The sequence below is a fragment of the Herminiimonas sp. NPDC097707 genome (assembly GCF_044761395.1).
In the GTDB taxonomy this organism is placed as follows: Bacteria; Pseudomonadota; Gammaproteobacteria; order Burkholderiales; family Burkholderiaceae_D; genus Oxalicibacterium.
The window spans coordinates 57672-173014 of sequence record NZ_JBIWCI010000002.1 but is presented as its reverse complement, the minus strand read 5'-3'; the positions used below and the strand labels follow the sequence as shown (position 1 = coordinate 173014).

Sequence of the window (115343 nt, the reverse complement as noted above, 5' to 3'; positions counted from 1 at the left end):
CGATAGGCACGCAAGGCACGGTGCGTGTGCGTTTCCCGAATACCGATGTCCAGTTCAAGGCCAAGGGTCTGCTGGAAGCCAATCTGAATCTCGATCCGGCCGATCCAACCTATCTGGTCGCGTTCAATCTGTTGCCGAATACGCCTGCATGGCTGCAAAGCCTGCACGCAGCGCCCATGTATCTGGGTCTCGATCTGCGCGGTGGCGTGCATTTCCTGATGCAGGTCGATACCAAGGCTGTCATGAACAAGCGCGTACTCGGCTTGCAGGCCAGCGCGCGCGCCATCCTGCGTGACAAGAACGTACGTCATGCCGGCATTGCCCGCAATGGCGACAACATCGAAATATCGTTCCGCGATGCCGAAACCCGCTCCAAGGCGCGTACTGCGCTGGGCGACGAGTTGCGCGAGTTGCTGCTGACCGATGCCGGTAGTGGCGATGAGCTCAAACTGGTAGGCGCGCTGCAACCGGCGGCGTTGAAACAGACGGTGGAAGACGCAGTACAGCAAAACATCACCACCTTGTCCAAGCGGGTGAATGAACTGGGTGTGGCCGAGCCATTGATCCAGCGTCAGGGCGCCGACCGCATCGTGGTGCAGCTGCCTGGCGTGCAGGACGTTTCGCGCGCCAAGGACATCATCGGTAAAACAGCAACGCTGGAAGTGCGTCTGGTCGATGAAACCGTCACCCGCGGTACCGAAGACACGGCGACGATTTCATTCGGTTCCGAACTCTTCAAGGTCGGCAAGAATGCGCCGGTGGTTCTGTACAAAGACCCTATCATTACTGGCGAATACATCTCCAGCGCCTCTGCCAGCTTTGATCAGAATCAGCAGCCTTCTGTCAGTATCGATTTGAACGGCGACGGTGGTCGCCGTATGCGTGAAGCGACCCGCTCGCGCGTCGGCAAGGCTATGGCAATTGTACTGTTCGAGAAAAACAAGGGTGAAGTGCTGACGGTCGCGACGATACGCGACGAGTTGGGCGCACGCTTCCAGATTACCGGCATGGGTTCATCCGAAGCCGCCAGCGATCTGGCCTTGCTGTTGCGTGCCGGCTCGCTGGCGGCGCCGATGGAAATCATCGAAGAACGTACGATCGGGCCGCAACTCGGTGCAGAAAACATCGAGAAGGGTTTTGATTCAACGCTGTATGGTTTTATCGGCATCGCGATTTTCATGATTCTGTATTACCGCGCCTTCGGCTTCTTCAGCGTGTTTGCACTGGCTGTCAACGTGATGCTGCTGATCGCCTTGCTGTCCATGTTGCAGGCGACGCTGACGCTGCCGGGTATTGCCGCGATTGCGCTGACGCTGGGTATGGCGATCGATGCCAACGTGCTGATCAATGAACGGATACGGGAAGAATTGCGTGCCGGGCATTCGCCGCAGACTGCCATTGCGATGGGTTTCGAGCGTGCATGGGCGACGATTCTCGATTCCAACGTCACGACCTTGATTGCCGGCCTGGCCTTGCTGATTTTCGGCTCCGGTGCAGTGCGCGGTTTTGCCGTCGTGCATTGTCTCGGTATTCTGACCTCGATTTTCTCTGCCGTATTTGTATCGCGCGGCGTCGTTAATCTCTGGTACGGCCGCAAGAAAAAACTGACATCGATCTCTATCGGCCAGGTCTGGAAACCCACCGACTGATAGCGCAGGACGGCGTGGCAATATGCATGCCGTCACGCATACGATTTAGCAAATAGAGCAAGACTTAGCATTTAGACAGACCGCTGGCACGACGCATAAAGTGCGACACCATGCAGCGGTCGCCATGAGAGGAAAGTGATGGAGTTTTTCCGCATCAAAAAAGATATCCCGTTCATGCGCCATGCGCTGATTTTCAACGTGATTTCAGTGCTGACATTCGTTGCCGCCGTGTTTTTCCTGGCGCACAAGGGCTTGCATCTGTCGATCGAATTTACCGGCGGTACGGTGATGGAAATCACTTATCCGAAGCCGGCCAATATTGAGGGCGTACGCACCAAGCTCGGCGAGCTGGGTTACACCGATATGCAGGTGCAGAGTTTCGGTACCGCGCAAGACGTATTGATACGGTTGCCGGTACAGAAGAATGTGAACACCGCACAGGTCAGCGAGCGAGTGATGGGGGCACTGAAAGCGCAGGATGAAACGGTTTCCCTGAAGCGGGTCGAGTTTGTCGGACCGCAGGTTGGTGAAGAGTTGACGCATGATGGCTTGATGGCGATGGGCATGCTGGTAATCGGGGTCATGATTTACCTGGCGATTCGTTTTGAATGGAAATATGCGGTAGCAGCGATCTTTGCCAACTTGCATGACGTCGTGATCATCCTGGGCTTCTTTGCCTTCTTCCAGTGGGAATTTTCGCTGACGGTGCTGGCAGGCATATTGGCGGTGCTTGGCTATTCGGTGAATGAATCAGTGATCGTGTTCGATCGCGTGCGTGAAACCTTCCGTGATCGCAAGCACGGCAAGATGGCCGTGGCCGACGTGATGAACCACGCGATCACCGGCACGATTTCGCGTACCCTGATTACGCACGGTTCAACCCAACTGATGGTGTTGTCGATGTTCTTTCTCGGCGGCCCGACCTTGCATTACTTTGCACTCGCATTGACGATCGGCATCTGCTTCGGTATCTATTCATCGGTATTCGTCGCGGCTGCGCTGGCAATGTGGCTGGGCGTCAAACGCGAAGACCTGATCAAACCGATCAAGGAAAAAGACGAACACGATGGCGCGGTAGTGTAAATAGCGCAGACAGCAAAAAGCCGGCAATTGCCGGCTTTTTTATTATGCATGCGGCGTAGCGCCGGATCCGTATCTTCCCTCAGTACTTTTCTTTCGGTGCGCGTCCAGTCAGGTTCGCGTGCAGCTTGGCCAATTCCTTGTCCAGCGTATCGAAGTCCTGCTCGGCATAGTTGGCGAAGGATTGCTTGCCGAATGCGATTTGCGGTGCAAACACGCGCTTGAATTCGGCCTCTCCCTTGGCAGTCAAGCGCACCAGCGTACTGCGCCGGTCTGCCGGGTGTGTCACGCGCGTCACCAGCCCTTTTTCTTCCAGCCGGTCGATCACGCCAGTGAGCGTGCCTTTGGTGATCAGCGTTCTTTCACCCAATTCCTTGAATGTCATACCCGCCGTATTGCCCAGCGTTGCCACGATATCGAACTGCGATGGCGTCAAGCCGGTTCTGTTGCGGATGTTTGCACCCGACTGGCGCTCGAATGCATGAAAGCATTCGGCCAGCAAACGGATGCTGCGGAGATATCGTTCAGCCATGAATATTAATCTCGAGTCAAAATAAAAAGCCGGGCCACGATAGCGCCGGCTTTTTTCGGATTGCCGATTTCCTCTTAGTCTGCCTTGATAGCTTCAACCTGGATCGCCAGCTTGACCTCAGGCGAGAAACCATAATTGATGCCATAGGTCAGGCCGAAATCAGCACGGTTGAAGGTAGTCGATACGTCAGCGCCACATACTTCGCGTTTCAACATTGGATGTTGAATACATTTGAATTTATTGATCGCCAGAGTCACAGGTTTAGTGACGCCGAGCATGGTCAATTCACCGTCTACTGAAACAGGCTTGTCGCCATCAAACTTGATAGCTTTGCTTTTGTAGGTCGCGGTAGGGAATTTCTCGACATTGAACAGATCCTTGCTCTTTGCATGTTCATTCATTTTGGCATGGCCGAAATCGATGGAGCTGGCATCGATAGTGATATCCAGCGAACCGGTTTTTGCAGCGCGATCCAGCACGACATTGCCGCTGGTTTTATCAAACTTGCCGCGCCATACCGAGATGCCCATGTGATCGGCTTCAAAGCTTGGGTAAGTATGACTAGGATCGATCGTGTAGGTTTGTGCAAAAGCGGAGGTCGCGCTGGCGGCCAGCAAACAGATCAGTGCAATTTTGGATTTCATTCAATAACTCCTGTGAGATTTAAATAATATAAGGCGGTTTTACTGCAAAGCTTGTTGCGTTGTACTGCTATTGCGCCGCAACGACGCGAAACTTGATCGTGACTTCATCGGCCACCATGCTGGTGTCTTTCCATTCGCCATCGCCGATAGCATAGGTCAAACGCTTGATCGGCAATACGCCTTCAAACACCTGATTGGCACCGTCTTTTTTCACCGTCAGCGGGAAACTGACATCGGTGGTTTTTCCCTTGATGGTCAGCTTGCCCGTGACATCGAGCTTGCCGGCGGCACCGGCCTTGATCTGGCTGGAGACGAAGCTGGCTTTCGGGAATTGCGCGGCATTAAACCATTCCTTCTTCATGACTTCCTGGTTGTACTCGGGATCGCCCAGATCGAAGCTGGCGATATCGATATCGACGTTGGCTTTCGATGTTTCCGGTTTGGCGCTGTCGTACGAAATCTGCGCATTGAATTTTTTGAACTTCGCATCGACCGGCACATTCAATTGCTTGAAGGTGATCGTGACGCTGCTTTTTGCAGCATCGGTTTTCAGTGCGGTGGCGGCGATGGCCGGCAGCGCGACGCAAACAGTCGCGATTGCAATCCAGCGACTTGTCTTGCCAGAAATGGAGTGGAGGAACATGGACTATCCTTTCGAGTAAATGTGTTTACGGAAGCATGCGTTGCAGCGTGCGATCGCGATCGATGAATTGATGCTTGAGTGCGCCCAGCACATGCAGACAGAAGACGATCAGCAGTGTGACATTGAACGCATAATGAACCTGTTTGAGCAGGGGCTTCAGTGCGGGATCGGGAGCAATGAATGCCGGCAAAGGCAGGATGCCCAGATACACCACCGGCACGCCGGCGGCCAGAGTATAAAAATAGCCGGATAAGGGCACTGCAAAGATCAGCAGATACAGCAGGCCGTGCGCTGTGTTCGCCATCTTTTTCTGCCAGGCCGACATGCCGGGAGCGTAAGCCGGCGGCGTATGGGTCAGGCGCCACAGCAGGCGCAGGCAGGCGAGGCCGAAGACGGTCACGCCCAGCCATTTATGCCAGGAAAAATATTTGAGTTTGGTTGGCGTCAGGCCGGGAATGTCGACCATCGTCAGTCCGAGCAGGAAGGTGGCAATGATCAGGATAGCCATCAGCCAGTGTAGTGTGATGGCGGTAAGGGTATAGCGGCGCATAGTTTTATTTTGATAAATAGTCCGAACTAGAACTAATATAGCAAAATAAATAGAAGTCTGCTGGCAACCGGATTTTCACTGGCGCCAGCGCGCTTCTATTGGATGCGGCTTAAATTTCCTTGGCCAGCTTGCTTGCGTAACCAATGTAGTTGGCAGGCGTCATGGCCAGCAGCAGATCCTTGGCTTCCTGCGGGATTGCCAGCGTGAGGATGAACTCCTGCAACGCATCTTTCGAAATGCCCTTGCCGCGCGTCAGATCTTTCAACTGCTCGTACGGATTTTCGATGCCGTAGCGGCGCATCACGGTTTGCACCGGCTCAGCCAATACTTCCCATGTTTCATCCAGATCTTGTGCGATGCGCACAGGATTGACTTCGAGCTTGTTCAAGCCGCGCAGGCAGCTGTCGTAAGCCAGCAAGGCGTAACCGAAGCCGACACCGATATTGCGCAACACGGTGGAGTCGGTCAGATCGCGCTGCCAGCGCGAGATCGGCAATTTTTCCGCCATGTGCTTGAGCACCGCGTTGGCCATGCCGAGGTTGCCTTCGGAGTTTTCAAAGTCGATCGGGTTGACCTTGTGTGGCATCGTCGAAGAACCGATTTCGCCAGCCTTGGTCGATTGCTTGAAATAGCCGAGCGAGATGTAGCCCCAGATATCGCGGTTCAAATCCAGCAGGATGGTGTTGGTGCGTGCAATCGCATCGAACAGTTCCGCCATGTAGTCATGCGGTTCGATTTGAATCGTGTATGGATTGAAAGTCAGACCGAGGCGGTTTTCAATGACGCCCTTCGAGAATGCTTGCCAATCGGTATTCGGGTATGCGGACAAATGCGCATTGAAGTTGCCGACTGCGCCATTCATCTTGCCGAGTATCTGTACATCGGCGATGCGGTCGATGGCGCGCTTCAGACGTGCCACGACATTGGCCATTTCCTTGCCGAGCGTGGTTGGGCTGGCAGGCTGGCCGTGCGTACGCGACATCATGGGCAGTGCTGCATTGTCGTGCGCGAGTTGCGTCAGTTTTGCGACCAGCGCCTGCAGTGCCGGCAACATCACCGTGTCGCGCGCAGCCTTGAGCATCATGCCGTGCGACGTATTGTTAATGTCTTCCGAGGTGCAGGCGAAGTGAATGAACTCGGTGGCGGCAACCAGTTCGGGCACGTCCTTGACCTGTTCCTTCAGCCAGTATTCGACGGCCTTGACGTCATGGTTGGTGACGGCTTCGATATCCTTGATGCGTTGTGCATCGGCTTCGGTGAAGTCGGTGGTCAGCTTGTTCAGCAGAGAGTTGGCGCTGGCCGAAAACGGTTTGATTTCGGCAAAACCGGCAGTCGACAAGGCTTGCAGCCAAGCAATTTCTACTTTGACGCGGTGATGCATGAAGCCGGCCTCGGACAGGATAGGGCGGAGTTTGTCGGTTTTGGCAGCGTAACGGCCGTCCAGCGGCGAAAGAGCAGAGAGTGCGGAAAGTGGCATGATGATGGGCGACAAGCGCAATGACGTGAAAGAAAAAGCTGCCGAAAATACAAAAACGGCGCACATACGGAATTCGCCATTTTACCACCCGTATCGGTACGCGAAGCCGCTTGCCGGATCTGCGGAGAATGGCGGGCTTCTCCGTGGCGTCGATGTTATAATCGCCTTCCAATTTTCGATCTAAAGCGTCTATGAAACTGATTGGTTCTCTCTCCAGCCCGTACGTGCGCAAAGTACGTGTTGTCATGTTGGAAAAAAAGATCGATTACGATTTTGTTCTGGAAAATGTGTGGTCACCTGACACCATGATTCAGGAATCCAATCCGCTCGGCAAAGTGCCTTGCCTGGTTATGGAAGATAGCGGCGCGATGTTCGATTCGCGCGTGATCGTCGAATATCTGGATACTCTGACACCGGTCGGCAAGCTGATTCCGGCACACGGTCGCGAACGCGCCGAAGTCAAATGCTGGGAGGCGCTGGCGGACGGTGTGTGCGATGCCGCCATGCTGCTGCGTTTGGAGCATACGCTGCGTCCTGCCGAACAACGCAGCCAGAGCTGGATAGATCGTCAGACGGCGAAGGTGAATGACGGTTTGAAGGCGATGTCGGTGGGTTTGAAAGAAACTACTGCATTCTGCGCCGGCAACCAGTACACGCTGGCTGACGTGGCGGTTGGCTGTGCGCTGGAGTGGCTGACCTTCCGTTTCCCGGAAATTTCCTGGCGTACCGACTATCCGAATCTGGAAAAACTGCTGGAGAAATTGTCCGAGCGGCCATCGTTCAAGGAAACTTCGCCTAAGTAAATGCCGTAACTAAGTGACGGATCATATGAATAAAAAAGGGACGCAATCTGCGTCCCTTTTTTTATTTCGCAATCGCCGTTGATGCGGCAACTGAGTTGGTAACAAAACTGGAGAAATTACTCGCCAGCCATTTGCGATTGCAGGTAATTCTGGATGCCGACTTTTTCAATCAGATCGAGTTGCGTTTCCAGCCAGTCTATGTGTTCTTCTGTATCGTCGAGGATGTACTGGAACAGTTCGCGCGATACATAATCGCCGCTGGCTTCGCATGCCGCAATACCTTCTTTCACGGTCTTCTGCGCCATCGTTTCCAGTTTCAAATCACAGGTCAGCATTTCCTGCGTGTGTTCACCTATCATCAATTTATGCAGCGCCTGCAGATTCGGCAAGCCATCGAGCATCAGGATGCGGTCTATCAGTTTGTCGGCGTGTTTCATCTCGCCAATGGATTCTTCGTACTCCTTCTTGGCGATTTTTTCAAAACCCCAGTGCTTGTACATGCGTGCATGTAAAAAGTATTGATTGATAGCGCTGAGTTCGTTGGTGAGCTGCGCGTTGAGCAGCTTGATGATATTGCTGTCACCTTTCATGGGAGCCTCGAAAGTGATGTGGAAAATGGGCTGGCTGACAGGCGACCGTTTCGGTTGCGCGATCTGCTCAGGAGAGAGAGGACATGATAGCGCATGAAGTGCGACTCATGGCATTTTGACTGCATTTCGTTAGCTGGAATCATTCGTGTTTCGATTGCAAAAGCAAGCTTGGGCAATGCTGCCGGAAAGAAAGGCAGAACAAATAAAAACGCGCTGCAGCGTAGAGCTGAGCGCGTTTTTTGTATTGCACAGTGCAAGTTTCAGGCTTGCACGCGGGATCTTATTTTTTTGGCGCTTCTGTTACAAATCCCATTTTTGTCAAGCCACCGGATTGCGCTGCAGCCATGACTTGCGCGACTTTTTCATATGGTGTCGTACGTTCGGCGCGCAGATGCAACTCAGGTTGTGGCGTGACCTTGGCGGCGTCAGCGACGCGGGCTGCCAGCTGGCTTTCATCCAGTACTTCATTGTTCCAGTAAACCTGGCCTGCCGCATCGATGGAGAGATTGATGGTTTCAGGTTTGACTTCGTTCGGCTGATTGGCTGCACGCGGCAAATCGAGTTTGACGGCGTGATTCATCACTGGAATGGTCATGATGAAGATGATCAGCAAAACCAGCATCACGTCGACCAGCGGCGTGGTATTGATTTCCGGATTGAAGTCATCTTCATCCGATAGAGAGCCCATGGCCATCATGCACCTCCGACGGCAACCAGTTTGGCGCCGCTTGCGCCTTGCGTATTGTTGTCTTTGGCACGCGCACCGGTGACAAACAATGCATGCAGATCGAAACCGAATTTATTCATCTTGGCGATTACCGATTTGTTGCCGCGTACCAGCGCGTTATAACCGAAGGTCGCAGGAATGGCCACAGCCAGACCGAGTGCAGTCATGATCAGTGCCTCGCCTACCGGGCCCGCAACCTTATCGATGCTCGCCTGACCGGAGGTGCCGATTGCGACCAGCGCATGATAGATGCCCCACACGGTGCCGAATAGGCCGACAAATGGTGCAGTCGAGCCGACCGATGCCAATACGGCCATGCCGGTCTGCAGTTTTGCCGACATTTCGTCAATGGCCTGGCGCAGAGATAGCGTAATCCAGTCGCTGACCGACAACTCATCGTGCAAATGTCCTTTGTGCGCTTCGTGATGAAGCATGGCGGTGACGCCTGCTTCAGCGATCGAGGCAAATGGATTGCCGCTGCCCAGTGTTGCCGTGCCTGCAGACAGGCTGGTGGCATCCCAGAATTCATGGCCTGCCGCGTGCGCAGCACGGCGATATTGCATTAACTGCAGCGCCTTGGTGACGATGACGTACCACGATGCGATCGACATTGCGACCAGCAGAATGGCGACGCCTTTGGTGACGAAATCACCTTGCGACCACAAACTTTCTAAACCGTATGGGCTGACTTCCATGATGATTCCTTCTTATCTATTTAGTGTGAAATTAATTGGGACAATGGCAAATGCAGGAGCCGGTCGCCCGTCTTCCAGGTAGGGTTTGAACAGTGCACGCATCACCGCATCGCGTGCTGCATCGTCCATGCGCAGGGAGCCTGATGATTTTTGCACTTCGACTCTTTCGGCGCGGCCTTTTTCATTGATCAGCACGCGCAGTGTCACCGTTCCTTCGTTACCCATACGTGCATCCAGTGGTGGATAAACCGGACGCGGTGCATTGATGTAGGAAACGCCTGAAATCAATTTCGGCGTTGCCGGCGCAGAGGGCGCTGCAGGTGCCGATGGCGCGGCGACTGCAGGCGGCTCTTTTGATTCCTGCGGCGGCGTAGCGGTTTCGGTAATGGCTTGCGGCGATGGTGCTTCGGTGACGACCGGACGCGGTGTTGGTCGCGTGACCTGTTTTTTTACCACTGGCACCGTCTTCGGTTCGTCCGGTTGTGGTTTGGGTTGCGGCGCTGCCTGTTCGGTGATGAAGCTGGCGAAAATTTCGGTCGGCAATGCTCTGGTGACTTGATGTACCAGGCCGCTGCGCAAGGCGTAAAACAAGCCAATGTGCAGGACCACTATGATGATGAGTGGACCGTATTTCTTGAGTGTTTGTGACAGGAGCGGCGGAAGTCGCGGAGCTGACGACGGAATCGATGTTGCGTTCATAACATTGCTTATGCGGCCATTGCGTTTGGATGGAACATTATAGTTTGAGTTGAGCGCACATCGGCAAGGGACTCGCGCAAGACACGTTTCGCGCAGGCATGACATTTTCCGCAGCAGGTGCCGACTTCCAGCTCGTCGCGCAGCTCTGCCATCGACGTCATGCCGCTATCGACCGCCATGCGGATTTTCCGTTCAGAAACGTTGTTGCATACACAGACAATCATCGATGCCTCTAGCCACTTTCTTCGTAGGTGAAAAACACAAAACCCAAAGTTTTTTCAATTCCATTCTTTTGCTGCCTGCCGGCTGTACCTCAGTTGACGCGCGACCCCGTCATCAGGCGCGCGAACAACTTGAATTTCTCCGGCTGCGGCATGGTTCGCTCCACTACTGCCGCCCACTGTTCAGATAACTGCTGGCAGGTTGCGCGCAATACCGGCGCCAGTTCGGGTAACTCAGCCAGCGCTTTCAAATGCCGCTCGATCACCGAGGCCAGCTTGATGCAGGAACTGCTTTCCTGATTGTTCGCGGTGTAATGCGACATCAAATGCAATACGGCGGAAACGAGCAACTCTGGTTGCGCCGGCGCTGCATTTGGTTCCTGCAATGCCTGATCCGTTTTTTCGATAGCCATCAAACTCTCCTTGTCGGTTGGTTTGGCTTGCTGGCGCAACATGTATCGCTGTGCGTGGCTGGCTAGCGTGTGAATCGATATTTCTGTTTCTGGATTTCTGTTACTTATGCCGTCAAAATCAGTTTATTCAATTGCGTCAGGCGCAAGCGGTATATACGGCCTTCGTGTGCGATTTCCACTTCTCGCATTTGCCGAAATAAATCACGACTGTTAATGCGTGTGACGGCTTGTTCCGCAGCCTTGTTGCATGCGGCTGGAATAGTTGTGTCTTGTGCTTTGCGTGATGCCGGGATCGTCATGATCTGCCTTTTTCTCGTAAATGAGAACAATTCGTGTTTAGATTATTGGGTATTTGCGGCAGGATTGCAAGTTTTTTCGTGCGGGAAGGTGGCTTGCAGGCGAAATAAATCGCCGGCCCGCTGATGCGGGCTTGAGAAATTGCCGAAAAATTATTTTTATCCGGCTAAATTGCTGCTTGCAGGCAATACGGCCGCAGACAACAGCCGCTAATAGGCAAGAGTGAGCTTATGCAGGATGGATGTGTGGCGTCAGCGTATTGGGTGAAACGATTCTGCCTGCGCAATCGGCCAGTATTTGGCAAATACTTCAGGCAATTCGCTGGTCGCCTGCGCTTCGCTGAGCAACTGGCCGGATTCGAGGTAAGGCAGCAAGGCCGAAGCCAGTTTGACTTGATTGGCCGATACGCGTCGCACCAGATGATGTGGCTTCAGTTCGGATGGATGGTGCAATCCTGCAGCGGCAATCAATTCTGCCAGTGCTTTCAATGTGTTTTTATGAAAGTTGGCGACGCGTTCGGCCTTGTCCGGCACGACAAGTGCGCGTTGACGCAAGGCATCCTGCGTGGCGATGCCGGTCGGGCAGCGATCGGTATGGCAGCTTTGCGACTGGATGCAGCCGAGCGCAAACATGAAGCCGCGCGCCGAGTTGCACCAGTCTGCACCGAGTGCGATGGTGCGGACAATATCGAATGCAGTAATGATTTTGCCGGACGCGCCTATCTTCACCTTGTCGCGCAGCTTGGCGCCGACCAGCGTGTTGTGCGCGAGCAGTAGTGCTTCCTGCAGCGGTACGCCGACATGATCAGTGAACTCGACGGGTGCGGCACCAGTGCCGCCTTCGCCGCCGTCAATGACAATGAAGTCGGGGGTGATGCCGGTGTGCAGCATCGCCTTCACGATGCCGAAAAATTCCCACGGATGGCCGATTGCCAGCTTGAAGCCGGTCGGTTTTCCGCCTGACAGATTGCGCAATTGCTCAATGAATTGCAGCAAACCTGTCGGTGTATCGAAAGCGGAATGCGACGACGGTGAAATACAGTCCATGCCTACCGGTATGCCGCGTGCAGTAGCGATTTCAATGGAAACCTTGGCGCCCGGCAGCATGCCGCCGTGGCCAGGTTTGGCACCTTGCGAGAGTTTTACCTCTATCATTTTTACTTGCGGAAGATTGGCGTTGACGGCGAATTTTTCTGCGGAAAAACTGCCATCTTCATTGCGACAGCCAAAATAGCCGGAACCGATTTCCCACATCAGATCGCCGCCGGCATCGCTTGCATTTTCTGGCTGATGGTAGCGACTGATGCTGCCTTCGCCGGTGTCGTGCATGAAGCCGCCTTTTTGCGCTCCCTGATTCAAGGCGCGGATGGCATTGGCCGACAAGGCACCGAAACTCATGGCGGATATATTGAACACGCTGGCCGAATAGGGTTGCGCGCGTTCGGCGCCTATCGTGATGCGGAAATCATGCGAGGCCAGTTTGGCCGGCACGATCGAGTGATTGATCCATTCGTAATTGTCTTGATACACGTCCATCTGCGTGCCGAATGGGCGTTTGTCGATGGCTTGCTTGGCGCGTTGATACACCAGCGAACGCTGATTGCGTGAAAACGGATTGGGTGCCGCATCGTCCTCAAGAAAATACTGGCGTATTTCAGGGCGTACCGACTCGAACAGATAACGAAAGTGCGCGAGGATAGGGTAATTGCGCAGCAGCGCGCGTTTGCTCTGGCTGAGATCGGCAATGCCGACCGCCGTCAACGCGCCTGACAGTATCACCAGCCACCAGCCGCGATCGAACTGCAAGGCCACCATCAAAGACACTGCGAACACACATCCGGCAACCATCAGTGCCAGATAACGTACAGGGAACTCGCGCATTTTTTCTCCAGACCGCATCTCTGCCGACGAGCAGAGCAATCGCGGCACAGTGTACAACGGGGGAAAGAAATTTTCTGATTGGGTGGCTGAGGCCGGTTCCCCGATTGCATGCAGGGCCGGAAAAGCGGCAGACTTGTATAAGCAGTCGTTCGTAAAGGAAATAGCGTTGGCCGCTGCTTACTTCATGGTCGATGTCGTAATGATGCCGCCACCCAGGCATACATCACCTTGGTACAGAACAGCGGATTGTCCTGGTGTGACAGCCCATTGCGGCGTGTCGAAGGCGAGAGCAAAGCTGTCGGCTGCGACGTGCTGCGTGCATGCGACATCGGCTTGCCGATAACGCGTCTTGGCGGCGACCAATTCTTCGCTTGGCGCACTGCCGGCCACCCAGCTCATTTGGCCTGCGTTTAATGCAGACGACAGCAGCCAGGGATGATCGTGACCTTGCACTATATACAGCGTGTTGCTTGCGACGTCCTTGCGTGCAACATACCAGGGGTCGCTATTGCCATCGGAGTTTTTGTGCGTCTTCATGCCGCCCAGGCCTATGCCTTTGCGCTGACCCAGCGTGTAAAAACTCAGGCCCACGTGTTCGCCGACGATAGTGCCGTCCGGTGTTTTCATCGGGCCCGGTTGATAGGACAGATAGCGATTCAGAAATTCGCGGAATGGACGTTCGCCGATGAAGCAGATGCCGGTGGAGTCTTTTTTGCTCGCGTTTGGCAGTTGCAGCTGTTCGGCGATCTTGCGCACTTCCGTTTTGCGGATTTCGCCGAGAGGGAACAAGGTCTTTGACAACTGCGCCTGGTTCAGGCGGTGCAGGAAGTAGCTTTGATCCTTGCTGGCATCGACTGCTTTTAATAACTGAACCTGGCCCGCATCCGGTCCAGACGTCACTTCGCGCACGCGCGCATAGTGTCCGGTGGCGATCATGTCGGCGCCCAATAGCATGGCGTGATCGAGGAAGGCCTTGAACTTGATTTCGGCATTGCACAGCACATCGGGGTTCGGCGTGCGGCCGGCTTCGTACTCGCGCAGAAATTCGGCGAACACGCGATCCTTGTATTCGGCTGCGAAATTGACGGCTTCGATGTCGACGCCGACGACATCGGCGACGCTGGCGGCATCGATCCAGTCCTGACGGGTCGAGCAGTATTCGGAATCGTCGTCATCTTCCCAGTTTTTCATGAACAGGCCGATGACTTCATAACCCTGTTCTTTCAAGAGCCAGGCGGAGACCGACGAATCGACACCGCCGGACATGCCGATGACGACACGCTTTTTAGCCATTGTTCATGACCTCGTAGACCGAAGGGTCCGTCTGCAGCAACGATAGAGGCGCGCGCTTGCCGTCCAGATAATCGATGACGCGTTGCAATACCGATGGGCTGCGGTGTTTATCCTTGCAGGCGACCAGCTCGTCATAACTCATCCACACGGCGCGCAAGATGCCGACATCCAGCGGTTGATCGTACTTGGCGCCGACTTCGCCGCAAAAGCTGAAGCTTAAATAAGTGACATCGTGGCCGGTGCGCGCGGAAACGTAGCGCGACATGTACATGCCGACCAGAGCGGTAGGGGTGAAATCATGGGCGGTTTCTTCCAGAGTTTCGCGGACGACAGCCTGCTCCAGCGACTCATGGGGATCCAGATGGCCGGCAGGCTGATTGAAACGAACTCCCTCGCTGGTTTCTTCCTCGACCAGCAGGAAAAGGCCATCACGCTCTATGATGGCAGCAACAGTAACAGATGGTTTCCAGACGTCGGGCATAGTGGCTCTCGGAATAACCCGCTATTTTAGCGCGCACCAGAAAAAGTTGCCCGCAATGTTTCCCTGGCTGAAAATGTTGTAATAAAATGAGTAAGGTCAAGATTGCTCATCTTTGCCTTTGCTATGGCGGACATTTAGCTTTATCCTTATCGGTTCGTTGCCCTAACGGAAGTCGATGAAAGCTGTATCTATCCTGGTTAAGCTGGGAGATGGCGGCTCTCGATCAGGGCGAATTTCCCCCCTGTTATTGCCATTCAGGGGTGACAGACATACTGCTTATGGTTGGTGGAAGCGGTTGTCCAAAGACAATACACAATGAATCGATTTGTCTTCGCCATGGTTTGGCGTCGAGACAAAGGTTTGAATAACGGAACGGAATAAACATGCAACGCATCATGCTCAGAGCAAAAATTCATCGCGCCAAGGTGACGCAAGCGGACCTGCATTACGAGGGATCGTGCGGGATCGACGCGGATTTGCTGGAAGCCGCAGATATCAAGGTTGGTGAAAAAATCGAGCTGTACAACATCAATAACGGCGAGCGCTTTTCTACCTATGCGATCCAGGGTGCAAGAGGAAGTGGCGAGATTTCGTTAAACGGAGCTGCCGCACGTTGTGCTCACCTCGGTGACTTGATGATCATCTGTACTTATGGACCGATGACGGATGAAGAAATCGCGACCTATACTCCGAAGATAGTCTTCGTCGACGAAGACAATCATTTCGCCGGACTGAAAAAATAATACTAAGCAGCGTTAGTTAGACTGGGAAATCCCGCTCGCGCCATTGCGTGCCGCTTGAGCCGGGTTATTCGTGTGCTTACCCGTGGTTTCTAATGCTGCTTGATCAAGAATTTAAACAAACTATGAGAGATGTTATATGTCTTTAGTTATAGGAGTGCCGCGGGAATCATTCCCCGGGGAAACACGGGTTGCAACAGTGCCCGAAGTCGTGCAGAAACTGATCAAGCAAGGCTTTTCGATCACAGTGGAAACCGGCGCAGGTAATCTGGCCAATATCAGCGACGATGACTATCGTGCCGCTGGTGCGCAGATCGTGGCTACCGCTGCGGAAATCTGGGCTAATAGCGATATCATTTTCAAATTGCGTGGCCCTAACGCAGAAGAAGTTGGTCTGCTTAAAGAAGGCGGCACTCTGGTCAGCTACATCTGGCCGGCGCAAAATCCGGAATTGATGCAACAGCTGGCCGCCAAAAAAGCGACCGTGCTGGCTATGGACTCTGTGCCGCGTATTTCGCGTGCGCAGAAGATGGACGCCTTGTCGTCGATGTCCAACATCTCCGGCTACCGTGCCGTGATCGAAGCAGCCAATGCATTCGGTCGTTTCTTCACTGGTCAGATCACTGCTGCGGGCAAGGTTCCTCCAGCCAAAGTATTCATCATCGGTGCTGGTGTGGCTGGTCTGGCGGCTATCGGTACCGCTGCCAACCTTGGCGCCATCGTGCGCGCCAATGACACGCGTCCTGGTGTTGAGGATCAAATTACCTCGCTGGGCGGCGAATTCGTCGGCGTCGATTATGAGGAAGACGGTGCAGGCTCCGGCGGTTATGCCAAGGTCATGTCCGAAGGCTTCCAGAAGGCCCAGGCTGCAGTGTTTGCCAAGCAGGCAGCTGAAGTCGACATCATCATTACTACCGCACTGATTCCTGGTAAACCAGCGCCGAAGCTGATCACCGCTGACATGGTTAAATCCATGAAAGCCGGTAGCGTCATTGTCGATCTGGCTGCCGAACAAGGCGGTAACTGTGAACTGACCGTTCCGGGCGAAGTGACTGTTGTGCACGGCGTGACCATCATTGGTTACAAAGATTTGCCGACACGTTTGCCTAAACAGGCATCAACGCTGTACGCAACCAATCTGTTCCGTTTGTCGGAAGATTTGATCAAAACCAATAGTGTGGAACCAGCGGGCGAAGGTGTTGCTGCTATTCACATGAATATGGAAGATGAAGTCATTCGTGGCACGACCGTGGTTGATCAAGGTAATGTTACGTGGCCGCCGCCGGCACCGAAGCTTTCGGCTGCGCCTGCGCAAGCCAAGCCGGCTGTGGCTCCAACGCCATCACATGGTCATGGTCCTAGCACCAAAGTATCGTCGCCAACCCGCGTCGCGACCATGTTCGCGTTCGCTATTCTGTTGTTTGGTTTGATTGGCTATGGTGCGCCAACGGCCTTCCTCGGTCACTTGACTGTGTTTGTACTGGGTTGCTTCATTGGTTACATGGTGGTCTGGAATGTTACTCCGGCATTGCATACGCCTCTGATGAGCGTTACCAACTCCATCTCGTCGATCATCGTGATCGGTGCCTTGGTGCAGGTTGCTCCTCCGTTGGCTGATGGCATGGCGCGTCCCGAGTTGCTGATCAAGTGCCTCGCCGCTGCTGGCATCGCTTTGACCGCAATCAACATGTTCGGTGGCTTTGCTGTCACCCGTCGCATGCTTGATATGTTCCGTAAGAATTAAGGAGACCACTATGTCTGCAAATCTGGCTACTGTCTCCTACATCGGAGCAACCATTCTTTTTATCCTCAGTCTGGGCGGCTTGTCGCACCCAGAAACCTCGCGTCGCGGCAACCTGTACGGCATGATCGGTATGGGCATTGCGGTGCTCGCTACGATCTTTGGGCCTCGCGTAACTGCTGACGGCTATGCATGGATTATTGCCGCGCTTGTCGTCGGTGGTGCCATCGGCCTGTACGCCGCCAAGAAGGTCAAGATGACCGAAATGCCGGAACTGGTCGCATTGATGCACAGTTTCGTCGGTTTGGCCGCAGCCTTGGTTGGTTTCGCCAGCTATATTGATCCGTCGATACACCTGGAAGGTGCTGAGAAAGCGATTCATCAAGTTGAAATCTACGTCGGTATCTTTATCGGTGCAGTGACCTTCTCTGGTTCGCTGATCGCATTCGGCAAACTGAACGGCAAAATTGGCGGCAAGCCATTGCTGTTACCTGGTCGTCACGTCATCAATCTGATTGGTCTGCTGCTCGTGATCTGGTTCGGTCGCGAATTCATGAATGCCCCTGACGTGGCTAGCGGCATGACACCACTGATCGTCATGACTGTGATTGCCTTGCTGTTCGGCGTTCACATGGTGATGGCAATTGGCGGTGCCGATATGCCGGTCGTGGTGTCTATGCTGAACAGCTACTCCGGCTGGGCTGCTTCGGCGACCGGCTTCATGCTCGGCAATGATTTGCTGATCGTGACGGGTGCGCTGGTTGGTTCCTCCGGTGCGATTCTGTCGTATATCATGTGCCAGGCGATGAACCGCAATTTCTTCAGCGTGATCGCCGGCGGTTTCGGTGGCGGTGCGCCGAAGGCGGGCGGCGCTGCTAAAGAGCAGGAGGGTGAAGCGACCCCTGTTTCTGCGCAAGAAACAGCCGAATTGCTGCGTGAAGCAAAAAGCGTCGTCATCGTGCCGGGTTACGGCATGGCAGTGGCGCAAGCTCAGCACACGGTGAATGACATCACCAAATTCCTGCGTGCCAAGGGTACCAAGGTGCGTTTCGCGATCCACCCTGTTGCCGGTCGTATGCCTGGCCATATGAACGTGTTGTTGGCTGAAGCTAAAGTGCCTTACGATATCGTGATGGAAATGGACGAGATCAACGAAGACTTCCCGGATACTGATGTCGTCATGGTGATTGGTGCGAATGACATCGTGAATCCGGACGCGCAGGAAGATCCGAACAGCCCGATCGCCGGTATGCCGGTGCTTGAGGTCTGGAAGGCTGAAACCTCGATCGTCATGAAGCGTTCGATGGCTTCCGGTTATGCCGGCGTCGACAATCCCTTGTTCTATAAAGAAAACAATCGGATGTTGTTTGGTGATGCCAAGAAGATGCTGGATGAAGTTTTGACGACTCTCGAGTCCAGAAGCTAATCCGCATGATTTAATGAAAAAAGCCCGCTGATGCGGGCTTTTTTATTGGGCTCTGCAGAACTGATTCCCTCCGAGAGAGCGAACACTTACCTGCTCCAATAACCAGGCTGGCTATACATGGCTTTTAAATGCGAGATGAACAGGCGTACCTTAGCCGGGACATTTCTTTGTTGCGGGTAAACCGCCATGATGTCGTATTCCGGAATTGCATAATCGTCGAGCACCGTTTCCAGCGTGCCGCTTTCCAGCTGGCTTTGAATTTCCCAGACGGAGCGCCAGGCAATGCCCAGGCCTTCGCTCATCCAGCGATGCAGCAGCTCACCGTCATTGCAATCCAGGCTGCCTTGTGCGCGCACTGAAACGGTTTTGCCGCGGTGATTGAAATACCAGCCGCGCTGTTGTCCACCTTGAAGATTGAAGGATAGGCAATTATGCTTAGCGAGGTCGTCCAGCGTTTTGGGTTTGCCATTTTTTTTGAAGTAGTCGGGCGTGCCGCATACGACCCGTTTGTTAGCGGCAAGTTTGATGGCAACGAAATTCGGATCGATGTTGCCGCCAATGCGGATACCCATGTCATACCCTTCCTGCACTAGGTCTACGACGCGGTCGGTCAGATTGAACGACATTTTCAGGCCGGGATGTTGTTCGAGAAAGTTTTGCGCATAGGGTGCAACGTGCTGGCGGCCAAAGGATGCCGGGGCGGAAACGATCAAATGACCGCTGACTTTATTGTGGCCGGCAGAGAGCGTGCTTTCGGCCTGATCGAGTTCGCTGAGCATCTTGCGGCAGTGTTCCAGATAGACCGAGCCTTCTTCGGTCAAGGCCAGACGGCGGGTGGAGCGGTGCAATAAGCGGACGCCAAGACGTTTCTCTAATGCATCAATACGTCTGCCGACCATGACGGGCGTGACTTGCAGGGCTAGAGCCGCCGCTGCGAAGCTGCTATGCTCGACCGCCATCACAAATGCTTCAATCTGTTTGAGTTTGTCCATTCGATACCTGAAGTATTTAATTGGTTAATTAATTGTCCTATTCTAAATTTAATGGATAAGAATTACTATACGTCGTAGGAAACTTTCATTTCAATGGAGATTATGTAATGGCAAAGATGACAGCAGCCCAAGCAGCGGTTTGGGTAATGCAGAAAGAGGGCATTGATCAGGCTTTCGGCGTACCAGGCGCAGCGATCAATCCGTTTTACTCCGCCATGCAAAAGCAAGGCACGATCAAACACATTCTGGCGCGTCACGTAGAAGGCGCGACACACATGGCTGAGGGTTACACCCGCGCCAAAACTGGCAATATCGGTGTTGCCCTCGCAACTTCGGGCCCTGGCGGCACAGACATGATCACCGGTCTGTACTCGGCAATCGCTGATTCGATTCCAATCTTGTGTATCACTGGTCAAGCGCCACGTGCACGTTTGCACAAAGAAGATTTCCAGGCTGTTGATATCGAAACGATTTCGAAACCAGTAACCAAATGGTCGGTTATGGTTCGCGAGCCAGCATTGGTTCCACAAGTGTTCCAACAAGCTTTCCACATCATGCGTTCAGGCCGTCCAGGTCCAGTTCTGATCGATTTGCCGTTCGACGTGCAAGTTGCTGAAATCGAATTCGATCCAGATCTGTACGAGCCATTGCCGGTGTATCGCCCAACCGCGACCCGCAAACAAATCGTAGCTGCGATCAACATGTTGAACGCTGCAGAACGTCCATTGCTGATTTCCGGCGGCGGCGTGATCAATTCGAACGCAACTCCGTTGATGCTCGAATTCGCTGAGCTGGTGAACGTTCCTGTTGTTCCAACCCTGATGGGCTGGGGCACGGTACCTGATGATCATCCACTGATGGTCGGTATGGTTGGTCTGCAAACATCGCACCGTTACGGTAACGCGACGATGCTGGCTTCGGACTTTGCATTCGGTATCGGTAACCGTTGGGCGAACCGCTTCACCGGTTCGATCGACGTTTTCACCAAAGATCGTAAATTCGTACACATCGATATCGAACCGACACAAATCGGTCGCGTGTTCGGCCCAGACCTCGGCATCACTTCCGACGCTGGCGCAGCACTGAAATTGATGATCGAAGTAGCGAAAGAATTGAAAGCTGCCGGCAAACTGAAAAACCGTGATGCATGGTTGGCTGAGTGCCAAGAACGCAAACGCACGATGTTGCGTAAAACGGATTTCGACGTAACGCCTATCAAACCACAACGTGTTTACCAGGAAATGAACACAGTGTTTGGCAAAACAGCGCGCTATGTTTCGAACATCGGTTTGTCGCAAATCGCTGCGGGTCAATTCCTGCACGTGTACAAAGAACGTAACTGGATCAACTGCGGTCAAGCAGGTCCATTGGGCTGGACTATCCCAGCTGCTCTGGGTGTCCGGGCTGCCGATCCAACCAGCGAAATCGTTGCTATCACAGGCGATTATGACTTCCAGTTCTTGATCGAAGAATTGGCAGCTGGTGCGCAGTTCAACCTGCCATACATCCACGTGTTGGTGAACAACTCGTACCTGGGTCTGATCCGTCAAGCACAACGTATGTTCACAATGGACTACTGTGTATCGCTGGCATTCGACAACATCAACTCGACCGAAAATGCTTCGTACGGTGTTGATCACGTTAAAGTTACCGAAGGTTTGGGCTGCAAAGCAATTCGCGTCTACAACCCGGACGATATCCAACCAGCTCTGCGCAAAGCGCAAGAGTGGATCAAAGAATTCAAAGTACCAGTCGTTGTTGAAATCATCCTTGAGCGCGTAACCAATATCGCGATGGGTACAGAAATCAACGCGATCAACGAATTCGAAGAAATCCTCGACGTTAAGGGTGCTTAAGATGACGAAACTTGCTGCTAATCTGACGATGCTGTTCAACGAGGTTCCATTCATGGACCGCTTTGAACAAGCTGCAAAGAATGGCTTCAAAGGCGTTGAATTCTTGTTCCCATACGATTTCCCTGCGGCTGATGTCGCAGCGAAATTGAAAGAGAACAATCTGGAAATGGTTTTGCACAATCTGCCAGCCGGTAACTGGGCTGGTGGTGAGCGCGGTATCGCTTGCCACCCGGATCGCGTAGAAGAATTCAAAGCTGGCGTAGACAAAGCAATCGAATACGTCAAAGTGCTCGGCACCAAACAGGTCAACATCCTGTCCGGTATCGTGCCTGCTGGCGTAACGCATGAACAAGCAGAAGCGACTCTGGTTGCCAACTTGAAATATGCAGCTGCCAAATTGAAAGCAGAAGGTATCCCATTGTTGATCGAAGCGATCAACACATTCGATATCCCTGGCTTCTTCTTGACCGGTACCAAACAGACTCTGGACATCATTGCCAAAGTCGGTTCGGACAACCTGTTCTTCCAATATGACATCTATCACATGCAACGCATGGAAGGTGAGCTGGCGAATACGATGAAGAACAACCTCGCGGTTATTCCTCATCTGCAACTGGCAGACAATCCAGGTCGTTTTGAACCAGGCACAGGTGAAATCAACTACACCTTCCTGTTCAAGTTCCTGGATGAAATCGGTTACAAGGGTTGGATCGGTTGTGAGTACAAGCCTAAAGCTGGTACGGTAGAAGGATTGGGCTGGCGCGCAGCGCACGGCCTATAATGTAGCGTCTCTAAGCATACTGAGCGGTCCGACATCGGGCCGCTTGGTATTTTTACTGGGTACGTTTATTACACTTAAATAATCAGGAGTCAGTCATGGCAAAAGTTGGATTTATTGGTTTGGGAATCATGGGCGCACCAATGGCGCTGAACCTGCAAAAGGGTGGTCACCAACTGTTTTTGCATGATCAAAAAGCACCAGCACAAGAATTAGTCGATGGTGGCGCAACTGTTTGCGCATCGGGTGCTGAAGTTGCTAAAAATGCAGACATCATCATCACCATGGTGCCGGATACCCCGCACGTGGACGCAGTGTTGTTCAGCGAAAACGGCGTTGCAGCTGGTTTGACCAAAGGCAAAATCGTGGTCGACATGAGCTCGATCTCGCCTATCGCTACTAAAGAATTCGCGAAAAAAATCAACGCTCTGGGTTGCGAATACCTGGATGCACCAGTATCTGGTGGCGAAGTCGGTGCTAAAGCAGCATCGTTGACCATCATGATCGGTGGTTCGGAAGCAGCATTTGCAACCGTTAAGCCATTGTTCGAATTGATGGGCAAAAACATCACTCTGGTTGGCGGTAACGGCGATGGCCAAACCACCAAAGTTGCTAACCAAATCATCGTTGCATTGAACATTCAAGCTGTTGCCGAAGCTCTGTTGTTCGCTTCGAAAGCTGGCGCAGATCCTGCAAAAGTTCGTCAAGCATTGATGGGCGGTTTCGCTAACTCGCGCATTCTGGAAGTACATGGCGAGCGTATGGTTAAACGTACCTTTAACCCAGGCTTCCGTATCGAACTGCATCAGAAAGATTTGAACCTGGCATTGCAAGGTGCTAAGGCGATGGGCGTGTCTTTGCCTAACACTGCAAATACCCAGGAACTGATGAATTCATGCGCAGCAAATGGCATGAGCGGTCTCGATCACTCGGCACTGTGCCGCGCGATTGAAATCATGTCGAACCACGAAATCGCCAAGGCGTAATTTCGTTTCGATAGCATGAGTACTTCAACCGGCATTGCGCTTGTATGCAATGCCGGTTTGATTCTCGCGATGGTTACGCGCAGTGAATCAACGCAGTGAATTAAGAAAAAGCATTACATAGTTTGCATCACAAGATTTAATACGCACTTCCCCAATTCTTAGGAATATTCTCGCCACATGTCGATAGCCCCACGTCAGTTTTTAAACGACCTGTATGCAACAGCGGTAGAAGCCGTGAGCGCACAGAAGTGCATGCCCGCCTATCTGCCCAAGCAATCGGTCAAAGGTCGCACATTGGTGATTGGTGCCGGTAAAGGCGCCGCTGCAATGGCCAAGGTAGTCGAAGATACATGGCCAGGCAAAGTCGAAGGTTTGATCGTTACACGTTATGGCCACGGCGCCGACTGCAAGCAAATTGAAGTCGTTGAAGCCGCGCATCCAGTACCTGATGAAGCCGGTCGCCAGGCTGCTGGTCGCATGCTCGAACTGGTTAAAGGTTTGACCGAGGATGATCTCGTGTTGTGTCTGATTACCGGTGGCGGCTCCGCTCTGCTGAGCTTGCCGGGTGAGGGCATTTCGCTGGAGCAGAAACAAGCCTTGAACAAAGCACTGCTGAAAAGCGGCGCCACGATTTCTGAAATGAACTGCGTGCGCAAGCACCTTTCATCGATCAAGGGCGGCCGCCTTGGTTTGGCATGCGCACCGGCACGTGTCGTAACGCTGCTGATCTCCGATGTGCCTGGTGATGATCCTGGCGTGATCGCCAGCGGCCCAACCTTGCCCGATCCAACGACTTGCGCAGAATCGCTCGCGATCCTGAAAAAATACAAGATCGATATTCCAGACAACATTCTGCAGCATCTTGAGTCCGGCGCTGGTGAAACACCGAAGCCAGGCGATGCACGCTTCGCGCGCAACGAACATCATGTGATCGCAACCGCGCAACACGCGCTGGAAGCGGCTGCAGAAAAGGCACGCGCAGCGGGCATCACGCCATACATTTTGTCGAATGACCTGGAAGGCGAATCGCGCGATGTCGGTTCTGTTCATGCCGCACTGGCGAAACAGGTTGCGAAGTATGGGCAACCATTCGCTAAACCTTGCGTCATTTTGTCCGGTGGCGAAACCACGGTGACAGTGCGCGGCAAAGGTCGCGGCGGTCGCAATGCAGAATTTCTGTTGAGCCTGGCAGTTGCCTTGAACGGCGCACCGGATATTTATGCGTTGGCATGCGATACCGATGGCATCGACGGTTCGGAAGATAACGCCGGTGCGATCTATCAACCGGATTCGATCGCACGTGCTGCCGCTGCGGGACATAACGCGAAAGCGATGCTGGAAAATAATGATGGTTACGGTTTCTTCAGTGCGGTGGGCGATTTGATTGTCAGCGGCCCGACGCGCACGAATGTTAACGATTTCCGCGCCATTCTGATTTTGTAATTTATTCGCCGCTATGTGTTGAGTGCAAGCATAGCGATATTCCTTTTTTCATTTTCACTTAAGAAGAAGACCTGTCATGAGACGTAATCGCAAAGCAAAAATCGTTGCTACCCTGGGCCCAGCAAGTGGCGATCTGGAAACCATCACCGCGCTGTACGAAGCCGGTGTGGATATGTTTCGTTTCAACTTCAGCCACGGTTCGCACGAAGATCACCGCGCACGTCACGAAATCGTTCGTGGCCTGGAAAAGAAATACGGCGCGCCTATCTCTATCCTGGCTGACTTGCAAGGACCGAAAATTCGTCTTGGTACATTCGCAGGCGACTCCGCTGTTCTGAAAGTCGGCGAGCAGTTCGTACTCGATCGTGACGAAACACCTGGCGATGCAACACGCGTGTATTTGCCACATCCAGAATTGTTTGCTGCTGTTGCTGCAGGTCAAAACCTGTTGCTCGACGACGGTAAAATCCGTCTGAGCATCGTCAGCAACAAAGACAACCGTATCGTTACCACCGTTGCAGTCGGCGGCAAGATTTCGAACCGTAAAGGTGTCAACGTTCCTGACGCGATTCTGCCTATTCCTGCCATGACACCAAAAGATTTGGTTGATCTGGAATTCGCCTTGTCGTTGGGCGTGGACTGGGTTGCTCTGTCCTTTGTACAACAAGTTTCCGACATCACCGAAGCGCGCGCCATCATCGGTGACCGTGCCGGCATCATGTCGAAAATCGAAAAGCCAGCAGCAATGCTGGACATCGATGCAATCTGCAACGCATCTGATTCCGTCATGGTTGCTCGTGGTGATCTGGGTGTTGAATTGCCGGCAGAACAAGTGCCACGTGCGCAAAAAGAAATCCTGAAAGCATCGCGCAAGTACGGCAAGCCAGTCATCATCGCTACACAAATGCTGGAATCGATGACCGAATCGCCAGTACCTACCCGTGCTGAAACATCCGACGTTGCCAGCGCAGTGTACGAAGGCTCCGATGCAGTCATGTTGTCGGCTGAGTCGGCTAGTGGCAAGCATCCAGTCAAGGCTGTGGCCATGATGGATCGCATCATCAAGGAAGTGGAAGCCGATCCCGCCTATCTGAGTTTGATCGACGCGCAACAAGTACCGCCGTTGCCTACACCAGAAGATGCAATCTGCCATGCATTGCGTGAAGTAGTGAAAACGGTGAATGCAGTGGCAACCGTGACCTATACCAATTCCGGTCACACCAGCATGAGCGTCGCGCGTATGCGTCCAACCGCACCCATCCTGAGCATCACACCTAACGTCAATACGGCACGTCGTCTGGCATTGGTGTGGGGCATCCATTCGACAATCGGCAAGGATGTCGGTTCGGTTGACGAGATGGTAGCGGCAGCTGTTACGGCAGCAGTGCGTGAAGGTTTTGCCAAAACCGGCGAGCGCGTTACTGTGTCGGCTGGTTTGCCATTCGGTGAATCGGGTACGACCAATCTGTTGCACATCGCAACAGTTAAGTAATACGCGCAGTAAAAGCTGAGTTGTAAAACAGTTTCTGAAAGACGGTGTGTTTGCCGTTTTTCAGAACTGACATGTATGGTTTATTGAGTTGCATTGCAGTAAGCCATACATGTCAGATGTAAAAATCTGACATGGGTTAATTGACATAGTCGTTTTATGGCATAGACTACGAGTCGTAGTTTGATTGACCTGTTGTAGAAGTAAAAAGCTAGGGGTCCTAGGCAGATGCGTTCCGCATTTGCCGGGTGAGAAAAACCCTTGAACCTGATCTGGATAATGCCAGCGAAGGGAAGCTACCGAGAACGTGTATCGCATCCGGCATTCGAATTGTATTTATCGATGTCCAAGCTGAAACGGTACACGTTCTCGAAACCTCCTTAGCTGGCTCCAAGCCAATTTGAAGTTAGCCAAGGAGCCAAAATGAATGCCAATCCGAAATTCCTGTCCGCTACCGCCACGGTAGATGAAGCAGCGATTCAACCATTACCAAATTCCATCAAAGTTTATATTCAAGGTTCGCGTCCTGATATTCGCGTGCCTATGCGTAGGATCACGCAATCAGATACAGCAGCATCGTTCGGCTTTGAAAAAAATCCGGCGATCTATGTCTACGATACGTCCGGTCCTTACACCGATCCGGAAGCCAAGATCGATATTCGTTCCGGTCTCGATACACCGCGCCTGCCGTGGATACTGGAGCGCAAGGACACCGAAGAACTGGCCGGTCCGACATCGGCATACGGTATAGAACGCCTGAACGATCCCAAGCTCGCTGAGTTGCGTTTCAACCTGCATCGCAAACCACGCCGCGCACTTGCTGGCAAGAACGTGTCGCAGATGCATTACGCGCGTCAGGGCATCATCACGCCGGAAATGGAATTCGTTGCAATCCGTGAAAACATGAATCGTCGCGCCTATCTGGAAGAACTGAAACATTCCGGACCGAAAGGCGAAAAACTCGCCGAATTGATGGGTCGCCAACATCCGGGCCAATCGTTCGGTGCTGCGATTCCGCAAGAAATCACTGCGGAATTCGTGCGTAGTGAAATCGCTCGTGGCCGCGCGATCATCCCTGCCAACATCAATCATCCGGAAATCGAGCCGATGATCATCGGCCGAAACTTCCTGGTCAAGATCAACGCCAACATCGGCAACTCTGCAGTCACTTCTTCTATCGGTGAAGAAGTAGAAAAAATGACGTGGGCGATACGTTGGGGTGGCGACAACGTGATGGATTTGTCGACCGGCAAACACATACACGAAACGCGCGAATGGATCATCCGCAATTCGCCGGTGCCTATCGGCACCGTGCCGATTTATCAGGCGCTGGAAAAGGTTAACGGCAAGGCTGAAGACCTGACATGGGAAATCTTTCGTGACACCTTGATCGAGCAGGCCGAGCAGGGCGTCGATTACTTCACTATCCACGCCGGTGTGTTGTTGCGCTACGTGCCAATGACGGCCAAGCGCCTGACCGGCATCGTCTCGCGCGGCGGTTCTATCATGGCGAAATGGTGCCTCGCGCATCATAAGGAATCCTTCTTGTACGAACACTTCGAAGACATCTGCGGAATCATGAAAGCCTATGACGTGTCGTTCAGTCTCGGCGACGGTTTGCGTCCAGGTTCGATTTACGACGCCAACGATGAAGCGCAACTCGGCGAATTGAAAACGCTGGGTGAGCTGACGCAGATCGCTTGGAAACATGACGTGCAAGTGATGATCGAAGGCCCAGGTCATGTGCCTATGCATCTGATCAAGGAAAACATGGACCTGCAACTGGAACAGTGCCATGAAGCGCCGTTCTATACGCTAGGACCATTGACGACTGACATCGCGCCTGGCTATGACCACATCACGTCCGGCATAGGTGCTGCGCAAATCGGTTGGTACGGTACTGCGATGCTTTGCTATGTGACACCGAAGGAACATCTCGGCTTGCCGAACAAGGTCGACGTCAAGGACGGCATCATCACGTACAAGATTGCCGCACATGCTGCCGATCTGGCAAAAGGTCATATCGGTGCGCAGATACGCGACAACGCATTGTCGAAAGCGCGTTTCGAATTCCGTTGGGACGATCAATTCAACATCGGCCTCGATCCTGACAAGGCGCGTGAATTCCATGATGAAACCTTGCCGAAAGACTCCGCCAAGGTTGCGCATTTTTGTTCGATGTGCGGCCCGCATTTTTGTTCGATGAAAATTACGCAGGAAGTACGCGAGTACGCAGCTAAGCAAGGCATCACGGAAATTCAGGCTTTGAAGCAAGGTATGGAAGTGAAGGCGATCGAGTTCGTGAAAAGCGGTTCTGAAATTTATCAAAAACAGTAACGATGAAAATCGAACTGAATGGATCGCCGCATCAAATCGAAGCGCATAAAAACGTGGAAGAGTTGATTGCCGACTTGTCGCTATCCGGCGAGGCAGTCGCCGTTGCAATCAATCGCGAAATCGTGCCGCGTCATCAGTGGCAGCAACGACAGTTACAGCTTGCCGATTGCGTCGATGTCGTGCGCGCTATTGGCGGCGGCTGATCATTGAGTACGCACAAGGCAAGCACACGTTGCCTTGTGTATTTTATCTATTGCATATCACCGAAACAGGACCGCCCATGACCACATCAACATTCACTGACGCACCCTTCGTCATCGCTGGCACCACCTATCGCTCACGCCTGCTGGTCGGCAGCGGCAAATACAAAGATCTGACGCAAACGCGTGAGGCCAGTCTGGCCAGCGGTGCACAAATCGTCACCGTCGCGATCCGTCGCGTCAATATCGGGCAAGACCCAAATGCACCGAGTTTGCTCGATGTCTTGCCGCCATCCGAATTCACCCTGTTGCCCAACTCTGCCGGCTGCTACAACGCCACCGATGCGGTCTATACACTGCAACTGGGCCGTGAAATCCTCGGCGGTCACAAACTCTGCAAGCTGGAAGTGCTGGGCGATGAAAAGACTTTGTTCCCGAATATGCCGGAAACCCTGAAAGCGGCAGAAACGCTGGTCAAGGACGGCTTCGACGTCATGGTCTATTGCAGCGACGATCCGATCCAGGCCCGCATGCTGGAAGACATAGGCTGCGCCGCCATCATGCCGCTGGCTTCGCTGATCGGCTCCGGCATGGGCATACTCAATCCGTGGAATCTGTCGCTGATCATCGAACAATCCAAGGTGCCTGTCATCGTCGATGCCGGCGTCGGCACCGCATCGGATGCGGCGATCGCCATGGAACTGGGTTGCGACGGCGTGTTGATGAACACCGCGATTGCCGGTGCGCAAGATCCGGTACGCATGGCACATGCGATGAAGCTGGGTATCGATGCCGGCCGCAACGCCTATCTGGCAGGCCGTATCGCCAAACGCTTCTCTGCTTCGCCGTCCTCGCCTATGGCTGGGCGCGTGGTGTAAGAAGAGGATGCGGCGGGGCGATTCATTGCCCTGTCTGGCAGAGGAAGTGATTATCGAATATCCTTGCTGCCTTCAACGTCTTCACAATAAAGGATATACCCATGCGCGCGATCGAGATTACTCAGCCCGGCCCACCAGATGTATTGAAGCTCTGCGAGCGCCCTATGCCTGAACCCAAGGCTGGCGAGCTGCTGATCAAGGTGCATGCGGCCGGCATCAATCGTCCTGACGTGTGGCAGCGTCTGGGTAGCTATGCTGTGCCGAAAGGCGCGTCAGATATTCCAGGCCTGGAAATCGCCGGTGAAGTGGTCGGCGGCGATCTGGCAGACAGCGGTTTCAAAATCGGCGATATGGTGTGCGCGCTGGCGCAAGGCGGCGGCTATGCAGAATACTGCACCGCGCCGGTCGAACAATGTTTGCCTATTCCAAAAGGTCTGGATGTGGTGGAAGCGGCCTCGTTGCCGGAAACATTCTTCACCGTCTGGAGCAATGTTTTCGATCGCGTCGGCTTGACCGGCAACGAAACCTTGCTGGTGCAAGGCGGCACATCCGGTATCGGCGTGACGGCAATTCAGATCGCCACTGCGCTCGGCCATCGCGTATTTGCTACTGCCGGCAGCGATGAGAAATGCCGCGCCTGCGAAGTGCTGGGCGCAGAACGCGGCATCAATTACAAGACGGAAGATTTTGTCGAGGTCGTCAAGGCTGCGACCAACGGTAAGGGCGTCGATGTGATTCTCGACATCATAGGCGGCGATTATGTGGCGCGTGAAATCAATTGCCTGGCTGACGATGGCCGCCTGGTATTCATCGCGCTGGCGGGCGGCAACAAGGCGACACTCAGCCTTGGGCAAGTCATGATGCGTCGCTTGACGATCACCGGCTCGACCTTGCGCGCACGCCCGGTTGCTTTCAAGGCGGCGATTGCCGATCAATTGCGTACAAAAGTCTGGCCGCTGATTGAGGCAGGCAAGATCAAACCTGTCGTGTACCAAACTTTCGCACTGGAAGATGCGGCGCAAGCGCATGCCTTGATGGAGAGCAGTACGCATATCGGCAAGATTGTGTTGAAGGTATAAGCCGGAACAGTTTGCTTGATGAAAAAAGCCCGTTTGTCATTTGCGACAAACGGGCTTTTTTCATTCTTGCACTGAATTTATTCGGGCTTACTTCCGCTTTGACTTGGCTGGCAGATTGCTTAACTGACGGCCCGGTTTTGGATTGTAGCGGATGATGCGTTCGATCAACTCCGGCCCTTCGTTCAGCAGGAAGTTTCTGAACGCCTGTGCGACTGGCGGCAGGCGCTTGTTCTTTCTATGGACGACATACCAGTTCAGCATGACCGGAAAGCCTTCCACGTCCAGTACCGTGAGACTGCCGGCTTGCAATTCCATACTAATGGTATGCGCTGACAGGAAGCTGATGCCCATGCCGGCGATCACTGCCTGTTTGATGGTTTCAGTACTCTTGATTTCCATCGCGATGTTGAGGTCGTCGATGCGGTTGCCGAAGCCGTCTTCCATTGAGTGCCAGGTATCCGAACCTTTTTCCCTGACAACGAAAGGTTCGTGTATCAGGGTGCTCATCGGGATATTTTTCTTCGAGACCAGATGATGGTCCGGGGCCGCCACAATGACGTAGGGGTGCGGCGCAAACGGTTCGTTGATCGTATCCATATCGGTCGGCGGCCGCACCATAATTGCCAGGTCGGTCAGGTTGTTGGCGAGCTGGTTCAGCAAGCCCTCGCGGTTGTGTACGGACAGATTCAGCGTCACACCTTGATGACTGCGCGCAAATTCCACCAGCAGGCGAGGGAAGAAGTAATCGCCCGCGCTGATTACGGCGACATTCAATTTGCCGCCAGTGATGCCCTTGAATTGCGTCATCGCATCTTCGGCTTCCTGGAATTGCTGAATGATGGCCCGGCTGTAATGCAAAAGCTCGGTGCCGCCCGGCGTCAGGTAGATTTTCTTGCCCAGTTGTTCGAACAGGGCGAGGCCGGCGTGATCTTCCAGTTTTTTGACTTGCGTGGATACGGCAGGTTGCGTCAGATGCAGTTCTTCTGCTGCGCGCGAGAAGCTGAGGAGGCGGGCGACCGTCTCAAAAACCTTTAATTGCCTGAGTGTTGCATTTTTCACGGTATGAAATACCTCATGTATAAGCCAGAAGGAATCATTATGATTAAATACTTTAACTATGCCTAATAATTTTTTACCCCTAATATGCAATTCAAGTTTGGAAAACGCCTCCAAACGAGTATGAAAGTACATACAGGAGAATTACCATGTTCACAGCCGCTCTGGATCAATATTCTGCAGATGATGCAGCAGATCTTCATCGTAACGCCTACAACGCGGCGTTCTACGAACTCGGCCTGAGCTGGTACTGGGATGCGAACACAGGCGACGATCTCGCTGTCATCGCAGGCGGACGTAATCGCCTTCAACATTATCTGGAGACATGCCAGGCGCATCTCCTGAAAGTGTATGAAGCTGATTTCCTGATTGAAGCAATACAAGCTGCTAAAGCACGCTGCTATGAGAATATGACAGCGAGCGGAACCCGTGTGACCCGTCCGGTAAATTGGGCGGAAATTCAACGGGGTGAAGTCGGCGTTTGAGCACGGCATCTGTGCACGTTTCGCCATGACCTGGTGCAAGCGTGCAGGAATGCAAGGCATCTGTACTGTGTACATCAACTGATCAGTTCGATGTTGCACCGCGTATAGTATGCGGCTCACTCAATTTGTTGTCTGCAAAAAAGCGATGAAAGAATCGCTGCCCGTGCTTGCGCGGACGCTGCTTTATTAATCAATTTGCCGGATGGTAAATTGATTGGTGGGCGCGATATCGAATCTTAACCGTGGTCAAGGAGTTCGGGAGATGGTTCTCGCACAATCCCGATCACCGTTTTCATTCGACTTGGCAGCTGTTAATATAATAACTTTTGCTGGATGACATCGACGGCTTTTGCGTGGATTAAATGCAAAAAAAATTTATCGTAGCGATACGCTGCCAAAAATTGGTTATCAACAAGGACGATCATGAATATCCACGAGTATCAAGGAAAAGAAATACTGCGTAAGTACGGTGTCACGACACCAAAAGGTTTCCCCTGTTTTTCCGTAGATGAAGCTGTTCAGGCTGCTGAAAAACTTGGTGGCAAAGTCTGGGTTGTTAAGGCACAGATTCATGCTGGTGGTCGCGGCAAAGGCGGCGGCGTTAAAGTTGCGAAATCGCTGGACGAAGTGCGCAAATATGCGAACGACATTCTCGGCATGACGTTGGTGACGCACCAAACCGGCCCTGAAGGTCGTCTGGTCAAGCGCTTGCTGATCGAAGAAGGCGCTGACATCAAGAAAGAACTGTATGTCGGTATGGTCGTTGATCGTGGTAGCCAACGCGTTGCCCTGATGGCATCCAGCGAAGGCGGCATGGACATCGAACACGTCGCTGAACATACTCCTGAAAAAATCCACAAGGTATTCATCGATCCAGTCAAGGGTTTGCTCGATAGCGAGGCTGATGACATCGCCCGCAAAATCGGTGTGCCTGAAGGTTCGGTTCCACAAGCGCGCGCATTCATGCAAGGCTTGTACAAGGCATTCGACGAAACCGATGCGTCGCTGGCTGAGATCAATCCATTGATCGTTACCGGCGACGACCGTATCGTTGCACTCGACGCGAAATTCAATTTCGATTCGAATGCACTGTATCGTCATCCGGAAATCGTTGAAATGCGCGATCTGGACGAAGAAGATCCAGCTGAAATCGAAGCATCGAAATTCGACCTGACCTACATCTCGCTCGACGGCAACATCGGTTGCCTAGTTAACGGCGCAGGTTTGGCAATGGCAACGATGGACGTCATCAAATTGTACGGCGGCTCGCCAGCCAACTTCCTCGACGTCGGCGGCGGAGCCACGACTGAGAAAGTGACCGAAGCGTTCAAAATCATGTTGAAAAACCCGGACATCAAGGCGATTCTGGTCAACATCTTCGGCGGCATCATGAAGTGCGACGTGATCGCACAAGGCGTGATCGCAGCAGCGAAACAGGTTGATCTGACCGTTCCACTGGTCGTTCGCATGGCGGGCACCAACGAAGAACTGGGCAAGAAGATTCTGGCGGAATCGGGTCTTCCTATCATCACTGCAAACAACATGGCTGAAGCGGCTGAAAAAGTCGTCAACGCAGCACAGGGGAAATAAGCATGTCAATCCTGATCAATAAAGATACCAAAGTCATCACCCAAGGCATCACCGGTAAAACCGGTCAGTTCCACACCAAAATGTGTATCGAATACGCAAATGGTAAAAACTGTTTCGTTGCTGGCGTGAACCCAAAGAAACCTGGCGAATCGTTTGAAGGCGTGCCTATCTACGCAACCGTCAAGGAAGCTGCCGCAGAAACCGGCGCAACCGTTTCGGTTATTTATGTGCCGCCTCCGTTTGCTGCTGCAGCAATCGATGAAGCAGTCGATGCCGGCATGGATCTGGTGATTTGTATTACTGAAGGCATTCCAGTACGCGACATGATTCGTACCAAAGCACGCATGGAAGGTAAAAAAACCTTGCTGCTCGGACCGAACTGCCCAGGCTTGATTACACCAGATGAAATCAAGATCGGCATCATGCCAGGTCACATCCACAAGAAAGGCCGTATTGGCGTGGTTTCGCGCTCAGGCACATTGACCTATGAAGCAGCTGGTCAATTGGCTGAATTCGGTCTCGGTCAATCAACCGTGGTCGGTATCGGCGGCGATCCAGTCAGCGGCTTGAAGCACATCGATATCTTGCGTATGTTCAATGACGATCCTGATACCGATGCGGTCATCATGGTTGGCGAAATTGGCGGCGATGCAGAAGAAATGTGCGCGCGCTGGGTCAAAGACAATATGAAGAAGCCAGTGATCGGCTTCATCGCTGGCGTCACCGCACCAGAAGGCAAACGCATGGGCCACGCCGGTGCGATCATCTCTGGCGGCAAAGGTACAGCGCAAGAGAAACTGGCTGTGATGGAAGCGTGCGGCATCAAAGTCACACGTAACCCAGCTGAAATGGGCCGTTTGCTGAAATCGGTTCTGTAATAAGAAGTTCCGACACTCCCCATGCATGGGGAGTGTTATCTCTACAGGAAATACACGGTGTTTTCTGTAGAGATAGTTACTACATGCATGTGCGCCTATTGTGCACGCCGGGATGTGACCGCGCTAGAGCGCAAGTTCGCGCAGGTCTGCCTTGAAGTAACAGTACAAGTTTTTAAATCTTGAGAGAGTAAAAAATGTCACAACGTTGGGTACGCTTTAGTCACGCAGGTAACACGCAATTCGGTACGCTTGAAGGCGATAACATTCAAGTCTATACCGGCGATATGTTCGCTAATCCAGTCAAGACGGACACGGTGTTGAATATCAACGACGTGAAAGTCCTGATGCCGGCGCAGCCAACCAAAATCATCGCTATGTGGAATAACTTCCATGAATTAGCGAAGAAACTGAATCTGGCAGATCCAAAAGAACCGCTGTACCTGATCAAGGCGCCAAACTCCTATCTGAATCCAGGTGAAACCATTCAGAAGCCGCCAACAGATGACAAAGTCGTCTTCGAAGGTGAGCTCGGTATCGTGATCGGAAAAACTGCGAAGGCAGTGTCGGAAGCGGATGCAATGGATTATGTGTTCGGTTACACCGTAGCAAACGACGTTACCGTTGCGACTATCCTGAATCGCGATGAATCGTTTGCACAATGGGTACGTGCCAAAGGTCTGGACACTTTCTGCCCATTCGGCCCGACGATTGCAACCGATCTGGATCCAACCACACTGGTTGTTAAAACTGTTCTGAACGGCGATGTTCGTCAAAACTATCCAATTAGCGATATGCGTTTCTCCACGCAGCAATTGGTAAGCATGATTTCCGCCGATATGACGCTGTTCCCAGGCGACATCATCTTGTGTGGCACCTCGGTAGGTGTCGGCTCGATGAAGCCGGGTAGCGTCGTGGAAGTTGAGATTGCTGGTATCGGCAAGCTCACAAATGATTTTAAATAATAGTGGCGAGGTAAAAATTATGAAAATTGCTGTTATAGGAGCAGGCGCAATCGGTGGTTACGTGGGCGTCAAGTTGGCACTGGCTGGTGAAGATGTTACGTTCATCGTGCGCGGCGCCAATCTGGAAGCGATTCGCAAGAATGGCGCCAAGCTGATCATGCACGATGGTTCCGAGCACGTGGCATCGAATGTCAAGGCAACCAACAACTACGACGAAGCTGGTCATCAAGACATCATCGTTCTAGCAATGAAGGCGCATCAACTCGAAGCGATCGCCGACGACCTGCCAAAACTGATCGGCCCTGAAACCGTCATCGTCACAATGCAAAATGGTATTCCGTTCTGGTACTTCCACAAGCATGGCGGCAAGCTGGCTGGCACGCGTGTTGAAAGCGTCGATCCGACCGGCAAGATTACCGCTCTGATCCCTGCTGACCGCGTACTTGGTTGCGTCGTCTATCCTGCATCGGAATTGATCGCGCCAGGCGTTATCAAGCACATTGAAGGTGACCGTTTCCCTATCGGTGAACTTGATGGTTCGATCAGCGAACGCGCAACTCGCGTTTCGGAATGCTTTACCAATGCAGGATTCAAATCGCCTGTGCTGGAGAACATTCGTTCCGAAATGTGGCTCAAGCTGTGGGGCAATCTGACGTTCAACCCTATCAGCGCGCTGTCGCACTCGACCTTGCAGGATATCTGTCAATTTCCACTGTCGCGCGAACTGGCAGCCGCCATGATGACGGAAGCGCAAACCGTTGCGAACAAGCTGGGTATTGAATTCCGCGTCACGCTCGACAAGCGCATCGCCGGTGCTGAAAAAGTAGGCAAGCACAAAACCTCGATGCTGCAAGACGTTGAAGCAGGTCGCGATCCGGAAATCGACGCTCTGGTAGGGTCGGTAGTTGAACTTGGTCGTTTGACTGAAACCCCAACACCGCATATCGACACTGTCTACGCGTTGGTCAAGTTGCTGGCGAAAACCATGGAAGAAGAATCCGGTCAGGTCAAACTGCAAAAGGTTGCATAAGTACGCATGAATAAAAAGCCCGTGAAATTTTCATGGGCTTTTTTTTAAATGCTGCATACAAGCTGTAGCTGAATGTCGGGAAGTGAAATAAGTGATGACGCCTCGTGCAACATCATGAAAATACATAAGCTCAGCCGGAATATTTTTAATTGAATGATTCGGCAGTGGCAAATAAATTTCGGGTGATGGATTTTTGAGAAATTTGGAATACGTATAAATACGTACTGCTGTTTTGGCAAAGTTTTTCCCAATTTGCCTCTCAAGGATGGCACACTCGTGCAAAGCAATACGGAATACGGCAGTAAGAATAGATAGACGATGTTTCGGATTTGAGTAGAAAAAGCTGTTTGATGACGGCCACATATAAAGATGGCACATTGAATCGCTTTATTCGTTGCGTGAGCAAATGCGAGAAATGGAGCTCGTAAATGTTGCGCAATAACTTGCAAGAAGTTACTAAAGCGAAACATCGCTAATGCGATCAAACAATGACCGGAGTCCCGAAAACTTGACGCCGGTCAAGAGAATTTTCAAAGAAAAGCCACACTATCTTTGAAAATTAAAAGTAACTAGAAGTTATGTTTGAAGGCATTGGAGGGTCGCACCATGCTAGTGCTCACAAGGCACCTCGACGCGGCAAGCAGTAAAAAGTAGTCAAAATTATTATTAACAGGAGACAGCAATGATCAAGGAATTCATTTCGCATTCATCAAGTGGCATCGCAAAGGCAACCGCCGGCGCATTTGCAGCAGTTGCACTGACCGCAACCCCGGCCTTCGCTGCCTGGGAACCAACCAAACCAGTCGAATTCGTTGTGCCAGCTGGCACTGGCGGTGGCGCTGACCAAATGGCTCGTCTGATTCAAGGCGTCATCATCAAAAACAAACTGATGAAAGAACCTTTGATCGTTGTCAATCGTTCTGGCGGTGCTGGCGCTGAAGGCTTCCTTGACGTTAAAGGTTCTAAAGGCGATCCACACAAAATCATCATCACCCTGTCGAACCTGTTCACCACGCCTATGGCAACGGGTGTTCCATTCAACTGGAAAGAAATGACTCCAGTTGCAATGTTGGCGCTGGATCAATTCGTTCTGTGGACGAATGCTGAAAAGCCATACAAATCGGCAAAAGAGTACATTGATGCAGTCAAGGCAGCTGGCCCGAATAAGTTCAAAATGGGCGGCACCGGTTCCAAGCAGGAAGATCAAATCATTACTGCCGGACTGGAAAAAGCTACAGGCACCAAGTTCATCTACATTCCATACAAAGGCGGCGGTGAAGTTGCTGTTCAATTGGTTGGTAATCACATCGATTCAACCGTGAACAACCCAATTGAAGCAGTTTCGCAATGGCGTGCAGGTAAATTGAAGGCGCAATGCGTATTCGATGACCAGCGTATGCCTTACAAAGCGAAAATCACCGAAACCCAATCCTGGAATGACATTCCAACATGTAAAGAAGCGGGTATCCCAACCGACTACACCATGTTGCGTGGTATTTTCATGCCGCCAAACGTCACTGCTGATCAACTGGCTTACTACGTAGACCTGTTCACCAAAGTGCGCGCAACGCCAGAGTGGAAAGACTACATGGAAAAAGGTGCGTTCAACACTTCCTTCAAAACCGGCAATGACTTCAAAACATGGCTCGAAGCTGCAGAGAAGCAACACGCTACTTTGATGCAAGAAGCCGGCTTCATGGCCAAGAAGTAATAGACTAATCAGGGCAAATAAGAAGAGAGGCTGCACTACCGACCGGGTCGGTAGTGCCAGTTAGCTCGCGCGCCCCAACTCATTGTAAAAAATTTTCAGGAGCATTCCTCATGGATCAGAATTTGGAATCCGGCGATGGCGCTCGCACTGGCGTAGCGACGTATGTCGTAGACGCTGTGGTCGCTGCCATTCTATTGGCGCTGGGTATTACTGTTGTTATCGCAAGCTGGAAATTAGGTGCGACTTGGACCAGTGACGGTCCAGGCTCAGGTTATTTCCCATTTGGTATTGGTGTTCTGATCTGTATATCAGGCGCAGGCACATTGTTTTCATCGCTCTTTGGCAAGAACAAAAATACTGAAGTTTTCGTCGATGGCGAGCAATTCAAGCGCGTTATGCAAGTGTTCATTCCGGCAATTGTTTATGTCGGAGCAATCGAGGTATTCGGCGTTTATATTTCTTCCGCCGTTTATATCGCGTTGTTCATGATCATACTTGGCAAATTCTCTACTATTAAAGCCATTATCGCGGCGCTTGTCGTCAATGTCGTATTTTTCATGATGTTTGAAGTGTGGTTTAAAGTGCCCCTGTACAAAGGGTCTATAAATCTTTTGAGCTTCCTCGGTTATTAAGCTTGTGCATGTGATCGCAAGATCAGGTGCTAGCTAACTACTGAGTCAGATTGGAATTCAAGGAGTTTTAAGTAAAATGGACGAAATTAATTCATTATTTCACGGGTTCGCGGTCATTTTGACGCCAATGAACCTGTTGCTGATGGTAATCGGTATCACCCTGGGTGTGCTGATTGGGGTGCTGCCTGGTTTGGGTGGTGCAAACGGCGTGGCAATTCTGTTGCCACTCACATTCACGATGTCGCCGACTTCAGCGATTATCATGTTGTCGTGCCTGTATTGGGGAGCGTTGTTCGGGGGGGCTATTACTTCCATCCTGTTCAATATTCCAGGTGAGCCGTGGTCAGTTGCGACTACGTTCGACGGTTACCCAATGGCGCAAAAGGGTAATGCTGGTGAGGCGTTGACGGGTGCATTCACGTCTTCGTTTATCGGCGCGTTCGTTGCTGTTGTGATGATCACTTTCCTGGCACCACTGGTTGCTAAATTCGCGTTGCGTTTCGGCGCGCCTGAGTTCTTCTCGGTTTATCTGCTCACCTTCTGTAGTTTCGTTGGTATGGGTAAGGGTTCACCGCTGAAAATTCTTGCTTCGATGGCCCTCGGTTTCGCGTTGGCATCGGTAGGTATGGATACGGTTACCGGTCAATTGCGTATGACCTTCGGATTCGAAGAGTTGATGCGTGGTTTTGACTTCCTGATCGCGGTTATCGGTTTGTTCGGTATCGGTGAGATTCTGTTGTCGATGGAAGAAGGCCTGGCGTTCTCCGGTAAATCGGCAAAAATCGATCCTAAAATCGTGTTCCAGACCTGGAAAAAACTGCCCCAATACTGGGTTACTTCGTTGCGCAGCGCCATGGTTGGTATCTGGATGGGTATTACCCCAGGCGGTGCAACACCTGCATCGTTCATGTCTTACGGTCTGGCCAAGAAAATGTCTAAGAACGGTCATAAGTTCGGTACTGGTGAACTCGAGGGCGTGGTTGCTCCTGAAACTGCAGCGCATGCTGCTGGTACTGCAGCGTTGCTGCCTATGTTGGCTCTGGGTATTCCGGGTTCGCCAACAGCGGCTGTTCTGCTCGGCGGTCTGCTGATCTGGGGTCTGCAACCTGGTCCATTGTTGTTCACTGAGCAACATGACTTCGTTTGGGGCCTGATCGCCAGTATGTATCTGGGTAACCTGGTTGGCCTGGTAGTCGTTCTGACAACAGTCCCGCTGTTTGCATCGATCTTGCGTATTCCATTCTCGATCATTGCCCCGGTGATTATCGTAATTTGCGGTATCGGTGCTTACACCGTTAATAATGCAATGTTCGATATCTGGTTGATGCTGGTGTTTGGTGTGGTCGGCTATCTGTTCAAGAAACTGGACTATCCGTTGGCTCCATTGGTTCTGGCGCTGGTCCTGGGTCGTAATGCAGAAGATTCGTTCCGCCAAGCGATGCTGTCGTCGCAAGGTGACGTATCGGTCATGTTCTCGAACGGTCTGGTTGGCACCATTACCGCTCTGGCGCTGATTATGTTGTTCTGGCCGCTGATTTCTCGTGTGATCGCACTGGTTCGCCCTCCTAAAAAGGATGAATTCGCAGAGCACCGTGCAGCAGAATGATTTTTGCCTAATCTGATCAAGGGGTTGCTGTAATCAACGGCCTCAAGATGTGATCCAATGCCCCGCAAGGTTTTAGCCTTGTGGGGCATTGTTCTTTTCCATGCGGGAACGTTAGCAGGGTAAGTTGGTCTGATTGAGGGCTTTGAATTGTGCTATATCGATATTTTTCTTTCAGTCTTGGGCTAAAAACATCAATTCATAATTAAAGGAACCGCTATGCCAGTGATCGCAATGACGCAGGAAATGGGCTCGCTCGCCAAGGATATTGCCGTGCATTTGGCAAAAACCCAGAATCTTGCTGTGATGAAGCACGAGATAATCGATCATCTTGCGGAAAAGATGGATTTGAGCAAAAGCGTAATTCGCCGATTGCGGGAGGGGAAGGCTGGTTTTGTCGACAGGATAACGACGGATGACGAAAGTATGGCTTTGTACACGGCCGAAGAAGTTTTTGATTTGGCGCGGAAGGGCAATGTGATATTGCGTGGCTGGGGTGCGACTTGTCTGCTTAGGCCTGTGCCGCATGTGGTGACTGTTCGAGTCACGCGCTCCATGAGCAAGCGGGTTGAATGGTTAATGGCGCATTTGGAAACTGATGATGCCGACTTTGCCGAGGCGGAAATTCGTCGTAGCGATGCGGCGCATAGCGCTCGCATGCAGCAGCAGTTCGGGGTGGAGTGGGGCGATCCGATTTTATATGATCTGGTGCTCAATACCGATCGGTTGTCTATTGAAAGCTGTGCATCGCAAATTTTGAGCCTGGTGGGTCGGCCTGAATTTCAGGAGTCTGCAGCATCGCAAGCCGTGCTTGAAAACATGGCGCTTGAGACGCATGTGCGCGCTGCGTTACGGAGTAATCCGGCCAGCCATGATGTAAGAGTCACTATCGAGGCGAATGCCGGGCGTGTGGTGTTAAGCGGAATTGTGTTGCATGCGGATGAGTTGATTGCAGCAGAGAGGGTGGCCTCGGCCGTAACCGGTGTTGTCAGTGTGGACAATCAGTTGCGCCTGATGGCAAATTCAAAACTATACTCATCCGGGGCATACTAGTCTGATAATGCGATTTGGGTCTGACCTGCGGTTTTCCCGGGTCAGATTTTTCCCTGATGTTTTAGCCGGCTCAGCGTCTCTGGAGAGAGATTCAGATAGGAAGCCAATTCTTTTTTGGGAATGCGATCGAACAAATCCGAATGTTTGCGTACAAAGCGTTGCACACGGCCTGGCGCGTCGAGTAAATGCAGAGTAATGGTATGTGCCATAATCTCACTCATCAGATGCATGACATCGTATTCAAATGCCTGTTTGACATGCTCATGTTTTTCCATGAACGCAATCCATTGCAATAACGGCAGCTTTACTACGCGGGCTTTTGTCACGCAGATAATACTGTAGGGGGTTGGGGTTTTTAAGCGCCAGGCGGCGTAACTTGTCTCCATGCTGCGTTCATCCGCGAAGCGCAAGATCATTTCCTTCGCTTGCTGGTTGGTAACCACTCGCTTCAGGATGCCATCGAGTATGAAATACTGCTCCATTTCATGCACACCCTGATGCAGCAGGAAGTCGCCTTTAGGGCAATCCACGACGAGCAGGTGCGGCTCAAGCTCGGCCCACTCGCTTTCACTCATCTCTTTCAAGACGACATTTTGTTTGAGCTGAACACGAATGACATTACGCTCAGGATGATTATCTACAGTCGGCATTTACTTTGATAAAGTAACAAAAGGATCAGAGGGGAAGAGCTACTTGGATATCATGCGTTGAAAATTGACCGGGGTCAATGATAGAGGCGCCGACACATCGCTATGATACCCCCACTTGGATAGATATGCGTAAAAGCGCATATCTAAGGGTATCTCTAAAAGTCACCCGATCTGATTTTTAGAGGTGCCTTGCAAGTAAAAGGGCTGGCAAAGCGCCAGCGCGCCACGGTCTGAGCAATTGCTCAGACTAAATTAACGAAGAGAAGAATCCATTATGAAAAACGACATTCAAGCGACGACAGAAGGCGTAGAGCTGACCGATGGTTTCCATCTGTTGATGGAAGCCCTGGAGATGAACGGTATTACCAACATCTACGGTTTGCTTGGTATTCCTGTCACAGAGATCGGCCGTATGTGGCAAGCGCGTGGGAACAAGTTCTTCAGTTTCCGTAATGAGCAAAATGCGGGTTATGCGGCATCGGTTGCCGGTTACCTGACCAAGAAGCCAGGTATTTGCGTGACCGTTTCCGCGCCAGGCTTCCTGAATGGTTTGACCGCTTTGGCTAATGCCACGACCAACTGCTTCCCGATGATCCTGATCAGCGGCTCCAGCGAACGCGAAGTCGTCGATCTGCAACAAGGCGATTACGAAGAAATGGACCAGTTGAACATCGCTCGTCCGCATTGCAAAGCTTCTTTCCGTATCAACCGTACTGAAGACATCGGCGTAGCAGTTGTTCGCGCTATCCGTACAGCATTGTCGGGTCGTCCAGGCGGCGTGTATCTGGATATCCCAGCACGTCTGTTCAGCACCACGATGAGTGCAGAAGAAGGCGCGAAAACTCTGTTCGTTCCTGTTGATCCGGCTCCAGCACAGATCCCAGGTCCAGACGCTGTTGCGCGCGCTGTTGCATTGATCAAAGGCGCTAAAAAGCCATTGATCTTGCTCGGTAAAGGTGCTGCTTACGCACAATGCGACGCAGATATCAAAGCGTTGATCGAAGAAACCGGTATTCCATTTACGCCAATGTCGATGGCTAAGGGTCTGGTTTCCGATATCCATCCACAATGCGCTGCTGCAGCGCGTTCGATGGTGTTGCAAGAGTCTGACGTTGTCGTGCTGATCGGCGCGCGTCTGAACTGGTTGCTGGCCCACGGTAAAGGCAAGACATGGGGTGGTGCGAAGAAATTCGTGCAAATCGATATTCAGGCGAACGAAATGGACAGCAACGTCCCAATCGCGGCGCCGCTGGTTGGTGACGTTGAATCCTGCGTCAACGCACTGCGCGCTGGCTTGAAGGGCATGGCCAAGCCAACAGAATGGATGGACGCTATTGCTGAACGTGCGAGCGGCTCCAAAGCGAAGCTGGGCACCAAGCTGACCACCGCTACACCAGTCATGAACTACTTCAACTCGCTGGGCGCAATTCGTGATGTGTTGAAAAACCATCAGGACGTTACCTTGGTAAACGAAGGTGCAAACGCACTCGACAACGCACGTATGATTATCGATCAATATCAACCACGCAAACGCGTTGATACCGGTACTTGGGGCGTCATGGGTGTTGGTATGGGTTCGGCAGTTGCAGCCGCAGTGGAAACCGGCAAGCCAGTCGTTGCAGTTTGCGGCGATAGCGCATTTGGTTTCAGCGGTATGGAAATCGAAACCATCACTCGTTACAACCTGCCAGTAACCGTGATTATCATGAACAACGGTGGTATTTATCGTGGCGACGAAGCGAACCCGGCGCATCAGGTTTCGTGCATGACGTTCAATCCGAACACACGCTACGATTTGTTGATGCAAGCCGTCGGTGGCGAAGGCGTTCGCGTCAATACTCCGGAAGAGCTGACAAAAGCTTTGGAAGCATCCCTCAAGTCGGGTAAGCCGACCTTGATCGAAGCCATCATCGACCCAGCTGCTGGTGTTGAATCTGGCCGTATCGGCAATCTGAACATCGTTAGCACGATTGGCAAGAAGAAGTAAGACTGGTCGCGCATGGCGCAAGCCATGCGCAGGTAGTGGCGAGGCAGCATAGTTGGAAAAGTCAAGCCTGCCCCGGCTTGACACTCCCTACGGTGCAGCACTAGACTAAGCGGTTAAGAACTCCAAGTAGTATTGGAATACAGCCAGTAACATAATGGCGCGATTCCACCTGAATGTCCGGGTGGTTTTTCACTTCCTGAAACGAGAGTACATGCTTTCAGGAGTAAGTTAAACGATTGAGAAGGAAATTTACCAATCATGAGTCAAACATTACCATTAGCAGGCATTAAGATCATCGATTTCACCCACGTGCAAGCTGGTCCTGCATGTACACAGTTGCTGGCTTGGTTCGGCGCTGACGTGATCAAAGTTGAGCGTCCAGGTTCCGGTGACGTGACACGTAACCAGTTGCGTGACATTCCTGGTGCCGACGCTCTGTACTTCACGATGTTGAACAGCAACAAGCGTTCGCTGACTTTGGATACCAAAACTCCAGCAGGTAAAGAAGTTTTGGAAAAGCTGATCAAGGAATCCGACGTCATGGTTGAAAACTTCGGTCCTGGCGCTTTGGATCGTATGGGTTTCTCCTGGGCGCGTATTCAGGAACTGAATCCAGGCATGATCATGGCTTCGGTCAAGGGTTTCAGCGAAGGTCACCATTACGAAGACTTGAAAGTCTACGAAAACGTGGCGCAATGCGCTGGCGGTGCTGCTTCCACAACCGGTTTCTGGGACGGCCCACCAACTGTTTCGGCAGCTGCAATTGGCGATACCAACACTGGTATGCATCTGGCAATCGGCATTTTGACAGCCTTGATGGGTCGTCAAAAAACCGGCAAGGGTCAAAAAGTTGCAGTCGCAATGCAAGACGCCGTGTTGAACTTGTGCCGTGTCAAGCTGCGCGATCAACAACGTCTGGATAAACTCGGCGTATTGAAAGAATACCCGCAATATCCACACGGTACATTTACCGATGTTGTGCCACGTGGCGGTAACGCTGGTGGTGGCGGTCAGCCTGGTTGGGTTCTGAAATGTAAAGGTTGGGAAACTGATCCTAACGCATACATTTATTTCACAGTTCAAGATCACGCTTGGCCACCTATCGCTCATGCAATTGGTAAAGATGAATGGGCAACGGATCCGGCGTACACCACTCCAGATGCGCGTCAAGACAAGATCTTTGATATTTTCGCAACGATCGAAGAATGGCTCAAAGACAAAACCAAATTTGAAGCTGTGGATATCCTGCGCAAATTCGACATTCCATGCGCACCTGTAATGTCGATGAAAGAGATTGCTAATGATCCTTCACTGCGTGCAAGTGGTTCGATTGTTGAAGTTGAGCACAAAGGTCGTGGCGAGAAATACCTGACCGTTGGTAGCCCGATCAAATTCTCCGATCTGAAGCCAGAAATCACTGCATCGCCGCTGTTGGGTGAGCACACTGATGAAGTGTTGGCAAGCCTGGGTTATAGCAAAGAAGAAATCGCTGCATTGCATACATCCAAGGCAGTTTAAGAAATATTCGAGCTGGTTTTTAGCTTGTAAAAACGGCGCCTTAGGGCGCCGTTTTTTTTCGCCTGCTCTTCCTCTACATGTCCGGTGCAACGGTCGCCGCTGTCGGTCAGGAAATGCGGGGCCGGGTGTATAGTGGCAAGTCATAATGTGTGCTTGCTGTGCCGTGACGCCGATGTGCAACTCAATAAAAAGGGCTGGCAATGACGTCTGCTTGCATGAGAATTTATTTGTAAATTGACGGCAAAATGGTTATGTTACTTTTTTTGCTGTCATGCAGCATGATCGTGTCGATTTAAAGACTGCAGAGAGGTATGTGATCAGGCCATCTGGGGCTGAAGTCATGCGTTGAAAATTGACCGGGGTCAATGATGGAAGCACTGGCAGATCGATATGATACGGCCACTTGAATTGGTGTGTGTGGAAATACATGCATGAGGGTAACTCTAAAAGCCTGTGAGCTGGCTTTTAGAGATGCCTTACAAGTAGGGATGTAATACAGGGTATTACTCGGTACTGGGCAGGTGGGGGCGTGTTCATCACCAATGCATTTGCATGGTGGTTGGAGCAGCATGCGAAATTTGCAAGATCAGCATTTGGATAGCTCCAGATGAATTCCCAGCTTGCCAAGGCTCAACCCATGCGCAATATTTTATTAGCTCAACATGGCACGGGCGGACATCTGTCCGCTCTCGCTTCTGGTCCAAAATAGGAGTAGTGAATGAGTAAGGCATTAAGCGGCTATCGCATTCTTGATTTTACACACGTGCAATCGGGGCCGACATGTACCCAATTGCTGGCGTGGTTCGGTGCGGATGTCATCAAGGTGGAGCGTGCGGGTGAAGGCGATGCCACGCGCGGTCAATTGCGTGACATTCCGGAAGCAGACAGCCTCTACTTCACGATGCTCAACCACAACAAGCGTTCCATCACGCTCGACACCAAAAACCCGAAAGGGAAGCAAGTGCTCGAAACCCTGATCAAGGAATGCGATGTGCTGGTAGAGAATTTTGCGCCCGGCGCACTCGATCGCATGGGTTTTACCTGGGAACGTATTCACGAGCTCAATCCAAAGATGGTCGTGGCTTCGGTCAAGGGTTTCGGTCCTGGCCCGTACGAGCATTGCAAAGTATATGAAAACGTCGCCCAATGCGCCGGCGGTTCTGCATCGACAACCGGTTTTGACGATGGCCCACCAATGGTGACCGGCGCGCAAATCGGTGATAGCGGTACTGGCTTGCATTTGGCATTGGGCATTCTGGCGGCACTGTTGCAGCGGCAGACAAGCGGTCGTGGGCAAAAAGTGCTGGCACCTATGCAGGATGCCGTGTTGAACTTGTGCCGAGTCAAGCTGCGCGATCAGCAACGTCTGGAGCGTACTGGCGTCATGAAGGAATATCCGCAATATCCAGATACTCCATTTGGTGATTCCGTGCCACGTGCCGGCAATGCATCGGGTGGCGGCCAACCTGGTTCCATCTTGAAATGCAAAGGCTGGGAAACGGATCCGAATGCGTACATTTACTTTGTCAATCAAGGTGCCGTCTGGGAGCCAATTTGCAAAGTGATTGGCAAAGAAGAGTGGCTGACAAATCCGGAGTTCGCAACACCGGCCTTGCGCATCAATCATATGAAAAATATCTTCGCGGCTGTTGAGGAATGGACCAAGACCAAAACCAAGTTTGAAGCCATGGATATTCTCAACAAGTTCGACATCCCTTGCGGCCCGATCTTGTCGATGAAGGAAATCGCTGAAGAGCCATCCTTGCGTGAAACAGGTACGATCGTCGAGGTTGATCATCCTGTGCGCGGCAAATATCTGACGGTCGGTAATCCGATCAAGCTGTCGGATAGTCCAACCGATGTGACGCGTTCACCATTGCTGGGCGAGCATACTGAAGAAGTGCTCGGCCAACTTGGTTATAGTGCAGAACAGATTGCCGACTTGCGTAAAGAGGGTGTGATCTCTTGAGATAAAAAACAGGCATTAACCGCTGTTATGAAAAAGCCTCTACCCGTATGGGTGGAGGCTTTTTTTATTTTGGATGATGGGCGTCAAGTGCGATCCAAAAAAGTGGAATGCATGGCTAATTGAAATGGCAATATATGTTTATTTCAGCACGAGGGGATGCAGTACTTGAATAGGCGCTCTCAGCATTTTGAGATAGCATGCTAAAGGGCGTTAACAAGCGGATCAAATGAGAATGATTCTTTTTAACTTGAAAATAAGGGCGGAAGAAGGATTTTCTTATTGTTTTTGATGACTGAATACGCATATGTACTCTAGATCATGTGGAAAATTGATCTCGGTCAATGCTTAGAGTGGGTGCGCCTCGATAATATACGCGCACCTGAAGATGCCTAAGTTATGTAAAAAAAAGCATATATGGATTTTCTGAGGAGAAGGCCGATGAGCAGGCGATGGAGGCAAGTACTACCGGCAGCATTGTTGATTGCGGGTGTTTTGCAAGTGGCTTATGCCGAAGATGGGGTCACGGATAACACGATCCTGATAGGCCAAACCATCGGTCTGACCGGCACGGTTGCCGGCACGGTCAAAGAAATGAATGAGGGTGCGCATGCTTATATCGCCGCCGTCAACAGGCAAGGCGGCGTAAACGGCCGCAAGATTGAAATACGTACGCTGGACGATCAGTATTTGCCGGAAAAATCGCGCGCTAATGCCAAGGTGCTGATAGAGAAGGACAAAGTTTTCGCATTGTTTCAAAGTCGCGGTACGCCGCACACCCTTGCGATCCTGCCGCAACTGGCGACCAGCAATGTGCCGCTGATTGCGCCGAGTACAGGAGCAGAAAGTTTGCATACTCCGGTTAATCGCTGGGTATTCAATGTACGGGCAAAGTATCAGGATGAAGTAGTCAAAGCGATTGAGCATTTCAAAACGCTTGGATTTAAAAACGTTGGTTTGCTGACGTACGAAAAGGATGATGCGCTAGGGCTCGATGGGCTCAATGGTTTTAACAAAGGGATGGCGGAATATAAATTGACGCCCGCTTTTGTTGAAATCTTTCCGCGTTTGAAACCGAACGTGAATGAGGTTGCGCTCAAGTTGGTAAAAGCAGCGCCGGATGCACTGATCATTGTGAGTTCGGGAGCGAATACGGTCGATGTGATCAAGGCGGTTCGCGCACATGGTGGCAGGATGCAGATCATGACGCTGTCGAATAACTCGTCACAGGATTTCATCAAGGATCTGGGGCCTGATGCGGCAGGTGTGATTTTGTCGCAAGTGACACCGCCGCCGAATTTGGCGTCGAATGGTTTGGGTAAAGAGTTCCAGCTTGCGGCGAAGGCCACAGGCGCAACAGTTTCTTATGCCGCAATGGAAGGATATTTGTCGGCGAAAGTCATGGTTGAAGGTTTGCGCCGTGCGGGGCGCAATCTGACGCGCGACAGTTTTATGCGCGGATTGGAAGCCATGCAGCGGGTTGATATGGGGGGTTTATCGCTCAGTTATAGCGAGAAGAATCACACCGGCAGCAATTTTGTCGAGTTGACCCTGATAGGAAAAGACGGACGATACATACGCTGAAAATACGTTGAAATCGTTTGCTGTTGGTAGATATTGGTAATGAGCAGGACAGATGTTGGCAGTGAGGTGATCGCAAGGAAAAATCTTTGCGATCTGTAAGTCATACAAAGCGCACGTTGATAAAACCCGGATAACGGTCCGGTGTTTGTAAGTTGATTAGGAACTATTATGAACCACAAAGTCATCCCAATTGCAGTGCAGGAAGTTGTTAATACGAAAGAGCGCAAGCGTCAGGCGCCTAAAGGTCGTCGGGTTGATCCGGTTGCGTTGGAAGAAGTGCGCGCGCTATTGGGTGATGAATCGCGTCAAGCAGATTTGCTGATTGAGCACCTGCACAAAATTCAGGATAAGTTTGGTCATTTGGCTTCCAGTCATCTGGCTGCGCTGGCGCAGGAAATGCGTCTGTCACAAACTGAAGTCTATGAAGTGGCGAGTTTCTATCACCACTTCGATATCGTTAAAGAAGGCGACACAGCGCCGCAGGCATTGACCGTTCGCGTCTGCGACGGCTTGTCTTGTGAAATGGGTGGTGCACGCGATCTGCTGGCCAAGCTGCCAAAAATTCTGGGCAAGGAAGTGCGCGTGATCGCTGCACCTTGTGTTGGTCGTTGCGAGCAGGCGCCGGTAGTGGTAGTCGGTCAAAATCCGATCATTCAGGCAACAGTCGATTCAGTAGCAACAGCAGTTGGCAGTAATCAAATTACGCAACCTGTCGCTGAAGTGGTTGATTTCTTGGAATACAACAAAGTTGGCGGCTACGAGCTGCTGAAGAAATGTATTTCCGGTGAGCGTGATGTCGAATCCGTCATCAAAACGATGGAAGATTCAGGCTTGCGCGGTCTGGGTGGGGCAGGTTTCCCAGCCGGTCGCAAATGGCGCATCGTGCGCGGCGAAAAAGGCCCGCGTCTGATGGCGGTCAATATCGATGAAGGCGAACCAGGTACGTTCAAGGATCGCGTCTATCTCGAGAAAGATCCGCATCGTTTCCTCGAAGGCATGCTGATTGCTGCATGGGCAGTCGACATTCAAACAATTTATATTTACCTGCGTGACGAATATCACGGCTGCCGCGTTATGCTGGAAGCTGAATTGGCGAAACTGAAGGCTAATCCTCCTATCGCCAACATGCCGGAAATTTTCCTGCGTCGTGGTGCCGGTGCCTACATCTGCGGTGAAGAATCCGCGATGATCGAATCGATTGAAGGCAAGCGCGGTATGCCGCGTCTGCGTCCACCTTATGTGGCGCAAGTCGGTTTGTTTGGTCGTCCTACGCTGGAACACAACTTTGAAACGCTGTACTGGGTGCGCGACATTCTGGAAAAAGGCGGCGAATGGTTTACATCGCATGGCCGTAACGGTCGTAAAGGTTTGCGTTCCTACTCTGTATCCGGTCGCGTGAAAAATCCTGGCGTCAAACTGGCTCCAGCCGGTATCACGATTCAGGAATTGATCGATGAACATTGCGGCGGCATGCCGGATGGCCAGACTCTCTACGGCTATCTGCCAGGTGGCGCATCGGGCGGTATTCTGCCAGCTTCGATGAACGACATTCCACTCGACTTCGATACCTTGCAACCATACGGCTGCTTCATCGGTTCTGCGGCTGTTATCGTCCTGTCCGATAAAGATACTGCAGTACAGGCAGCACGCAACATGATGGAGTTCTTCAAGCATGAGTCGTGCGGTCAATGTACTCCGTGCCGTGTCGGTACCGCCAAGGCATCGGCATTGATTCAGAAGCCGAAGTGGGATGTTGGTCTGTTGGAAGATCTCTCGCAAGTCATGCGCGATTCGTCGATTTGCGGTTTGGGTCAGGCTGCGCCCAACCCTATCGACTGTGTCGTCAAGTACTTCCCGCATGAGTTGGCTTAAGTACGTAGCCCCCGGATTAAGGTGAAAAGATAATGAACGCAATTACCCGAAGCGAAATGGCACAACTCGAAGTGCCGACAGTTACGTTTGAATTGAATGGTCGTGAAGTAACCGGCCGTGCAACCGATACGCTGTTGACCATCGCCAAGCGCGAAGGCATCGAGATTCCGCATCTTTGCTTCAAAGAAGGCATGGACACGGCAGGCAACTGCCGCGCATGCGTCGTTGAAATCAATGGTGAACGTGTCCTGGCTCCTTCATGCTGCCGCAATCCGACTAACGGTATGAAAGTAAATACCGAAAGCGAACGCGCAGTGAAATCGCAAAAAATGGTGTTGGAGCTGTTGCAGTCCGATATGCCGGAAGCCGACTATACGCGCCACAATGAAGTGGACGAATGGGCTGCGAAAATGGAAGTCGGCAAGCCGCGTTTTGAAGCGCGTGCAAAAGTCGCTCCCGATTTCTCGCACCCTGCGATGACGGTCAATCTCGACGCGTGTATTCAATGTACGCGTTGCGTACGTGCGTGCCGCGATGAACAAGAGAATGACGTGATCGGCTTGGCTTTCCGCGGCGATCATGTGAAGATCGTGTTCGACATGGACGACCCTATGGGCGCGTCGACTTGCGTCGCTTGCGGCGAATGCGTACAGGCATGCCCAACCGGTGCGCTGATGCCGGCACGCGATGTCGGAATGAATGTCCCTGACAAGCAAGTTGATTCCGTCTGCCCGTATTGCGGCGTCGGTTGCCAACTGACTTACAACATCAAAGACAACAAGATTCTCTACGTTGAAGGCCGCGATGGCCCAGCCAACCGCGAGCGTCTGTGCGTCAAAGGTCGCTATGGTTTCGATTATGCAAACCATCCACATCGTCTGACCAAGCCCTTGATCCGTCGTGCTGATGCGCCTAAACGTGGCGACTTCATCATGGATCCGGAGCGCGTGATGGAAGTGTTCCGCGAAGCGACATGGGAAGAGGCGCTGGAAGTTGCCGGCGGCAATTTCGCCAAAATCCGCGACACGCACGGCAAAAAATCGCTGGCCGGTTTTGGCTCGGCTAAAGGCAGTAACGAAGAAGCCTACCTGTTCCAGAAATTGGTGCGTACCGGCTTCGGCAGCAACAACGTCGATCACTGCACGCGCTTGTGCCATGCATCGTCAGTCGTTGCGTTGCTGGAAGGTATCGGCTCCGGCGCAGTATCGAACCCAGTGATGGACGTCACCAAGGCAGAAGTGGTCATCATCATTGGTGCCAACCCAACCGTGAACCATCCTGTTGCTGCAACCTGGATTAAGAATGCAGTCAGCAACGGCACCAAGCTGATTGTTTGCGATCCACGTCGCACAGACATGTCGCGTATCGCGCATCGCTTCATGCAATTCAAGGCTGATACCGACGTTGCCATGTTGAACGCGATGATGAACGTGATCGTCACTGAAAATCTGGTCGATAAAGAGTTCATCGAAAGCCGTACCATCGGTTACGAAGAATTGCGCAAAAACGTCGAAGGCTACACACCTGAACTGATGGCGCCTATCTGCGGTATTGATGCAGAAACGCTGCGTTATGTTGCACGTCTGTACGCAACATCCAAAGCATCGATGATTCTGTGGGGTATGGGCGTATCGCAGCATATCCACGGTACCGACAATGCGCGCTGTCTGATTGCCCTGTCGTTGATGACAGGCCAAATTGGTCGCCCTGGCACCGGCTTGCATCCATTGCGCGGTCAAAACAACGTGCAAGGTGCATCCGACGCTGGCTTGATCCCGATGGTATATCCGGATTACCAAAGCGTCAGCGATCCAAAAATTCGCGCCAACTTTGCAAAAGCATGGAATATGTCGGTAGACCTGCTGGATCCGGAACCGGGTTTGACTGTGGTCGAGATCATGCACGCCATCACCGACGGCAAAATCCGCGGTCTGTATGTGCAGGGTGAAAACCCGGCGATGTCCGATCCGGATGCCAACCATGCGCGTGCAGCTCTGGCCGCTTTGGATCATCTGGTAGTGCAGGATATCTTCCTGACCGAAACTGCTTATCTGGCCGACGTTATTTTGCCGGCTAGCGCATTCCCGGAAAAAACCGGCACCTTCACGAATACTGACCGTACCGTGCAAATGGGTCGCCAGGCACTGAATCCGCCGGGTGAGGCCAAGCAGGATCTGTGGATCATCCAGCAAATGGCAAATCGCCTTGGTTGCGACTGGAACTACAAGCATGTGTCGGAAGTATTCGATGAAATGCGCCACACCATGCCTAGCATTGCTGGTATCACATGGGAACGTCTGGAGCGTGAAGATTCCGTGACCTACCCATGCGAAAAAGAAGGCGATCCAGGTGAGCCAGTCGTGTTTGTGGATAGCTTCCCGCGTGAATCGGGTCGCGCACGTTTCGTTCCTGCAGATATTATTCCTGCGGCAGAACGTCCGGATAGCGACTACCCTATGGTGCTGATCACAGGTCGTCAACTCGAACACTGGCACACCGGCAGTATGACTCGCCGTGCAACCGTGCTGGATTCGATTGAGCCGGATCCAATCGCGCTGATCCATCCGCTCGATCTGGCAAACATGGGTGGCAAACCGGGCGATATCATCACGCTGGAATCGCGTCGCGGTGAAGTTTCTCTGTATGCACGTGCGGACGATAGCTCGCCACGTGGTGCGGTATTCGTACCGTTCTGCTACTACGAAGCGGCAATTAACCGTTTGACGAATGCTGCGCTTGATCCGTTCGGCAAGATTCCAGAGTTTAAGTACTGCGCCATCCGTATCCACCTTGGCGGTGCGGCACCGGTGCAAACCAGCTACGGTGGTGGTCAAGCCCTGGAAAACCTGACCAAGAATCTGGCGCTCAACTAAAGCGATTTAGTCCAGTTTAGTTAGTATTAAAAAACCGGCATTTGCTCTTGCAGCAAGTGCCGGTTTTTATTTGGGTGAGTATTTTTTGAACGTTTGATGCGGATGCTAAAGGTGCAATCCCAGTACGACAGCGCCGGCTGTAATCAGCAAGCAAGATAGTATTCGTCGCATGCTTAATTTTTCGCCGAGGAATAACCAGCCTATCAGTGCGGCAAACAACACCGATGTTTCGCGCAATGCCGATACGGTTCCCATCGGTGCCAGTGTGACTGCCCAGATCACGATGCCGTAAGCCAGCAACGACATGACGCCACCGCCGAGTGCAGTCCATGTTTCGCTGACACCCAAGGTAATCGGTAGACGTCTGTGTCGCCGCAGATAGATCAATGCAAGCGGTATGCTATCGAGCACAAACAGCCAGCCGCAATAGGATAGTGCGTTGCCCGATGCACGTGCACCCATGCCATCGATGATGGTGTACGCCGCGATGAAGGCGCCGGTGGTGAATGCTGCGGTAGGGCCTGCAAGACTCATATGATTCTTGATGTGTGCGAGGCTGATGATCCCGACTGAAATCAGGATCACACCGAGCAGAGTCAACATGCTCATTTCTTCACCGACAAACAGCGCAGCGCCGAGTGTCACGAGTAAAGGCGAAGAGCCGCGTGCAATCGGGTAGGACTGACTAAAGTCGCCGATTTGATATGCACGTATCAGGAATAAGTTGTAGCCAGTATGCAGTACTGCCGATAAGGCGATGAAGGGCCAACTTGCTGTGAGCGGCAGCGGCAGGAAAAATATGAGTGGCAAAGCCCCCAAGCCTGCACCTATCGTCATCAGGGCCAGAGAGCCGAGCCTATCGGCGCTGCTTTTTAGCAAGGCGTTCCAGGAGGCGTGCAAGAGTGCGGCGCACAGTACCAATGCGAGGACAAAAGGGCTCATGCCATGCAAGCGCAAGAAGGATGCTTCATTGAGGGCGGGTAAGGAAGAGAGGCATCCATGATACTTGTAATGCTCCCGGGAGGTGTCTGTGCATGCAGGATCGTTGTCGGGAGATAAGGTAGCTCTTCCTACTTCCATGCCTGAGCGGACCTTGTAATGCGATAATCACGATATCGGGTTTTTATCCACTTGCTAAGTGCAGTCGTACTATTTTTGAATTTGTTATCTATGAGTGCTCGTCCAGTTTTATCTAACGCGGTTCGCAAGCTGACACATGACGTTGAAGTCATGGATGAGCGCGGCCGCATATCGACGATTTCGATTCCTGCCGAACAGCCATTGACGATCTATGTAGACAAGCGCGAGCTGGTGACTCTGATGACTCTTGGTGGTGCGCCAGAAGCCTTGACGCTGGGTTATTTGCGCAATCAGCGCTTCATCAGGAATATCGAAGATATCTTGTCGGTGCAAGTTGATTGGGATGTCGATGCAGCAGCAGTAGTGACGCGTAACGGTATCGATAATATTGAAGAGCGTACTTCCAAACGCACGGTCACGACAGGTGGCGGCGAAGGCACGGTGTTCGGTGGTTTGATGGATGAAGTCGATTCGATATCCCTGCCGTCCGATGCACGTCTGAAGCAATCTACTTTATATAAAGTCATAGACACCATACGTACGCATCGTTCCGTGTACAAGCGGGCAGGTTCAGTGCACGGTTGCGCATTGTTTTCGGCTGCCGGCGAACTGATTCAGTTTGTCGAGGATGTGGGCCGTCACAATGCAGTTGATACGATCGCCGGCAAGATGTGGTTCGATGGCGTGGGTGGCGAGGACAAGATTTTTTATACTACCGGCCGTCTCACTTCCGAAATGGTCATGAAGGGCGCGCAGATGGGCATACCGTTTTTGCTGTCCCGTTCGGGCGCCACGCAAATGGGACATATGGTGGCAGAGCGTTTGAACATGTCGCTGATCGCACGCTGCAGCGGCAAACATTTCCTGTTGCTGAGCGGTGTCGATCGCATCATCTTTGATGACGTGGCAGCGCTGGAAACGGCGCCGTAAATTCAGCAGAATGTAGTTGTCAGACAGTGTGCCGATCGTGGCGGACCGGCATTAAGGCATGCCCGGACATCTTGCGCGGCGCCATGCCGGCAAAAGCAAAATCGACGTCAGGTTGATGACCGGAAATGATGTCTGCAATGGCGCGACCCGAACCGCAACCCATCGTCCAGCCTAGCGAGCCGTGCCCGGTATTCAGGAATAGATTGCTGAACTTTGTTTTGCCGATGTAAGGCACGTTGGAGGGCGTCAATGGGCGCAAGCCGGCCCAATATGCCGGTTGCTCATAGTCGCAGGCGTCCGGAAATAACTCGCGGGTGCGGCGTGTAATCGCGGCACAGCGTGTGTCATTCAATTCTCTCGTATAGCCGTTGAATTCGCAGGTGCCTGCTACGCGCAGTTTGTCGCCCAGGCGCGACAACACCAGTTTGTAGCCATCATCGATCAGCGAGACGGTAGGCGCCAGCTCGGCGTTCATTAGCGGATAGGTGGCCGAATAACCCTTGCCTGGATAGATCATCAGTTTGATGCCGAGCGGTTGCAGTAGTGCCACGGAAAAACTGCCCAGCGCCATCACAAATGCATTGGCATGCAGCGTCTGATGACGGCCTTCTGCATCGATGACTTCTACCCCCGTCACACGTGCCGCAGCGCCGCTGCCTTCTGTGATCAGCCGCGTCACGGTCGTACTGAATTGGAAGTGTACGCCACGTTCCTGTGCCTTGCGTGCCAGGCCGGTGGTGAATTTATAGATATCGCCGGATTCGTCGGTTTCGGTGAAATCTGCGCCGACGATCTGTGGGCGGATATGCGCCAATGCCGGCTCCAGTTTGACGGCTTCGTCGGCTGTCATCGGGGTGCGTGGGCAACCAAGATCGCGCATCACGGCAGCAGATGCCAGGGATTCGTCAAAGTCTTTTTGACTGGTATAAAAATGCAGGATGCCGCGCGTCAGGCAGTCGTAGTCTATGTCGACTTCGCTGCGCACAGCCTGCAAGGTCTGGCGGCTGTATTCGGCGATTGCAACAATTTGGCGGATGTTGTGCACGGTGCGTGCGGGCATGCATTCGCGCAGAAAATTCATGCCCCATTTCCATTGCAGCCATTCGGCACGGAAGCGATACAGCAAAGGTGCATCTTCCTTGCCCAGTGATTTGAGTATGGTCATCGGAGCAGTTTTATTTGCCCATGGCGTAGCGTGCGATACCGAAATCTGACAGCCGTTGGCAAAACTGGTTTCCTGCGCTGCGCCGGGTTGGCGATCAATGACGGTGACTTCGTGACCAGCCTTGTTCAAGAACCATGCCGATGCAGTACCGATAATGCCCGAACCTAAAACGATGACTTTCATGACGCGATCAATCCCGAGATGTTTCGTAAGATGCCTGCGGGCCAGCGTCGCAGATGCTGCCTGCTTGCTGTATTCGGCCGGAAGATAAAACAATACCGTGCTCGACAAGTCATTGCCTATGACGACTGTCAAGAATTGCGATAAAGCGTTGAAATTCATTCTCCCATGCCGGTTTTCATTGGGGGAAGTATATTTCCGGCACAGCTATTATCATTAGTTATAAGTAATGATCTTGATTAAATACTTTAACTATACCTAATCATTTTTAGCCATTACGATGTGCCCGTGAGTCTGCAAAAGGAAGTACGGACTGGTTTTTGCAATGACGTGCACATACACCGAAGGAGAAGTGCAATGGTCGAACTTGAACAATGCCCGATAGGCAACGCAGTTGAATGTCATTTGGCTGCTTACAATGCAGCGTTTTACGAACTCGGCCTGAGCTGGCACTGGGATAGCGATGTTTTCCATGCGTTGCAAAGCCTGCCGTGCGAACGCGATCGCATCAAGACCTATATGGAAACGCATCAAGCGCATTTGCTGAGAGTATATGACGCAGATTTCCTGATTGATGCGATTCAAAGCACCAAGGCGCGTTGTTTCAGAACGATGACCGACAATGGCGCAAAAAAAGCAGCGACGGTTAATTGGGCTGAATTCCAGCGTGCAGAAGTAGGGGTTTGATCACCTTTTGTCCGTAACTTGCGAATAAAAAAGCCGCTCTGGTTAATGAGCGGCTTTTTTATTGGTGCGGACTGTTTTTGCCCTTCAGGAACGTTGGCCAAACATCATCCGTTCTGCCAGCAATTTTTTCGCCGGCTTGATGCCGTCGACCAGCCCCAATGACAATCCCAGCAAGGCTTGCGCGATTCCTCCGGCAGATGTCGCTGCGAAAATTCTTGCCATGATGTCGGTCAACTGTATGGTTGCATTGCGATCAGTCAGGCGACTGGCTGAAAATTCCTGCAAGGCTGCCGGCTCCGCCTGCCTGGCCAGCAAGCGCGCCAGCACGGTGGCATCGCGCAAACCGAGATTGAGGCCCTGGCCCGCGACCGGATGCAGCGTTTGTGCGGCGTTGCCGATCGCAACAATCCTTGCCGATGCATCGGCGTGCGCATTCAGGCCTAGCGGAAAAGCATTGCGTTGTGTCGTCGCGGTAAAGCGTCCCAGGCGCGTGCCGAATGCAGTTCCCAGTTCTTCCGTAAATTGTGCGTCGCTCAATGCAAGCAGGCCTTGTGCGGTATCCGTTTTTACACACCACACCAGCGCATAACCATCTTCCTGCGGCAGGAGCGCCAATGGACCTTCATTCGTAAAGCGCTCGAAGGCGCGATGTAAAATCGGTGCGCTGACGTTGACATGCGCGATGATGGCTGTTTGTCCGTAATCGCGATGTGTGGTTTTTTTTGTTTGCTCTGTAAAGATACCGCCTTCGGCTTGCACGACGATGTTGGCGGTGATGGCTTCGCGATCAGTAAAGGTAACTGTGACGGCATCATCGTTTTCGACCAGAGCGCTGACGCTTGCCGGGCGGAGCAGGGAAATCCCAAGCGTGGATACCTGCGCATTCAAGGTCGTGACGATGGCGCCGTAGCGCATGACATAACCGAGCGCCGGCAAATCGTATTCTTCACGCTCTATCATTGTGCGGCCGAAATGGCCGCGGCGCGAAACGTGTATCTGGTTGATTTGCGTTGCTGCAATCGGCCATGCGTGCATCGTTTCAAATATCTGTCTGCTGCCGTAAGACAAGGCAATCGAGCGTGGATCGCGCGAGGTTTGCTCTATGGTTTTTGCATCGATCAATGCGAGTCGCTCAGGCGCAACTCCCCGCTTGACCAGCAATGCGGCAAGCGTCAGCCCTACCGGGCCGGCACCGCAAATGGCAATGTCGAAATCGGTTTGCATATCGCGCTAGTCGTGTTTCATCAGGGCTTCGATATCGGCTACGGTTTTTGGCGCGGCGGCGCTCAGGATATGGCAGCCGTCAGCGGTGACCACTGCATCGTCTTCAATGCGGATGCCGATATTCCAGTATTGCTCCGGCACGCCTTCTGCAGGCCGTACATAGATGCCCGGTTCAACTGTCAGTACCATGCCGGCTTGCAGCGTGCGCCATGGTTTCTCTGCGCCGTTTATGGCAGCATCACGATATTCACCGACATCGTGTACATCCATGCCCAGCCAGTGGCCGGTGCGATGCATATAGAACTGGTTGTAGGCGCGATGTTCAATCACGTCGCTTAGTGAGCCGACCTTGTTCTTGTCGAGCAGGCCGGTGTCGAGCATGCCTTGCGCCAGCACTTTGACTGCGGCATCGTGGCCATCCATGAAACGTTTCCCCGGGCGTGTTTCTGCGATCGCCGCATATTGCGATGCCAGCACGATTTCATACAGCTCTTTTTGCGGGCCGGAAAATTTTCCATTGACCGGAAATGCGCGCGTGATATCCGAAGCATAGCTATCGAGTTCGCAGCCGGCATCGATGAGCACGAGATCGCCATCCTTCAATTCGACATCGCTGGCGCGGTAGTGCAAGACACAGGCATTCGCACCAGTGGCGACGATGGAGCCGTAAGCCGGAAACTGCGAACCGTTGTTACGGAATTCGTGCAGGATTTCCGCTTCCAGATGATATTCGCGCAGCCCCGGGCGCGCGATGCGCATCGCGCGCCTATGCGCGGCAGCAGCGATATCGGCCGAGCGTTGCATGATGTCGATTTCGCCGGCGTCCTTGGTCAGCCGCATCTCATCCAGCAATACGTGTACATCGTAGGCAGCAGTCGGCGGCGTGACACCGGCGCGTGCCTGTGCACGCACGTTTTGCAGCCAGCGCTGTACCTGTGCATCAAGCTTGCTGTCGCTACCGAGTGCATAAAACAGGGCTGGCGCATTGGTCATCAGTCTGGGTAGTTCAGTGTCGATCGCTTCTATCGGATAAGCGGCGTCGAAACCGAACGTGCTGCGCGCGACTTCGGGGCCGTAGCGAAAGCCATCCCAGATTTCGCGCTCCATATTTTTTTCGCGACAGAAAAGAATCGCCTGATTTTTCTCGCCGGCGACCAGCACGATCACCGCTTCCGGTTCGGTGAAGCCGGACAGATAATAAAAATAGCTGTCGTGACGATACGGGTAGTCTGCATCGCGGTTGCGCATGACTTCCGGTGCGGTCGGGATGATGGCGATGCCGCCGCCCTTGGCCTGCATTTGCGCCATCAGCGATGTACGTCGATCGGCATACGTTTTCATTTTAATTTCCTGTCAAAGGTGCGTTCAATTCGGCCAGTCTTTCTGCAGTACCTACGTCGGTCCAGTCGCCGCGATACAGCTCGCCGCCGACCTGGCCGCGTGCTGCGTATTCGCGCAAGAGCGGCGCCAGTTTGGCGGATTCGCCAGCAGTAATCGAATCAAACATCGAGGGCCGGTATACGCCGATGCCGGAAAAAGTAAGTCTGGGTTCGCCTTCATTGGCGATGGAAAAACTGTGCAGCGCGAAGTCGCCCTGCAGGTGGTGCGCCGGATTTTTCACCAGATACAGCCATGCAACATCACGTTGATCGAGCGGATACGGATTGCCCCATACGTCATTGTCTTCCAGCACGTTTTTTGTCTGCTTGAAGTCAAAGTGGGGGCAATAGATATCCGCTGCAAGAGCCAGAAATGGTTCGTCGCCCAGAAGGTGGCGTGCTTTTGCGACGCCGCCAGCGGTTTCCAGTGCTTCGCCTTCGGCCGAATAGACGATGCTGGCACCGAATTGTTCGCCGTTGCCAAGCGCTTCTTCTATCATGCTGCCGAGGTGTGCATGGTTGATCACGATATCTTTAATGCCAGCGCGTACCAGGTTCAGAATATGCCAGACGATCAGCGGGCGTCCGCGCACCTTCAGCAAAGGCTTGGGGCAGGTATCGGTCAGCGGACGCATTCTTTCGCCGCGTCCGGCAGCAAAAATCATCGCTTTCATTATTGTCGCATTCGTTGATTGCATGAATAAATGGCGTGGCCGGCAGGACTGTCCTGCTGTTCGGCCAATACAGGTGTGCCGGTTAAAACGTATAGCCGACTTGCGGCGCCTTGTTTTCCAGTTCGTCGAGTAACTTCACCAGCGGCGCCAATTCCTTGTAGCGATGTGCCGCCTTGCGGGTATATTCCATCACCAGCGGCATATCCTTCAGATAGGCATCCTTGCCATCGCGGTGGTAAAGGCGCGCAAAAATGCCGAGTACTTTCAGATGGCGCTGCAAGCCCATGTACTCGAAATCGCGGTAGAAGGAATCGATGTCGGGATTAACCGGCAGGCCGGCATGCTTGGCGCGTTCCCAATAGCGAATTGCCCAGTCGAGCACGATTTCTTCATCCCACTGGATGTAGGCATCGCGCAGCAATGAGGCAAGATCGTAGGTGATCGGGCCGTATACCGCATCCTGAAAATCGAGTATGCCGGGATTGCCTTTCTGCAGCACCATCAGATTGCGCGAATGATAATCACGATGCACATAGACTTGCGCTTGCGCCAGATTGTTGGCGAGCAGGGCATCGAATACCTTGTTCAACGTCGCGGTCTGTGCTGCCGTCATGGTCAGGCCTAGATGTTTGCCGATATACCATTCCGGAAAGAGCATCAATTCACGCAGCAGCAGTGCACGGTCGTATTCGGGAAGTGCTGCTGGAGTGCTGTGTAACTGGATCTGTACCAGCGCATTGATCGCATCGATGTACAGTGCGTGAGCATTGTCCGGATTTAATAATTGCAGGTATGTGGTCGATCCCAGATCCGACAGTAATAAAAAGCCTTGTGGTATATCCTGTGCCAGAATGTCCGGCACGGAAACGCCGCTGGCGCCGAATACATCGGCGACATGAATGAACGGGCGGACATCCTCATGCGGCGGCGGTGCGTCCATGACGATATAGCTGGCGCTGTCAGCGCCGTCTATGCGGAAATAACGCCGGAAACTGGCGTCGGACGAGGCTGGTCTGAGCGTTGCAATCTGCAGCGCCGGGGTGGACAGGGAAGAAAGCCATTTTTTCAATTCACTCAGACGCAGGTCGTCAGAGGAGTCAGATGCAGTGTGTAAAGACATGAAGCGAGCCTAGGTAATCCGGTTTATGGGCGGGGAGTTCCCATATAATAAGGGATTAAATTCGAAAAATCGCCAGAGATGGTACTCAAAACTTTATTTTCATGACCTGGCTTTCCTCATTCCGTTCTTCTCAACGTTTCGCGACGACGCTGACTGCGGTAGTGACGGCGGTTTCGGCGTCGACGTTTGCTTCTGCCCAGACACCTGTCAAACCGGCAAAGGTCAAAGATCCAGAGGCGGAAACGCGCGTCAGTTCGGAGCAGATGACCGGGCGCCCGGATCGGGAAATCATCCTGGAGCGCGACGTTGAAATCATACGCGGCGAAACCACGCTTAATGCGGATCACGCAACGTACTGGATAGCAGAAGATGAAGTTGAGGCGAGCGGCAATGTGCGGATGAGCCGTTTTGGCGATCGCTATACCGGCGACAAGATGCGTTTCAAGATGGATGAGGGAACCGGTTACGTTACCAACCCAACCTACCATATGCTGGGAAACAATGGACAAGGTCAGGCCGAGCGTATCGATTTCGAGGCGGAAGACAGGGCGCTGATTACCCAGGGTACATATAGCACCTGCGAAGGCCCGGATCCTGACTGGTACCTGAAATCGAACACCATGCACCTGGATACCGGCAAGGATGTCGGTACCGCAGGCACGACCATGATCTACTTCAAGGACGTGCCGATTCTCGGCACGCCTTATATGTCCTTTCCGCTGTCGAATGCGCGCAAGTCGGGTATTCTGGCGCCGACCATGGGTAGCACCAATACCGGCGGTTTTGAACTGCTGGTGCCATATTATTGGAATATTGCGCCGAATCGCGATTTGACACTGTTTCCGAAATATATTACGCGTCGCGGCTTCCAGCTGGGCGCAGATGCGCGTTATCTGGATCGCGATTATGCAGGTGAAACCAAGGTTGAATTTTTGCCTAATGATACGCAGACCAAAACGAATCGTTATTCGATTGCGTCTACGCACAATCAGAGGCTGAGCCAGCAAGCGTCGTTCGGCTGGAACGTCAAGGCCGCGTCGGATAACAATTACGCGATCGATTTTTCACGGAATCTGGCCACTAGTACCGAACGCTTGTTATTACGCGATCTGCATTTCAACTATGCGGGGAATTTCTGGAATGCGACGGCGCGTGCGACCAATTACCAGGTCTTGCAAGATGTGTTGGCGCCGATTACACGTCCTTACGACCGCCTGCCGCAACTGACGCTGCAAGCCGGGCGGCAGGACGTCAACGGTTTTGACTGGGCGACGACTGTCGAAGCGACACGTTTCTGGCATCCTGATCTGGTGCGTGGCGAACGTTATGTGCTCAATCCGAGTATTTCCTACCCTATCGTACGTCCCAGCTATTTTGTGACGCCGAAAGTCTCCTTGAATGCCGCCAGCTATAGTGTGCAGGATCCGCTGACGCGCACCAATTCCAGTTATAGCCGAAGCTTGCCGACTTTCTCGCTGGATAGTGGTCTGATCTTCGAGCGCGAGACCAGCATCTTTGGCGAAGCGGCGACGCAAACGCTGGAGCCGCGCCTGTTTTACGTGAAGACGCCTTATCGCAACCAGACGAATCCGATTTTTGATTCGGCCGAAGCCGATCTGAGCTTTGCGCAAATTTTCAGTGAAAACCGTTTTATCGGCAATGATCGCATCAGCAATGCAAATCAGCTGACGACGGCGCTGGTTTCACGTTATATAGAACAAAGCGGCGCGGAACGCTTGCGTGTGGCGCTTGCTCAACGATTCTATTTTGAAGATCAAAAAGTGACGCTGCCGGGAGTGGTGGCACAAGGCGACAGCAAATCCGATATTCTGACTTCGGGTACGCTCAGAATTTCCAATGCCTTGAGCACCGAAGGCAATCTGCAGTACAGCGCCAGCCAGAAAGCTGTCAGTCGCGGCAATGCCAGTGTAAGCTGGCGGCCGGAACCTAAGAAAGTGTTGAATCTGGCTTACCGCGTTGATGTACCGAATGCCTTGCGTCAGGTTGACGTATCTGGCCAATGGCCGCTGGGCGATCGCTGGTACGGCGTTGGCCGCATGAACTATTCATTGGCAAACGACTATGCCACCCGGCCTGGTTATTCGCAACTGGCTGCGCCGCCGAAGCAAGGCTTGTCAGAAGGTTTGCTCGGATTGGAATACAAGGCCGATTGCTGGATCTTCCGCGTCGTTGCACAGCGGATTCCAACCGCCACGGGACAAGCCACGACTTCGCTCTTTTTCCAGCTTGAATTAAGCGGCCTGACCAAGCTGGGTTCCGATCCGATGGAAGCCCTGCGCACGAATATTCCTGGCTATCAAGTCATCAATACACCTTCCAATATCAATTATTAAGCTGGTACGTAAACTCATGGTTAATTTTTATCTTGTCTTCACTATTCGCAAGCTCATGCGGGCAAGCAAGCACGCCTTGATTTTATTGGGACTGATGAGCGGTTTGATGACGAGCGTCACGGCGCAAAACATGACCCCGGCCAATACATCGGCGTCCAGCGTGCAGCCGCGTCTGGCGGATGCCATTCTGGTGGTGGTCAATAATGAAGTGATTACGCGCTATGAATTCATTGAGCGGCTCAAGGTGATTGAAAACCGCCTGAAAGGTCAGGGCGGGCAAATGCCGCCGATGGAACAATTGCAGCGTCAATTGCTGGAACGCATGATCGTTGAGCGGGCCCAATTGCAGCAAGCCAAGGAGTCCGGTATCAAGGTGGATGACGCCATGCTGGATCGCGCCATGGCTCGTATCGCAGACCAGAATCAATTGACGATGCCCGAGTTCCGCAAACGCCTGGAACAGGATGGTATGGTCTACTCGCAGTTCCGCGAGGAAATTCGCAGCGAGATGATATTGCAGCGTTTGCGTGAGCGCGAAGTCGATAACAAGATACAGATATCGGATGCTGAAGTGGATGCCTATATGGCCGAGCATAGCGGTGCCAATACGAATGCTCCGCAGGAGTTGAATCTGGGACAAATTCTGATCCGCGTGCCGGAAAACGCCACGCCGCAGCAACTGGCCGACAGCAGGAAGCGTGCGGAAGAAGTCCTGGTGCAATTGAACGCGGGTGGCGATTTTGCCAAATTGGCAGCTGCCTATTCGGATGGAACGGATGGCTTGACGGGTGGCGATCTGGGTTGGCGTACGCAGGATAGATTGCCGCAATTGTTTGTCGATGCGACCGCCAATCTGCAGCAGGGACAGATTGCGCCGCTGGTTAAAAGCGGTAATGGCTTCCATATCCTGAAGGTGCTCGGAAAGCGCACGCAGAGCGTATTGCGCGCAGCACCGGGTGCCAATCCGGCGGCTGCCAATACGGTCAAGCAAACGCATGCCAGTCATATCCTGATCAAGGTAAATCAGGTTGTCTCGGCTGCCGATGCGCGCCGCAAATTGATTGAACTGAAACAGCGTCTCGACAACAAGGCTGCCTCTTTTGAAGAGCTGGCGCGCCTGTATTCCAATGATTTTTCGGCTTCCAAAGGCGGTGATCTCGGCTGGATTTATCCTGGCGATACAGTGCCGGAATTCGAGCGCGCGATGGATGCCTTGCCGATTGGTGAAGTGAGCGAGCCGATAGAATCGCCATTCGGCTACCATTTGATTCTTGTGAAAGAGCGCAAGAGCGATGATGTGTCGCAAGAGCGTCAGCGCCTGGTGGTGCGGCAAGCGCTACGTGCACAGAAAGTGGAAGAAGCGACGCAGGACTGGTTGCGTCAGGTGCGCGATCGCGCCTATGTTGAATATCGTCTGGAAGAAAGATAATGTCCTCCACACTGCGCGGGTGCCGTGAGTAAGCGTCCGACCATTGCCATTACCTGTGGCGAACCGGCCGGCATCGGCCCGGAGATTTCCATTCGCGCTGCATGGGAATTGCGCGCCGATGTAAAAAGCATCTTGATAGGCGATGCCGCCTTTCTGGCGATGATCGCCAGCGCCATCAATCCGGATATTCATTTGTCGGCACTGTCCTTGCAGGCGGTGCGCAATAGCGGCCTACCCGCATTTCCGCGCGACCAGATCACCGTCATCGATTGTCCGCTGGCCGCACATGTCGTGCCCGGCAGGCTGGATGCGCAAAACGGCCGTTATGTATTGCAAACGCTGGATATCGCAATCGATGGAGCGATGCAGGGATGGTTCGATGCCATCGTGACCGCACCGTTGCAGAAAAGCACGATCAACGATGCCGGCGTTCCGTTCACCGGTCATACCGAATATCTGGCCGATAAAACCGGTACTTCACAAGTGGTGATGATGCTGGCGACCAATGCCACACCGCAGCCCTTGCGCGTGGCGCTGGCGACGACGCATCTGGCATTGAAAGATGTGGCGGCAGCGATCACCTTCGACAGTCTGGCCGGCATCATCGATATTCTGCATGTAGATTTACAGAAAAAATTCGGTATCGCCAAGCCGCGCATACTGGTGACCGGCTTGAATCCGCATGCCGGCGAAGGCGGTTATCTGGGGCGCGAAGAAATCGATGTGATTGCGCCTGTGCTGCAGGCGGCACAGGCCAAAGGCCACGATGTGCGCGGCCCGTATCCTGCCGATACCCTGTTTCAGCAGAAGCTGCTGGCAGACGCCGATTGCGTACTCGCGATGTATCATGATCAGGGTTTGCCGGTATTGAAATACGCCAGCTTTGGTTTGGGCGTCAATATCACATTGGGCTTGCCCATCATCCGTACCTCGGTCGATCACGGCACCGCGCTCGACCTGGCTGCTGCCGGCCTCGGCCAGGCCGACCATGGCAGCATGCTGGAAGCAATACGCGTTGCCGCACAAATGGCGGCTGCATCCAAAGCGTCTGCCGAATAAATAAGCACTGATTTTTTCAGTTGAAACGACACAATCAATGAAACATATCCCGCGTAAACGCTTCGGTCAGAACTTTCTGACTGACGATGGAGTTCTGCATAACATCATCCTTGCAATCGATCCGCAACCGCAGGATACGATGGTGGAAATCGGCCCTGGTCTCGCGGCAATGACGCGCTTGCTGCTGGACGGCGTGAATCAGATGCATGTGGTGGAGCTGGATCGCGACCTGGTTGAACGTTTGAAAAAAACCTTCGATCCCAAAAAGCTGATCATCCATTCTGCAGACGCATTGCAATTCGATTTTTCGACGATTCCGGTTCCGGCAGGCAGCAAGTTGCGCGTAGTCGGCAATCTGCCGTATAACATTTCCAGTCCTTTGCTGTTTCATCTGGCCGAGATGGCGCCGCACGTTCAAGACCAGCATTTCATGTTGCAAAAGGAAGTGGTGGAGCGCATGGTGGCCGAGCCGGGCAGCAAAACCTACGGCCGCTTGTCGGTGATGCTGCAATGGCGTTATCACATGGAGTTGATGTTCATCGTGCCGCCGACTGCCTTCGATCCACCGCCGCGTGTGGAGTCTGCGATAGTGCGCATGATTCCGATCGAGAAGCCGCTGCCGTGCGATCAGACGAAACTGGAGCAGGTCGTGTTGAAAGCGTTTTCGCAGCGCCGCAAAGTCATACGCAACTGCCTGGCCGGCATGTTTTCTGAAGCGGATCTGATCGAGGCAGGTATTGATCCGCAGATGCGTCCGGAAACCATTTCACTCGCGCAATACGTGGCGCTTGCGAATCGGCTTTAATACTGATTCGACATCGCGCTACGAGCAGGAAATATGCGCACGACATAAAATAGTCGCTTCAGTTCATTCAAACTAATTCATACGGCGGAGAGAAATATGCGCATTCTTCACACCATGCTTCGCGTAGGCGATTTGCAACGGTCTATCGATTTTTACACCAGGGTGCTGGGCATGAAAGTGCTGCGCACCAAGGAAAATACCGAGTACAAATACACGCTGGCCTTTCTCGGTTATGGCAGCAATCCCGATCATGCCGAGCTGGAGCTGACGTATAACCATGGCACCGACCATTACGACATGGGTACGGCTTACGGGCACATCGCCATTTCGGTCGATGATGCATACAAGGCGTGTGCGGATGTGAAAGCGGCAGGCGGCAACGTGACGCGCGAGGCAGGGCCGGTCAAGGGCGGTAACTCGGTGATTGCTTTCGTGACGGATCCCGATGGCTACAAAATCGAGTTCATCGAACGCAAGGATGAAGAGCAGCCGGAAGAATCCGGTCGTCATGTGTAGTCCGGCTTGAAATCACAGCTGGCAGTGCAAGTCTGAAGCGGTGCCGTCAAGCGGCATCGTTCAAAAGATGGGCAGCGTCTCCGGCGCATGATCGCGCAAGGCTTTTTTTGCCGCCGCAAATTCCGGAAAGACCGATTGCACGGTGGCCCAGAATTGCGGGCTGTGATTCATCTCGCGTAAATGCGACAGCTCATGCGCGATCACATAATCGATCAGCGGCAAGGCGAAATGAATCAGGCGCCAGTTCAGGCGTATCTTGCCATCTGCTGTGCATGAACCCCATTGCGTCATGGCCGATGACAACGCGAAAGACTGATAATTGACGTCGAGTTTTTCCGCATAGACCGGCAGGCGTTCGGCAAAAATGCGTTTTGCCTCCAGCTGCAACCAGCCTTGTACGCGATCCTTCAACTGCTGCTCGGCAGCGTCCGATGGCAGGCAGACTGTCAATTCTTTCGTGACCGGATCGTACAGAATGCCTGCGGCCTGCGTGGCAAGAATGCGCAAGGTAATGTCATGACCCAGATAAGGCAGCGTGCCGCCATCGCGCCATTCCATTTGCGGTTGCAGGCGGCGCGCAGAACGTTCGCGCCGTTCATTGAGCTTGGTAAAAATCCAGCGCTGCTTTTCTATGATCGCATTTTCAATTTCTGTCAGCGTTACCCATTTCGGTGCCGTGATGCGCAAGCCGTCGTCGTCGATCATGAACCCGATCGAGCGACGCTTGGAGCGCACCAGCGTGTAGTCCAGCGCATGTTCGGCGACTTGCACGCGGCGTTTGCCATTGGGTATGGGCGTGGGCGCTTCGGTTCTCGGCGCAGGTGCATTGGGCGGCGCCGAGCCGGGGGAATGCTTGGGAGCAGGATGATCTATCCGCGGTTGCGACGAAAAATCGGACGAAAAGAAGTCAAGCTGCAGCGCAAGCTGTTGCGGGTCGGGCGATGTATGTCGAAGCAGCTTCAAGGATAGGCGCGCCGTTTATTATTGGTTTTTCGATGCTGTCGCAGGATAGGCATCCGGTGAGATGACCCGCATTTCAGATTCTATCCAATTTTCGACTTGCTGCATCAGTTCCACTGCAGTTAATCCTTCCGGCGATATCGGCTTGCCGATGGACACGGTCACCAGTCCCGGTTTCTTGATGAATGAATTTTTCGGCCAGCACTCGCCCGGATTCAAGGCGATAGGCACGACGACGGTATTGGTTTCGACCGCCAGCCGTGCGCCGCCGCCTTTATAACGACCGGTTTGTCCGACCGGAATGCGCGTACCTTCGGGGAACATGATGATCCATTGACCATCTGCCAGACGTTTTCTGCCTTGCGTGATGACTTGTGCAAATGCGTCCTTGCCGCTGCTGCGATCGATGGGAATCATGCGCAGCAATCCGAGCGCCCAGCCGAAAAAAGGAACGTAGATCAATTCTTTCTTGAATACGAACACCAGCGGGCGCGCCATTTTGCACAGCAGGAAAATCGTTTCCCATGCCGATTGATGTTTGGAGAGCAGGATCACGGGTTGATCCGGCAGGTTTTCATAACCCTTGATTTGATAGCGGATGCCGCACAAGACTTTCGCCAGCCAGATGATGAAGACGTTCCAGCGCGAGGTGATGTAGTAGCGTTTGTTGTACGGCAGCGGCGCTGCCAGAAAACAGACTGGCGCCCATATCAGGGTGGCGATCAGCATTACCAGCGCAAACAGCAGGGAACGCAAAAACAGTATGACTTGTGACATTAAAACTCCAGATAGATGCGGTGCGGTGGTCTAGGCAGCGTGACCGAGTGCAGGTGTTTTCAGTAAATGATCGACGACGGCTGCAAGATTGGCGTAGCTCGCCGTTCCCGGCGGCAAGCCGCCTTTCTCCAACGTTTTTTCACCCTTGCCTGTCAGTACCAGGTAGGGCGTGCAACCGGCCATAAAGCCGGCTTGCAGGTCGCGCAGCGAATCGCCCACTGTCGGCACACCCTTGAGGCTGACATCGAAGCGCTTGCCGATGGCGTGCAGCATGCCCGATTGCGGTTTGCGGCAGTCGCAGCCATCGTCGGCTGCATGCGGGCAAAAGAATATTGCGTCGATTTCCGCGCCCACCGATTGGGCTGCCACATGCATTTTTTGATGAATGGCATTGAGCGTCATGATATTGAACATGCCGCGTGCGATGCCGGACTGATTGGTAGCGACGACCACGCGATAGTCAGCCTGATTCAGACGCGCAATCGCTTCCAGCGAACCCGGAATCGGCATCCACTCGTGCGGCGATTTGATGAAGGACTCCGAGTCGTGATTGATGACGCCATCACGATCAAGAATTATCAGTTTCATCGGATCACCCCCAGAGAATTGCATGATGTCAGTGCGCCTTAAGTCGAGCGAGGTTTATGCAGCCAGCTTGGAAATATCGGCGACCTGATTCATCGCATGGTGCAAGGTAGCCAGCAAGCCCAGCCGGTTGTTGCGCAATGCCGCATCGTCAGCATTTACCATCACGCTTTCAAAGAAAGCATCGACTGGTGTTTTCAATGCCGCCAATGCTTGCAGGGATGCCGCATAGTCGCCATGCGCAAATGCGGCATCGGCTTGCGGCTTGACCGTCATTAGCGTTTGATTCAAGGCGATTTCTGCCGCTTCCTTCAGTAGCGCGGGATCGACTTGCGCCGTCACTTCGCCTTCGACTTTTTTCAGGATATTGCCGACCCGCTTGTTCGCTGCGGCCAGCGCTGGCGCTTCCGGCAGGGCGGCGAAGGCGCGCACTGCGGCCAGACGACTGGCGACATCGACCAGTTTTTGCGGTTGCAAGGTGAGTACGGCATCGATCTCTTGCGCGCTGTAACCTTGTTCACGCAGCGTATTGGCGAGGCGATCGAAAATGAATGTGAGCAGCGCCGCGCGATGTTCGGTCGCCAGCTTGTTGAATGGCTGTTCTGCTGCAGCGATCAATTCATTGATACCGAGATCGAACTTGCCTTCGATCAGCATGCGAATCACACCCAGCGCATGGCGACGCAAGGCAAACGGATCCTTGTCGCCAGTCGGGATCTGCCCGATGCTGAACAAACCGACCAGTGTTTCCAGCTTGTCGGCCAGTGCGACCACCATGCCGACCGGATTGCGGGGCAGCGTATCGCCGGCGAAGCGCGGTTTGTAGTGATCTTCAATCGCATCGGCGACGTTGGCTGCCAGGCCGTCATGCAATGCATAGTAACGCCCCATGATGCCTTGCAGTTCCGGAAATTCGCCGACCATATCGGTCAGTAGATCTGCCTTGGCCAGCTGTGCTGCGGTATCGGCTTGTTGTGCATCGATGCCGAGTTTGCTTGCGATGGCTTGTGCAATGGCGCGCACGCGTGCAATACGCTCGCCCTGTGTACCGAGCTTGTTGTGATAAACGACTTTATCCAGACCGGCGACACGCGAAGTCAGCGTTTTCTTGCGATCCTGGTCGAAAAAGAATTTCGCATCGGCCAGACGCGGACGTACGACGCGCTCGTTGCCGCCGATGACGAGACTGGCATCGGTCGGACGAATATTGGAGACGATCAGAAACTTGTTGCTCAGATTGCCCTGGGTGTCGAGCAGAGGGAAGTATTTCTGATTGGCCTTCATCGTCAGGATCAGGCATTCCTGAGGTACCGCGAGGAAGGCTTCTTCAAACTGGCCTATCAACACATTCGGGCGTTCGACCAGGCCGGTGACTTCATCCAGCAAGTCTTCATCTTCAATCGGTGTCAGATTGCTGCCGGCTTCGCTGGCAGCGGCAGCGAGCTGGCGCACGATTTCTGCGCGCCGTTCGGCGAAGCTGGCGATGACCGCACCTTCAGTGGCGATTTGTTTTGCGTAGCTGTCCGCATCGCGGATGTACACAGGATCGATTCCTGCCTCAAAGCGATGACCGTGGGTTGTGTTGCCGGCTTTGAGGCCGAGCACGGAAACGTTGATGACATCGGCGCCGTACAAGGCGATCAAGCCGTGCGCAGGGCGCACGAAGTTGACGGTTTCCCAGCCGTCAGCCAATTGATAGCCCATGACTTTTGGGATGGGCAATTTAGCCAGCGTTTCTTCCAGTGCTTTTTGCAAGCCGTCGGTCAGTGTGATGCCGGTGACGATGCTGTTGAAAAACAATACTTCGGTCTTGCCGTCGGATTCGCGTTTCAAGTCTGCGACTGCAGATTCGTTAGCACCCAGAGCGGAAAGTTTTTTCAGTAATGCCGGTGTGGCCTTGCCATCTGCCGTCAAGCCGACGCTGGCCGGCATGAGTTTTTGCATGACCTGCTTGTCATCGGCTTGTTCAGCAACCTGCGTCAGGTGCAGGCCTAGTCGGCGCGGCGAGGCAAATTGCGTCAGCACGCTGTCTGCCGACGACAGGCCTTGTGCTTTCAACGATGCCTGCAAAATCTGTGCAAAAGCATCGCCGATTTTTTTCAATGCCTTGGGCGGAAGTTCTTCGACGAACAGTTCGACTAATAAATTTTTGGTGTCCATGTCGGTAGTTGCGCTGTTACTCATGCTGTTTCTTTTTCGATTTGAGCCAGCACTTCGGCGGCATGTTCAGGTGTTGCCATCGGGAAGCCGAGGCGGGCGCGACTGTCGAGGTAACTGCGGGCGACGCTGCGTGCCAGATTGCGTATGCGGCCGATATAGGCGGCACGTTCAGTCACGGAAATGGCGCCGCGTGCATCCAGCAGATTGAAGGTATGTGCCGCTTTCAGCACTTGTTCGTAAGCCGGCAATGCGAGTTTGTTTTCGATCAGGTTGAGTGCCTGTTTTTCATGTGCGCCGAAAGCGGTGAACAGGAAATCGGCGTCGCTGTGTTCGAAGTTGTAGGTCGATTGCTCGATTTCATTCTGTTTGTAGACGTCGCCGTAGGAAAGGCCTTCGGTCCATTTCAAGTCGTATACGTTATCGACGCCTTGCAGATACATCGCGAGGCGTTCCAGACCGTAGGTGATTTCGCCGGTGATCGGTTTGCAGTTGATGCCGCCGACTTGCTGGAAGTAAGTGAACTGTGTGACTTCCATGCCGTTGAGCCAGACTTCCCAACCGAGACCCCAGGCGCCCAGTGTCGGGTTTTCCCAGTCGTCTTCGACAAAGCGGATGTCGTTGGCCTTCAGGTCGAAGCCCAGTGCTTCGAGTGAACCCAGGTACAGTTCGAGAATATTTGCCGGCGCCGGTTTCAGCACGACCTGGAATTGATAGTAGTGTTGCAGGCGATTCGGGTTTTCACCATAGCGTCCGTCTTTCGGTCGGCGCGATGGCTGCACGTATGCTGCTTTCCATGGTTCAGGGCCGATGGAGCGCAGGAAGGTGGCAGTGTGCGAAGTGCCGGCGCCGACTTCCATATCGTATGGTTGCAGCAATGCGCAACCTTGCGCATCCCAGTACTTTTGCAGCGTGAGAATGATTTGTTGAAATGTGAGCATCTTGTTTGAATTTTTGCATTACCCGGTGCGGGTAAGGGCGGCGTTGCCGAAACCCCAGATTTTACCGGGTTTTAGAGGGAATTAGGATTTCTGCGCGTGAGATAGTATGCGGCGATCAATAGCGCAAAAGCCAGCAGCACGATGGCTGCATTGCCGAGCGAAACGTAAGGAGTGAGGCCGCTGTAGCCTTGTACCGACGCCGTCAGTATGCCGCGCTCAAACGGTTTGAGCTGCGCCACGACTTCACCGTGCGGATTGATGACTGCGGTGGTGCCGGTATTCGTGGCGCGCAACATGGGACGGCCGGTTTCGATGGCGCGCATTTGTGAAATCTGCAGATGCTGCGGCAAGGCGATCGAATCACCGAACCAGGCGATGTTGGAAACGTTCAGCAACAGCGTGGCAGCCGGATTGCCGGCCGCTGTGCTGGCGCGCAACTGGTGCGCGATTTCTTCGCCGAACAAATCCTCGTAACAAATGTTCGGCAATACCCATTGATCCTTGACGGCAAACGGCGCCTGCAGTGTTGCGCCGCGCGTAAAGTCGCCGAGCGGGATGTGCATCATGTCGACAAACCAGCGAAAGCCGAGCGGGATGAATTCGCCAAACGGCACCAGATGATGCTTGTCGTAACGATACAGTGCAGGGACGGTGCGGCTGGCGGTGGCCGGCGTAATGCCGATCACGCTGTTGGCGTATTGCTGCGGGCCGTCGCTGACGGCGATGCCGATGGCAAGATGGCTACTCGACGCGGTGGCGAATTCGGCCAGGCGCGGCAGATAGTCTTCCGGCAATTGATGCGCCAAGAGCGGCAGTGCAGTTTCCGGTGTGGCGATCAGATCTGCCGGAGCGCTGCGTATCATGTCTTCGTAAAGGGTCAGTGTGACGTTCGCCTGTTCGGGATCGAACTTGATTTCCTGCGGCACGTTGCCCTGCAACAGGCGCACGGAAATGGGTGCGCCGTGCGGTGTCGTCCAGCTGATGGAATGCAGTGCAAAGCCGGCTGCAAAAATCGCGATCATTAAGACCAGCGCGGATTTTTTCGTCGGCAGCAATGCCAGACAGCCGGCCAGCAATGCTGCCAGCCATCCGAGGCCGTACACGCCGATCAGTGGCGCGAAGCCGGTGAGCGGACTGGCGGTGTGTGCATAACCGGACACTACCCACGGAAAGCCTGTCAGCACCCAGCCGCGCAACCATTCGGAGAGCATCCACAAGGCAGGGAAAACCAGTAGCAACAATATCGTTGTGGAAGCATGCCGCCTGTGTTTGAAGTAGGCAGCAAAACCGGTAGCGATGGAGAAAAACGCACCCAGCAGCATGGCCAGCAGCGCAACCGCCAATGCTGCCATAGGCGCCGGCATGCCGCCGTATTGATGCATGCTGATGTAGAGCCAGTACACGCTGCAGGCCGACCAGCCGAAGCCGTAGGCCCAGCCGGTGAAGACGGCAGATTTGATGGTAGGCGCCTGCAATACCAGATGGAACAGCAGCGCGAGCGTGATAATTTGCAGCGGCCACCAGCCGATCGGTGCGAAGGCGAGGACATTCAGTGCGCCGGCCGGCAAGGCTAGCAGCATGGCGGGTGCAACTCGCAGGCGCAAGGGAAGTGAGGTGCTCACGTTTGCGAGCATAGAGTGGCAGCGTGATGGACGAGCATCCCGCACGTCACGCAATCAATCATCAAACGCATCCGCATCGGGCGCAGGAAGTTTTTCCACCAGCAGTACGTGGATTTGTCGCGCATCGGCACGCAGTATTTCAAAGCGCAGATTATCGATATCGATAACCTCGCCCTTGTGCGGCATGCGCGCCAGATGATTGGTAATAAAACCGCCCAGCGTATCGACATCCTGGCTGGTGAGAGTGGTGCCGAGTTCTTCGTTGACTTGCGTGAGTTCGGTCAGCGCCTTGATGCGCCAGCGTGGACCGTATTCGCCAGCCTTGATGGCGAGGATATTGTCCTGTTCTTCATCGAAATCGTATTCGTCTTCGATGTCGCCGACAATTTGTTCCAGCACGTCTTCGATCGTGATCAATCCTGCCACGCCACCGTATTCATCGACCACGATCGCCATGTGATTGTGTTTGGCGCGGAAGTCGCTCAGCAATACATTCAGACGTTTTGATTCGGGAATGAAGACGGCAGGTCGCAGCATCTGACGTACATCGAACGATGCGCCTGCGTAGTAGCGCAGCAAATCCTTGGCCATCAGGATGCCGACTACCTGATCGCGTTCGCCTTCGATGGCAGGGAAGCGCGAGTGTGCGGTTTCCAGCACCATAGGCAGCCATTCAGCTATGGGTTTGGTGATGTCGATCACATCCATTTGCGAGCGCGGCACCATGATGTCGCGTGCCGACAGTTCGGATACCTGGAACACGCCTTCTATCATCGACAGGGCATCGGCGTCGATCAGATTGCGTTCGTGCGCGTCATGCAGGATGGCAAGCAGTTCGCTACGACTGTCAGGTTCGGGGGCGATCAGTGCGGTCAGGCGTTCAAACAGGGACCGGTGCGGTTTGGCTTCGCCGGGTTTGCCGCTATTGGGATTGTCTTGCATATGGCGAAAAGCCGTTGCGGGTGATGGTTTCAACAGCTATCAGGATACAACAAATATCCGCAATTCCAAAAATGCTGCGGAAGATAGCATGTCATGGTGCAATATGATCACGCTTCGATATACGGATTGGGAAAACCGAGCGCGGCCAGGAATTCAATTTCCAGTGCTTCCATTTCTTCGGCTTCCTCATCCGATTCATGATCGTAACCTTGCGCATGCAGCACGCCGTGTATCACCAGATGCGCGGCATGAAAAATCAGTGTCTTATTCTGTTCGGCGGCTTCGCGCTGCAAGACATCAGTGCACAGGATGATATCGGCCTGTGTGGTATCGCCGTCTTCCATTTCGCCGCCATCATCGTCGTTATAGGCGAAGGTCAGCACATTGGTGGCGTAATCCTTGCCGCGATAATTGCGGTTCAATGTCTGGCCTTCTGCGGCATCGACGAAGCGCAAGGTGATGTGCGCCGGCGCCAGCAGCGCGGCCTTTACCCATTTGCGCAATAAGGGGCGCGTGAGGATGTCCTGCACGCGCGTGTCGGCGTATTGCACCGACAGGGAAAGTTTATTTTGCTGCATGTTTGGTAGTCGTTTTGGCCGCTGTTTTGGCAGTGGCGCGTTTTTTGGGTTGTTTGGCGTCGTCGTAAGCATCAACGATGCGCGCCACCAGCGGATGACGTACCACGTCGGCACTGGAAAAACGCGTGAAGGCAAGTCCGCGCACATCGCCTAATACGTCGATGGCTTCGATCAGGCCGCTTTTCTGATTTTGCTGCAAATCGATCTGCGTAATGTCGCCGGTAATCACAGCCTTGCTGCCAAAGCCGATCCGGGTCAGGAACATTTTCATCTGTTCCGGCGTGGTGTTCTGCGCTTCATCGAGGATGACGAAAGCATGATTCAGCGTACGGCCGCGCATATAAGCCAATGGTGCGATTTCAATCGCCTGTTTCTCGAACATTTTTTGTGTGCGATCGAAGCCGAGCAAGTCATACAAGGCATCGTACAAGGGACGCAGATAGGGATCGATTTTTTGCGACAGGTCGCCGGGCAGAAAGCCCAGGCGTTCACCGGCTTCCACTGCGGGGCGTGTAAGGATGATGCGTTTGACGGCATCGCGTTCCAGCGCATCGACTGCGCAAGCCACGGCCAGATAAGTCTTGCCGGTGCCGGCCGGGCCGACGCCGAAGGTGATGTCGTGATCCATGATCGCCTTCAGATATTGCAACTGATGCGGCGTGCGGCCGCGCAAATCGTGGCGTCTGGTTTTCAGCACCGGCGCATCGGTCACCGATTCGACGATTTTTTTTCCGGCAGTTTTTCCCGTCGTTTTTTTTGCGGCGGGAATGACTAACTCTGGTTCGGCCAGCGCCGCGCGTTGTTCGACCAGGGCCAGTTGCACTTCTTCCAGTGGTACGACCTTGTCGGCCACGCGATAAAACTGATCGAGAATTTCCAGTGCGCGTGCGCCGTTGCTGCCGCTGACGATGAATTTTTCGCCGCGACGGAAAATCGTGACATCGAGCGCGGCGGAAATCTGTCGCAGATTTTCATCCATCGGGCCGCACAGATGTGCGAGCCGCTTGTTATCCAGCGGTTCGGGGATGAAGTACAGCGGTTGAACGGCGGTTTTGGTTTTCAATTTTGGCTGAGCAGGCGCTTGCGCGCCAAAAATAAATCTTTACTGTTTAACGACGATCTCGCCGCGTAATGTGTACGCGTGCGATTGTGTGATGTTGATGTTCACCATCTGGCCGATCAAATGCGCTGCATTCGGGCCGGCGGAAAAATTGACGACACGATTGTTTTCGGTGCGACCCTGCAATTCGTCGGCATCTTTTTTCGATGGCCCTTCGACCAGAATGCGTTGCACGGAGCCGACCATTTCATCGCTGTAGCGACGGGTGTTCTGATCGATGACTGCTTGCAGGCGTTGCAGGCGCTTGAGCTTGACTTCATGCGGGGTGTCGTCGGCCAGATTGGCGGCAGGCGTACCAGGGCGCGGGCTGAAAATGAAGCTGAAGCTGTTGTCGTAACCGATGTCGTCGATCAGCTTCATCATCGCTTCAAAGTCGTCGTCGGTTTCGCCAGGGAAGCCGACGATGAAATCGGATGAGATGGAAATGTTCGGCCGCACTGCGCGCAAGCGACGCAGGATGGATTTGTATTCGAGCGAGGTGTAGCCGCGCTTCATCGCTGCCAGAATGCGATCGGAGCCGTGCTGCGCCGGCAGATACAGATGATCAACCAGTTTCGGCACCTTGGCATAGGTGTCTATCAGGCGTTGCGTGAATTCCTTCGGATGGCTGGTGACGTAGCGTATCCGCTCTATGCCTTCCATCTCGGCGATGTATTCGATCAGCAGCGCAAAATCGGCGATTTCGCCATCGGCCATTTCGCCGCGATAGGCGTTGACGTTCTGGCCCAGCAGCGTGATTTCCTTCACGCCTTGCGCTTCGAGTCCGGCGACTTCGGTCAGTACGTCGTCGAAACGGCGCGAGACTTCTTCGCCGCGTGTATAGGGCACGACGCAATAGCTGCAGTATTTGCTGCAACCTTCCATGATCGACACAAAGGCAGTCGCGCCTTCCACCTTGGCGGGTGGCATGTGGTCGAACTTTTCAATTTCCGGAAAACTGATGTCGACTTGCGAACGTCCTGTCGAACGACGCTGCTTGAGCATCTCCGGCAGGCGATGCAGGGTTTGCGGACCGAAGACCAGATCGACATAAGGCGCGCGCTTGATGATCGCGTCGCCTTCCTGCGAGGCGACGCAACCGCCGACGCCTATCATCAGATCGGGCTTGAGCAGTTTCAATTCGCGCAGACGGCCGAGATCGGAGAAGACTTTTTCCTGCGCTTTTTCACGCACCGAACAGGTGTTGAGCAGGATGACGTCGGCGTCTTCCGCCTTGTCGGTTTTGATCAGGCCGTCGGAAGCGTTGAGCACATCTGCCATCTTGTCCGAGTCGTACTCGTTCATCTGGCAACCGAAGGTCTTGATGTATATCTTTTTCTGCATGGGGTGAGGTGTTTGGTGAGTTGCTTACTTGAAATTGGATGCGGGCGCCGGTATGGGCGCGGGCAACGGAACCGGCTGTGACAACGGTTTCGGCGGAGTCTGTCTTGCTTCGTCTGCCGTCAAAATCCAGATGCGATCGATGTCGCCGTTACCATCTTCCGTGTAATTTACGGCAAACTGGCTGCCGCGCAAGGCGGCCGGCATCTCGATCATATTGTCCTGATTCCAGATGCGCGCGCCGGCTGACAGCGTGCGTGTCTTGTCGTTGACGACGACAACCGGATAATTGGCCGGCGTCATCACGCCGCGTTTGGCGTCGGCTGGAAAGGGGCGCTCGAAAGCATGCGCAGACAGGCTGGCAAAAGCAAGTGCACAACTGATCAGCAAGGTTCCTATGCGCATGGCAGGTTTCCGTTCCAGGTAAATGAGATGTCGCGATATAGCAGAATGATTGATCCGGGCGATGTGTTGCTTGGTGCAGGGCTGGCGCCTGTATGGCAGCCGAACTGATAGAGACGTGCCAGCGCAGGCGACATCATAACATGTGGCGCTGTGGGCCGAGAGCGAGCCAGGCTGCTTGCAGCATGCGGCGGGCGTGGAAATCAATGCCGTGAAAACGGGGAAATCGATGAATGGTGAGCGGCAGGATATGTTGCGCATAAAAACAAAGCCGGAATATCCGGCTTTGTTTGTTTTACAGCACGTATTTGCCAGCGCTTAAATGACGCCTTGTGCCAGCATCGCGTCTGCGACTTTGACGAAACCGGCGATATTGGCGCCGTCTACATAGCTGATCGTGCCATCGGCGCGACGACCGTGACGCAAGCAGGCGTCATGGATGTTGCACATGATCGCATGCAGGCGTGCATCGACTTCTTCACGCGGCCAGGAAATGCGCATTGCGTTTTGGCCCATTTCCAGGCCTGAAGTAGCAACGCCGCCGGCATTGCTGGCTTTGCCTGGTGCGTACAAGACACCGCTGCTTTCGAATACACGTACGGCTTCGTTCGTGGTCGGCATGTTGGCGCCTTCCGCAACGCAGATCACGCCGTTTTTGACCAGGGTATTGGCGGCTTCGATATCCAGCTCGTTTTGTGTTGCACAAGGCAAGGCAACATCAACCGGTACGTGCCATGGGCTCATGCCGGCATGGAATTCGACGCCGGTACGTTGTGCGTAGTCGCTGACGCGGCCATACAGATGGTTTTTGACTTCCATCAGGATCGCCAGTTTTTCCGGAGTGAAACCGTCGTTATCAACGACGGTGCCGCTGGAGTCGGACACGGTGATCACTTTCGCGCCCAGCGACATTGCTTTTTCGACTGCGAACTGAGCGACATTGCCCGAGCCGGATACGCTGACGCGCATGCCGTCGAAGCTCAAACCTCTTTGTTTCAGCATTTGCTCGGCAAAATAGACGGTGCCATAGCCGGTTGCTTCCGGGCGAATCAAGGAGCCGCCGAAGCTCAAGCCCTTGCCGGTAAAGACGCAGTCCGCACGATTGCTGAGCTTTTTCATCATGCCGGCCATGAAGCCGACTTCGCGTCCGCCCACGCCGATATCGCCAGCTGGTACGTCGGTATCGGAACCGATATGACGGAACAATTCGCTGACGAAAGCCTGGCAGAAGCGCATGACTTCGCCTGGGCTCTTGCCTTTAGGATCGAAATCGGAACCGCCCTTGCCGCCGCCCATAGGCAGTGTGGTCAATGCATTCTTGAAGGTCTGCTCGAAGGCGAGGAATTTCAGGATCGACAAATTAACCGAAGGATGGAAGCGAATGCCGCCTTTATATGGGCCGATCGCCGAGCTTTGCTGAATGCGATAACCACGGTTGACTTGCACGTCGCCGTGATCGTTAACCCAGGAAACGCGGAACATGATGATGCGTTCCGGTTCGATCAGGCGGTCCAGCAAGCCGTGTTCAGCGTAATGCGGATTTTTTTCAATGAAAGGCCAGAGACTTTCCATCACTTCCGTGACCGCTTGCAAGAACTCGGGTTGGCCGGGATTGCGGTCAGCGACATGAGTCAGAAAATGATGAAGAGTTGGGTATTTCATGATTTGCCTTAAATCAGTGCGAAAAAAAGAGAGGACGGCATTGTTGCATCAAATTCGACTTTTTTCCATTTTTTACGCACCTTTTTGCGGCAATTCGAGTATTTTTCTCGCTAAAAAAGTTGGACGGAATCCAAAATAGTGCAATTTGAGCATGTTGCAGTGCAGGAAAAACAGGATGGCGCGCGCCGGGCAAAAATGACATGAATCATGCGCGGCGCGGCCATTGTTTACTACGTATGCCGGGATCGTTTGTTAGCGGAAGACCAGCACGGGAAGGGTCGAATGCGCCAATACCTTTTGCGTTTCGCTGCCGACGAACAACTTGTTCAAGCCTTTGCGCCCGTGCGATGCCATGAAAATAACATCGCAAGCGGATGCTTCTGCCGTCCGCACGATTTCTTCATACGGACTGAAAGACAAGGCGACTGCCGTCTTGCATGTCACGCCCTGAGCGCGTGCACGTGCCGCTGCCTTGTCAACATTATGCTGTGCGATTTCCTGCGCCTTCTCGTCGTAGGCAACGGAGTCCATGGGAAATACGCCCGCTCCTTCAACCAGTGCCGAGTATACATAGGGCTCTGCAACGCAGAGCGTGACGAGTTCGCCGTTCATGGCCTTGGCAAATTCTATCGCGGCATTGATGGCTTTGTCGGATAAGGGGGAGCCGTCTGTTGGTACGAGGATTCTTTTGAACATGCTTTTCTCCGGTGGTTGGAAAACGCTACTGCCCGTTGACGATATATTCACAGGGCTCTGGCCGGTCTGATCCAGATCAAAAAACAGCAAAGAGGTGTGCTTGAACCCTGTCTTCGGTCTTTTCAGCGGACAAGAAATGCCTGTGAAGCTTGCAAACCATCTTAAATGAAAACAAGGCTTCTGCGTCATGTTGTGCAACCCTAAGGAAGGTAACAAGCGGATTGGATGAATATGCACGGTATTGAATTTTCTTGCGGTACAACGTGTTCAATGCAATGACAAATGCCGCAGGTGCAAAATTGCGGGTAACAAAAAACCCGCGCTCTCGTGAGAGGAGCGCGGGTTTCTGCATTTCTTGTTCTTGGTGGTGATAGGTGGATTTGAACCACCGACCCCAGCATTATGAGTGCTGTGCTCTAACCAACTGAGCTATATCACCAAACAGCCGAAAATTATGACGTTTTCGGTGAGCTAAGTCAATATCAAATTGCTGATTCGGCGCATATATCGCATGTGCCAGCCGTTTTTTCGTGTGAAGAACAGCATATAAAATATTGCGCAAGTTGCAATAAATCAGTCTTTTCTTGATCGTCGGGGCTATTTCGGCGCTTTATCTGCACTGACAATCTTGCGCAAAATACTGTCCGCAACGCCGGGTGCGAGGCAATCGATTACCTGTCGTTCCGGCATGCTGCGCAACCAGGTCAATTGTCGTTTGGCCAGTTGGCGTGTGGCGGCGATGCCTTTTTCACGCAATTCTGCCAGGCCGTATGCGCCATCCAGATATTCCCAGCTCTGACGATAGCCGACGCAGCGCATGGATGGCAGGCCGGGATGCAGGTCGCCGCGCGCGCGCAGGGCGCGTACTTCATCGAGCAGGCCGCCGTCTTTCAGCATGGCATTGAAGCGGCTGGCAATGCGCACATGCAAGACGCTGCGCTCGGATGGTTCCAGCGCAATCGGCAATAAGGTGAACGGCAATTCGCTTTTGGGTGCTAGTGCCAACAGTGCGGACATCGGCTGCCCGGTCAGGGCGATGATTTCCAGTGCGCGTTGTATGCGTTGCGCGTCGTTCGGTTGCAGGCGTGCGGCGGTGATAGGGTCGAGCGTTGCCAGCTTTGCATGCATGGCGGGTGAACCAATCAGCGCGGCTTCGGCATCCAGTTCTGCGCGTAGCGCGGCATCGGCTTGCGGCAGCGCATCGAGGCCATCTTTCAATCCCTTGAAGTACAGCATGGTGCCGCCGACCAGCAGCGGCAGTTTGCCGCGCGCGCTGATTTCCGCGACCAGGCGTAGCGCATCCTGGCGGAATTGCATCACCGAATACGCATCGAGCGGATCGAGTATGTCGATCAGATGGTGCGGCACGCTGGCGCGTTCTTCATCGGTCGGCTTTGCGGTGCCTATATTCATCTCGCGGTACACGAGGGCGGAATCGACGGAAATGATTTCAGACGGAATCTGTTCGGCGATGGCGAGCGCTGCGGCAGTTTTGCCGGAAGCGGTCGGTCCCATGATAGCGACGGCCAGCGGTTTTGCGGATGGGTTGGTCATGTGCGTGCTGCCGGCCGGAAGTGTATGTGCGTATGGCGTCTCACGTCAGCGTCCGCGCTCGAACAGTTTGTCCAGATCGGACAGGCCGAGTTGTACCCAGGTTGGCCGGCCATGATTGCATTGGTCGGCGCGTTCGGTAGCTTCCATCTGGCGCAACAGGGCATTCATTTCCGGCGCGGTCAGTGTGCGGTTGGCGCGTACTGCGGTATGGCAGGCCAGCGTGCCGAGCAATTCATTGCGGCGTTCAAGCAGCACACGCGAGCCGCCGAATTCGCGCACGTCGCGCAATACATCGCGTGCCAGCGTTTGTGCGTCGGCATTTTTCAGCAGCGCAGGAACGGCGCGTACTGCAAGCGTGGTGGGCGACAGGGTGGCGATATCGAAACCCAGCGCGTGCAGGATGTCCTGATTGTCTTCCGCCGTGCCGACTTCCATGCCATCGGCGTAAAAGGTGATCGGAATCAGCAGCGGTTGTACCTGCAGTTCATTGTCATCGAGCGCATGTTTCAACTGTTCGTACAGGATGCGTTCGTGCGCAGCATGCATATCGACCAGCACCAGGCCTTTGATGTTTTGCGCGAGGATGAAAATGCCGTGCAACTGCGCCAGCGCAAAGCCGAGCGGAAACTCATCGTCCGGCAGCGTGGTTGCGCCATGATTGCCTGCAGCATGCAACGATGGCGCTGCACTGTTGCTGTCGTTGGACGCAGGGCCGTTGGCGAACAGGGCGCCGTAATTCGCTGCGCTTTGCGCCACGCCATACGGTGCATTGAACTGTGGTGCGAATGTGCTTTGCTGCTGCTCTCGCAACCAAGGCAATGCGCTCGATGGTGCGGGCGTAGGTGATGGTGCGGCACCAAATGCAGTGGCGGATGTTTGCGCCAGTGCACGGGTGACAGCGTGAAATACAAATTGATGTACAGCGCGACTATCGCGGAAACGCACTTCGATTTTCGACGGATGCACATTTACATCGATCAGTGCAGGATCGAGTTCCAGGCTGATGACATACGATGGGTAACGATCGCCATGCAGCACGTCCTGATAAGCCGAGCGCACTGCATGCATCAGCAATTTGTCGCGTACGAAGCGGCCGTTGACATAAAAGTATTGCGCATCGCCACGTGCCTTGGATGCAGTTGGCAAACCGATGAAGCCATGCAGGCGCAAGGGCCCGGCGGTTTCTTCCAGCGGCAGGCGTGCGGTAGAAAATTCATTGCCGAGTATATGCGCGCTGCGTTTGGCGATGTCGTTGACCGTCCAGTGATCGATGGTCTTGCCATTGTGCGTGAGCGAAAAGGCAACATCGGGGCGCGACAAGGCAATGCGGCGCACGACTTCCGCGCAATGGCCGAATTCGGTCTGCTCGGTTTTCAGGAACTTGCGGCGCGCCGGTGTATTGAAATACAAATCGAGTACATCGACTGTGGTACCGGCTGCGCCCGACGATGGCGCGACGGTACTTTTTTGATCCAGATTTTGCACGCCGCTGATTTCCCAAGCGTGCGCAGCGTCTGCGGTGCGGGACGTTAATGTCAGCTGTGAAACGGATGCGATCGATGCCAGTGCTTCGCCGCGAAAACCCAGCGTGGCGACATTTTCCAGCTCGGTCAGTGAATTGATTTTGGAAGTCGCATGCCGGGCCAGTGCCAGCGGCAATTGTTCCGGTGCGATGCCGCGACCGTTATCGGTGATGGCGATCCGTTTGACTCCGCCTTGTTCCAGCCGCACGCTGATGTGCGTGGCGCCGGCATCCAGTGCGTTTTCCAGTAGTTCCTTGACAACGGCAGATGGGCGTTCGACCACCTCGCCGGCGGCGATTTGCGAAATGAGCTGGTCGGAGAGGGCTTGTATCGGTCGGGCCGATGGGGAAGATGCGTGCATCTGCCGATTATAACGTTGCCAGCGTGTGACTGACAGTGAACCGATGAGCGATCAGGTGGTCTTTCTGCATGGACAGCGCGCATGCAGCGTGGTGTATCATGCTGCCGCTACCAAGGAAAATTATGGATTTCATGCAGTTTTTCGACATGATTTTGCATGTCGACAAGTATCTCGGAACATTTATCGCGCAATATGGCGCACTGATTTATCTGGTTCTGTTTACGATTATTTTTTGCGAAACCGGTTTGGTCATCTTTCCATTTTTGCCGGGCGACACTTTGCTGTTCATCGCCGGCGCCTTTTGTGCCTCCGGCGGCATGAATCTCTGGTTGCTGCTGAGTTTGCTGATTGTCGCTGCGATTCTGGGCAATACGGTGAATTACTGGATAGGACAGCGGATAGGCGAAAAGGTATTCACGCACGATTATCGCTGGCTGGATAGGGCCGCGCTGCAAAAGACCCATTCCTTCTATGAAAATCATGGCGGGAAAACACTGATACTGGCGCGTTTCCTTCCCATCGTGCGCACCTTTGCGCCCTTCGTTGCCGGCGTATCAAAGATGACCTTTGTGCGCTTCCAGTTTTTCAATGTCACCGGTGCGATTTTGTGGGTGGGGCTGCTGGTTGTCGGCGGTTACCTGTTCGGCAATATTCCGATCATCCGCGATCATCTCAATACCATCGTGCTGGTGGGAGTGGGTGCTGCTGCAATTCCGGTTGCGCTCGGCGCAATGTGGAAGCTGGCGCAACGCTTCAGGAAATAAAAACACCGCACTATTTTCTACGGTCTGCGCCCGGGTTACATCATCTTGCCTTTTGCCAGTGGCGGATTTTTTGCAAAATACTTGCGTATGCCTTGCGAAACAGCATCCGCCATCTGATCCTGATAGGCATCATCGTTCAAGCGGGCTTCTTCTGCCGGATTGGAGATGAACGCCGTCTCGATCAGGATGCTCGGAATATCGGGCGCCTTTAATACTGCAAAACCGGCCTGTTCTACCGAACCCTTGTGCAGACGATTGATGCCGCCGATTTCGTTCAATACGGCTTTGCCCAGTTTCAGACTGTCGTTGATTTGCGCGGTGGTGGAGAGATCGAGCAGCACGCTGGCCAGTTGCTTGTCGTGATTCTTGATATTCGCGCCGCCTATCAGATCGGCGGCATTTTCCTTGTTGGCGAGCCAGCGCGCAGCAGTAGAGCTGGCGCCTTTTTCCGATAATGCAAATACCGATGAACCGTTGGCTGTCGGCTGTACAAATGCATCGGCGTGTATCGAGACGAACAGATCGGCCTGTACCTTGCGCGCCTTTTGTACGCGCACATGCAGGGGTACAAAATAGTCGCCGTCGCGGGTCAGCATGACGCGCATGTTCGGGTGCTGTTCGAGTTTGGCTTTGAGTCGCTTGGCGATCGCCAGCACGATATTTTTTTCATAGCTGCCGCCACGTCCTACTGCGCCCGGATCTTCGCCGCCGTGGCCAGGGTCCAGTGCAATTGTCAGCATGCGGTTCACTTGCGGGGCGCGGTCCGACTTGGGTTCGGCGTACGGCGGTTTGATTTCAGCCACCGGCGGCGGCATAGCGTCCGGCGGCGCGTCGATCGACCACTGGCCTTTTTCTATCAGCGCCGCGATCGGGTCGGGCGGATTGACCGGATACAGATCGAATACCAGCCGGTGCTGATATTCGCCTACCGGCGCCAGCGTAAATACCTGCGGATTGACTTCTTCCTTCAGGTCGAACACCAGCCGCACCACATTCGGCCGGTTCTGGCCGACACGTACCTGCTTGATGTAGGGGTCGTTGGGCTGGATCTTGGCGACCAGGCTTTTCAGGGTCGGGCTCAGTTCTATGCCTTCGACATCGACGACCAGCCGCTCGGGATTCTTGATGATGAAATGGCTGGTCTTCAGGTTCGCATCGTTTTCCAGTGTGACGCGCGTGTACTCTTCAGATGGCCAAGTGCGCACGGCGAGAATTTGCGACGCCAGTGCGGACAGCGGAGAAAATAGCGAAATCAGCAGCGTACCGCCCGCTTTGAGAACGGTGCGGCGCACTTTGGCCTTCACAGATTTGGAGCGAATTTCAGTCGGTTCAGACATTCAACACCTTGTTCGGACAACGGCTGCAATTCTACATCACGTCCTTCGCCTGCAACGGCGAGTGAAATACTAAGATCGGGTGGCGGCAACACAGCTTCCGCTTTTTCCGGCCATTCGATGACGCAAATTGTTTGATGGTTGAAGTATTCGCGGAAACCTGCCTCGAGAAATTCCTCGGCGCTCGCCATCCGGTATAAATCAAAATGGATCACATTGACGGTTTGCCCTGCAAGCGTGATCGCATACGGTTCAGCCAATGTGTAGGTCGGACTTTTTACATGACCCTCATGGCCGAGTGCATGCAGCATGGCGCGGGTCAGTGCGGTTTTTCCGGCGCCCAGATCGCCGTGCAGATAAATCGTCAAGCCCGGCTGCAGTGCGCGTGCGAGTGCGGCCCCGAGTGCAATGGTGCCGGCTTCTTCATGCAGGTGAACGGTCAGAGCTTGCATAGGATACGAATACTTATTTATATAAATTCAGTGGGTTGCCGACTGTACGATGTCATTGCCACGACAGAGTTCATTTTCTTTGAGTGCGTAGCGACGCGGCTAGTGCGGCTTACTGCAGCAGCACTAGCCACAGCGGCAGGGTCGCCATCGAAATCAGTGTGCCGCCCGAGATCAGAAACGCGACAAAGGGGCCGTTGCCTCCCATGCGTACCGCCAGTACATAGCAGCTCGATGCGGTTGGCAGCGCAGCAAACATCACGACTATCTGCAAATGCAGTGGCGACAAGCCGACCCATTTTCCCAATGCATAGGTAATCGCGGGTACGGCCAATAATTTGACGGCCAGAAAATAAGCGGCGATGCCTTTCGCTGAGTGCAAACCGGTCAGGCGCAATCCTGCACCGACCATGATCAGGCCAAGTGCGATCGATGCATTGCCCAGACGCGACAGGAAGGCGCCGGCCAGATCGGGCAACTGAAAGCCGAGCAGATTGAAGACTACGCCGCCCATGGTTGCCATCAGCAGCGGATTTTTCAATAGCTCGAGCAGCAAGCGACCTTTGTTCTTTACCAGCGCGTGCACCGCCGCCATATTGCACAGCGGTACCGCAAAACCGATCACCAATCCCATCAAGGAGGTGCCCTGATCCCCGCCCAACCGGCCGGCAATTGCCAGCGCAATATACGAATTGAAGCGGAAGGCGGTTTGCAGGCCGGATTCAAAAATCATCGGCCCTGCTCTGAATAGCGGTTTCGCCAGCCAGCCGAGAGCGATTCCGGCCAGGCAGGCGGCAATGGCAATCTGCAGGAACTGTCCGGTCGCTGCGAAATTGATGGGCGAGCGGGCGGTTGAGTAAAACAATAATGCGGGAAACAGGACGTAATAAATCAGTTTTTCCATTCCGGCCCAGAATTCATCGCCCCATTGCGTGACGCGAAACAGGATCGCGCCGAACAGAATCAGCATGAAATCAGGAAGCAGGATATTGACGATGTGCATGGTGCTTGGCGATGGGCTGCGGCGCAAGGCCGGAGCGGGAAATACAAGGTGTATGGAACCGGGGCGCGGACAGGAAAGAGATGTGCAAGCGCAGCAGGAACAGATTTTACTTCAACAGGCGCGCCAGTTCGACTGCTGTCTTGACGTTCATCTTGTCGAAAATATGCGCGCGATGTACTTCCACTGTGCGCATGCTGATCCCCAGCTTGTCGGCGATCACCTTGTTCATTTTTCCTTCCAGGATCAGATCCAGCACTTCGCGTTCGCGGCCTGACAATGCGGCCAGGCGTGTGTGTATCGCAACGCTGGCAGATGCCTGTTCCGACGCTGACAGTGCCTCCTGCACCCGGTCCATCAACTTGTTGTCATTGAACGGTTTTTCAAAAAAGTCGAAGGCGCCGCGCTTCAGGGTGTCTACTGCCATAGGCACGTCGCCATGACCGGTGAGAAAAATGACCGGGAATAATTGCGTCATGCTGCGCGAGGAAAGCAGGTCGAACAGCGCGATGCCGCTGACGTCGGGCATGCGCACGTCCAGCAATATGCATTGTCCCTGCGGAGCAGCGCGCGAGATGCTGTCCAGCGTGGCAAGAAATGCCTTGCCGCTGTCATAGGCGACGGCTGGAATGCCGCGCGATTTCGCCAGCCACATCAGTGAATCGCGGATTACTTCTTCATCGTCAATAATGTGCAGCATGGAATATCCTGTCAGCCGGCAAGGGCGCGTAACCAATAAAGGCGCAATAAAAGCGCATCAAGACCACAATGAGCCCGCATGCAAGGGGCCTAGCTCATTGCGCCGGATTCAATTGTTCGGCGCAATGCAATATACATATCAAAACATCATGGTTGTCATGCGCGATCTGCACGCATTGTCGTGGCGATCAAATTATTTTGCAACGCCGGTAGTGAAAAACGGAAAATCGTACCACCGCCGGGATTATCCACATGCGTGAGGGTGCCACCGTGGAATTCAATTGCTGTGCGGCAGATACTCAAGCCCATGCCCATGCCGTCCGCCTTGGTTGAAAAGAACGGCGAGTACAGGCGTTCGGCCACGTCCGATGGAATGCCGTGACCCTGATCGCTGATTGACACAACCACATTGCGCGGTGTTGCCGGATCGATCGCGGCAGCGATGCGCAAGATCCGTTTTTCTGGTGCGACGCTTTGCATGGACTCGATACCGTTACGTGTCAGATTCAGCAGCACCTGTTCCAGCAACACCTGATCGGCCAATACGGCCGGCAAGGCGGCGGGAATATCGACCTTGATGGTGACAAAATATTGCTGCGCCTGCAGTTCGACCAGCGGCGTCACGCTGCCTATCAGTTCGGAGATGCTGATGGCGGTACGCATCGGTTCGCGTTTTTTGACGAAGGTGTGCACGCTGCGGATGATCTGGCCGGCGCGTTGTGCCTGCGCATTGGCTTTTTCCAGAGCCTGCGTCAGCATCTCGATATTGATCGTCGCCTCTTTCGGCTGTTCGCTTGCCAGCAAATTCAAGGCACCGGTGGTGTAACTGGAAATCGCTGCCAGCGGCTGATTCAATTCGTGTGCCAGCGTCGAGGCAATTTCACCCATCGTCGCCAGACGTGCGCTGGCCTGCAGTTTTTCCTGTTGCTGGCGGTTCAGGTCTTCCACGCGTTTGCGATCCGAAATATCGAGAATGGAACCCATCCAGCCGGTTTGCTTGCCGGTATCGTCCACCAGCGGTGATTCAAAAATCAGCACCGGGATGCGACGACCGTCGGCATGCTGGAAAATGGTTTCAAATCCCTGTGGCGTGACGGTGCCTGCGACAACTTGCGAAAAACGCCGCTGATATTCGCTCATTGCTTCCGGCGCCCAGTACGGCATGGGCGGCAGGTGACCGACGATTTCTTCTGCGGCGATTCCTACCATCTGCGAAAAAGCCGGATTCACGTAAGTCACGCGGCCATCCAGATCGCGCGCGCGCAAACCGGTGATCAGCGAGTTTTCCATCGCCGTACGAAACGCGATCTGTTCGCGCAAGGCGGTTTCCGCTGCGAGACGGCGATTGATATCGCGCCACAGGGCGGTCAGACTCCATGTCAGTCCGAGCGCCAACAGGATGACGGTATCGACCAGCAGGCTGGGCAGCAGCTTGGGCGCGCTCTTGGTGCTGTTGGTGCTCAGTTGCAGGGACACGCCCGCCAGATTGAGTGCCCGTCTGTGCGTGTACACACCGCGGCCGGCGCCGCCTGAAGCACGTTTGTGAATGATCGTGTCGTTGATGTCGGTCAGCGCAATTTCATTGTCTTGTGCGAACCACCACGGCACCATGTCGTCCAGTATGCTGGACGCCAGATAGCTGGCGATGATGCTGCCGGTGTATTTGTTGTCGACAAACAGCGGCACGTGATAGTCGAACATGACCGGCCCGCTGACATCTGGTGCAGGCTGGCTATACATGGGAGTTTGTGTTGCGCGTGCACGTTCGTCCGCTCTTTTCGATGGCACCGACAGTTCATTTTTTGTGATCAGGGTTTCATCTGTTGAGGTGATCAGATTGCCGTCTGCATCGAGCTCGATGATGCGGTGGATTTCATGATTATTGCGAATCAGGTTGGCCATGCGTTCCTGCAGGCGGGGGCCGTTGAGATAGCCGGTAATGATTTCCGACGCCATCAGCTTCAGGCTTTCTTCATTGCGCTGGAGCTGGAAGCGGATGGTCTGTTCGACCCACAGGGAATCGGCAATCAATTGCTCCTGACGCTCGCTGGCTTCCTGCTGCTTTTCGTGCAGCGGCAACCAGATCAGAGTGGTCAGGAACAAGCCCGCCAGCATCAGCGGAATGAGCCAGCGCCATGCCTGTTTGCGGCTGGGGAAGCCGAAGCTGGCGGCGCGGGAGGGGTTTGATATCATAAATAGCTAATGGAAAATCCGTCTGTCAAAATGCCGACGACGGATAGTCGTGAATCGTTCATGTAATGATGTGGCATGCTCACTAAAGACTGCGATTTCTCGAGGCAGTCTGCCTGTCCCTGCATCGTGGTGCGGTTATCCACACTTGCGGAAAATTGAATGACTGCGCATAGTAACGCCAAAATCAAAATTGTAATTTCCCGACTGCGCAATGAAAATAGCAATAAAAATACATTTGTTTTTGCTTGCCCTGGCATTATCGACGGCAGGCACAATTGTATCTGCGCAAGCGACAACTGTAATCAAATTCAGCCATGTTGCCGGTAGCGATACCCCCAAGGGACGTGCGGCATTGCATTTCAAGGAATTGCTGGAGGAGAGCAGCCGGGGCCGTATCCGTGTCGATGTCTATCCAAATAATCAACTGTATAAAGAGTCGGATGAACTGGAAGCACTGCAGCTGGGCGCAGTGCAGATGGTGGCGCCTTCGCTGGCCAAGCTGGCCCAATTCGGCGCGCAGGATTTTGAAGTGTTCGATTTGCCGTATCTGTTTGCCAACAAGGATGCCGTCGCGCGGGTGACCGAGGGAACCTTAGGTAAGGCGCTGCTGAAAAGGCTGGATTCCAAAGGCATGGTCGGACTGGCATATTGGGACAATGGCTTCAAAATCATGTCGGCAAACAAGCCGCTGAAGATGCCTGCCGATTTTGTCGGCATGAAAATGCGGGTACATTCTTCGCCGGTGCTGGAAATCCAGATGAGAGCGCTGGGAGCGATTCCGCAGATCATGGATTCGAATGAAGTGTATTTCGCGTTGCGCAGTGGCGTCATTGATGGTCTTGAAACCGCGCCGCTCAATTTTTACGCCAGAAAACTCTATGACGTGCAAAGCAATATAACGGTATCGAATCATGGTTATCTGGGCAGTGCCGTCATCGTTAACAAAAAATTCTGGGATGGTTTGCCATTCGATTTGCGCAAGCTGATCGATGATGCAATGCAGGCGGCAACTTCTTATGGCAATGCCCTGGCCGTAAAGGAAAATGAAGCTGCGCTCGAGTTGATCAGAAAAACCAGAAAAACGACCATCCATGTGTTGACCGACAAGGAAAGCGCCGCCTGGCACCAAGCCTTGTTGCCGGTACGCAAAGACCTTGAAGATAGAATTGGCAAGGCAGTCGTGATGACGGTTGCCAAGGAAGCCGATGGGCGGCGTGTGGGCGGACGTTGATGCATCCGATTGCGCGAACCGGATTTTTTGTATCCGAACGTAGACGCTAATTTCTCTTATTGTCCTGTTTTTACAATTTAGTCCCATCATCAATTAATCTTTCTTGCGACGATTAGATAAAATCGTTTAGTCTTGTGCGCGCAAGGCTGGTGAAAGGTTGTCCCATTAAGATACGCCTTCCACTATTCGGGAGCCGGGTAGCCAAAATAAGGGCATGCGGCCAACAAGAAGCCGGTATCTCTTTTTTTGTGGTTTTGATAGGATGTGCTGGCAATACGATTGCAAGTTCATGCATATCGATTGTGGTTTTTACAATAATTATTAAATCAGGAGACGAATCACATGAGCAATAAATTTTTGAAAACGATTGTCGGACTCGCTTTGTGCGCCAGTTCATTCGCCTACGCTGATGCAGCCTACCCAAACAAAACCATCACGATGGTAGTGCCGTTTGCGGCCGGTGGACCGACTGATACGGTAGCGCGTCTGGTTGCACAATCCATGACAGGGACACTGAAGCAAACGGTTATTGTTGAAAACGTTGGTGGCGCAGGCGGCACCTTAGGTGCAGGACGAGTTGCGAAGGCGGCACCAGACGGCTATACAATATTTTTGCATCATATCGGTCAATCGACCGCGCCAACGCTGTACCGCAAGCTGAGCTATAACGCTGTTGATGATTTTGAACCTATCGGCCTGATCACCGACGTTCCGATGACTTTCATTGCGCGCGGCGATTTTCCTGCCAAGGATTTCAAGGAATTCGTGGCGTATGTAAAAGCCAACAAGAACAAGGTAACTTATGCCAATGCAGGCGTTGGTTCGGCTTCCCATTTGTGCGGCATGTTGTTCATGACGGCGATTGATACGGAATTGACTACCGTGCCTTACAAAGGCACTGGCCCTGCGATGAATGATTTGCTCGGCGGTCAGGTTGATTTCATGTGTGATCAAACCACCAATACAACGAGCCAGATCAAGGGCGGCAAAGTCAAGGCTTACGCAGTGACAACGAAAACACGCGTTCCTTCCCTGCCAAATATCCCAACTGCGGCAGAAGCAGGTTTGCCTGGTTTTGAAGTAGCGGTCTGGCATGGTCTGTACGCACCAAAAGGCACACCTAAGCCAGTGATCCAAAAGCTGGAAGGGGCATTGCAAATTGCACTGAAAGATCCAATGGTCAAGCAGCGTTTTGCCGATCTGGGCACCGAGCCGGTGAGCAGTGATCGTGCAACGCCGGAAGCTCTGCGCGCATTCCTGAAGTCGGAAATTGCGAAGTGGGCGCCTATCATCAAGAAGGCCGGCGTTTACGCGGATTAATCACTGTTCGCAATGTTGTGAAATGATGGATGTAATCAATGACGAGATGCGCAGGCATCTCGTCATTTTGAATATGGGCCGACATTTATTGACGGTTTTAGTTTGACGTAACAGTCTGTATTTACCCGGCACCTGAATGTCAGTGTGTCGAGTCATCAAGTTTCAAGAGAAGGGGAACACCTTGCCATCATTTATTCGACATCCCAAGGATTTTTGGACTGGGATTATTTTTCTATGCATCGGTCTGGCCGCGATTATTATCGGCCTTGATTACTCGATGGGTACTGCCGGCAAAATGGGTCCAGCCTATTTCCCGACCATTCTGGGCGGCTTGCTCGCATTGATCGGTTTGGTGGCGGTGGGGCGTTCTTTTTTCATTGATGGTGAGCCGATTGGCAAATTCGCCGTCAAGGAACTGGTCCTGATTCTGACTGGGGTCTTGCTGTTCGGTGTGCTGATCCGCGGTGCCGGCTTGGTCGCGGCTACATTTGCGCTGATTCTCTTCAGTGCATATGCAAGCACCAAGTTTTCTTGGAGAAACGGTATCTTGTTGGCTGCAGGCGCGGCGACATTTTCCGTAGTGGTTTTCGTCAAATTGCTCGGCTTGCCGATTGCAATTATTGGCCCATGGTTTGGCGGTTGAGAAGGTACTGATAATGGAATTATTCGCTAATTTAGGGCTGGGATTCGAAACCGCCTTGTCCCTGCAGAATTTGTTGTACTGCTTGATCGGAGTTTTTCTGGGCACGGCAGTGGGCGTCTTGCCTGGACTGGGTCCGGTTGCCACGATTGCCATGCTGCTGCCGGCAACGTTTGCCTTGCCGCCGATTGCGGCGCTGATCATGCTGGCCGGTATTTATTACGGTGCACAATACGGCGGATCTACTACCGCGATTCTGGTGAATCTGCCTGGGGAGTCATCCTCGGTGGTGACGGCAATTGACGGCTACCAGATGGCGCGACAGGGTCATGCCGGAAAAGCTCTGGCAACGGCTGCGATCGGTTCGTTTTTTGCAGGTACCGTGGCCACCGTTTTGCTTGCGCTGTTTGCGCCGCCGCTGGCTGAACTGGCCTTGAAATTCGGCCCGGCAGAATATTTCTCCCTGATGGTGCTGGGTCTGGTGGCGTCGGTGGTGCTGGCCAGCGGTTCGCTGCTCAATGCAATCGGCATGGTGATTCTGGGCTTGCTGCTGGGCCTGGTTGGTTCGGACGTGAACTCCGGCGCAGCTCGCTACACCTTTGATTTGCCTGAACTGGCAGATGGCATCAACTTTGTGATCGTTGCCATGGGTATGTTCGGTATCGGTGAAATCGTTCGCAACCTCGAGCATGAAGAAACACGCTCGCTGGTAATGAAGAAGGTTTCGGGCCTGATGCTGACCAAGGAAGACATGAAGCGCATCATCGCGCCGATTCTGCGCGGCACCGTGCTTGGATCTGCGCTGGGTATTCTGCCTGGCGGCGGTGCCATGCTGGCGTCGTTTGCAGCGTATTCGATCGAAAAAAAGGTCTCGAAGAATTCGGCGCAGTTCGGCAAAGGGGCAATCGAAGGTGTTGCGGCACCTGAGTCTGCCAACAATGCTGGCGCGCAAACCTCCTTCATTCCAATGCTGACTCTGGGTATTCCATCCAACCCGGTGATGGCGCTGATGATAGGTGCGATGATCATTCAGGGTATTCAGCCTGGTCCTGCAGTCATGACCGAACAGCCGACGCTGTTCTGGGGCTTGATTGCCTCGATGTGGATAGGTAACTTCTTCCTGATCGTGCTGAATTTGCCGATGATCGGTTTGTGGGTACGCATGATTACTGTGCCTTACCATCATCTATTCCCGGCCATTCTGATGTTTTGCGCAATTGGCGTATTCAGTTTGAATAACAGTGATTTCGATATTTATCTGATGGTCTTATTCGGATTGTTCGGTTATATTTGTGCCAAGCTCGATGCCGAACCGGCTCCGATGCTGCTGGGCTTTATTATCGGACCGATGATGGAAGAATATCTGCGTCGCGCCTTGCTGTTGTCGCGTAGCGATCCGATGGTATTCCTCAATCGCCCGATTAGCGCTACGATGCTGGCGTGCGCAGCACTTGCATTGATTGCGGTACTGTTGCCCGCATTGCGCAAAAAACGTGAGGAAGCATTCAAAGAAGAATAAAGGCTTGGTACGGTACGCTGCTTTCTGTCAGGGTTGGCAGTAGTGCCGGTGAGCTGAGGAGACTTGTGTTTCACAGAAGCTGTTGATGATGACATGATCAAACCGCCGGAAATGCTCAAGTAAAATTCAAGGCGTGCCGCAAGGCACGCCTTTTTTATTGGTCCCTTCAAGTGATGTTTGATTGCGCAGTATTTGCATGACTAAAAGTGTGTCTTTCGCTCTTTTCTTTAGTAACGATTCATTGCGGATAAGTGCTTGATTTCCCATGGATTGATTTTTATAATGAGTCCGGCTTTGCTGCCCTGATCTGCGGTAGTGCGCAGTGTTCAGCGCCATGGAATGGTTGTGGGGGAGCATACATACACACGGCATTGATGTCGGGTTAGCAGGGGAGACCTGTATCAATAAAAACTGTGATAGCGCAGCTATATGCGGTTTGGGGTACAGCGGCAGTATTTGAGGGCGCATCGCGAGATGCGCCTTTTTTGTTTTATGCTCTGTGTATGTGTAAATGTCTTTGGGCTGCATGCAATGAAACAGACTTCCTCCTCTTCCTTATTCTCCGCCATTGTTGAAACATCGTTCGGTGCGATTGGCATACGCACCGAAGACCGCGTTGTGCGCGAGCTGGTGTATCTGTCCGCAAGTTTTCATGGCAAGGATGCGATCGATCCCGTTGCGGCAAAGGCGGCAGTGCAGGTTGAGCGCTATCTGAGCGATCCCGATTTTCAATTCGACTTGCCGCTGGCGCCGATAGGTACGCCTTTCCAGCAAAAGGTATGGGCGGCGATTAGCGAAATTCCGCGCGGTAAGGTGCTTACCTATGGCGATATCGCACGGCGCGTGCAATCTGCACCGCGCGCGGTAGGACAGGCCTGCGGTGCCAACTGGTTTCCGCTGGTGATTCCGTGTCATCGCGTTACTGCGGCAACAGGGCTGGGCGGTTTCTCGCATCATGATGATGAGACCGGATTTCATGTGGGCGTGAAGCGATGGTTGCTCGCGCACGAAAAGGTCGCGGGTTATTGATGGGCAGACCGATGAACAAGGTGGCCAAAGCTGCGGTGGATACCGATACCTTGCCCAGTCAGGCCCAGATCGACGAATTCTGCGACACCTTGTGGCTGGAAGACGGGCTGGCAAAGAATTCGCTCGAAGCATATCGCCGTGACTTGCGCCTGTTTGCTGTCTGGCTGCAAGCCGAGCGCGGCAAGACTTTGCTGGCTGCGCATGCGGACGATGTGAATGCGTATTTCTTCGCACGCCATGAAGTCACCAAGGCAACTTCATCCAATCGCCGGCTGGCCGTGCTCAAGCGCTTTTATCAATTGGCTCTGCGGCAAAACAGGATTAGCGACGACCCCTGCCTGAAAATGCGTTCGGCCAAACAGCCACCGCGCATACCGAAAACACTATCGGAGGCGCAGGTGGAGGCATTGCTGGCTGCGCCGGATGTGACGACGCCACTGGGTTTGCGCGACCGCACGATGCTGGAGCTGATGTATGCCAGCGGCTTGCGTGTCACGGAACTGGTGTTGCTGAAATCGATAGAAGTGGGAATGAATGAAGGCGTCTTGCGCATCATCGGCAAAGGCGGGAAAACGCGCCTGGTACCCTTCGGTGAGGAGGCGCGGGCGTGGATAGAGCGTTATCTGAAAGAAGCGCGTCCCTTGATTCTTGATGGGCAGATCGATGATGCCCTGTTCGTCACGGCGCGTGGTGCGGCGATGACGCGGCAGATGTTCTGGACCCTGATCAAGAAGCATGCGGCGGCCGCTGAAATCAATGCGCCGCTATCGCCGCATACGCTGCGCCACGCTTTCGCCACTCATCTGCTGAACCACGGTGCCGATTTGCGGGTAGTCCAGATGCTGCTCGGTCACTCGGATATCTCGACGACGCAAATTTATACGCACGTCGCGCGCGAACGTCTGAAGCGCCTGCATCAGATGCATCATCCGCGAGGCTAAGTTATTCAATTTTTACGACTCAAACAATTTTTATTGCGTAGAAGAATGAATATTGGCTGAATTGATGACTTTTAATTGATTTTCGATGATATTTGCATGCCGTTGCATCCAGCATATTCTGTCTGTTTTTAGACGCGAAAGGTGATGGCATGCTAGCATTCGTCCCATTGGCGGTGCATGATCGCGGCAAGGATACTGAAAGCAACGCGCGCACCTGTCTTCCATCTTAAACAGAACATCTACTCAAAGAGTGATCCCTTGGCCAAACCTAATTTTCAGTATGAAAAGCGTCAAAAAGAGCTGGAAAAGAAAAGAAAAAAAGAAGAGAAGTTGAAGCGCAAGCTCGAAAAAGGAAATTCGCCTGACGACGGCACCGAAGCATCAGAAGCCGATGCGGATGGCGCGGAAGCGAATGACGCCGATCCTGCCGCGACTTAACGCTTTCTGATTTCCGGTTAGTGCACGACTCAGGCCAGTGGTTCATCCGGCATGTCGGATGAAGTCGTGCTGACCAATGTTTTTCCATGCAGGATTATGCGCACCAGCACCAGACCGTGATCTGAAGCGTGCGGCTGTTTGAATGTCATGTGGTCATTCAGGTACATCACTTCCGCCACTTCGCCTATCGCCGCGCGCGATGCCGGATTGAATTCTTCAGAAACCAGTATGTGATCGATCGTCTCATAGATGCCATCGTGCATATGCGTGTAGCCGACGTCGCGCAAGGCATCACGGCGTGACTGGATGCGATAACTTTCAAACAGCCTGTCGTCGATGCCATCCAGCGGATATTTTCCCAGGCCCATCACCATTTGCGTCGGAATTGCGCTGGCGACATCGTTGAAGTCGCCCATGACAATAATCGGCAGGCGTTTTTTCTTGTTTACATTGGACAACAGCGTGCGCAAGCCTAGTGCATCGGTGCCGCGCCGGATCAGCGAGCGCAGCATGGCGATACCGGCTTGATCCGGATGATCGTCGTTGCTATCGTTGCGATAATCCGGCAGCTTGGATTTCAGATGGCAGACAAATACATGCGTCAGCAAGTCGGGTGCAATTTCTATCGTTGCGTGCAGTATCGGTCGCGTGAAACGGCTGACCGGATGATGCACGCCAGGCAGGGTGACGGTTAGATTATTTGGTAATTCCGTGTAAATCACCGCACCGGGGGATACCGGCAGGCGCGATATCAAGGCGACGCTGGGTGTCAGATGATCGGTCAGCGGGTCCGGATCGAAGCCGATCAGTTGTGCATCGCGATAATTCTGTGTTTTGGCCAGCACGTCTTTCAAGGCGGCTTGCGAGAAAATTTCCTGCAGGCCGATGACATCGGCATCGAGTCTATCCAGCTGCTGCGCGATCCAGTTGATTTTTGCGTCGTATTCTTCGCTTGAATACGGAATCTGGTCGTCATAGTATTTCATGCCCGGCAAAGCCAGATTACAGACATTGAAGCTTGCAAAGCGAAGTTCTTGTTGCATAATGTGCTCCAATTTTTAAGATGAGCGTAACACGCATGGCAAAAAAAGAGCATATTTCCGAAACGCCCGCGACCCATTTTTTGCGCCGCAAAGAGATTGCTTTTTCCGAGCATCCTTATGATTATGAAGAGCATGGCGGTACCACGGTTTCCGCGCGCAAGCTGGGTGTCGACGAGCATGCAGTCGTCAAGACTCTGGTCATGCAGGACGAAGCAGCCAAACCCCTGATTGTGCTGATGCATGGCGATCGCAAGGTATCGACCAAGAATCTGGCGCGGCAGATCGGCTGCAAATCGGTGGAACCGTGCAAACCGGAAGTGGCGAACCGGCATTCCGGATTTCTGATTGGCGGCACCTCGCCATTCGGCACGCGCAAGACGATGCCGGTGTATGTCGAGCAGAGTATTCTTGATCTGGAAAAGATATATATAAACGGCGGGCGACGCGGTTATCTGATCGGCATTGCGCCGCAAGTGTTGACTCAGGTATTGTCGGCAACGGCAGTGCAGTGTGCGCTGGAAGAATAAAGAATCAGCTTGTGAGCGCCGTTTTGCAGGCAAGGATATAAAACTGTAAAGCGCGCGGCTAAAACATAATAAAAAAGATAATGAAGGGTTGATATGAATACAGTTCTGAGTACGGTTTTATTTGCCATCGGTGCTTACCTGATCGGCTCGATTTCATTTGCAGTAGTTGTCAGCAAATGTTTTCGCTTGGCCGACCCGCGCAGTTACGGCTCGAAAAATCCGGGTGCAACCAATGTGCTGCGCAGCGGGAATAAAAAGGCGGCGATATTGACGCTGTTGGGCGATGGCGCAAAAGGTTTTGTCGCAGTCTGGCTGGTCAAACACTTCGGGCCGGATTACGGCGTGCAGGAAAGCGGCGTGGCGCTGGTAGCGATTGCGGTTTTCCTCGGTCATCTGTGGCCGGTATTTTTTCGCTTCGTCGGCGGAAAAGGTGTGGCGACTGCCTTGGGCGTATTGCTGGCGCTGAATGGCTGGCTCGGCCTGGCAACCCTGATTACCTGGCTGGTGATCGCGTATGCCTTCCGCTATTCATCTTTTGCCGCATTGATTGCCGCGATTTTTGCGCCGTTCTATTACGCTTTGATGTTTGGGCCAGATGCGATTCTGCTGGCGGTAGTGGCGATGAGCGGTTTGCTGATTTACCGGCACGGCAAGAATATCGGAAATTTGTTGGCGGGCAAGGAAACCAGAATCGGCAGCAAGAAAAAATAGGACTGGTCTCGATTCCTGTTTTCGTATCGTGGCCGGCAAGATTTATCGCCCTTACAGCCTGCAATTCGCTGGTGTCAGCACAACGAAATCGTCATGAAAAATACTGAAGTGCAGGCGCTATTGGATGATCTTCGTTTTTGCAATCCATCGATCTACGAACTCGCGATTGCCATCAGGGCGGCCATCCGCGCAACAGCGCCATCTGCATCGGAAGAGGTGAAGTACGGCGGTTTTCTGTTCACCAACGGGGAGCCATTCTGCGGCGTTTTTGCCTATGCAGGACACGTCTCTGTTGAGTTCAGTCGCGGCTGTGACCTTCACGATGACTTCGGGGTGCTCAAAGGCAAAGGAAAATTCCGGCGGCATATCAAGATTCTTGCGGTGGAAGAAATCCAGACGAAGCACGTAAGTCACTACGTCGCGCAGGCATTTCAAAAAGTGTCATTGTCGCTAGCGTCTGCCTGAGGTGGCCGTGAGCCAGCCAGCATCGAACGTCGTCAGATATCGCTGATGCTATCCAGCGGCCAGCGCGGCTTGACGTTGAAGGCGTAGTCTTTTTTCGCAGCATCAGGATTGATCTGCAAGCGCATCGCGCCGGCGAATGCAATCATCGCGCCGTTGTCGGTGCAAAATTCCAGTTCCGGATAAAACACCTTGAAGTGCTTTTTCGCTGCAGCCGCATTCAGCGATTCGCGCAGTTGGTTATTGGCGCCGACGCCGCCGGCAATCACCAGTCGTTTCAAGCCGGTGTGCTTGAGTGCGGTGAGGCATTTCGCGGTCAGCACTTCAACGATGGCATCGACGAAAGCGCGCGCGATATTTGCCTTGTCTTGTTCGCAGATATTCGTGGTCTGATTTTTCACGACCGTCAGCACGGCGGTTTTCAAACCGGAAAAACTGAAATCCAGATTTTTCGAATGCAGCATGGGGCGCGGTAATTTGTAGGCGGTCGGATCGCCGAACTCGGCCATGCGTGAAATAGCAGGCCCACCCGGATAACCGAGACCCAGCAGTTTGGCGGACTTGTCGAAGGCTTCTCCTGCTGCATCATCCAGCGTTTCTCCCAGCATCGTGTACTGCCCGACGCCATCGACCCGCATTAATTGCGTATGGCCGCCGGAAACCAGCAAGGCGATGAAGGGAAATTCCGGCGGCTCGCTGGCCAGCAAGGGCGACAGCAAATGGCCTTCCAGATGATGGATGCCGAGCACCGGCTTATCCAGTGCCAGACCAAGGCCGCACGCAACTGAGGCGCCGACCAGCAAGGCGCCAGCCAAACCGGGGCCTTGTGTATAAGCGATGGCATCGATCGCATTGTGTGCGACGCCGCTTTCGGCAAACACCTGTTCCAGCAGGGGAATGGCGCGGCGGATGTGATCGCGCGAGGCTAGTTCCGGCACCACACCGCCGTATTCCTCATGCATTTTTACCTGCGAATAAAGCGCGTGCGCCAGCAAGCCGCGCTGTGTGTCGTACAGCGCGAGACCTGTTTCATCACAGGAGGATTCAATACCGAGAACAAGCATAAGGGAAAGAGGTGCGGGAAAAATGCAATTGTTGGTGCGATTCTTGCGTGGATTGTAGCTTATTCTGGTGCAAGACCGCATCACGATGCTTGGTAGATTGCTGCAATGACTAAAACTTTCCAATCCGACATGCGTTCCGATGTTCGCTCATTACGCATAATTGTCGTCAACACCGTCATGCCGCCGGAAGGTGAGCAGGATGAACATGCCTGGATGCAGGCGGAGCGCGCACGCGCACTGCGTATAGGTTTGCTCGAGGCCGGTTACAACATCATTGCGGTTTTTCCGGCCGATATGCATTTGCCGGATCGCGTTGCACAATTGCAGCCGGACATGATCATCATCGATGCCGAATCCGATTCGCGCGATGTGCTGGAGCACGTCGTGATGGCGACACGGGATGCACGGCGGCCTATCGTATTGTTTACAGAAGATCATGCGACCTCCAGCATGGAAGCAGCGATGGCAGCCGGCGTGTCGGCTTATGTGGTGGCGGGTTTGCAGTCTGAACGCATCAAGCCGGTACTGGATGTTGCCCTGGCACGTTTCAATGCCGAGCAAAAATTACGTACCGAGTTATCCGATACAAAACTCAAGCTGGCAGAGCGCAAGACGATAGAGCGCGCCAAGGGTTTGTTGATGGAGCGGCATAAAATTTCCGAAGAAGAGGCTTATTCAAAATTGAGGCGTATGGCGATGGACAAGAATCTGAAATTGTCCGAGCTGGCGCAACGCATATTGGATGTTGCTGATTTGTTGGGTTGATTCTTCGCTTGAAGAGCGCACTTTGTTATTGCACTAAATAAATGCGTCGCACGAAAAAAGAGCAATGGCTGCCTGTTAAGTGCATCTTCTCTTCCCTAAACCATCGAATAAGCGCTGGCACACCAATTGCTAAAGTGAAGCGAGTACCAACGAAGGTGCCATGAATTAAAAACTGTTCGGGCCAATGATGGCCGGGATGGTTCAGGACAAAGACGTCCGTGTCGCAAGAGCCTTGCTCTTGCCGACCGGGCGTCTTTTTTTATTGCGCAAATCCTTGAGGAAAATCATGACAACGAACGACGGAAAATTCAATATGACACGGCGCACAGTCTTGAAAGCAGGCACAGCAATCACGGCATCGGCCTTTGGTGGATTGGCAACGCAAGGTGCATGGGCCGCAGGTTCCGACAAGCCGGAAAAAGAAGAAGTCAAAGTCGGCTTCATTCCTTTGACGGATTGCGCATCGGTTGTCATGGCCTCGGTCATGGGCTTCGATAAAAAATACGGCATCAGGATTATTCCAAGCAAGGAATCGTCATGGGCCGGTGTGCGTGACAAATTGGTCAATGGCGAGCTGGATGCAGCACACGTCTTGTATGGTTTGGTGTACGGCGTGCATGAAGGCATAGGCGGGGCGAAGAAATATATGGCCGTCTTGATGAACCTGAACAACAACGGGCAAGCGATTACGCTGTCCAAAAAACTGGCAGACGGTGGCGCAGTGGACGGGCCTGGTCTTGCTAAATTGATGAAAATGGAAAAACGCGAATACACATTCGCGCAAACCTTTCCTACCGGTACGCATGCAATGTGGCTGTATTACTGGCTCGCGAGCTACGGTATCAATCCGATGAAAGACGCCAAAGTCATCACCGTGCCGCCGCCGCAAATGGTTGCCAATATGCGTGTCGGCAATATGGATGGTTTTTGCGTTGGCGAGCCGTGGAATCATCGCGCGATTGTCGATGGCATCGGCATCACTGCTGCGACCACGCAAGACATCTGGAAAGATCATCCGGAAAAAGTATTGGGCACCACGTCCGACTGGGTTGCAAAAAATCCGAACACCGCGCGCGCTTTGACTGCGGCTGTGCTGGAAGCCGGTCGCTGGATAGATGCATCGTTGTCGAACAAGAACAAGATGGCTGAAACGATTGCCGCCAAGTCCTATGTCAACACTTCAGTGGACGTTATCAACCAAAGGATTCTTGGCCGTTACCAAAACGGTCTGGGTAAAACCTGGGATGACCCTCACTACATGAAGTTTTACAACGAAGGCACGACCAACTTCCCCTACCTGTCGGATGGTATGTGGTTTATGACGCAGCACAAGCGCTGGGGTCTGGCCAAGGGCGAGCCGGATTATATGGGCACGGCAAAATCGATCAATCGCATCGATCTGTACAAGGAAGCCGCCACCATGGCGAATGTCCCGGTGCCGAAAAATGTGATGCGCAGTTCGAAGCTGATCGATGGCGTGGTGTGGGATGGCAAGAATCCAAAAGCTTACGCGGAATCATTCAAGATCAAAGCATAAGGAGTCACCATGAGCGCAATCATGCACGTTGTAGAAAACGCGCCCGTCAGCACGACGGCAGATGCCAGAGGGTCGGAAAGTGTAGCGAAAAGTATCGGCGCGACAGCCGTCGCTGACAAGCCGGCGACAAAGGCCGGTTTGTTTTCATTGCGGCCGTTTTTCATGATAGTGATACCGCTGATTTTTGGCGTGCTGTTTCTCGTACTGGTATGGGAAATCATCTCCGCAAAAAACAGCGGCATCCCGTCGCCGGCGGCAACCTTGCAGTCGGCAATCGTACTTTTTTCCGATCCGTTCTACAGCAATGGCCCGAATGACCAGGGCATAGGCTGGAATATTCTGGCATCGCTGAAACGTGTTGCTGTCGGCTTCGGCCTGGCAGCACTGGTTGGCATTCCATTGGGCTTCATGATCGGACGCTTCAAATTCCTGTCCGGCATGTTCAATCCGATTATCAGTTTGCTGAAGCCAGTGTCGCCGCTGGCATGGTTGCCGATAGGTTTGCTGGTGTTCAAGGCTGCTGATCCGGCGGCGATCTGGTCGATTTTCATTTGCTCAATCTGGCCCATGATCATCAATACCGCCGTCGGTGTGCAACGTGTGCCGCAGGATTACATGAACGTTGCCAAGATATTGAATCTGTCGGAATGGAAAATCGTTACCAAGATTCTGTTCCCATCGGTATTGCCATACATGTTGACGGGCGTACGCCTGGCGATCGGTACAGCATGGCTGGTGATCGTCGCGGCAGAGATGCTGACCGGCGGCGTCGGTATCGGCTTCTGGGTCTGGGATGAATGGAATAACCTGAATGTGGCGCACATCATCATTGCAATCGTGGTCATCGGTATCGTGGGTTTGGTACTGGAACAGATTCTGGTCGGCATTGCCAGGGTCTTTACCTATGAAGATGTAAAAAATTGATTGTGAAACGCTGACCTGTGTCAGATCGTCAAGAACTGCAATGCATAACGAAGCACAAGGAAATCATCATGGATAACATCAACAGCAAGTTCATCGATATTCAACATGCAGAAATGTCCTTCCATACCCGGAAAGGTGTTTTCAATGCGCTGACCGACATCAACCTGACGGTTGCAAAAGGCGAATTCATCACGCTGATCGGACATTCAGGTTGCGGCAAATCGACGTTGCTGAATCTGATTGCCGGTTTGACGGAAGCAACGGGTGGCATGCTCTTGTGCGGAAATCGGGAAATCTCCGGCCCGTCGCCGGAACGCGCAGTCGTGTTTCAAAACCATTCCTTGCTGCCATGGCTGACCTGCTACGAAAACGTGCATCTCGCAGTGGAACGTGTGTTCGGCAAGCTGGAAGACAAAGCCAGCTTGCGCGCACGTACCAGGGCGGCGCTGGCACTGGTGGGCTTGACGCATGCGGAACAAAAACGGCCGAATGAAATTTCCGGTGGCATGAAACAACGTGTCGGTATCGCGCGCGCCTTGTCGATGGAGCCGAAAGTTTTACTGATGGATGAACCGTTCGGTGCGCTCGATGCGTTGACCCGCGCGCACTTGCAGGATGAGCTGCTGAAAATCGTGGCGGCGACCGGTTCAACGGTAGTGATGGTGACGCATGATGTCGATGAAGCGGTACTGCTGTCGGACAAGATCGTGATGCTGACGAATGGCCCATCGGCCACCATAGGCGATGTGCTGGAAGTGAAACTGGCGCGGCCGCGTGAGCGTGTTGCGCTGGCGCAGGATACTCAGTATTCCGGATATCGCACTGCAGTGCTGGAATTTTTATACCATCGCCAGTCGCATCCTGCGGCGAAGGAAGCTGCATGAGGATGCAGTTATATCGTATCCGCTTGTCTGCACAATCGCTGATGAAAAAAGAGAAGGCATTTCGCTTTCTCTTTTTTATTTTTGGCATGACGATTTTTACATGAGCGTTCCTTGAATGCGGCGGCATGGCAAGCCAAATGTTCGGCTGATGTCATTTCAGTGCAAGTGCCGCCCGCAAATGGGCGTGATGGATGTCCGCTTCACTTCTTGATCGACGCTGCACCAAATAAACAGCGTATTGCACTTGTTAAGTGCGGAGTCATTTTCTTCTGGTGCAGAAACAGCTTGTTTCAAGAAGTACGCACAAAAAGAAAAACTGGCATCTGTTTTGCTTATTTGGATATGCGAACAACAAATCTGTGGGATGCAGCGATGAAAAAAATGAAACTGGTTATGGTCGGTAACGGTATGGCAGGCGTGCGCACCTTGGAAGAGTTACGCAAGATTGCACCTGACCTATATGACATCACGGTATTTGGCGCCGAGCCCTATGCCAATTACAACCGTATCCTGTTATCGCCGGTATTGGCCGGCGAGCAAACGATACAGGACATTATGCTGAACGATGTCGACTGGTATGCGGAAAATGACATTACGCTGCATCTGGGCAAAAAAATCGTCAGGATAGATCGCGCCAAGCGTTTGGTGATTGCGGATGACGGTACCACCGCCGAATACGATCGCCTGTTGCTGGCAACCGGTTCCAATCCCTTCATGTTGCCGATTCCGGGCAAGGATCTGGCGGGCGTGATTTCCTATCGCGATATTTACGATACCAACGCGATGATAGAAGCTGCCAGAGTACATACGCACGCAATCGTGATCGGCGGAGGCCTGCTCGGTCTGGAAGCGGCCAACGGTTTGAAACTGCGCGGCATGAATGTGACAGTCGTGCATCTGCCGGAAACGCTGATGGAACGTCAGCTCGATAACGTTGCCGGAAAGATGCTGCAAAAGTCGCTGGAAGATCGCGGCCTCAACTTCCTGCTGGGTAAAAATTCGCAGGAAGTCATAGGCGACGAGAACGGTCGCGTCCAGGCTTTGCGCTTTACCGACGGTACGGAAATCCCGGCACAACTGGTCGTGATGGCAGTCGGTATACGCCCGAACACACAACTCGCTGAAGAAACCGGCCTCTATTGCAATCGCGGCATCGTCGTCAGCGACACGATGCAAACCTATGATCCACGCATTTATTCAGTAGGCGAATGTGTCAATCATCGCGGCACTGCATACGGTCTGGTTGCGCCCTTGTTTGAAATGGCAAAAGTCTGCGCCAATCATCTGGCCAACTACGGTATCGGTCGCTATCAAGGTTCGGTTACCTCGACCAAATTGAAAGTGACCGGCATCGATCTGTTTTCCGCCGGCGAATTCATGGGCGGTGAAGGCACAGAAGAAATCATGCTGTCTGATCCTATCGGCGGCGTGTACAAGAAACTCGTTTTGAAGGAAGACAAGCTCGTTGGCGCCTGTTTGTACGGCGACACCGTAGACGGGAGCTGGTATTTCAATTTGCTGCGCGAAGGCAAGGACATCAGCGAGATACGTGATTCATTGATGTTCGGCGAAGCCAATACCACGCGCCCGGGCGATACCGGCCACGAAGGTTTCAGCAAGGCCGCTGCCATGCCGGACGGTGCAGAAGTATGCGGTTGCAATGGCGTGTGCAAAGGAATGATCGTCAAGGCAATCAAGGAGAAAGGCCTGTTTACGATCGAAGATGTACGCAAGCATACGAAAGCGTCGGCATCCTGTGGTTCATGCACGGGGCTGGTTGAACAAATCATCATGGCCACTGCCGGTGGCGATTATTCGGCATCGAGCAAGGCCAAGTCCATGTGCGGCTGCACCGATCACACCCATCAGGAAGTACGCGATGCGATCAAGGCAGAAAAATTGCTGACTGTTGCTGCCACAATGGCACGAATGAACTGGCGCACGCCGAATGGCTGCACGAGTTGCCGTCCGGCGATCAACTATTACCTGATCTCGACCTGGCCGCATGAAGCCAGGGACGATCCGCAATCGCGTTACATCAATGAACGCGCGCACGCCAATATTCAAAAAGACGGCACCTTCTCGGTGATTCCGCGTATGTGGGGCGGCGAGACCAACTCTTCCGAATTGCGTCGCATCGCCGATGTGGTCGACAAGTTCAAGATCCCGACCGTCAAAGTCACAGGGGGGCAGCGTATCGATTTGCTGGGCGTGAAGAAGGAAGATTTACGCGCAGTCTGGCACGACCTCGGCATGCCATCCGGCCTCGCGTATGCAAAAGGTTTGCGTACGGTGAAGACCTGCGTCGGCTCCGAGTGGTGTCGTTTCGGTACGCAGGATTCGACCAGGATGGGACAGCAGCTGGAACATCAACTCGCGCGCATGTATGCGCCGCACAAGGTCAAGCTGGCCGTATCCGGTTGCCCGCGCAATTGTGCGGAATCCGGGATTAAGGACGTCGGCATCATCGGTGTCGATTCCGGCTGGGAAATCTATGTGGGCGGCAACGGCGGCATCAAGACGGAAGTTGCGGAATTTTTCGTCAAATTGAAAACGCATGAAGAGGTGCTGGAATACGCCGGTGCCTTCCTGCAGTTGTATCGCGAAGAAGGCTGGTATCTGGAACGAACCGTGCATTACCTTGCGCGTGTCGGTCTGGAGCATGCGAAACAGAAAGTGATCGAAGATGCGGAAAACCGCAAGGCCTTGTACGAGCGCTTGCTGTTCTCGCTGGAGGGTGAAGCCGATCCATGGCATGAACCGGAAAAAGCGATGGTCGATACGCGTCAGTTCGAGCCCTTGTCGGTTTAAGACCGAATTGATGCGGATCTGATCCGCATCAATTCAGAAAAACATTACCTCAATAACAGCAATCATTTTTATCAAGGCCATGTATGTCAAAACTATGGAAAGTCATTTGCAAGGTAACGGACATTCCAGTGCTCGGTTCCCGCGTCGTCAATCGCGCAGACCAGCCGAGCGTCGCCATTTTTCGGAATAGCGAAGACAAGGTTTTTGCCTTGCTGGATCGCTGCCCGCACAAGGGAGGGCCTTTGTCGCAAGGCATCGTGTTCGGCGAACGCGTTGCCTGCCCCTTGCATAACTGGAGCATAGGGCTGGACTCCGGCTGCGCTGCTGCGCCGGATGAAGGTTGTACACAAAAATTCAGCGTCAAGGTGGAAGACGGTGAGGTTTATCTGGATGTAGCGGAACTGAGTGCCACGGTGAGCGAGGCCGCCGCTGCATGAGTGACTCACTGCCTTCTGCTGCCCTGCCGGAACTTTCGGTCATTGACGCTGCTGCATCTGCATTTGTATCAGCTACAACCGAAACCAAAGCCACCTGCTGCTATTGCGGCGTGGGTTGCGGTGTCCTGATTCAAAGCGATGGAGAGAAGGTAATCGGCGTGCGTGGCGATCCGGACCATCCGGCCAACTACGGCCGTTTGTGCACCAAGGGCAGCACGCTGCATTTGACCGCGCGTCCGGCACTGCAGCAGCAGTCGCGGGCGCTGTACCCGGAAATGCGGCTGGCACGCACGGATGAACGTGAACGTACGTCGTGGGCAACGACGATGGATTTCATCGTCAATAAATTTGCGGCAACGATACGCGATCATGGTCCGGATAGCGTTGGCTTCTATCTTTCCGGGCAGTTACTGACCGAGGATTACTACGTCTTCAACAAACTGGCGAAAGGGTTGATCGGCACCAACAACGTCGATACCAATTCGCGTTTGTGCATGTCCAGTGCAGTGGCCGGTTACAAACAAACGCTGGGCGCCGATGCGCCGCCGCCTTGCTATGAAGATATCGATCAGGCGGAAGTTATTTTCATTGTGGGCTCGAACACTGCGTACGCGCATCCGATCATCTATCGCCGTATCGAAGATGCACGCAAGGCCAATCCACAACTGAAAGTCATCGTCGCCGACCCACGCCGTACCGACACTGCGCGCGAAGCAGATCTGTTCCTGCCGATCTTGCCTGGTACCGATGTTGCATTGTTCAACGGCATGTTGCATATCTGCTTGTGGGAAGATCTGGTCGATCTCGAATACATAGCAATGCATACCGAAGGTTTTGCTGAGCTGAAGCAGACGGTGCGCGAGTACACGCCACAGTTTGTTGCCGATATCTGCGGCATCAAGGAAGAGGATTTGATGCAGGTTGCGCGCATGTTCGGAAAATCGAAAGCAACGCTGTCCATGTATTGCCAGGGTTTGAATCAATCGTCATCGGGCACGGCGAAAAATGCCGCACTGATCAACCTGCATCTGGCGACGCATCAAATCGGCAAGCCTGGGGCTGGACCGTTTTCATTGACAGGTCAACCGAATGCGATGGGTGGTCGGGAAGTCGGCGGCCTTGCAACCATGTTGTCGGCGCATCGTGATCTGGCGAATCCGCAGCATCGCGCAGAGATTGCAAAATTATGGGGTGTGGCCGATGTTCCGGCAACGCCCGGCAAGAGTGCGGTGGAAATGTTCGAGGCGGTACGCACTGGCGAAATCAAGATCATCTGGATAGTCTGCACCAACCCCGCGCAATCGATGCCGGAACAGGCAATGATTCGAGAAGCATTGCGCAATGCCGAACTGGTGATCGTGCAGGAAGCCTACAAGACGACGGCAAGCTGCGATTACGCCGACGTGTTGTTGCCGGCATCGACCTGGAGTGAGAAGGAGGGCACGGTTACCAATTCCGAGCGTCGCATCACGCGCTTCAAATCCGTGTTGCCGAAGCTGGGCGAAAGCAAACACGATTGGGAAATCGCAGTCGACTTCGCGCGCAAGCTGGAAGGCGCACTCGGTAAAGCATCGTCTATCTTCCCATTTGAAACGACAGAAGAAATCTGGAACGAACATCGCGAATCGACACGCGGTCGGGATCTCGATATCACCGGTTTGAGTTTCAAGCTGCTGGAAGAACAAGGTCCGCAACAATGGCCGTTTCCGGAAGGCGCCATTACCGGCAAGAAGCGCTTGTATGAAGATGGCATATTTCCGACGGCGAGCGGCCGCGCGAAGTTTGTGAATACGGTTTATCAACCGGTTGCCGATCCGGTCACTGCGCGTTTCCCTTTCCACCTGACGACGGGACGTTTGCGCGATCAATGGCATGGCATGAGCCGTACCGGTACCGTTTCACAATTGTTTGCGCATGCATCGGAACCGTCGGTGGTGCTGTCTAAAGTGGATATGGAACGTCGTTTATTGAATGCTGGCGATCTGGTTCATGTCACCAGCAAACGCGGCTCGCAGATTTTTCCTGTTGCGCTGGGCGACGATATGCGCGCCGGCCAGGCTTTCATCGGCATGCATTGGGGCGAGGAATATGTATCCGGTCGTGGCCGCGATGGTGATGGCACTTATGGCGTCAACGCTTTGACGACATCTGCCTTCGATCCCAGCTCCAGGCAGCCGGAGTTGAAGCATGCCGCGGTCAAGATTTTGAAAGCAGAATTCCCTTGGCGTTTTATCGTGTTCGGCTGGATAGACGAAGCCAAGCTGCTCGATTTGCAAACGGCATTGCGGCCTATGATGCGCAAGTTTGCTTATGCGTCGTGCACGCTGTTCGGTCGCGACAAGGTCGGCGTGCTGTTCCGTGGAGCCGACGATTACGCAGCGAATCCTGCGCTGATCGCAGAGATAGAACAAAAATTCAACATCGCCGGTGCGCAAGTATTGCGTTATGACGATACCAAACGTGGCAATTCACGCCGTATTTTGATAGTCGATGGCAAGTTGCAGGCAGTGTCACTCGCTGGCGATATTTCTGCAGAAGGCTGGTTGAAGGAATATCTGGAAAGCGAGCAGCCGGTTGCGGCCTTGGGTCGCCTGTTGTTGATGCCATCGAACAAGGCACCGCAAAACTTTAAGTCGCGTGGTCGTATCATCTGCAACTGCTTCAATGTAGCTGAAACGGAAATCAACGAGTGCTTGATCGGTACGCGCGGTGACGTCGAGGTGAAACTGGCGGGTTTGCAGCAGAAACTGAAGTGCGGCACCAACTGCGGCTCATGCGTTCCGGAATTGAAGAAAATCATTTTCAGTCAACAGATGCCGGCCGAGGTGGCCTAGGTTCCAATGTTGTTGTCATTCTTCACTTTCATTTTTTAGATCGCCTTTTCCGGTTCTGTACTTTCGCATAACCTGGCTTCGGTGTACCCTCAGCGGCATGCAAAACCCTTCCCATACCGAACCATTCGCCACCGCTCGCTTCATCAAGGAAATCGGGCGCGGCGTCAAAGGTGCGCGCAGTTTGTCGCGCGACGATGCCAAACTATTGTATGCAGCCATGCTGGATGGACGCGTATCCGATCTGGAAATGGGCGGCATCATGCTGGCGATGCGCATCAAGGGTGAATCTGTCGATGAGATCGCTGGCTTTGTCGATGCGGCGGAAGCGTCATTCGAGCCTTTAGTTGCACCTGCTAGCGACTACGCACCTATTGTCATCCCGAGTTACAACGGCGCGCGTCAGATGCCGAATTTGCTGCCCTTGCTGGCTTTGTTGCTGGTACGTGAAGGTGCGCCGGTATTTATCCATGGTGTGACCAGCGATCCGGGCCGGGTGACAACGGCGGAAATTTTGAAGGAGCTGGGATATCCGGTTTCGCACAATGCGCAGCAAGTCGCGGAACAGTTTGCGCGGCGTGCGCCGGTATTGATGCCGATTGAAGATCTGGCGCCGCGCATGTCGCGTTTGCTGGCGATGCGCCGCATACTTGGTGTGCGCAACTCCACCCATACGCTGGTCAAGATCATGCAGCCGTTTGCCACCCCGGCCTTGCGCCTGACCTCTTACACACATCCTGAATACCTTGCCATGTTGACCAGCTATTTCACGACAGCTGCGCCGGCTGAGCGTGGGGAAGCATTTTTGATGCGTGGCACCGAAGGCGAAACAGTTGCCAATGCCAAGCGCGCACAACAGATAAGCTGGATGCATGAGGGCGAGTGCACGATCCTGGTGCAAAAACAGGAGCCGGTAGATGAATTACCGCCATTGCCGGCTGAACGCGACGCCGTGACGACGGGCAGATGGATAGAAGCCGCGTTGCGTGGTGAAGAACTTATCCCGACATCCATTCTGGAGCAGGTGGAACAGTGTTTGCTTGTAGCTAAAGATCTACAAAGTAAACATGGTGGTCAAGATGGAGCAGCAAATAGAGCGAAAAGCAGCTAAGGTATTTTTGGTCGGCGCAGGTCCAGGTGATCCGGAGCTGCTGACCATCAAGGCGGTGAAGGCGATCGCCAAGGCGGATGTGATTCTGATCGACGATCTGGTCAATCCCGAAGTATTGCAATATGCGCCGGCAACTGCACGCATCGTCAACGTCGGCAAACGCGGCGGCTGCAAACAAACTCCACAAGAATTCATCGAGCGCCTGATGTTGTCCGAAGCGCAAGCCGGGCAGTGTGTAGTGCGTCTTAAAGGCGGCGACCCGTTTATTTTCGGTCGTGGCGGGGAAGAGCGCGATCATTTGCAGGCTGCAGGAATCGAAGCCGATGTCATCAATGGCATCAGCAGCGGTCTCGCCGCACCGGCATCGATCGGCATTCCACTTACGCATCGTGACTGGAGCCAGGGCGCCATCTTCATTACCGGTCACGGTAAAAATGCCGAGTCCAATCCCGACTGGAATACGCTGGCCAAACTCAATCTGACGCTGGTGATTTATATGGGCGTTGCACGTTGTGCGGAAATCCAGGCAGCCTTGTTGGATGGCGGCAAGGCGGGGAACACACCGGTTGCCGTGATCCAGTCCGCAACCGGCATGGCGCAGGCACAATTGATTACGACCTTGTCCGAATTGCCGCAAGCACTGACAGAATCGGCGATAGGTAGCCCGGCCATCATCGTGATCGGCGATGTTGTGCGCTGTGCGACGGCATGCGTGACACAGCCCGGTGTGCAAATTCTGCGCGATATCGTGTTGCGAAAAATAACAGCATAAGGTTTTGACATGGAATGAAAACAGCCGCGTCCTCCT

The 115343-nt window shown here is 53.4% G+C and carries 107 protein-coding genes, 1 tRNA gene, 1 pseudogene and 1 riboswitch (1 of these 110 only partly in view); of the genes and pseudogenes, 59 read left to right on the top strand and 50 right to left on the bottom strand.

The genetic code is table 11. The features are described from left to right. Together secD and secF are read left to right on the top strand one after the other, a co-directional pair. Positions 1-1649 carry the 3' portion of a protein translocase subunit SecD gene (gene secD / locus ACIQW9_RS14270; RefSeq protein ID WP_402338437.1) on the top strand. 211 nt of this gene lie to the left of the window's left edge, so the window shows 1649 of its 1860 coding nt (coding positions 212-1860); its start codon lies beyond the left edge, outside the window; its stop codon occupies positions 1647-1649. A 138-nt stretch (positions 1650-1787) separates the two neighbouring features. After that, a complete protein-coding gene (gene secF / locus ACIQW9_RS14265; protein WP_402338435.1) occupies positions 1788-2732 on the top strand; it encodes a protein translocase subunit SecF in 945 nt (314 codons plus the stop codon). Between the two features lie 79 nt (positions 2733-2811). Here the strand turns inward: secF and ACIQW9_RS14260 are convergent, their stop codons facing one another. The 5 genes from ACIQW9_RS14260 to purB form a co-directional block, all read right to left on the bottom strand. Continuing rightward, complete coding sequence (locus tag ACIQW9_RS14260) at positions 2812-3261, bottom strand: MarR family winged helix-turn-helix transcriptional regulator (RefSeq protein WP_402338433.1); 450 nt, start codon at positions 3259-3261, stop codon at positions 2812-2814. A gap of 74 nt (positions 3262-3335) precedes the next feature. Continuing rightward, positions 3336-3905: a YceI family protein gene (locus tag ACIQW9_RS14255; protein WP_402338430.1), complete on the bottom strand. Its 570-nt coding sequence runs from the start codon at positions 3903-3905 to the stop codon at positions 3336-3338. Between the two features lie 67 nt (positions 3906-3972). Further along, positions 3973-4548, bottom strand: coding sequence for a YceI family protein (locus tag ACIQW9_RS14250; protein ID WP_402338427.1), 576 nt, complete (start codon positions 4546-4548; stop codon positions 3973-3975). A gap of 25 nt (positions 4549-4573) precedes the next feature. Beyond that, a complete protein-coding gene (locus ACIQW9_RS14245) occupies positions 4574-5098 on the bottom strand; it encodes a cytochrome b (protein ID WP_402338425.1) in 525 nt (174 codons plus the stop codon). A gap of 109 nt (positions 5099-5207) precedes the next feature. Beyond that, complete coding sequence (gene purB, locus ACIQW9_RS14240) at positions 5208-6575, bottom strand: adenylosuccinate lyase (RefSeq protein ID WP_402338422.1); 1368 nt, start codon at positions 6573-6575, stop codon at positions 5208-5210. Between purB and ACIQW9_RS14235 the strand changes: the two genes are divergently transcribed. Together ACIQW9_RS14235 and ACIQW9_RS14230 are read left to right on the top strand one after the other, a co-directional pair. Continuing rightward, complete coding sequence (locus ACIQW9_RS14235; RefSeq protein WP_402338419.1) at positions 6574-6759, top strand: hypothetical protein; 186 nt, start codon at positions 6574-6576, stop codon at positions 6757-6759. The genes purB and ACIQW9_RS14235 overlap by 2 nt on opposite strands. 7 nt (positions 6760-6766) lie before the next feature. Next, positions 6767-7378: a glutathione S-transferase N-terminal domain-containing protein gene (locus tag ACIQW9_RS14230; protein WP_402338417.1), complete on the top strand. Its 612-nt coding sequence runs from the start codon at positions 6767-6769 to the stop codon at positions 7376-7378. A 116-nt stretch (positions 7379-7494) separates the two neighbouring features. Here the strand turns inward: ACIQW9_RS14230 and bfr are convergent, their stop codons facing one another. The 10 genes from bfr to ACIQW9_RS14180 form a co-directional block, all read right to left on the bottom strand. Further along, positions 7495-7968 (bottom strand): bacterioferritin, encoded by a 474-nt coding sequence (gene bfr, locus ACIQW9_RS14225; RefSeq protein ID WP_402338415.1) that lies wholly within the window; start codon positions 7966-7968, stop codon positions 7495-7497. A 280-nt stretch (positions 7969-8248) separates the two neighbouring features. Continuing rightward, entirely contained in the window at positions 8249-8662 is a 414-nt protein-coding gene (locus ACIQW9_RS14220) for an ExbD/TolR family protein (protein ID WP_402338412.1), read from the bottom strand. Beyond that, the gene (locus ACIQW9_RS14215; protein WP_402338409.1) at positions 8662-9390 is read right to left on the bottom strand and encodes a MotA/TolQ/ExbB proton channel family protein; all 729 of its coding nucleotides are present in this window, start codon (positions 9388-9390) and stop codon (positions 8662-8664) included. The genes ACIQW9_RS14220 and ACIQW9_RS14215 overlap by 1 nt, the downstream gene beginning before the upstream one ends. A 12-nt stretch (positions 9391-9402) precedes the next feature. Further along, complete coding sequence (locus ACIQW9_RS14210; RefSeq protein ID WP_402338407.1) at positions 9403-10089, bottom strand: TonB family protein; 687 nt, start codon at positions 10087-10089, stop codon at positions 9403-9405. 8 nt (positions 10090-10097) lie between these two features. Beyond that, positions 10098-10313: a bacterioferritin-associated ferredoxin gene (locus ACIQW9_RS14205; RefSeq protein WP_402338404.1), complete on the bottom strand. Its 216-nt coding sequence runs from the start codon at positions 10311-10313 to the stop codon at positions 10098-10100. Between the two features lie 89 nt (positions 10314-10402). Beyond that, positions 10403-10723: a hypothetical protein gene (locus ACIQW9_RS14200; protein WP_402338401.1), complete on the bottom strand. Its 321-nt coding sequence runs from the start codon at positions 10721-10723 to the stop codon at positions 10403-10405. A 104-nt stretch (positions 10724-10827) separates the two neighbouring features. Continuing rightward, positions 10828-11022: a hemin uptake protein HemP gene (hemP, locus tag ACIQW9_RS14195; RefSeq protein ID WP_402338398.1), complete on the bottom strand. Its 195-nt coding sequence runs from the start codon at positions 11020-11022 to the stop codon at positions 10828-10830. Between the two features lie 249 nt (positions 11023-11271). Continuing rightward, positions 11272-12900: an FMN-binding glutamate synthase family protein gene (locus ACIQW9_RS14190; RefSeq protein ID WP_402338395.1), complete on the bottom strand. Its 1629-nt coding sequence runs from the start codon at positions 12898-12900 to the stop codon at positions 11272-11274. A gap of 177 nt (positions 12901-13077) precedes the next feature. After that, complete coding sequence (gene mnmA, locus ACIQW9_RS14185; protein ID WP_402338392.1) at positions 13078-14193, bottom strand: tRNA 2-thiouridine(34) synthase MnmA; 1116 nt, start codon at positions 14191-14193, stop codon at positions 13078-13080. Next, positions 14186-14674 (bottom strand): NUDIX hydrolase, encoded by a 489-nt coding sequence (locus ACIQW9_RS14180; protein WP_402338389.1) that lies wholly within the window; start codon positions 14672-14674, stop codon positions 14186-14188. Before ACIQW9_RS14180 ends, mnmA begins: the two co-directional genes overlap by 8 nt. Positions 14675-15057: 383 nt before the next feature. Here ACIQW9_RS14180 and panD point away from each other — a divergent pair, with 383 nt between their 5' ends. The 3 genes from panD (at position 15058) to pntB (ending at position 18581) form a co-directional block, all read left to right on the top strand. Beyond that, complete coding sequence (panD, locus tag ACIQW9_RS14175; RefSeq protein WP_402338386.1) at positions 15058-15417, top strand: aspartate 1-decarboxylase; 360 nt, start codon at positions 15058-15060, stop codon at positions 15415-15417. Between the two features lie 136 nt (positions 15418-15553). Continuing rightward, on the top strand, positions 15554-17158 hold the full coding sequence (locus tag ACIQW9_RS14170) for a Re/Si-specific NAD(P)(+) transhydrogenase subunit alpha (protein ID WP_402338383.1): 1605 nt from the start codon (positions 15554-15556) through the stop codon (positions 17156-17158). A 10-nt stretch (positions 17159-17168) separates the two neighbouring features. Further along, positions 17169-18581 (top strand): Re/Si-specific NAD(P)(+) transhydrogenase subunit beta, encoded by a 1413-nt coding sequence (gene pntB / locus ACIQW9_RS14165; RefSeq protein ID WP_402338380.1) that lies wholly within the window; start codon positions 17169-17171, stop codon positions 18579-18581. Positions 18582-18667: 86 nt separating this feature from the next. On the opposite strand, the gene ACIQW9_RS14160 is transcribed toward pntB, so the two are convergent. After that, complete coding sequence (locus tag ACIQW9_RS14160) at positions 18668-19573, bottom strand: LysR substrate-binding domain-containing protein (protein WP_402338377.1); 906 nt, start codon at positions 19571-19573, stop codon at positions 18668-18670. 107 nt (positions 19574-19680) lie between these two features. On the opposite strand from ACIQW9_RS14160, the gene gcl reads away from it, so the two are divergent. The 9 genes and pseudogenes from gcl (at position 19681) to ACIQW9_RS14115 (ending at position 30619) form a co-directional block, all read left to right on the top strand. Continuing rightward, positions 19681-21429 (top strand): glyoxylate carboligase, encoded by a 1749-nt coding sequence (gene gcl, locus ACIQW9_RS14155; RefSeq protein WP_402338374.1) that lies wholly within the window; start codon positions 19681-19683, stop codon positions 21427-21429. 1 nt (position 21430) lies between these two features. Next, positions 21431-22210 carry a hydroxypyruvate isomerase gene (hyi, locus tag ACIQW9_RS14150; RefSeq protein ID WP_012078245.1) on the top strand — a complete coding sequence of 260 codons (780 nt, stop codon included), beginning with the start codon at positions 21431-21433 and terminating at the stop codon, positions 22208-22210. A gap of 92 nt (positions 22211-22302) precedes the next feature. Further along, positions 22303-23193, top strand: a pseudogene (gene glxR, locus ACIQW9_RS14145) (2-hydroxy-3-oxopropionate reductase); the annotation flags it as partial. A 177-nt stretch (positions 23194-23370) separates the two neighbouring features. Further along, positions 23371-24636 carry a glycerate kinase gene (locus ACIQW9_RS14140; RefSeq protein ID WP_402338370.1) on the top strand — a complete coding sequence of 422 codons (1266 nt, stop codon included), beginning with the start codon at positions 23371-23373 and terminating at the stop codon, positions 24634-24636. A gap of 76 nt (positions 24637-24712) precedes the next feature. After that, positions 24713-26128 carry a pyruvate kinase gene (pyk, locus tag ACIQW9_RS14135; protein WP_402338367.1) on the top strand — a complete coding sequence of 472 codons (1416 nt, stop codon included), beginning with the start codon at positions 24713-24715 and terminating at the stop codon, positions 26126-26128. A gap of 200 nt (positions 26129-26328) precedes the next feature. Further along, a riboswitch (TPP riboswitch) is annotated at positions 26329-26436 on the top strand. 112 nt (positions 26437-26548) lie between these two features. Then, positions 26549-28462 (top strand): phosphomethylpyrimidine synthase ThiC, encoded by a 1914-nt coding sequence (thiC, locus tag ACIQW9_RS14130; RefSeq protein WP_402338364.1) that lies wholly within the window; start codon positions 26549-26551, stop codon positions 28460-28462. A gap of 2 nt (positions 28463-28464) precedes the next feature. Further along, the gene (gene thiS, locus ACIQW9_RS14125; protein ID WP_402338360.1) at positions 28465-28665 is read left to right on the top strand and encodes a sulfur carrier protein ThiS; all 201 of its coding nucleotides are present in this window, start codon (positions 28465-28467) and stop codon (positions 28663-28665) included. Between the two features lie 77 nt (positions 28666-28742). Further along, complete coding sequence (locus ACIQW9_RS14120) at positions 28743-29540, top strand: thiazole synthase (protein ID WP_402338357.1); 798 nt, start codon at positions 28743-28745, stop codon at positions 29538-29540. Between the two features lie 101 nt (positions 29541-29641). Then, positions 29642-30619, top strand: a complete 978-nt coding sequence (locus ACIQW9_RS14115) for an NAD(P)H-quinone oxidoreductase (protein WP_011869910.1) — start codon at positions 29642-29644, stop codon at positions 30617-30619. Positions 30620-30706: 87 nt separating this feature from the next. On the opposite strand, the gene ACIQW9_RS14110 is transcribed toward ACIQW9_RS14115, so the two are convergent. After that, a complete protein-coding gene (locus tag ACIQW9_RS14110) occupies positions 30707-31678 on the bottom strand; it encodes a LysR family transcriptional regulator (protein WP_402338354.1) in 972 nt (323 codons plus the stop codon). Positions 31679-31824: 146 nt separating this feature from the next. Here ACIQW9_RS14110 and ACIQW9_RS14105 point away from each other — a divergent pair, with 146 nt between their 5' ends. The 5 genes from ACIQW9_RS14105 (at position 31825) to ACIQW9_RS14085 (ending at position 36620) form a co-directional block, all read left to right on the top strand. Beyond that, positions 31825-32160, top strand: coding sequence for a hypothetical protein (locus tag ACIQW9_RS14105; RefSeq protein WP_402338352.1), 336 nt, complete (start codon positions 31825-31827; stop codon positions 32158-32160). 423 nt (positions 32161-32583) lie between these two features. Next, positions 32584-33750 (top strand): ADP-forming succinate--CoA ligase subunit beta, encoded by a 1167-nt coding sequence (gene sucC / locus ACIQW9_RS14100; protein WP_402338349.1) that lies wholly within the window; start codon positions 32584-32586, stop codon positions 33748-33750. 2 nt (positions 33751-33752) lie between these two features. After that, entirely contained in the window at positions 33753-34628 is an 876-nt protein-coding gene (gene sucD, locus ACIQW9_RS14095; RefSeq protein ID WP_304779614.1) for a succinate--CoA ligase subunit alpha, read from the top strand. Between the two features lie 194 nt (positions 34629-34822). Then, positions 34823-35590 (top strand): fumarylacetoacetate hydrolase family protein, encoded by a 768-nt coding sequence (locus tag ACIQW9_RS14090; protein ID WP_402338346.1) that lies wholly within the window; start codon positions 34823-34825, stop codon positions 35588-35590. A 19-nt stretch (positions 35591-35609) separates the two neighbouring features. Then, positions 35610-36620, top strand: coding sequence for a 2-dehydropantoate 2-reductase (locus tag ACIQW9_RS14085; protein ID WP_402338343.1), 1011 nt, complete (start codon positions 35610-35612; stop codon positions 36618-36620). A gap of 30 nt (positions 36621-36650) precedes the next feature. Here the strand turns inward: ACIQW9_RS14085 and ACIQW9_RS14080 are convergent, their stop codons facing one another. Next, a complete protein-coding gene (locus tag ACIQW9_RS14080; RefSeq protein WP_402338341.1) occupies positions 36651-36983 on the bottom strand; it encodes a hypothetical protein in 333 nt (110 codons plus the stop codon). Positions 36984-37302: 319 nt separating this feature from the next. Here ACIQW9_RS14080 and ACIQW9_RS14075 point away from each other — a divergent pair, with 319 nt between their 5' ends. From ACIQW9_RS14075 to ACIQW9_RS14060, 4 genes are all read left to right on the top strand, one after another. After that, positions 37303-38331 (top strand): Bug family tripartite tricarboxylate transporter substrate binding protein, encoded by a 1029-nt coding sequence (locus tag ACIQW9_RS14075; RefSeq protein WP_402338338.1) that lies wholly within the window; start codon positions 37303-37305, stop codon positions 38329-38331. Positions 38332-38441: 110 nt separating this feature from the next. Continuing rightward, positions 38442-38963 (top strand): tripartite tricarboxylate transporter TctB family protein, encoded by a 522-nt coding sequence (locus tag ACIQW9_RS14070; RefSeq protein ID WP_402338335.1) that lies wholly within the window; start codon positions 38442-38444, stop codon positions 38961-38963. A 76-nt stretch (positions 38964-39039) separates the two neighbouring features. Then, positions 39040-40569 carry a tripartite tricarboxylate transporter permease gene (locus ACIQW9_RS14065; RefSeq protein WP_402338332.1) on the top strand — a complete coding sequence of 510 codons (1530 nt, stop codon included), beginning with the start codon at positions 39040-39042 and terminating at the stop codon, positions 40567-40569. Between the two features lie 216 nt (positions 40570-40785). Further along, positions 40786-41619, top strand: coding sequence for a cytidylate kinase family protein (locus tag ACIQW9_RS14060; protein ID WP_402338329.1), 834 nt, complete (start codon positions 40786-40788; stop codon positions 41617-41619). 41 nt (positions 41620-41660) lie between these two features. Here ACIQW9_RS14060 and ACIQW9_RS14055 read toward each other — a convergent pair whose 3' ends face one another. Further along, on the bottom strand, positions 41661-42269 hold the full coding sequence (locus tag ACIQW9_RS14055; protein ID WP_402338326.1) for a Crp/Fnr family transcriptional regulator: 609 nt from the start codon (positions 42267-42269) through the stop codon (positions 41661-41663). A 274-nt stretch (positions 42270-42543) separates the two neighbouring features. On the opposite strand from ACIQW9_RS14055, the gene oxc reads away from it, so the two are divergent. The 6 genes from oxc (at position 42544) to fdhF (ending at position 54069) form a co-directional block, all read left to right on the top strand. Further along, the gene (gene oxc / locus ACIQW9_RS14050) at positions 42544-44256 is read left to right on the top strand and encodes an oxalyl-CoA decarboxylase (RefSeq protein WP_402338323.1); all 1713 of its coding nucleotides are present in this window, start codon (positions 42544-42546) and stop codon (positions 44254-44256) included. Positions 44257-44514: 258 nt separating this feature from the next. After that, the gene (frc, locus tag ACIQW9_RS14045; protein WP_402338320.1) at positions 44515-45774 is read left to right on the top strand and encodes a formyl-CoA transferase; all 1260 of its coding nucleotides are present in this window, start codon (positions 44515-44517) and stop codon (positions 45772-45774) included. Between the two features lie 718 nt (positions 45775-46492). Then, the gene (gene frc, locus ACIQW9_RS14040) at positions 46493-47743 is read left to right on the top strand and encodes a formyl-CoA transferase (RefSeq protein ID WP_402338317.1); all 1251 of its coding nucleotides are present in this window, start codon (positions 46493-46495) and stop codon (positions 47741-47743) included. Positions 47744-48181: 438 nt separating this feature from the next. Next, positions 48182-49324 (top strand): ABC transporter substrate-binding protein, encoded by a 1143-nt coding sequence (locus ACIQW9_RS14035; protein ID WP_402338314.1) that lies wholly within the window; start codon positions 48182-48184, stop codon positions 49322-49324. A gap of 168 nt (positions 49325-49492) precedes the next feature. After that, positions 49493-51196, top strand: coding sequence for an NADH-ubiquinone oxidoreductase-F iron-sulfur binding region domain-containing protein (locus tag ACIQW9_RS14030; protein ID WP_402338312.1), 1704 nt, complete (start codon positions 49493-49495; stop codon positions 51194-51196). A gap of 32 nt (positions 51197-51228) precedes the next feature. Then, positions 51229-54069 (top strand): formate dehydrogenase subunit alpha, encoded by a 2841-nt coding sequence (gene fdhF / locus ACIQW9_RS14025; RefSeq protein ID WP_402338310.1) that lies wholly within the window; start codon positions 51229-51231, stop codon positions 54067-54069. Positions 54070-54174: 105 nt separating this feature from the next. On the opposite strand, the gene ACIQW9_RS14020 is transcribed toward fdhF, so the two are convergent. Then, complete coding sequence (locus tag ACIQW9_RS14020) at positions 54175-55011, bottom strand: EamA family transporter (RefSeq protein ID WP_402338307.1); 837 nt, start codon at positions 55009-55011, stop codon at positions 54175-54177. Between the two features lie 228 nt (positions 55012-55239). On the opposite strand from ACIQW9_RS14020, the gene ACIQW9_RS14015 reads away from it, so the two are divergent. Further along, the gene (locus tag ACIQW9_RS14015; protein ID WP_402338304.1) at positions 55240-56079 is read left to right on the top strand and encodes a formate dehydrogenase accessory sulfurtransferase FdhD; all 840 of its coding nucleotides are present in this window, start codon (positions 55240-55242) and stop codon (positions 56077-56079) included. A 19-nt stretch (positions 56080-56098) separates the two neighbouring features. Here ACIQW9_RS14015 and ACIQW9_RS14010 read toward each other — a convergent pair whose 3' ends face one another. After that, a complete protein-coding gene (locus ACIQW9_RS14010) occupies positions 56099-57427 on the bottom strand; it encodes a D-amino acid dehydrogenase (protein WP_402338621.1) in 1329 nt (442 codons plus the stop codon). A gap of 354 nt (positions 57428-57781) precedes the next feature. On the opposite strand from ACIQW9_RS14010, the gene ACIQW9_RS14005 reads away from it, so the two are divergent. Then, the gene (locus ACIQW9_RS14005) at positions 57782-58111 is read left to right on the top strand and encodes a hypothetical protein (RefSeq protein WP_402338303.1); all 330 of its coding nucleotides are present in this window, start codon (positions 57782-57784) and stop codon (positions 58109-58111) included. An 84-nt stretch (positions 58112-58195) separates the two neighbouring features. Here the strand turns inward: ACIQW9_RS14005 and ACIQW9_RS14000 are convergent, their stop codons facing one another. The 4 genes from ACIQW9_RS14000 to ACIQW9_RS13985 all read right to left on the bottom strand — a co-directional run bounded on the left by ACIQW9_RS14000 (position 58196) and on the right by ACIQW9_RS13985 (position 62508). Then, positions 58196-59335 (bottom strand): UbiH/UbiF/VisC/COQ6 family ubiquinone biosynthesis hydroxylase, encoded by a 1140-nt coding sequence (locus tag ACIQW9_RS14000; RefSeq protein WP_402338300.1) that lies wholly within the window; start codon positions 59333-59335, stop codon positions 58196-58198. A 6-nt stretch (positions 59336-59341) separates the two neighbouring features. After that, positions 59342-60676, bottom strand: a complete 1335-nt coding sequence (locus ACIQW9_RS13995; RefSeq protein WP_402338297.1) for an aminopeptidase P N-terminal domain-containing protein — start codon at positions 60674-60676, stop codon at positions 59342-59344. A gap of 1 nt (position 60677) precedes the next feature. Next, a complete protein-coding gene (gene murU, locus ACIQW9_RS13990; protein ID WP_402338294.1) occupies positions 60678-61388 on the bottom strand; it encodes an N-acetylmuramate alpha-1-phosphate uridylyltransferase MurU in 711 nt (236 codons plus the stop codon). An 82-nt stretch (positions 61389-61470) separates the two neighbouring features. After that, on the bottom strand, positions 61471-62508 hold the full coding sequence (locus tag ACIQW9_RS13985; RefSeq protein WP_402338292.1) for an aminoglycoside phosphotransferase family protein: 1038 nt from the start codon (positions 62506-62508) through the stop codon (positions 61471-61473). Between the two features lie 101 nt (positions 62509-62609). Between ACIQW9_RS13985 and ACIQW9_RS13980 the strand changes: the two genes are divergently transcribed. From ACIQW9_RS13980 to gloA, 5 genes are all read left to right on the top strand, one after another. Next, complete coding sequence (locus ACIQW9_RS13980) at positions 62610-64862, top strand: LPS-assembly protein LptD (RefSeq protein WP_402338289.1); 2253 nt, start codon at positions 62610-62612, stop codon at positions 64860-64862. A 55-nt stretch (positions 64863-64917) separates the two neighbouring features. Continuing rightward, positions 64918-66291, top strand: a complete 1374-nt coding sequence (locus ACIQW9_RS13975; RefSeq protein ID WP_402338286.1) for a peptidylprolyl isomerase — start codon at positions 64918-64920, stop codon at positions 66289-66291. A 24-nt stretch (positions 66292-66315) separates the two neighbouring features. Continuing rightward, entirely contained in the window at positions 66316-67350 is a 1035-nt protein-coding gene (gene pdxA / locus ACIQW9_RS13970) for a 4-hydroxythreonine-4-phosphate dehydrogenase PdxA (protein ID WP_402338284.1), read from the top strand. Between the two features lie 37 nt (positions 67351-67387). Continuing rightward, a complete protein-coding gene (gene rsmA, locus ACIQW9_RS13965) occupies positions 67388-68155 on the top strand; it encodes a 16S rRNA (adenine(1518)-N(6)/adenine(1519)-N(6))-dimethyltransferase RsmA (protein ID WP_402338281.1) in 768 nt (255 codons plus the stop codon). A 96-nt stretch (positions 68156-68251) separates the two neighbouring features. Continuing rightward, the gene (gene gloA, locus ACIQW9_RS13960; RefSeq protein ID WP_402338278.1) at positions 68252-68671 is read left to right on the top strand and encodes a lactoylglutathione lyase; all 420 of its coding nucleotides are present in this window, start codon (positions 68252-68254) and stop codon (positions 68669-68671) included. A gap of 60 nt (positions 68672-68731) precedes the next feature. On the opposite strand, the gene ACIQW9_RS13955 is transcribed toward gloA, so the two are convergent. The 11 genes from ACIQW9_RS13955 to ACIQW9_RS13905 form a co-directional block, all read right to left on the bottom strand. Next, a complete protein-coding gene (locus ACIQW9_RS13955) occupies positions 68732-69634 on the bottom strand; it encodes a M48 family metallopeptidase (protein WP_402338275.1) in 903 nt (300 codons plus the stop codon). An 18-nt stretch (positions 69635-69652) separates the two neighbouring features. Further along, positions 69653-70408: a lysophospholipid acyltransferase family protein gene (locus tag ACIQW9_RS13950; protein ID WP_402338272.1), complete on the bottom strand. Its 756-nt coding sequence runs from the start codon at positions 70406-70408 to the stop codon at positions 69653-69655. Positions 70409-70438: 30 nt separating this feature from the next. Next, positions 70439-70996 (bottom strand): D-glycero-beta-D-manno-heptose 1,7-bisphosphate 7-phosphatase, encoded by a 558-nt coding sequence (gene gmhB / locus ACIQW9_RS13945; protein ID WP_402338269.1) that lies wholly within the window; start codon positions 70994-70996, stop codon positions 70439-70441. A gap of 54 nt (positions 70997-71050) precedes the next feature. Continuing rightward, positions 71051-73153 carry a glycine--tRNA ligase subunit beta gene (gene glyS, locus ACIQW9_RS13940; protein ID WP_402338619.1) on the bottom strand — a complete coding sequence of 701 codons (2103 nt, stop codon included), beginning with the start codon at positions 73151-73153 and terminating at the stop codon, positions 71051-71053. A 20-nt stretch (positions 73154-73173) separates the two neighbouring features. Further along, complete coding sequence (gene glyQ / locus ACIQW9_RS13935) at positions 73174-74091, bottom strand: glycine--tRNA ligase subunit alpha (protein ID WP_011869944.1); 918 nt, start codon at positions 74089-74091, stop codon at positions 73174-73176. Between the two features lie 71 nt (positions 74092-74162). Next, positions 74163-75725, bottom strand: coding sequence for an apolipoprotein N-acyltransferase (gene lnt, locus ACIQW9_RS13930; RefSeq protein ID WP_402338267.1), 1563 nt, complete (start codon positions 75723-75725; stop codon positions 74163-74165). Between the two features lie 42 nt (positions 75726-75767). Continuing rightward, the gene (locus tag ACIQW9_RS13925; RefSeq protein WP_402338265.1) at positions 75768-76655 is read right to left on the bottom strand and encodes an HlyC/CorC family transporter; all 888 of its coding nucleotides are present in this window, start codon (positions 76653-76655) and stop codon (positions 75768-75770) included. A gap of 107 nt (positions 76656-76762) precedes the next feature. Further along, entirely contained in the window at positions 76763-77233 is a 471-nt protein-coding gene (gene ybeY / locus ACIQW9_RS13920) for an rRNA maturation RNase YbeY (protein WP_402338262.1), read from the bottom strand. After that, entirely contained in the window at positions 77220-78296 is a 1077-nt protein-coding gene (locus ACIQW9_RS13915) for a PhoH family protein (RefSeq protein ID WP_402338260.1), read from the bottom strand. The genes ybeY and ACIQW9_RS13915 overlap by 14 nt, the downstream gene beginning before the upstream one ends. A gap of 39 nt (positions 78297-78335) precedes the next feature. Continuing rightward, a complete protein-coding gene (miaB, locus tag ACIQW9_RS13910; protein WP_402338257.1) occupies positions 78336-79676 on the bottom strand; it encodes a tRNA (N6-isopentenyl adenosine(37)-C2)-methylthiotransferase MiaB in 1341 nt (446 codons plus the stop codon). A 24-nt stretch (positions 79677-79700) separates the two neighbouring features. Further along, positions 79701-80078: a hypothetical protein gene (locus tag ACIQW9_RS13905; RefSeq protein WP_402338254.1), complete on the bottom strand. Its 378-nt coding sequence runs from the start codon at positions 80076-80078 to the stop codon at positions 79701-79703. 193 nt (positions 80079-80271) lie between these two features. On the opposite strand from ACIQW9_RS13905, the gene ACIQW9_RS13900 reads away from it, so the two are divergent. After that, on the top strand, positions 80272-80397 hold the full coding sequence (locus ACIQW9_RS13900) for a hypothetical protein (RefSeq protein WP_402338252.1): 126 nt from the start codon (positions 80272-80274) through the stop codon (positions 80395-80397). On the opposite strand, the gene gdhA is transcribed toward ACIQW9_RS13900, so the two are convergent. The 6 genes from gdhA to mutL all read right to left on the bottom strand — a co-directional run bounded on the left by gdhA (position 80394) and on the right by mutL (position 85871). Next, positions 80394-81737, bottom strand: coding sequence for an NADP-specific glutamate dehydrogenase (gene gdhA, locus ACIQW9_RS13895; protein WP_402338250.1), 1344 nt, complete (start codon positions 81735-81737; stop codon positions 80394-80396). The genes ACIQW9_RS13900 and gdhA overlap by 4 nt on opposite strands. A 252-nt stretch (positions 81738-81989) precedes the next feature. Next, positions 81990-82433: a universal stress protein gene (locus ACIQW9_RS13890; RefSeq protein ID WP_402338248.1), complete on the bottom strand. Its 444-nt coding sequence runs from the start codon at positions 82431-82433 to the stop codon at positions 81990-81992. 76 nt (positions 82434-82509) lie between these two features. Next, complete coding sequence (locus ACIQW9_RS13885; protein ID WP_402338245.1) at positions 82510-82785, bottom strand: hypothetical protein; 276 nt, start codon at positions 82783-82785, stop codon at positions 82510-82512. Positions 82786-82795: 10 nt separating this feature from the next. Further along, positions 82796-82872: transfer RNA gene (locus ACIQW9_RS13880), tRNA-Met, on the bottom strand. Between the two features lie 158 nt (positions 82873-83030). Further along, positions 83031-83987: a tRNA (adenosine(37)-N6)-dimethylallyltransferase MiaA gene (gene miaA / locus ACIQW9_RS13875; RefSeq protein WP_402338242.1), complete on the bottom strand. Its 957-nt coding sequence runs from the start codon at positions 83985-83987 to the stop codon at positions 83031-83033. 45 nt (positions 83988-84032) lie between these two features. Then, complete coding sequence (mutL, locus tag ACIQW9_RS13870; RefSeq protein ID WP_402338239.1) at positions 84033-85871, bottom strand: DNA mismatch repair endonuclease MutL; 1839 nt, start codon at positions 85869-85871, stop codon at positions 84033-84035. Positions 85872-85993: 122 nt separating this feature from the next. On the opposite strand from mutL, the gene ACIQW9_RS13865 reads away from it, so the two are divergent. Next, on the top strand, positions 85994-86635 hold the full coding sequence (locus ACIQW9_RS13865) for a VTT domain-containing protein (protein WP_402338236.1): 642 nt from the start codon (positions 85994-85996) through the stop codon (positions 86633-86635). Between the two features lie 35 nt (positions 86636-86670). Here ACIQW9_RS13865 and ACIQW9_RS13860 read toward each other — a convergent pair whose 3' ends face one another. The 5 genes from ACIQW9_RS13860 to ACIQW9_RS13840 form a co-directional block, all read right to left on the bottom strand. Then, the gene (locus tag ACIQW9_RS13860; protein ID WP_402338235.1) at positions 86671-87972 is read right to left on the bottom strand and encodes an N-acetylmuramoyl-L-alanine amidase; all 1302 of its coding nucleotides are present in this window, start codon (positions 87970-87972) and stop codon (positions 86671-86673) included. After that, positions 87936-88421 (bottom strand): tRNA (adenosine(37)-N6)-threonylcarbamoyltransferase complex ATPase subunit type 1 TsaE, encoded by a 486-nt coding sequence (gene tsaE, locus ACIQW9_RS13855; protein ID WP_402338234.1) that lies wholly within the window; start codon positions 88419-88421, stop codon positions 87936-87938. Before tsaE ends, ACIQW9_RS13860 begins: the two co-directional genes overlap by 37 nt. A gap of 109 nt (positions 88422-88530) precedes the next feature. Continuing rightward, positions 88531-89421, bottom strand: a complete 891-nt coding sequence (locus tag ACIQW9_RS13850; RefSeq protein WP_402338233.1) for an AEC family transporter — start codon at positions 89419-89421, stop codon at positions 88531-88533. Positions 89422-89527: 106 nt separating this feature from the next. After that, on the bottom strand, positions 89528-90118 hold the full coding sequence (locus ACIQW9_RS13845; RefSeq protein WP_402338230.1) for a response regulator transcription factor: 591 nt from the start codon (positions 90116-90118) through the stop codon (positions 89528-89530). 155 nt (positions 90119-90273) lie between these two features. Continuing rightward, a complete protein-coding gene (locus ACIQW9_RS13840) occupies positions 90274-92310 on the bottom strand; it encodes a PAS domain S-box protein (RefSeq protein ID WP_402338229.1) in 2037 nt (678 codons plus the stop codon). Between the two features lie 211 nt (positions 92311-92521). Here ACIQW9_RS13840 and ACIQW9_RS13835 point away from each other — a divergent pair, with 211 nt between their 5' ends. The 4 genes from ACIQW9_RS13835 to ACIQW9_RS13820 all read left to right on the top strand — a co-directional run bounded on the left by ACIQW9_RS13835 (position 92522) and on the right by ACIQW9_RS13820 (position 97020). Continuing rightward, a complete protein-coding gene (locus ACIQW9_RS13835) occupies positions 92522-93541 on the top strand; it encodes a DctP family TRAP transporter solute-binding subunit (protein WP_402338226.1) in 1020 nt (339 codons plus the stop codon). Between the two features lie 342 nt (positions 93542-93883). After that, positions 93884-94861 (top strand): tripartite tricarboxylate transporter substrate binding protein BugD, encoded by a 978-nt coding sequence (locus ACIQW9_RS13830; protein ID WP_402338224.1) that lies wholly within the window; start codon positions 93884-93886, stop codon positions 94859-94861. Positions 94862-95042: 181 nt separating this feature from the next. After that, positions 95043-95504, top strand: a complete 462-nt coding sequence (locus tag ACIQW9_RS13825; protein WP_402338222.1) for a tripartite tricarboxylate transporter TctB family protein — start codon at positions 95043-95045, stop codon at positions 95502-95504. 13 nt (positions 95505-95517) lie between these two features. Continuing rightward, entirely contained in the window at positions 95518-97020 is a 1503-nt protein-coding gene (locus tag ACIQW9_RS13820; RefSeq protein ID WP_402338218.1) for a tripartite tricarboxylate transporter permease, read from the top strand. A 126-nt stretch (positions 97021-97146) separates the two neighbouring features. Here the strand turns inward: ACIQW9_RS13820 and ACIQW9_RS13815 are convergent, their stop codons facing one another. Continuing rightward, positions 97147-97548: a hypothetical protein gene (locus ACIQW9_RS13815; protein WP_402338214.1), complete on the bottom strand. Its 402-nt coding sequence runs from the start codon at positions 97546-97548 to the stop codon at positions 97147-97149. Positions 97549-97551: 3 nt separating this feature from the next. Here ACIQW9_RS13815 and ACIQW9_RS13810 point away from each other — a divergent pair, with 3 nt between their 5' ends. The 3 genes from ACIQW9_RS13810 (at position 97552) to ACIQW9_RS13800 (ending at position 99428) form a co-directional block, all read left to right on the top strand. Then, positions 97552-98049, top strand: a complete 498-nt coding sequence (locus ACIQW9_RS13810; RefSeq protein WP_402338211.1) for a methylated-DNA--[protein]-cysteine S-methyltransferase — start codon at positions 97552-97554, stop codon at positions 98047-98049. Positions 98050-98060: 11 nt separating this feature from the next. Continuing rightward, positions 98061-98990: a site-specific tyrosine recombinase XerD gene (xerD, locus tag ACIQW9_RS13805; protein WP_402338208.1), complete on the top strand. Its 930-nt coding sequence runs from the start codon at positions 98061-98063 to the stop codon at positions 98988-98990. Between the two features lie 258 nt (positions 98991-99248). Then, positions 99249-99428 carry a hypothetical protein gene (locus ACIQW9_RS13800; RefSeq protein WP_402338205.1) on the top strand — a complete coding sequence of 60 codons (180 nt, stop codon included), beginning with the start codon at positions 99249-99251 and terminating at the stop codon, positions 99426-99428. A gap of 29 nt (positions 99429-99457) precedes the next feature. Here ACIQW9_RS13800 and ACIQW9_RS13795 read toward each other — a convergent pair whose 3' ends face one another. Further along, on the bottom strand, positions 99458-100471 hold the full coding sequence (locus ACIQW9_RS13795; protein ID WP_402338203.1) for an endonuclease/exonuclease/phosphatase family protein: 1014 nt from the start codon (positions 100469-100471) through the stop codon (positions 99458-99460). A gap of 35 nt (positions 100472-100506) precedes the next feature. On the opposite strand from ACIQW9_RS13795, the gene ybaK reads away from it, so the two are divergent. From ybaK to ACIQW9_RS13780, 3 genes are all read left to right on the top strand, one after another. Then, positions 100507-100998: a Cys-tRNA(Pro) deacylase gene (ybaK, locus tag ACIQW9_RS13790; protein ID WP_402338617.1), complete on the top strand. Its 492-nt coding sequence runs from the start codon at positions 100507-100509 to the stop codon at positions 100996-100998. 105 nt (positions 100999-101103) lie between these two features. Further along, positions 101104-101709: a glycerol-3-phosphate 1-O-acyltransferase PlsY gene (gene plsY / locus ACIQW9_RS13785; RefSeq protein ID WP_402338615.1), complete on the top strand. Its 606-nt coding sequence runs from the start codon at positions 101104-101106 to the stop codon at positions 101707-101709. 93 nt (positions 101710-101802) lie between these two features. Further along, positions 101803-102174 carry a DUF1801 domain-containing protein gene (locus ACIQW9_RS13780; RefSeq protein WP_402338200.1) on the top strand — a complete coding sequence of 124 codons (372 nt, stop codon included), beginning with the start codon at positions 101803-101805 and terminating at the stop codon, positions 102172-102174. 32 nt (positions 102175-102206) lie between these two features. On the opposite strand, the gene tsaD is transcribed toward ACIQW9_RS13780, so the two are convergent. Then, positions 102207-103235: a tRNA (adenosine(37)-N6)-threonylcarbamoyltransferase complex transferase subunit TsaD gene (tsaD, locus tag ACIQW9_RS13775; RefSeq protein ID WP_402338197.1), complete on the bottom strand. Its 1029-nt coding sequence runs from the start codon at positions 103233-103235 to the stop codon at positions 102207-102209. Between the two features lie 129 nt (positions 103236-103364). On the opposite strand from tsaD, the gene ACIQW9_RS13770 reads away from it, so the two are divergent. The 9 genes from ACIQW9_RS13770 to cobA all read left to right on the top strand — a co-directional run bounded on the left by ACIQW9_RS13770 (position 103365) and on the right by cobA (position 115307). Next, complete coding sequence (locus ACIQW9_RS13770; RefSeq protein WP_402338613.1) at positions 103365-104000, top strand: ANTAR domain-containing response regulator; 636 nt, start codon at positions 103365-103367, stop codon at positions 103998-104000. 286 nt (positions 104001-104286) lie between these two features. Then, positions 104287-105537, top strand: a complete 1251-nt coding sequence (locus ACIQW9_RS13765) for a CmpA/NrtA family ABC transporter substrate-binding protein (RefSeq protein ID WP_402338195.1) — start codon at positions 104287-104289, stop codon at positions 105535-105537. A 9-nt stretch (positions 105538-105546) separates the two neighbouring features. Then, positions 105547-106461: a nitrate ABC transporter permease gene (gene ntrB, locus ACIQW9_RS13760; RefSeq protein ID WP_402338192.1), complete on the top strand. Its 915-nt coding sequence runs from the start codon at positions 105547-105549 to the stop codon at positions 106459-106461. Between the two features lie 68 nt (positions 106462-106529). Further along, positions 106530-107345: an ABC transporter ATP-binding protein gene (locus ACIQW9_RS13755; protein ID WP_402338189.1), complete on the top strand. Its 816-nt coding sequence runs from the start codon at positions 106530-106532 to the stop codon at positions 107343-107345. A gap of 372 nt (positions 107346-107717) precedes the next feature. After that, positions 107718-110156, top strand: coding sequence for a nitrite reductase large subunit NirB (gene nirB / locus ACIQW9_RS13750; RefSeq protein WP_402338186.1), 2439 nt, complete (start codon positions 107718-107720; stop codon positions 110154-110156). A gap of 83 nt (positions 110157-110239) precedes the next feature. Continuing rightward, a complete protein-coding gene (gene nirD / locus ACIQW9_RS13745; RefSeq protein ID WP_402338183.1) occupies positions 110240-110593 on the top strand; it encodes a nitrite reductase small subunit NirD in 354 nt (117 codons plus the stop codon). Continuing rightward, entirely contained in the window at positions 110590-113427 is a 2838-nt protein-coding gene (locus ACIQW9_RS13740; RefSeq protein WP_402338180.1) for a molybdopterin-dependent oxidoreductase, read from the top strand. Before nirD ends, ACIQW9_RS13740 begins: the two co-directional genes overlap by 4 nt. A gap of 97 nt (positions 113428-113524) precedes the next feature. Then, positions 113525-114535: a DNA-binding protein YbiB gene (gene ybiB, locus ACIQW9_RS13735; RefSeq protein WP_402338178.1), complete on the top strand. Its 1011-nt coding sequence runs from the start codon at positions 113525-113527 to the stop codon at positions 114533-114535. Then, complete coding sequence (cobA, locus tag ACIQW9_RS13730) at positions 114504-115307, top strand: uroporphyrinogen-III C-methyltransferase (protein WP_402338175.1); 804 nt, start codon at positions 114504-114506, stop codon at positions 115305-115307. The genes ybiB and cobA overlap by 32 nt, the downstream gene beginning before the upstream one ends. Positions 115308-115343: the final 36 nt, after the last annotated feature.

Excerpts from the sequence above, each read along its gene's own strand:
- secF (WP_402338435.1), top strand. The coding sequence starts at position 1,788 with ATGGAGTTTTTCCGCATCAAAAAAGATATCCCGTTCATGCGCCATGCG.
- ACIQW9_RS14260 (WP_402338433.1), bottom strand. The coding sequence starts at position 3,261 with ATGGCTGAACGATATCTCCGCAGCATCCGTTTGCTGGCCGAATGCTTT.
- ACIQW9_RS14255 (WP_402338430.1), bottom strand. The coding sequence starts at position 3,905 with ATGAAATCCAAAATTGCACTGATCTGTTTGCTGGCCGCCAGCGCGACC.
- ACIQW9_RS14250 (WP_402338427.1), bottom strand. The coding sequence starts at position 4,548 with ATGTTCCTCCACTCCATTTCTGGCAAGACAAGTCGCTGGATTGCAATC.
- ACIQW9_RS14245 (WP_402338425.1), bottom strand. The coding sequence starts at position 5,098 with ATGCGCCGCTATACCCTTACCGCCATCACACTACACTGGCTGATGGCT.
- ACIQW9_RS14235 (WP_402338419.1), top strand. The coding sequence starts at position 6,574 with ATGATGATGGGCGACAAGCGCAATGACGTGAAAGAAAAAGCTGCCGAA.
- purB (WP_402338422.1), bottom strand. The coding sequence starts at position 6,575 with ATGCCACTTTCCGCACTCTCTGCTCTTTCGCCGCTGGACGGCCGTTAC.
- ACIQW9_RS14230 (WP_402338417.1), top strand. The coding sequence starts at position 6,767 with ATGAAACTGATTGGTTCTCTCTCCAGCCCGTACGTGCGCAAAGTACGT.
- bfr (WP_402338415.1), bottom strand. The coding sequence starts at position 7,968 with ATGAAAGGTGACAGCAATATCATCAAGCTGCTCAACGCGCAGCTCACC.
- ACIQW9_RS14220 (WP_402338412.1), bottom strand. The coding sequence starts at position 8,662 with ATGGCCATGGGCTCTCTATCGGATGAAGATGACTTCAATCCGGAAATC.
- ACIQW9_RS14215 (WP_402338409.1), bottom strand. The coding sequence starts at position 9,390 with ATGGAAGTCAGCCCATACGGTTTAGAAAGTTTGTGGTCGCAAGGTGAT.
- ACIQW9_RS14210 (WP_402338407.1), bottom strand. The coding sequence starts at position 10,089 with ATGAACGCAACATCGATTCCGTCGTCAGCTCCGCGACTTCCGCCGCTC.
- ACIQW9_RS14205 (WP_402338404.1), bottom strand. The coding sequence starts at position 10,313 with ATGATTGTCTGTGTATGCAACAACGTTTCTGAACGGAAAATCCGCATG.
- ACIQW9_RS14200 (WP_402338401.1), bottom strand. The coding sequence starts at position 10,723 with ATGGCTATCGAAAAAACGGATCAGGCATTGCAGGAACCAAATGCAGCG.
- hemP (WP_402338398.1), bottom strand. The coding sequence starts at position 11,022 with ATGACGATCCCGGCATCACGCAAAGCACAAGACACAACTATTCCAGCC.
- ACIQW9_RS14190 (WP_402338395.1), bottom strand. The coding sequence starts at position 12,900 with ATGCGCGAGTTCCCTGTACGTTATCTGGCACTGATGGTTGCCGGATGT.
- mnmA (WP_402338392.1), bottom strand. The coding sequence starts at position 14,193 with ATGGCTAAAAAGCGTGTCGTCATCGGCATGTCCGGCGGTGTCGATTCG.
- ACIQW9_RS14180 (WP_402338389.1), bottom strand. The coding sequence starts at position 14,674 with ATGCCCGACGTCTGGAAACCATCTGTTACTGTTGCTGCCATCATAGAG.
- panD (WP_402338386.1), top strand. The coding sequence starts at position 15,058 with ATGCAACGCATCATGCTCAGAGCAAAAATTCATCGCGCCAAGGTGACG.
- ACIQW9_RS14170 (WP_402338383.1), top strand. The coding sequence starts at position 15,554 with ATGTCTTTAGTTATAGGAGTGCCGCGGGAATCATTCCCCGGGGAAACA.
- pntB (WP_402338380.1), top strand. The coding sequence starts at position 17,169 with ATGTCTGCAAATCTGGCTACTGTCTCCTACATCGGAGCAACCATTCTT.
- ACIQW9_RS14160 (WP_402338377.1), bottom strand. The coding sequence starts at position 19,573 with ATGGACAAACTCAAACAGATTGAAGCATTTGTGATGGCGGTCGAGCAT.
- gcl (WP_402338374.1), top strand. The coding sequence starts at position 19,681 with ATGGCAAAGATGACAGCAGCCCAAGCAGCGGTTTGGGTAATGCAGAAA.
- hyi (WP_012078245.1), top strand. The coding sequence starts at position 21,431 with ATGACGAAACTTGCTGCTAATCTGACGATGCTGTTCAACGAGGTTCCA.
- ACIQW9_RS14140 (WP_402338370.1), top strand. The coding sequence starts at position 23,371 with ATGTCGATAGCCCCACGTCAGTTTTTAAACGACCTGTATGCAACAGCG.
- pyk (WP_402338367.1), top strand. The coding sequence starts at position 24,713 with ATGAGACGTAATCGCAAAGCAAAAATCGTTGCTACCCTGGGCCCAGCA.
- thiC (WP_402338364.1), top strand. The coding sequence starts at position 26,549 with ATGAATGCCAATCCGAAATTCCTGTCCGCTACCGCCACGGTAGATGAA.
- thiS (WP_402338360.1), top strand. The coding sequence starts at position 28,465 with ATGAAAATCGAACTGAATGGATCGCCGCATCAAATCGAAGCGCATAAA.
- ACIQW9_RS14120 (WP_402338357.1), top strand. The coding sequence starts at position 28,743 with ATGACCACATCAACATTCACTGACGCACCCTTCGTCATCGCTGGCACC.
- ACIQW9_RS14115 (WP_011869910.1), top strand. The coding sequence starts at position 29,642 with ATGCGCGCGATCGAGATTACTCAGCCCGGCCCACCAGATGTATTGAAG.
- ACIQW9_RS14105 (WP_402338352.1), top strand. The coding sequence starts at position 31,825 with ATGTTCACAGCCGCTCTGGATCAATATTCTGCAGATGATGCAGCAGAT.
- sucC (WP_402338349.1), top strand. The coding sequence starts at position 32,584 with ATGAATATCCACGAGTATCAAGGAAAAGAAATACTGCGTAAGTACGGT.
- sucD (WP_304779614.1), top strand. The coding sequence starts at position 33,753 with ATGTCAATCCTGATCAATAAAGATACCAAAGTCATCACCCAAGGCATC.
- ACIQW9_RS14090 (WP_402338346.1), top strand. The coding sequence starts at position 34,823 with ATGTCACAACGTTGGGTACGCTTTAGTCACGCAGGTAACACGCAATTC.
- ACIQW9_RS14085 (WP_402338343.1), top strand. The coding sequence starts at position 35,610 with ATGAAAATTGCTGTTATAGGAGCAGGCGCAATCGGTGGTTACGTGGGC.
- ACIQW9_RS14080 (WP_402338341.1), bottom strand. The coding sequence starts at position 36,983 with ATGTGGCCGTCATCAAACAGCTTTTTCTACTCAAATCCGAAACATCGT.
- ACIQW9_RS14075 (WP_402338338.1), top strand. The coding sequence starts at position 37,303 with ATGATCAAGGAATTCATTTCGCATTCATCAAGTGGCATCGCAAAGGCA.
- ACIQW9_RS14070 (WP_402338335.1), top strand. The coding sequence starts at position 38,442 with ATGGATCAGAATTTGGAATCCGGCGATGGCGCTCGCACTGGCGTAGCG.
- ACIQW9_RS14065 (WP_402338332.1), top strand. The coding sequence starts at position 39,040 with ATGGACGAAATTAATTCATTATTTCACGGGTTCGCGGTCATTTTGACG.
- ACIQW9_RS14060 (WP_402338329.1), top strand. The coding sequence starts at position 40,786 with ATGCCAGTGATCGCAATGACGCAGGAAATGGGCTCGCTCGCCAAGGAT.
- ACIQW9_RS14055 (WP_402338326.1), bottom strand. The coding sequence starts at position 42,269 with ATGCCGACTGTAGATAATCATCCTGAGCGTAATGTCATTCGTGTTCAG.
- oxc (WP_402338323.1), top strand. The coding sequence starts at position 42,544 with ATGAAAAACGACATTCAAGCGACGACAGAAGGCGTAGAGCTGACCGAT.
- frc (WP_402338320.1), top strand. The coding sequence starts at position 44,515 with ATGAGTCAAACATTACCATTAGCAGGCATTAAGATCATCGATTTCACC.
- frc (WP_402338317.1), top strand. The coding sequence starts at position 46,493 with ATGAGTAAGGCATTAAGCGGCTATCGCATTCTTGATTTTACACACGTG.
- ACIQW9_RS14035 (WP_402338314.1), top strand. The coding sequence starts at position 48,182 with ATGAGCAGGCGATGGAGGCAAGTACTACCGGCAGCATTGTTGATTGCG.
- ACIQW9_RS14030 (WP_402338312.1), top strand. The coding sequence starts at position 49,493 with ATGAACCACAAAGTCATCCCAATTGCAGTGCAGGAAGTTGTTAATACG.
- fdhF (WP_402338310.1), top strand. The coding sequence starts at position 51,229 with ATGAACGCAATTACCCGAAGCGAAATGGCACAACTCGAAGTGCCGACA.
- ACIQW9_RS14020 (WP_402338307.1), bottom strand. The coding sequence starts at position 55,011 with ATGAGCCCTTTTGTCCTCGCATTGGTACTGTGCGCCGCACTCTTGCAC.
- ACIQW9_RS14015 (WP_402338304.1), top strand. The coding sequence starts at position 55,240 with ATGAGTGCTCGTCCAGTTTTATCTAACGCGGTTCGCAAGCTGACACAT.
- ACIQW9_RS14010 (WP_402338621.1), bottom strand. The coding sequence starts at position 57,427 with ATGAAAGTCATCGTTTTAGGTTCGGGCATTATCGGTACTGCATCGGCA.
- ACIQW9_RS14005 (WP_402338303.1), top strand. The coding sequence starts at position 57,782 with ATGGTCGAACTTGAACAATGCCCGATAGGCAACGCAGTTGAATGTCAT.
- ACIQW9_RS14000 (WP_402338300.1), bottom strand. The coding sequence starts at position 59,335 with ATGCAAACCGATTTCGACATTGCCATTTGCGGTGCCGGCCCGGTAGGG.
- ACIQW9_RS13995 (WP_402338297.1), bottom strand. The coding sequence starts at position 60,676 with ATGAAAACGTATGCCGATCGACGTACATCGCTGATGGCGCAAATGCAG.
- murU (WP_402338294.1), bottom strand. The coding sequence starts at position 61,388 with ATGAAAGCGATGATTTTTGCTGCCGGACGCGGCGAAAGAATGCGTCCG.
- ACIQW9_RS13985 (WP_402338292.1), bottom strand. The coding sequence starts at position 62,508 with ATGTCTTTACACACTGCATCTGACTCCTCTGACGACCTGCGTCTGAGT.
- ACIQW9_RS13980 (WP_402338289.1), top strand. The coding sequence starts at position 62,610 with ATGACCTGGCTTTCCTCATTCCGTTCTTCTCAACGTTTCGCGACGACG.
- ACIQW9_RS13975 (WP_402338286.1), top strand. The coding sequence starts at position 64,918 with ATGCGGGCAAGCAAGCACGCCTTGATTTTATTGGGACTGATGAGCGGT.
- rsmA (WP_402338281.1), top strand. The coding sequence starts at position 67,388 with ATGAAACATATCCCGCGTAAACGCTTCGGTCAGAACTTTCTGACTGAC.
- gloA (WP_402338278.1), top strand. The coding sequence starts at position 68,252 with ATGCGCATTCTTCACACCATGCTTCGCGTAGGCGATTTGCAACGGTCT.
- ACIQW9_RS13950 (WP_402338272.1), bottom strand. The coding sequence starts at position 70,408 with ATGTCACAAGTCATACTGTTTTTGCGTTCCCTGCTGTTTGCGCTGGTA.
- gmhB (WP_402338269.1), bottom strand. The coding sequence starts at position 70,996 with ATGAAACTGATAATTCTTGATCGTGATGGCGTCATCAATCACGACTCG.
- glyS (WP_402338619.1), bottom strand. The coding sequence starts at position 73,153 with ATGGACACCAAAAATTTATTAGTCGAACTGTTCGTCGAAGAACTTCCG.
- glyQ (WP_011869944.1), bottom strand. The coding sequence starts at position 74,091 with ATGCTCACATTTCAACAAATCATTCTCACGCTGCAAAAGTACTGGGAT.
- lnt (WP_402338267.1), bottom strand. The coding sequence starts at position 75,725 with ATGCTCGCAAACGTGAGCACCTCACTTCCCTTGCGCCTGCGAGTTGCA.
- ACIQW9_RS13925 (WP_402338265.1), bottom strand. The coding sequence starts at position 76,655 with ATGCAAGACAATCCCAATAGCGGCAAACCCGGCGAAGCCAAACCGCAC.
- ybeY (WP_402338262.1), bottom strand. The coding sequence starts at position 77,233 with ATGCAGCAAAATAAACTTTCCCTGTCGGTGCAATACGCCGACACGCGC.
- miaB (WP_402338257.1), bottom strand. The coding sequence starts at position 79,676 with ATGCAGAAAAAGATATACATCAAGACCTTCGGTTGCCAGATGAACGAG.
- ACIQW9_RS13905 (WP_402338254.1), bottom strand. The coding sequence starts at position 80,078 with ATGCGCATAGGAACCTTGCTGATCAGTTGTGCACTTGCTTTTGCCAGC.
- gdhA (WP_402338250.1), bottom strand. The coding sequence starts at position 81,737 with ATGAAATACCCAACTCTTCATCATTTTCTGACTCATGTCGCTGACCGC.
- ACIQW9_RS13890 (WP_402338248.1), bottom strand. The coding sequence starts at position 82,433 with ATGTTCAAAAGAATCCTCGTACCAACAGACGGCTCCCCCTTATCCGAC.
- ACIQW9_RS13885 (WP_402338245.1), bottom strand. The coding sequence starts at position 82,785 with ATGCAGAAACCCGCGCTCCTCTCACGAGAGCGCGGGTTTTTTGTTACC.
- miaA (WP_402338242.1), bottom strand. The coding sequence starts at position 83,987 with ATGACCAACCCATCCGCAAAACCGCTGGCCGTCGCTATCATGGGACCG.
- mutL (WP_402338239.1), bottom strand. The coding sequence starts at position 85,871 with ATGCACGCATCTTCCCCATCGGCCCGACCGATACAAGCCCTCTCCGAC.
- ACIQW9_RS13865 (WP_402338236.1), top strand. The coding sequence starts at position 85,994 with ATGGATTTCATGCAGTTTTTCGACATGATTTTGCATGTCGACAAGTAT.
- ACIQW9_RS13860 (WP_402338235.1), bottom strand. The coding sequence starts at position 87,972 with ATGTCTGAACCGACTGAAATTCGCTCCAAATCTGTGAAGGCCAAAGTG.
- tsaE (WP_402338234.1), bottom strand. The coding sequence starts at position 88,421 with ATGCAAGCTCTGACCGTTCACCTGCATGAAGAAGCCGGCACCATTGCA.
- ACIQW9_RS13850 (WP_402338233.1), bottom strand. The coding sequence starts at position 89,421 with ATGCACATCGTCAATATCCTGCTTCCTGATTTCATGCTGATTCTGTTC.
- ACIQW9_RS13845 (WP_402338230.1), bottom strand. The coding sequence starts at position 90,118 with ATGCTGCACATTATTGACGATGAAGAAGTAATCCGCGATTCACTGATG.
- ACIQW9_RS13840 (WP_402338229.1), bottom strand. The coding sequence starts at position 92,310 with ATGATATCAAACCCCTCCCGCGCCGCCAGCTTCGGCTTCCCCAGCCGC.
- ACIQW9_RS13835 (WP_402338226.1), top strand. The coding sequence starts at position 92,522 with ATGAAAATAGCAATAAAAATACATTTGTTTTTGCTTGCCCTGGCATTA.
- ACIQW9_RS13830 (WP_402338224.1), top strand. The coding sequence starts at position 93,884 with ATGAGCAATAAATTTTTGAAAACGATTGTCGGACTCGCTTTGTGCGCC.
- ACIQW9_RS13820 (WP_402338218.1), top strand. The coding sequence starts at position 95,518 with ATGGAATTATTCGCTAATTTAGGGCTGGGATTCGAAACCGCCTTGTCC.
- ACIQW9_RS13815 (WP_402338214.1), bottom strand. The coding sequence starts at position 97,548 with ATGCAGCCCAAAGACATTTACACATACACAGAGCATAAAACAAAAAAG.
- ACIQW9_RS13810 (WP_402338211.1), top strand. The coding sequence starts at position 97,552 with ATGAAACAGACTTCCTCCTCTTCCTTATTCTCCGCCATTGTTGAAACA.
- xerD (WP_402338208.1), top strand. The coding sequence starts at position 98,061 with ATGAACAAGGTGGCCAAAGCTGCGGTGGATACCGATACCTTGCCCAGT.
- ACIQW9_RS13795 (WP_402338203.1), bottom strand. The coding sequence starts at position 100,471 with ATGCAACAAGAACTTCGCTTTGCAAGCTTCAATGTCTGTAATCTGGCT.
- ybaK (WP_402338617.1), top strand. The coding sequence starts at position 100,507 with ATGGCAAAAAAAGAGCATATTTCCGAAACGCCCGCGACCCATTTTTTG.
- ACIQW9_RS13780 (WP_402338200.1), top strand. The coding sequence starts at position 101,803 with ATGAAAAATACTGAAGTGCAGGCGCTATTGGATGATCTTCGTTTTTGC.
- tsaD (WP_402338197.1), bottom strand. The coding sequence starts at position 103,235 with ATGCTTGTTCTCGGTATTGAATCCTCCTGTGATGAAACAGGTCTCGCG.
- ACIQW9_RS13770 (WP_402338613.1), top strand. The coding sequence starts at position 103,365 with ATGCGTTCCGATGTTCGCTCATTACGCATAATTGTCGTCAACACCGTC.
- ACIQW9_RS13765 (WP_402338195.1), top strand. The coding sequence starts at position 104,287 with ATGACAACGAACGACGGAAAATTCAATATGACACGGCGCACAGTCTTG.
- ntrB (WP_402338192.1), top strand. The coding sequence starts at position 105,547 with ATGAGCGCAATCATGCACGTTGTAGAAAACGCGCCCGTCAGCACGACG.
- ACIQW9_RS13755 (WP_402338189.1), top strand. The coding sequence starts at position 106,530 with ATGGATAACATCAACAGCAAGTTCATCGATATTCAACATGCAGAAATG.
- nirB (WP_402338186.1), top strand. The coding sequence starts at position 107,718 with ATGAAAAAAATGAAACTGGTTATGGTCGGTAACGGTATGGCAGGCGTG.
- nirD (WP_402338183.1), top strand. The coding sequence starts at position 110,240 with ATGTCAAAACTATGGAAAGTCATTTGCAAGGTAACGGACATTCCAGTG.
- ACIQW9_RS13740 (WP_402338180.1), top strand. The coding sequence starts at position 110,590 with ATGAGTGACTCACTGCCTTCTGCTGCCCTGCCGGAACTTTCGGTCATT.
- ybiB (WP_402338178.1), top strand. The coding sequence starts at position 113,525 with ATGCAAAACCCTTCCCATACCGAACCATTCGCCACCGCTCGCTTCATC.
- cobA (WP_402338175.1), top strand. The coding sequence starts at position 114,504 with ATGGAGCAGCAAATAGAGCGAAAAGCAGCTAAGGTATTTTTGGTCGGC.